Annotated in this window: 92 protein-coding genes, 5 pseudogenes and 1 riboswitch (1 of these 98 only partly in view); of the genes and pseudogenes, 40 read left to right on the forward strand and 57 right to left on the reverse strand. The window is 70.7% G+C overall.

The genetic code is table 11. The annotated features are described in order from the left end of the window. Nucleotides 1-146 precede the first annotated feature (146 nt). The 8 genes and pseudogenes from QE388_RS01275 to QE388_RS01310 all read right to left on the reverse strand — a co-directional run bounded on the left by QE388_RS01275 (nucleotide 147) and on the right by QE388_RS01310 (nucleotide 9,789). Nucleotides 147-1,254, reverse strand: a pseudogene (locus tag QE388_RS01275) (adenosine deaminase). A gap of 23 nt (nucleotides 1,255-1,277) precedes the next feature. Continuing rightward, on the reverse strand, nucleotides 1,278-2,591 hold the full coding sequence (locus tag QE388_RS01280) for a thymidine phosphorylase (RefSeq protein WP_307382374.1): 1,314 nt from the start codon (nucleotides 2,589-2,591) through the stop codon (nucleotides 1,278-1,280). Continuing rightward, nucleotides 2,588-2,989, reverse strand: a complete 402-nt coding sequence (locus QE388_RS01285; RefSeq protein ID WP_058231121.1) for a cytidine deaminase — start codon at nucleotides 2,987-2,989, stop codon at nucleotides 2,588-2,590. The genes QE388_RS01280 and QE388_RS01285 overlap by 4 nt, the downstream gene beginning before the upstream one ends. 42 nt (nucleotides 2,990-3,031) lie before the next feature. Further along, on the reverse strand, nucleotides 3,032-4,324 hold the full coding sequence (locus QE388_RS01290; protein ID WP_307382377.1) for an ABC transporter permease: 1,293 nt from the start codon (nucleotides 4,322-4,324) through the stop codon (nucleotides 3,032-3,034). Continuing rightward, nucleotides 4,321-5,685, reverse strand: coding sequence for an ABC transporter permease (locus tag QE388_RS01295; protein WP_307382380.1), 1,365 nt, complete (start codon nucleotides 5,683-5,685; stop codon nucleotides 4,321-4,323). Before QE388_RS01295 ends, QE388_RS01290 begins: the two co-directional genes overlap by 4 nt. Continuing rightward, entirely contained in the window at nucleotides 5,682-7,202 is a 1,521-nt protein-coding gene (locus QE388_RS01300) for an ABC transporter ATP-binding protein (RefSeq protein WP_307382383.1), read from the reverse strand. The genes QE388_RS01295 and QE388_RS01300 overlap by 4 nt, the downstream gene beginning before the upstream one ends. A 161-nt stretch (nucleotides 7,203-7,363) precedes the next feature. After that, complete coding sequence (locus QE388_RS01305) at nucleotides 7,364-8,476, reverse strand: BMP family protein (RefSeq protein ID WP_307382384.1); 1,113 nt, start codon at nucleotides 8,474-8,476, stop codon at nucleotides 7,364-7,366. A gap of 197 nt (nucleotides 8,477-8,673) precedes the next feature. Continuing rightward, nucleotides 8,674-9,789, reverse strand: coding sequence for a mannose-1-phosphate guanylyltransferase (locus QE388_RS01310; RefSeq protein WP_275798369.1), 1,116 nt, complete (start codon nucleotides 9,787-9,789; stop codon nucleotides 8,674-8,676). 222 nt (nucleotides 9,790-10,011) lie between these two features. Here QE388_RS01310 and sdhC point away from each other — a divergent pair, with 222 nt between their 5' ends. The 16 genes and pseudogenes from sdhC to QE388_RS01390 all read left to right on the forward strand — a co-directional run bounded on the left by sdhC (nucleotide 10,012) and on the right by QE388_RS01390 (nucleotide 26,290). Then, nucleotides 10,012-10,446 carry a succinate dehydrogenase, cytochrome b556 subunit gene (gene sdhC, locus QE388_RS01315; protein ID WP_013583715.1) on the forward strand — a complete coding sequence of 145 codons (435 nt, stop codon included), beginning with the start codon at nucleotides 10,012-10,014 and terminating at the stop codon, nucleotides 10,444-10,446. Beyond that, the gene (locus tag QE388_RS01320; protein ID WP_275798372.1) at nucleotides 10,446-10,904 is read left to right on the forward strand and encodes a succinate dehydrogenase hydrophobic membrane anchor subunit; all 459 of its coding nucleotides are present in this window, start codon (nucleotides 10,446-10,448) and stop codon (nucleotides 10,902-10,904) included. The genes sdhC and QE388_RS01320 overlap by 1 nt, the downstream gene beginning before the upstream one ends. A gap of 46 nt (nucleotides 10,905-10,950) precedes the next feature. Next, entirely contained in the window at nucleotides 10,951-12,780 is a 1,830-nt protein-coding gene (sdhA, locus tag QE388_RS01325) for a succinate dehydrogenase flavoprotein subunit (RefSeq protein WP_307382385.1), read from the forward strand. Between the two features lies 1 nt (nucleotide 12,781). Then, nucleotides 12,782-13,588, forward strand: coding sequence for a succinate dehydrogenase iron-sulfur subunit (locus tag QE388_RS01330; protein WP_275798376.1), 807 nt, complete (start codon nucleotides 12,782-12,784; stop codon nucleotides 13,586-13,588). Nucleotides 13,589-13,682: 94 nt separating this feature from the next. Continuing rightward, complete coding sequence (locus QE388_RS01335) at nucleotides 13,683-14,882, forward strand: YihY/virulence factor BrkB family protein (RefSeq protein ID WP_307382386.1); 1,200 nt, start codon at nucleotides 13,683-13,685, stop codon at nucleotides 14,880-14,882. A 37-nt stretch (nucleotides 14,883-14,919) separates the two neighbouring features. Then, the gene (locus QE388_RS01340) at nucleotides 14,920-15,768 is read left to right on the forward strand and encodes an exodeoxyribonuclease III (RefSeq protein WP_307382387.1); all 849 of its coding nucleotides are present in this window, start codon (nucleotides 14,920-14,922) and stop codon (nucleotides 15,766-15,768) included. 161 nt (nucleotides 15,769-15,929) lie between these two features. Further along, nucleotides 15,930-16,934, forward strand: coding sequence for a tryptophan--tRNA ligase (trpS, locus tag QE388_RS01345; RefSeq protein WP_307382388.1), 1,005 nt, complete (start codon nucleotides 15,930-15,932; stop codon nucleotides 16,932-16,934). A 180-nt stretch (nucleotides 16,935-17,114) separates the two neighbouring features. Continuing rightward, nucleotides 17,115-17,979 (forward strand): annotated as a pseudogene (locus QE388_RS01350) (Fpg/Nei family DNA glycosylase). Nucleotides 17,980-18,266: 287 nt separating this feature from the next. Beyond that, on the forward strand, nucleotides 18,267-19,298 hold the full coding sequence (gene ribD, locus QE388_RS01355; RefSeq protein WP_307382390.1) for a bifunctional diaminohydroxyphosphoribosylaminopyrimidine deaminase/5-amino-6-(5-phosphoribosylamino)uracil reductase RibD: 1,032 nt from the start codon (nucleotides 18,267-18,269) through the stop codon (nucleotides 19,296-19,298). Beyond that, complete coding sequence (locus QE388_RS01360; protein ID WP_307382392.1) at nucleotides 19,298-19,954, forward strand: riboflavin synthase; 657 nt, start codon at nucleotides 19,298-19,300, stop codon at nucleotides 19,952-19,954. The genes ribD and QE388_RS01360 overlap by 1 nt, the downstream gene beginning before the upstream one ends. Continuing rightward, complete coding sequence (gene ribA / locus QE388_RS01365) at nucleotides 19,951-21,219, forward strand: GTP cyclohydrolase II (RefSeq protein WP_307382394.1); 1,269 nt, start codon at nucleotides 19,951-19,953, stop codon at nucleotides 21,217-21,219. The genes QE388_RS01360 and ribA overlap by 4 nt, the downstream gene beginning before the upstream one ends. Beyond that, nucleotides 21,219-21,692, forward strand: a complete 474-nt coding sequence (ribH, locus tag QE388_RS01370; RefSeq protein ID WP_307382396.1) for a 6,7-dimethyl-8-ribityllumazine synthase — start codon at nucleotides 21,219-21,221, stop codon at nucleotides 21,690-21,692. The genes ribA and ribH overlap by 1 nt, the downstream gene beginning before the upstream one ends. Before the next feature lie 244 nt (nucleotides 21,693-21,936). After that, nucleotides 21,937-22,290: a Fe-S protein gene (locus QE388_RS01375; RefSeq protein WP_307382398.1), complete on the forward strand. Its 354-nt coding sequence runs from the start codon at nucleotides 21,937-21,939 to the stop codon at nucleotides 22,288-22,290. Between the two features lie 169 nt (nucleotides 22,291-22,459). Next, the gene (locus QE388_RS01380) at nucleotides 22,460-23,911 is read left to right on the forward strand and encodes an MFS transporter (RefSeq protein ID WP_307382400.1); all 1,452 of its coding nucleotides are present in this window, start codon (nucleotides 22,460-22,462) and stop codon (nucleotides 23,909-23,911) included. A gap of 110 nt (nucleotides 23,912-24,021) precedes the next feature. After that, complete coding sequence (locus tag QE388_RS01385; protein WP_307382403.1) at nucleotides 24,022-24,237, forward strand: AsnC family protein; 216 nt, start codon at nucleotides 24,022-24,024, stop codon at nucleotides 24,235-24,237. Nucleotides 24,238-24,424: 187 nt separating this feature from the next. Further along, nucleotides 24,425-26,290 carry an ABC transporter ATP-binding protein gene (locus tag QE388_RS01390; RefSeq protein WP_307382405.1) on the forward strand — a complete coding sequence of 622 codons (1,866 nt, stop codon included), beginning with the start codon at nucleotides 24,425-24,427 and terminating at the stop codon, nucleotides 26,288-26,290. A gap of 787 nt (nucleotides 26,291-27,077) precedes the next feature. On the opposite strand, the gene QE388_RS01395 is transcribed toward QE388_RS01390, so the two are convergent. Then, nucleotides 27,078-28,961: a phosphoenolpyruvate carboxykinase (GTP) gene (locus QE388_RS01395; protein ID WP_275796764.1), complete on the reverse strand. Its 1,884-nt coding sequence runs from the start codon at nucleotides 28,959-28,961 to the stop codon at nucleotides 27,078-27,080. 113 nt (nucleotides 28,962-29,074) lie between these two features. Between QE388_RS01395 and QE388_RS01400 the strand changes: the two genes are divergently transcribed. Beyond that, nucleotides 29,075-30,514: an XRE family transcriptional regulator gene (locus QE388_RS01400; RefSeq protein WP_307382409.1), complete on the forward strand. Its 1,440-nt coding sequence runs from the start codon at nucleotides 29,075-29,077 to the stop codon at nucleotides 30,512-30,514. 240 nt (nucleotides 30,515-30,754) lie between these two features. Here QE388_RS01400 and QE388_RS01405 read toward each other — a convergent pair whose 3' ends face one another. Further along, on the reverse strand, nucleotides 30,755-31,780 hold the full coding sequence (locus QE388_RS01405; protein WP_307382410.1) for a carbon-nitrogen hydrolase family protein: 1,026 nt from the start codon (nucleotides 31,778-31,780) through the stop codon (nucleotides 30,755-30,757). Nucleotides 31,781-31,993: 213 nt separating this feature from the next. On the opposite strand from QE388_RS01405, the gene QE388_RS01410 reads away from it, so the two are divergent. Then, nucleotides 31,994-32,887 carry a helix-turn-helix domain-containing protein gene (locus QE388_RS01410; RefSeq protein WP_307382412.1) on the forward strand — a complete coding sequence of 298 codons (894 nt, stop codon included), beginning with the start codon at nucleotides 31,994-31,996 and terminating at the stop codon, nucleotides 32,885-32,887. A gap of 264 nt (nucleotides 32,888-33,151) precedes the next feature. On the opposite strand, the gene QE388_RS01415 is transcribed toward QE388_RS01410, so the two are convergent. Both QE388_RS01415 and QE388_RS01420 read right to left on the reverse strand, forming a co-directional pair. Further along, complete coding sequence (locus QE388_RS01415) at nucleotides 33,152-34,624, reverse strand: NAD-dependent succinate-semialdehyde dehydrogenase (protein ID WP_307382414.1); 1,473 nt, start codon at nucleotides 34,622-34,624, stop codon at nucleotides 33,152-33,154. Between the two features lie 268 nt (nucleotides 34,625-34,892). Further along, complete coding sequence (locus QE388_RS01420) at nucleotides 34,893-36,740, reverse strand: FAD-dependent monooxygenase (RefSeq protein WP_307382416.1); 1,848 nt, start codon at nucleotides 36,738-36,740, stop codon at nucleotides 34,893-34,895. A gap of 97 nt (nucleotides 36,741-36,837) precedes the next feature. Between QE388_RS01420 and QE388_RS01425 the strand changes: the two genes are divergently transcribed. The 4 genes from QE388_RS01425 (at nucleotide 36,838) to QE388_RS01440 (ending at nucleotide 41,675) form a co-directional block, all read left to right on the forward strand. Beyond that, nucleotides 36,838-37,542, forward strand: a complete 705-nt coding sequence (locus QE388_RS01425; RefSeq protein WP_307382418.1) for an IclR family transcriptional regulator — start codon at nucleotides 36,838-36,840, stop codon at nucleotides 37,540-37,542. A 291-nt stretch (nucleotides 37,543-37,833) separates the two neighbouring features. Further along, entirely contained in the window at nucleotides 37,834-39,855 is a 2,022-nt protein-coding gene (locus tag QE388_RS01430; RefSeq protein ID WP_307382420.1) for a primary-amine oxidase, read from the forward strand. A 155-nt stretch (nucleotides 39,856-40,010) separates the two neighbouring features. Then, nucleotides 40,011-40,604, forward strand: a complete 594-nt coding sequence (locus QE388_RS01435) for a TetR/AcrR family transcriptional regulator (RefSeq protein WP_275796923.1) — start codon at nucleotides 40,011-40,013, stop codon at nucleotides 40,602-40,604. A 114-nt stretch (nucleotides 40,605-40,718) separates the two neighbouring features. Further along, nucleotides 40,719-41,675, forward strand: coding sequence for a helix-turn-helix domain-containing protein (locus QE388_RS01440; RefSeq protein WP_307382422.1), 957 nt, complete (start codon nucleotides 40,719-40,721; stop codon nucleotides 41,673-41,675). A 1-nt stretch (nucleotide 41,676) separates the two neighbouring features. Here the strand turns inward: QE388_RS01440 and QE388_RS01445 are convergent, their stop codons facing one another. Both QE388_RS01445 and QE388_RS01450 read right to left on the reverse strand, forming a co-directional pair. After that, the gene (locus QE388_RS01445; RefSeq protein WP_307382424.1) at nucleotides 41,677-42,480 is read right to left on the reverse strand and encodes an SDR family NAD(P)-dependent oxidoreductase; all 804 of its coding nucleotides are present in this window, start codon (nucleotides 42,478-42,480) and stop codon (nucleotides 41,677-41,679) included. Between the two features lie 17 nt (nucleotides 42,481-42,497). Next, a complete protein-coding gene (locus QE388_RS01450; RefSeq protein WP_307382426.1) occupies nucleotides 42,498-43,229 on the reverse strand; it encodes an SDR family NAD(P)-dependent oxidoreductase in 732 nt (243 codons plus the stop codon). A 157-nt stretch (nucleotides 43,230-43,386) separates the two neighbouring features. Between QE388_RS01450 and QE388_RS01455 the strand changes: the two genes are divergently transcribed. Both QE388_RS01455 and QE388_RS01460 read left to right on the forward strand, forming a co-directional pair. Beyond that, complete coding sequence (locus QE388_RS01455; protein ID WP_307382428.1) at nucleotides 43,387-44,868, forward strand: APC family permease; 1,482 nt, start codon at nucleotides 43,387-43,389, stop codon at nucleotides 44,866-44,868. A gap of 115 nt (nucleotides 44,869-44,983) precedes the next feature. Then, a complete protein-coding gene (locus QE388_RS01460; RefSeq protein ID WP_307382430.1) occupies nucleotides 44,984-45,802 on the forward strand; it encodes a molybdenum cofactor biosynthesis F family protein in 819 nt (272 codons plus the stop codon). 235 nt (nucleotides 45,803-46,037) lie between these two features. Here the strand turns inward: QE388_RS01460 and QE388_RS01465 are convergent, their stop codons facing one another. The 7 genes from QE388_RS01465 to QE388_RS01495 form a co-directional block, all read right to left on the reverse strand. Beyond that, a complete protein-coding gene (locus QE388_RS01465) occupies nucleotides 46,038-47,072 on the reverse strand; it encodes an ABC transporter permease (protein WP_307382432.1) in 1,035 nt (344 codons plus the stop codon). Continuing rightward, complete coding sequence (locus QE388_RS01470; RefSeq protein WP_307382434.1) at nucleotides 47,069-48,595, reverse strand: sugar ABC transporter ATP-binding protein; 1,527 nt, start codon at nucleotides 48,593-48,595, stop codon at nucleotides 47,069-47,071. Before QE388_RS01470 ends, QE388_RS01465 begins: the two co-directional genes overlap by 4 nt. Nucleotides 48,596-48,661: 66 nt before the next feature. Beyond that, entirely contained in the window at nucleotides 48,662-49,663 is a 1,002-nt protein-coding gene (locus QE388_RS01475) for a sugar ABC transporter substrate-binding protein (protein ID WP_307382436.1), read from the reverse strand. Between the two features lie 107 nt (nucleotides 49,664-49,770). Continuing rightward, nucleotides 49,771-51,420, reverse strand: a complete 1,650-nt coding sequence (locus QE388_RS01480) for an amidohydrolase (RefSeq protein ID WP_307382438.1) — start codon at nucleotides 51,418-51,420, stop codon at nucleotides 49,771-49,773. Nucleotides 51,421-51,852: 432 nt separating this feature from the next. Further along, nucleotides 51,853-53,328: an aldehyde dehydrogenase family protein gene (locus QE388_RS01485; RefSeq protein ID WP_307382440.1), complete on the reverse strand. Its 1,476-nt coding sequence runs from the start codon at nucleotides 53,326-53,328 to the stop codon at nucleotides 51,853-51,855. A gap of 350 nt (nucleotides 53,329-53,678) precedes the next feature. Continuing rightward, entirely contained in the window at nucleotides 53,679-54,197 is a 519-nt protein-coding gene (locus tag QE388_RS01490; protein ID WP_275798965.1) for an RNA polymerase sigma factor, read from the reverse strand. Next, nucleotides 54,194-54,904 (reverse strand): hypothetical protein, encoded by a 711-nt coding sequence (locus QE388_RS01495; protein WP_307382444.1) that lies wholly within the window; start codon nucleotides 54,902-54,904, stop codon nucleotides 54,194-54,196. The genes QE388_RS01490 and QE388_RS01495 overlap by 4 nt, the downstream gene beginning before the upstream one ends. Nucleotides 54,905-55,178: 274 nt before the next feature. Between QE388_RS01495 and QE388_RS01500 the strand changes: the two genes are divergently transcribed. The 9 genes and pseudogenes from QE388_RS01500 (at nucleotide 55,179) to QE388_RS01540 (ending at nucleotide 65,016) form a co-directional block, all read left to right on the forward strand. Continuing rightward, nucleotides 55,179-56,837: a thiamine pyrophosphate-binding protein gene (locus tag QE388_RS01500; RefSeq protein WP_307382446.1), complete on the forward strand. Its 1,659-nt coding sequence runs from the start codon at nucleotides 55,179-55,181 to the stop codon at nucleotides 56,835-56,837. Between the two features lie 10 nt (nucleotides 56,838-56,847). Further along, nucleotides 56,848-57,255, forward strand: a complete 408-nt coding sequence (locus QE388_RS01505) for a GNAT family N-acetyltransferase (protein WP_275798973.1) — start codon at nucleotides 56,848-56,850, stop codon at nucleotides 57,253-57,255. 199 nt (nucleotides 57,256-57,454) lie between these two features. Beyond that, a pseudogene (locus tag QE388_RS01510) lies at nucleotides 57,455-58,916 on the forward strand (fumarylacetoacetate hydrolase family protein). Continuing rightward, nucleotides 58,913-59,599 (forward strand): GntR family transcriptional regulator, encoded by a 687-nt coding sequence (locus tag QE388_RS01515; protein WP_307382449.1) that lies wholly within the window; start codon nucleotides 58,913-58,915, stop codon nucleotides 59,597-59,599. The pseudogene QE388_RS01510 and the gene QE388_RS01515 overlap by 4 nt, the downstream one beginning before the upstream one ends. A gap of 44 nt (nucleotides 59,600-59,643) precedes the next feature. Beyond that, nucleotides 59,644-61,146, forward strand: coding sequence for a 5-carboxymethyl-2-hydroxymuconate semialdehyde dehydrogenase (gene hpaE, locus QE388_RS01520; protein WP_307382451.1), 1,503 nt, complete (start codon nucleotides 59,644-59,646; stop codon nucleotides 61,144-61,146). A gap of 182 nt (nucleotides 61,147-61,328) precedes the next feature. Next, nucleotides 61,329-62,481 (forward strand): annotated as a pseudogene (gene hpaD, locus QE388_RS01525) (3,4-dihydroxyphenylacetate 2,3-dioxygenase). A 193-nt stretch (nucleotides 62,482-62,674) separates the two neighbouring features. Further along, nucleotides 62,675-63,460: a fumarylacetoacetate hydrolase family protein gene (locus tag QE388_RS01530; protein WP_307382453.1), complete on the forward strand. Its 786-nt coding sequence runs from the start codon at nucleotides 62,675-62,677 to the stop codon at nucleotides 63,458-63,460. Next, a complete protein-coding gene (locus QE388_RS01535; protein ID WP_307382455.1) occupies nucleotides 63,445-64,245 on the forward strand; it encodes an aldolase/citrate lyase family protein in 801 nt (266 codons plus the stop codon). The genes QE388_RS01530 and QE388_RS01535 overlap by 16 nt, the downstream gene beginning before the upstream one ends. Before the next feature lie 36 nt (nucleotides 64,246-64,281). Beyond that, complete coding sequence (locus QE388_RS01540; RefSeq protein WP_307382457.1) at nucleotides 64,282-65,016, forward strand: DUF6882 domain-containing protein; 735 nt, start codon at nucleotides 64,282-64,284, stop codon at nucleotides 65,014-65,016. 83 nt (nucleotides 65,017-65,099) lie between these two features. Here QE388_RS01540 and QE388_RS01545 read toward each other — a convergent pair whose 3' ends face one another. The 3 genes from QE388_RS01545 to glyA all read right to left on the reverse strand — a co-directional run bounded on the left by QE388_RS01545 (nucleotide 65,100) and on the right by glyA (nucleotide 68,188). Then, on the reverse strand, nucleotides 65,100-65,579 hold the full coding sequence (locus QE388_RS01545; protein WP_307382459.1) for a cytochrome C5: 480 nt from the start codon (nucleotides 65,577-65,579) through the stop codon (nucleotides 65,100-65,102). A gap of 90 nt (nucleotides 65,580-65,669) precedes the next feature. Beyond that, on the reverse strand, nucleotides 65,670-66,554 hold the full coding sequence (locus tag QE388_RS01550; protein ID WP_275798997.1) for a bifunctional methylenetetrahydrofolate dehydrogenase/methenyltetrahydrofolate cyclohydrolase: 885 nt from the start codon (nucleotides 66,552-66,554) through the stop codon (nucleotides 65,670-65,672). Nucleotides 66,555-66,913: 359 nt separating this feature from the next. Continuing rightward, nucleotides 66,914-68,188, reverse strand: a complete 1,275-nt coding sequence (gene glyA / locus QE388_RS01555; protein WP_307382461.1) for a serine hydroxymethyltransferase — start codon at nucleotides 68,186-68,188, stop codon at nucleotides 66,914-66,916. A gap of 57 nt (nucleotides 68,189-68,245) precedes the next feature. Next, nucleotides 68,246-68,331: riboswitch (ZMP/ZTP riboswitch) on the reverse strand. Nucleotides 68,332-68,675: 344 nt separating this feature from the next. Between glyA and QE388_RS01560 the strand changes: the two genes are divergently transcribed. The 3 genes from QE388_RS01560 (at nucleotide 68,676) to QE388_RS01570 (ending at nucleotide 71,999) form a co-directional block, all read left to right on the forward strand. Then, nucleotides 68,676-69,062, forward strand: a complete 387-nt coding sequence (locus QE388_RS01560) for a YrdB family protein (protein ID WP_307382462.1) — start codon at nucleotides 68,676-68,678, stop codon at nucleotides 69,060-69,062. Continuing rightward, nucleotides 69,059-70,462: an FAD-binding oxidoreductase gene (locus tag QE388_RS01565; RefSeq protein ID WP_307382464.1), complete on the forward strand. Its 1,404-nt coding sequence runs from the start codon at nucleotides 69,059-69,061 to the stop codon at nucleotides 70,460-70,462. Before QE388_RS01560 ends, QE388_RS01565 begins: the two co-directional genes overlap by 4 nt. 136 nt (nucleotides 70,463-70,598) lie before the next feature. After that, complete coding sequence (locus tag QE388_RS01570) at nucleotides 70,599-71,999, forward strand: L,D-transpeptidase family protein (RefSeq protein ID WP_275796145.1); 1,401 nt, start codon at nucleotides 70,599-70,601, stop codon at nucleotides 71,997-71,999. Nucleotides 72,000-72,258: 259 nt separating this feature from the next. Here QE388_RS01570 and QE388_RS01575 read toward each other — a convergent pair whose 3' ends face one another. Further along, nucleotides 72,259-74,478, reverse strand: a complete 2,220-nt coding sequence (locus QE388_RS01575) for an NADP-dependent isocitrate dehydrogenase (RefSeq protein WP_307382467.1) — start codon at nucleotides 74,476-74,478, stop codon at nucleotides 72,259-72,261. A gap of 175 nt (nucleotides 74,479-74,653) precedes the next feature. Between QE388_RS01575 and QE388_RS01580 the strand changes: the two genes are divergently transcribed. Continuing rightward, nucleotides 74,654-75,106 (forward strand): GNAT family N-acetyltransferase, encoded by a 453-nt coding sequence (locus tag QE388_RS01580; RefSeq protein ID WP_058628148.1) that lies wholly within the window; start codon nucleotides 74,654-74,656, stop codon nucleotides 75,104-75,106. A 49-nt stretch (nucleotides 75,107-75,155) separates the two neighbouring features. On the opposite strand, the gene QE388_RS01585 is transcribed toward QE388_RS01580, so the two are convergent. The 16 genes from QE388_RS01585 to QE388_RS01660 all read right to left on the reverse strand — a co-directional run bounded on the left by QE388_RS01585 (nucleotide 75,156) and on the right by QE388_RS01660 (nucleotide 91,687). After that, nucleotides 75,156-75,857 carry a hypothetical protein gene (locus QE388_RS01585; protein ID WP_307382469.1) on the reverse strand — a complete coding sequence of 234 codons (702 nt, stop codon included), beginning with the start codon at nucleotides 75,855-75,857 and terminating at the stop codon, nucleotides 75,156-75,158. 56 nt (nucleotides 75,858-75,913) lie between these two features. Further along, a complete protein-coding gene (locus QE388_RS01590; RefSeq protein WP_307382471.1) occupies nucleotides 75,914-76,633 on the reverse strand; it encodes an ABC transporter permease in 720 nt (239 codons plus the stop codon). A gap of 5 nt (nucleotides 76,634-76,638) precedes the next feature. Then, a complete protein-coding gene (locus QE388_RS01595; protein ID WP_307382472.1) occupies nucleotides 76,639-77,358 on the reverse strand; it encodes an ABC transporter ATP-binding protein in 720 nt (239 codons plus the stop codon). Beyond that, nucleotides 77,355-79,025, reverse strand: coding sequence for a daptide biosynthesis intramembrane metalloprotease (mpaP, locus tag QE388_RS01600; protein ID WP_307382473.1), 1,671 nt, complete (start codon nucleotides 79,023-79,025; stop codon nucleotides 77,355-77,357). The genes QE388_RS01595 and mpaP overlap by 4 nt, the downstream gene beginning before the upstream one ends. Next, nucleotides 79,015-79,824, reverse strand: a complete 810-nt coding sequence (gene mpaM, locus QE388_RS01605) for a daptide-type RiPP biosynthesis methyltransferase (protein ID WP_307382475.1) — start codon at nucleotides 79,822-79,824, stop codon at nucleotides 79,015-79,017. The genes mpaP and mpaM overlap by 11 nt, the downstream gene beginning before the upstream one ends. A gap of 70 nt (nucleotides 79,825-79,894) precedes the next feature. Further along, nucleotides 79,895-80,017, reverse strand: coding sequence for an MpaA3 family daptide-type RiPP (mpaA3, locus tag QE388_RS01610; RefSeq protein ID WP_307382477.1), 123 nt, complete (start codon nucleotides 80,015-80,017; stop codon nucleotides 79,895-79,897). 60 nt (nucleotides 80,018-80,077) lie between these two features. Next, on the reverse strand, nucleotides 80,078-80,200 hold the full coding sequence (mpaA2, locus tag QE388_RS01615; RefSeq protein WP_307382479.1) for an MpaA2 family daptide-type RiPP: 123 nt from the start codon (nucleotides 80,198-80,200) through the stop codon (nucleotides 80,078-80,080). A 62-nt stretch (nucleotides 80,201-80,262) separates the two neighbouring features. Next, a complete protein-coding gene (mpaA1, locus tag QE388_RS01620) occupies nucleotides 80,263-80,400 on the reverse strand; it encodes an MpaA1 family daptide-type RiPP (protein WP_307382480.1) in 138 nt (45 codons plus the stop codon). Continuing rightward, complete coding sequence (locus QE388_RS01625) at nucleotides 80,397-81,599, reverse strand: iron-containing alcohol dehydrogenase (RefSeq protein WP_307382482.1); 1,203 nt, start codon at nucleotides 81,597-81,599, stop codon at nucleotides 80,397-80,399. Before QE388_RS01625 ends, mpaA1 begins: the two co-directional genes overlap by 4 nt. Then, on the reverse strand, nucleotides 81,596-82,843 hold the full coding sequence (gene mpaD / locus QE388_RS01630; RefSeq protein ID WP_307382484.1) for a daptide-type RiPP biosynthesis aminotransferase: 1,248 nt from the start codon (nucleotides 82,841-82,843) through the stop codon (nucleotides 81,596-81,598). Before mpaD ends, QE388_RS01625 begins: the two co-directional genes overlap by 4 nt. After that, nucleotides 82,840-83,886 (reverse strand): daptide biosynthesis RiPP recognition protein, encoded by a 1,047-nt coding sequence (gene mpaB / locus QE388_RS01635; protein WP_307382485.1) that lies wholly within the window; start codon nucleotides 83,884-83,886, stop codon nucleotides 82,840-82,842. Before mpaB ends, mpaD begins: the two co-directional genes overlap by 4 nt. 238 nt (nucleotides 83,887-84,124) lie before the next feature. Continuing rightward, nucleotides 84,125-85,942 (reverse strand): ABC transporter ATP-binding protein, encoded by a 1,818-nt coding sequence (locus QE388_RS01640; RefSeq protein WP_275797765.1) that lies wholly within the window; start codon nucleotides 85,940-85,942, stop codon nucleotides 84,125-84,127. After that, nucleotides 85,939-87,804 (reverse strand): ABC transporter ATP-binding protein, encoded by a 1,866-nt coding sequence (locus QE388_RS01645; RefSeq protein ID WP_307382488.1) that lies wholly within the window; start codon nucleotides 87,802-87,804, stop codon nucleotides 85,939-85,941. The genes QE388_RS01640 and QE388_RS01645 overlap by 4 nt, the downstream gene beginning before the upstream one ends. 314 nt (nucleotides 87,805-88,118) lie before the next feature. Continuing rightward, nucleotides 88,119-88,613 carry a methylated-DNA--[protein]-cysteine S-methyltransferase gene (locus tag QE388_RS01650; protein ID WP_275797768.1) on the reverse strand — a complete coding sequence of 165 codons (495 nt, stop codon included), beginning with the start codon at nucleotides 88,611-88,613 and terminating at the stop codon, nucleotides 88,119-88,121. Further along, nucleotides 88,610-90,286, reverse strand: a complete 1,677-nt coding sequence (locus QE388_RS01655) for an AlkA N-terminal domain-containing protein (RefSeq protein ID WP_307387031.1) — start codon at nucleotides 90,284-90,286, stop codon at nucleotides 88,610-88,612. The genes QE388_RS01650 and QE388_RS01655 overlap by 4 nt, the downstream gene beginning before the upstream one ends. 168 nt (nucleotides 90,287-90,454) lie before the next feature. Beyond that, nucleotides 90,455-91,687 carry an MFS transporter gene (locus QE388_RS01660; RefSeq protein WP_307382489.1) on the reverse strand — a complete coding sequence of 411 codons (1,233 nt, stop codon included), beginning with the start codon at nucleotides 91,685-91,687 and terminating at the stop codon, nucleotides 90,455-90,457. Between the two features lie 81 nt (nucleotides 91,688-91,768). Between QE388_RS01660 and QE388_RS01665 the strand changes: the two genes are divergently transcribed. Further along, nucleotides 91,769-92,638, forward strand: coding sequence for a LysR family transcriptional regulator (locus tag QE388_RS01665; RefSeq protein WP_307382491.1), 870 nt, complete (start codon nucleotides 91,769-91,771; stop codon nucleotides 92,636-92,638). 98 nt (nucleotides 92,639-92,736) lie between these two features. Here the strand turns inward: QE388_RS01665 and QE388_RS01670 are convergent, their stop codons facing one another. The 6 genes and pseudogenes from QE388_RS01670 to QE388_RS01695 form a co-directional block, all read right to left on the reverse strand. Continuing rightward, on the reverse strand, nucleotides 92,737-94,749 hold the full coding sequence (locus tag QE388_RS01670) for a hypothetical protein (protein WP_307382493.1): 2,013 nt from the start codon (nucleotides 94,747-94,749) through the stop codon (nucleotides 92,737-92,739). 79 nt (nucleotides 94,750-94,828) lie between these two features. Continuing rightward, the gene (locus tag QE388_RS01675) at nucleotides 94,829-95,896 is read right to left on the reverse strand and encodes a glycosidase (RefSeq protein ID WP_307382494.1); all 1,068 of its coding nucleotides are present in this window, start codon (nucleotides 95,894-95,896) and stop codon (nucleotides 94,829-94,831) included. A gap of 2 nt (nucleotides 95,897-95,898) precedes the next feature. After that, nucleotides 95,899-96,727 (reverse strand): annotated as a pseudogene (locus QE388_RS01680) (carbohydrate ABC transporter permease). Continuing rightward, on the reverse strand, nucleotides 96,724-97,698 hold the full coding sequence (locus QE388_RS01685; protein WP_307382496.1) for a carbohydrate ABC transporter permease: 975 nt from the start codon (nucleotides 97,696-97,698) through the stop codon (nucleotides 96,724-96,726). Before QE388_RS01685 ends, QE388_RS01680 begins: the two are co-directional and overlap by 4 nt. A gap of 1 nt (nucleotide 97,699) precedes the next feature. Beyond that, a complete protein-coding gene (locus tag QE388_RS01690) occupies nucleotides 97,700-98,983 on the reverse strand; it encodes an extracellular solute-binding protein (RefSeq protein ID WP_307382498.1) in 1,284 nt (427 codons plus the stop codon). Nucleotides 98,984-99,021: 38 nt separating this feature from the next. After that, on the reverse strand, nucleotides 99,022-100,047 hold the full coding sequence (locus QE388_RS01695; protein WP_307382500.1) for a LacI family DNA-binding transcriptional regulator: 1,026 nt from the start codon (nucleotides 100,045-100,047) through the stop codon (nucleotides 99,022-99,024). Between the two features lie 258 nt (nucleotides 100,048-100,305). Here QE388_RS01695 and QE388_RS01700 point away from each other — a divergent pair, with 258 nt between their 5' ends. Both QE388_RS01700 and QE388_RS01705 read left to right on the forward strand, forming a co-directional pair. After that, complete coding sequence (locus QE388_RS01700; protein ID WP_307382501.1) at nucleotides 100,306-101,733, forward strand: NAD(P)/FAD-dependent oxidoreductase; 1,428 nt, start codon at nucleotides 100,306-100,308, stop codon at nucleotides 101,731-101,733. 9 nt (nucleotides 101,734-101,742) lie between these two features. Then, nucleotides 101,743-102,258 (forward strand): DUF1697 domain-containing protein, encoded by a 516-nt coding sequence (locus QE388_RS01705; protein ID WP_307382503.1) that lies wholly within the window; start codon nucleotides 101,743-101,745, stop codon nucleotides 102,256-102,258. 639 nt (nucleotides 102,259-102,897) lie between these two features. Here the strand turns inward: QE388_RS01705 and purH are convergent. The 10 genes from purH to nirB form a co-directional block, all read right to left on the reverse strand. Continuing rightward, nucleotides 102,898-104,508: a bifunctional phosphoribosylaminoimidazolecarboxamide formyltransferase/IMP cyclohydrolase gene (gene purH / locus QE388_RS01710; protein ID WP_275797428.1), complete on the reverse strand. Its 1,611-nt coding sequence runs from the start codon at nucleotides 104,506-104,508 to the stop codon at nucleotides 102,898-102,900. Nucleotides 104,509-104,563: 55 nt separating this feature from the next. Further along, entirely contained in the window at nucleotides 104,564-105,163 is a 600-nt protein-coding gene (gene purN / locus QE388_RS01715; protein WP_307382506.1) for a phosphoribosylglycinamide formyltransferase, read from the reverse strand. Nucleotides 105,164-105,173: 10 nt separating this feature from the next. Then, nucleotides 105,174-106,709 (reverse strand): DUF6350 family protein, encoded by a 1,536-nt coding sequence (locus tag QE388_RS01720; protein WP_307382507.1) that lies wholly within the window; start codon nucleotides 106,707-106,709, stop codon nucleotides 105,174-105,176. An 87-nt stretch (nucleotides 106,710-106,796) separates the two neighbouring features. Next, nucleotides 106,797-108,356, reverse strand: coding sequence for a polysaccharide deacetylase family protein (locus tag QE388_RS01725; RefSeq protein WP_307382509.1), 1,560 nt, complete (start codon nucleotides 108,354-108,356; stop codon nucleotides 106,797-106,799). Further along, nucleotides 108,353-108,892 carry a hypothetical protein gene (locus QE388_RS01730; RefSeq protein WP_275797436.1) on the reverse strand — a complete coding sequence of 180 codons (540 nt, stop codon included), beginning with the start codon at nucleotides 108,890-108,892 and terminating at the stop codon, nucleotides 108,353-108,355. The genes QE388_RS01725 and QE388_RS01730 overlap by 4 nt, the downstream gene beginning before the upstream one ends. A gap of 95 nt (nucleotides 108,893-108,987) precedes the next feature. Beyond that, a complete protein-coding gene (locus QE388_RS01735) occupies nucleotides 108,988-110,208 on the reverse strand; it encodes a sirohydrochlorin chelatase (protein ID WP_307382511.1) in 1,221 nt (406 codons plus the stop codon). Beyond that, a complete protein-coding gene (locus QE388_RS01740; protein ID WP_307382512.1) occupies nucleotides 110,205-111,344 on the reverse strand; it encodes a uroporphyrinogen-III synthase in 1,140 nt (379 codons plus the stop codon). Before QE388_RS01740 ends, QE388_RS01735 begins: the two co-directional genes overlap by 4 nt. Then, nucleotides 111,341-112,573 (reverse strand): uroporphyrinogen-III C-methyltransferase, encoded by a 1,233-nt coding sequence (gene cobA, locus QE388_RS01745; RefSeq protein ID WP_307382514.1) that lies wholly within the window; start codon nucleotides 112,571-112,573, stop codon nucleotides 111,341-111,343. The genes QE388_RS01740 and cobA overlap by 4 nt, the downstream gene beginning before the upstream one ends. Further along, on the reverse strand, nucleotides 112,570-112,959 hold the full coding sequence (gene nirD / locus QE388_RS01750) for a nitrite reductase small subunit NirD (protein WP_307387033.1): 390 nt from the start codon (nucleotides 112,957-112,959) through the stop codon (nucleotides 112,570-112,572). Before nirD ends, cobA begins: the two co-directional genes overlap by 4 nt. Before the next feature lie 62 nt (nucleotides 112,960-113,021). Next, on the reverse strand, nucleotides 113,022-115,343 hold the 3' portion of the coding sequence (nirB, locus tag QE388_RS01755) for a nitrite reductase large subunit NirB (protein WP_307387035.1). It continues 258 nt past the right edge of the window; only the last 2,322 of its 2,580 coding nucleotides appear in the window; its start codon lies beyond the right edge, outside the window; the stop codon is at nucleotides 113,022-113,024.

The raw sequence follows: 115,343 nt of genomic DNA on the forward strand, positions 1-115,343 counted from the left end.
AAACAGAGCGGGCGCGGGCGCGAACCGGGTCTGGTTGACCTCGCGAGCGCGAATCTCAGGAGTTTCGCACGCCGGCACGAGAGACCGCCCTCGCGGGACGCGAAGGGGCGCGGACCGAGAACGGCCCGCGCCCCTGACGGCGCTCCTCAGCGCCGGAAGCCCTCCGAGATGATCTCGATCAGCTCCTCGCGCTCCTCCACGGGCAGGAAGGCGCCGGCCGCGGCGTTCAGCTGGAACGCCTCGAGGTCGTCGAGGTCGTACTCGAACGCCTGCGCCAGCAGCCCCAGCTCGCGAGTGAGCGAGGTCGCGCTCATCAGGCGGTTGTCGACGTTCACGGTGACCGAGAAGTCGAGCTGGTAGAGCAGGTCGAACGGGTGCGCGTCCATCGTGTCGCCCCACGCCGTGACGGCCCCCGACTGCAGGTTCGACGGTCGGCGACAGCTCGAGCGTGATCTCGCGGTCGCGCACCCAGCGGGCCAGGTCACCGAAGGTGACCTGCACCTCTTCGCCCTCGCGCGAGACGACGTCGAGGTCGTTGGCGATGCGCACGCCGTGGCCGAGACGCAGCGCGCGCCCGTCGATGAGGGCGGAGCGGATGGATGCCAGACCGGCACCCTCTCCGGCGTGCACGGTCGTGGGGAAGAACTGTTCCGCGAGGTAGTCGAAGGCCTCGCGGTGACGCGACGGCAGGAAGCCGTCCTCGGGACCCGCGATGTCGAAGCCCACCACGCCTCGGCCGCGCCACGCGACCGCGAGCTCGGCGATGTCGCGCGCGTTGTCGTTGTGACGCAGCGCGGTGAGCAGCTGACCGACTCGGATGTCGTGACCGCGGGCGTCCGCGGCATCCTCTCCCGCTTCAATACCCTCCTGCACGGCGTCCACGACCTCGTCGAGGCTGAGGCCTCGGGTGAGGTGCTGTTCCGGAGCCCACCGCACCTCGCCGTACACGACGCCGTCGGCCGCGAGATCTTCGACGAACTCCTTCGCCGTGCGCACGAGGCCCTCGCGCGTCTGCATCACACCGACCGTGACCGAGAACTTCTCGAGGTAGTCCTCGAGCGAGCCGCCGTCGATGTGGTCGGAGAACCACGTCTCGAGACCCTTCGCGTCGTCGGCGGGCAGGTCGAGATCGATCTCGTCGGCCAGCTCGAGCACCGTCTGCGGGCGGAGACCCCCGTCGAGGTGATCGTGCAATGAGACCTTGGGGAGGTCGGCGATTCTCTTTCGCCCGATGCGGAACTCTTCGGATGCCATGGAGCTCTTCTTCCCGGATGCCATTACGCGGTGATCCGTTCGCGAACGAGCGGCGACGCGGCGGGAGCGGTGTCGCCGATCTCCAGCGCACCCTCGACGGCACCGAGAGCACGCTCGAAGCGCGACCCGTCGTCGGCCGACAGGGTGAACAGCGGCTGACCGGCGGTGACGGACTGTCCGACGGTCACGTGCAGGTCGATGCCCGCCGCGTGCACGACGGCGTCCTCGGCGCGCGCGCGTCCGGCACCCAGGCGCCAGGCTCCGATGCCGAAGGGCAGCGCCTCGACGCGGGTGACGACACCGGAGCGCTCGGCGACGACCGTGTGGGTCTCGCGCGGCGTGGGGAGGGCGGCATCCGGATCCCCATCCTGGGCGCGGATCATGCGGTTCCACACGTCCATCGCGCGGCCGTCCTGCAGCGCGGCCTCGACGTCGGCGTCGGGCTGGCCGGCGAGCGTCAGCATCTCGCGCGCCAGGGCGACGGTCAGCTCGACGACGTCGGCGGGGCCGCCGCCGGCGAGCACCTCGACCGACTCGCGCACCTCGTTGGCGTTGCCGATGGCGAGACCCAGCGGGGTGTTCATGTCGGTGAGCAGGGCCGTCGTGTTCACGCCCGAGTCGGTGCCGAGCGCGACCATCGTCTCGGCGAGCTCGCGCGCGCGGTCGATGTCCTGCATGAAGGCGCCGGAGCCGAACTTCACGTCGAGCACGAGCGAGTCGGTGCCCTCGGCGATCTTCTTCGACATGATGCTCGACGCGATCAGCGGGATGGCCTCGACGGTGCCGGTGACGTCGCGCAGCGCGTAGAGCTTCTTGTCGGCGGGGGCCAGCCCCGTGCCGGCGGCGCAGATGACCGCGCCCACGTCGCGCAGCTGCGCCATGATCTCGTCGTTCGACAGCGCTGCGCGCCAACCCGGGATCGACTCGAGTTTGTCGAGCGTGCCGCCGGTGTGGCCCAGGCCACGACCCGAGAGCTGCGGCACGGCGACACCGAAAGCGGCGACCAGCGGGGCGAGCGGGAGGGTGATCTTGTCGCCCACTCCCCCGGTGGAGTGCTTGTCGACGGTGACCTTGCCGAGGGACGAGAAATCCATGCGCTCGCCCGAGGCGATCATCGCGTCGGTGAGCACGCGGATCTGGTCACGGCCGAGGCCGTTCAGCAGAACCGCCATCGTGAACGCGGACATCTGCGCGTCCATGACGTAGCCACGCGTGTAGGCGTCGACCAGCCAGCGGATCTCGCCCTCGGTGATCGCCCGCCCGTCGCGCTGCGCGCGGATGATGTCGACGGCGTCGTAGGCCTCCGGCACCGGTCCCTGAGCCTGTCGAAGGGTCACCGCGCCGCCTCCTCGAGGTCGCGCGGGCCGAAGGCGTCGGGCAGGACCTCATCGATGGTCCGGATGCCGCTGACGGTCTCGAGCAGCATGCCCGGGATCGCGTGCTCGAACAGAAGCTGACGGCAGCGTCCGCACGGCATGAGCGTGCGCCCCTCGCCGTCCACGCAGACGAACGCGACCAGCTGGCCACCGCCCGACATGTGCAGTTCGGACACCAGTCCGCACTCGGCGCACAGCGTCACGCCGTACGAGGCGTTCTCGACGTTGCATCCGGAGACGATGCGGCCGTCGGCGACCAGCGCCGCGGCGCCCACCTTGAAGCGGGAGTAGGGCGCGTACGCGCGGTGCATGGCGTCCGTCGCGGCGGAACGGAGTTCGTCCCAATCGATGTCGGTCATCGTGGAGCAGGGGGTCCTCTCGTGAAGGGAAAGCGGGCTGGGTCAGCCCTTGACGTACGGTTTACCGGCGGCCGCGGGGCCGCGGACCTTTCCGACGAGACCGGCGACGGCGAAGATCGTGACCACGTACGGCAGCATCAGCATGAACTCGCTGGGCACGGGTGAACCGATGACGCCGAGGGTGTTCTGCAGGTTCGACGCGAAGCCGAAGAGCAGAGCCGCGAGCGTCGCGCGAATCGGGTCCCACTGGCCGAAGATGACCGCCGCCAGGGCGATGTAACCGGCACCGGCCGTCATCTCCTTGTTGAACGCGCCGACGGAGCCGAGCGTGAAGAACGCGCCGCCGAGGCCGGCGATGGCGCCGCCGAGCGAGACGTTCCAGAAGCGGGTCTTGGCGATGTTGATGCCGACGGTATCGGCGGCCTGCGGGTGCTCGCCCACGGCACGCAGACGCAGACCCCAGCGGGTGTGGAAGAGGCCGACGTAGACCAGAGCGACCGTGACGTACATCAGATACACGATGATCGTCTGGTTGAACAGCATCGGGCCGATGATCGGGATGTCCGCGAGCACGGGAATCGGCAGGCGCGGGAAGCGCGGCGGGGAGTTGAGCGTGGTGGCGTTGGGCGACAGGACCTGCGAGAACAGGAAGCTGGTCAGGCCGACGACGAGCACGTTCAGCACCACACCGACGATCACCTGGTCGACGAAGTACTTGATGGCGAAAGCTGCCAGCACGAACGACACCAGGACGCCCGACACGGCAGCCGCGAGCAGACCGACGAAGGGGTTGCCCGTCGCCGTCGCGACCACCGCCGAGGTGAAGGCACCCGCGAGCATCTGGCCCTCGATCGCGATATTGACCACGCCGACGCGCTCGCTGAGCACTCCGGCCATGGCACCGAAGATCAGCGGCACCGAGAGACTGAGCCCGCCGGCGAGAAGACCCGTCAGCGGGATGACCGCCGTCGTGGCGCCCGCGGCCGCCCACGTCAAGAACCCCACCATGAAGACCACCGCGAAGATGACGGCGAGCCAGATGGGCGGACGGCGGCGGGCGCGCACCATGAGCGCGCTCACCACGGTGACCACGGCGAGCAGCACCGTGCACACGATGCCGGTGACGACGCCGCCGAGCACCACCTCGGGCAGCTGCAGGAACTCACCGGGGCTGGAGATGCGGAACACCGCGTCACCGTCCTGGCGGGCGATGACGAAGAGCACGAGCGCCAGCAGCGTGATCACGCCGTAGACGATGGGCGCCTTCCACCCGACGACGACGGCCTTGTCGAGCGCGGGCGCGGCGGCCTCGGGCTGTGCGGCGGTGGTGGTCACCGGGCCGCCTCCTTCTTCTTGGCGACGCGAGCCTTCGCGGGGCGCGCTCCGGGGGTCGGCAGGCGGAAGATCGCACGCACCAACGGGGGCGCCGCGATGAAGAGCACGATGAGCGACTGCACGACGAGGACGATGTCGACGGGAACGCCGTTGGCGGCCTGCATGGCGAAGCCGCCGGCCTTGAACGCACCGAACAGGATGCCGGCCACGAGGACGCCGACGGGGGTGGAACGACCGAGCAGCGCCACCGTGATGGCGTCGAAGCCGATGCCGGCGTCAATGCCGCTGGAGAAGCCGGTCGTGACGGTCCCGAGCACCTGATCGACACCCGCGAGCCCGACCAGCGCGCCGGAGATGAGCATCGCGTAGACGTACATCGACTTGACGTTGATACCCGCCACGCGTGCGGCGTTGGGGTTCAGACCGACGGCACGGAAGCGGAAACCGAGCGAGGACCGCTCGAGGATCCACCAGACCACCGCGACGGCGACGATCGAGAGGATGAAGCCGAAGTGCAGGTTGTATCCCGGGCCGAGGAGGTCGGGGAACACCGCGGTGTCCTTCATCGCCGGGGTCGTGGGGTTGTTCGAGCCCGGGGCCTGCAGCAGGCCGGGCGTGCGCAGCAGGTAGTACACGATGTAGAACGCGACGTAGTTGAGCATGATCGTGACGATCACCTCGTGCGCCCCGGTGCGCGCCTTGAGCACACCCGCGATGCCGGCCCAGACCGCACCGGCGACGACACCGGCGACGAGGGCGACGATCATGTGGATGCCCCAAGGCAGGTCGAACGCGAAGGCGACCCAGCCGCCGGCGGCAGCCGCCACGAGCATCTGGCCGCGGCCACCGATGTTGAACATGCCGACGCGGAAGGCCAGGGCCACACCGAGTCCGGCCGCGATGAGCGGCGTCGCGAACGTCAGCGTCTCGGTGAGCGGGCGGATGCCGGTCGCGAACTCCGGACGGCGGAAGTTGTAGATCGCGCCCTGGAAGAACGACGAGTATGCACCCGACACCGACGTCCAGATGGCCGACAGCGTGTCGCCCGGGCGGGCGAAGAAGTACGCGGAGGCCGCCTGGACGTTCTCGTCGGTCGCGGCGATCATGACCGCGCCGACGAGCAGGGCGAGGATCACCGCGAGGACGGAGATGATGGCGTTGCCCGTGGCGATCTCTCGGAGGGCACGGCGCCAGCGGTTCTCGTCGTCGACCGGTTGGGGGGCGACCTTGCGGGCGCCGGAGGCGGGATCGACGGCGGCGCCGCCCTCGAGCGCGAGGTCGGCCTGTCCGGCCTCGGCGACCTCGGCGGCGCGGTCCGCGCGCGCGGCGGTCGGATCGTGGGGGCTGTGCGAATCGCTCACGCGGCGACTCCTTCGTTCTGGGGCGCTTCGCCGGCCATCATGAGGCCGAGCACGTCGCGCGAGGTGTCTCCGGGGACGATGCCCACGACGCGACCGCGATACATGACCATGATGCGGTCGGCCAGAGCGGTGACCTCGTCGAGCTCGGTCGAGACGACGATGACGGGGACGCCGGCGTCGCGCGTCTCGATGACGCGCTTGTGGATGAACTCGATCGATCCGACGTCGACACCGCGGGTGGGCTGCGCCGCCACGAACAGCCGCAGGTCGCGGCTGAGTTCGCGCGCGAGCACGACCTTCTGCTGGTTACCGCCCGACAGACGCCCGACGGGGGTCTCGATCGAGGGGGTGCGCACGTCGAATTCCGAGACCTTCTCGCGGGCGAAGTCGGCGAGCGCCGAGAGCTGGATGGCTCCGCCCTTGATGAACGGCGCTCCGTCGGCACGGTCGAGCATGAGGTTCTCGGCGATGGAGAACTCCCCCACGAGCCCGTCTTCCTTGCGGTCCTCGGGGACGAATCCGACGCCCGCATCGAGAACCGCGCGCACGCTCCGGCCGTTCAGCTCGGAGCCGTCGAGCACGATGGACCCCTCGACGCGCTCCTGCAGACCCAGCAGCGCCTCGGTGAGTTCGGTCTGCCCGTTGCCCTGGACACCCGCGATCGCGAGGACCTCGCCGCGGCGGACGTCGAAGCTCACGTCATTGACGACGAGCTGACCGATCGCGTCGACGACCGTGAGGTTCGCGACCTTCAGACCGACCTCGCCGAGGGTGGGCGCCTCTTTCTGCACCGTGAGCTCGACGGCGCGACCGACCATGAGCGAGGCCAGTTCGGCGTTGGAGGCGCTGGGCTCGGCTTCTCCGACGACCTTGCCGAGTCGGATGACCGTGATGCGGTCGGCGACCTCGCGCACCTCGCGCAGCTTGTGCGTGATGAACACGATCGAGGTGCCCGCGTCGCGCAGCTGACGCATGATCGCCATCAGCTCGTCGGTCTCCTGCGGCGTCAAGACGGCGGTGGGCTCGTCGAAGACCAGAACCCTGGCATCACGCGAGAGCGCCTTGATGATCTCGACACGCTGCTGCACGCCGACGGGGAGGTCGTCGACGAGCGCGTCGGGGTCGACGTCGAACCCGAAGCGGTCGGAGATCTCGCGCACCTTGGCCCGCGCAGCGGCGAGGTCGAGGCGACCGCCGATCTTGGTGGGCTCGTGCCCGAGCATGACGTTCTCGGCGACGGTGAAGACGGGGATGAGCATGAAGTGCTGGTGCACCATGCCGATACCGGCGCGCATCGCGTCGCCGGGGCCGGAGAAGTGCTGGACGACGTCGTCGAGCAGGATCTCTCCGCCATCGGCCTGATACAGGCCGTAGAGGACGTTCATGAGGGTGGACTTGCCGGCACCGTTCTCGCCGAGCAGGCAGTGGATCTCTCCGGCCTCCACGGTGAGGTCGATGTGATCGTTCGCCACCAGGGATCCGAAGGTTTTCGTGATCCCGCGGAGTTCGAGCTTCATGTTCCCGATCCTAAGTTCTGTGGCATCGGACGCGGGAGGCATCCGACGAGACCGACCGGCCTTGTGGGCGGATCGGAGTCTGGCGAAGCGGGCGGGATCCGCCCGCTTCATGAGGAGGGGAGGCCGGCAAGACGCCGACCTCCCCCGGAGAGTGGGTTCTCTCAGCCGGCCAGGTAGGACTCGACCTTGATCTTGCCGCTGATGATGTCCGCCTTGAGGGCGTCGACCTTCGCGGTCAGGTCGGACGACACGCGGTCGGACCAGTCGTGGTACGGCGCGAGGCCGACGCCGTCGTTCTCGAGCGTGCCGATGAACGGAGCGGTGTCGAAGTTGCCCTGACCCGCGGCGACGATGGCGTCCTTCGTGCCCACGTCGATCCCCTTGAGGATCGAGGTCAGCAGGATCTTCTGGACGTTCGCGTCCGTGTCGGTCTCGTACACGTCGGCGTCGACGCCGACCATGGCGATCTCGCGACCGGCGTCCTGGATGGCGACGGCGGCCGACTGGTAGATCGGGCCACCGACGGGCAGGAGCACGTCGACGTTCTGGTCGATCAGGGCCTGCGCGGTCTGGCGAGCGGTGTCGTTGGCCTCGAAGCCACCGGTGAACGATCCGTCCTTCGCGGTGCGGTCCCAGCCGACCACGCGGACGTTGGCACCGTTGTCGGCGTTGTACTTCTCGACGCCCTGCGCGAAGCCGTCCATGAAGATGGTGACGGTCGGGATGTTCATGCCGCCGAAGGTGCCGACGACGCCGGTCTTCGACGTGCCCGCGGCCAGGTAGCCGGCGAGGTACGCCGCCTGGGCGGTGTCGAAGATGATCGGCTTGATGTTGGGCGCGTCGGTCTTGCCGTCGAAGTCCTGGTCGACGGTGTCGTCGATCGAGACGTACTGCAGCTCGGGGTTGGCCTTGGCCGACTCGAGAGCGGCGGGGGCCAGCAGGAAGCCGACGGTGATGATCGTGTTGCAGCCCTGGTCGACCAGGTTCTGCAGGTTCGACGCGAAGTCGGTCTCGGACTGCGACTGCACCTCGATGGGCTTCTTCGACCCGAGCTCGGACGCGGCGGCGTCGAGGCCCTCCTTGCCGAGCTGGTTGAACGACTTGTCGTCGAATCCACCCGAGTCGGACACCATGCAGGGCAGGTAGTCGCTGGCGCCGGCGGCGGCACCACCGGATGCGCCGTTGCTCTCGGGCGCGGCGCCGCAGCCGGCGAGCAGCGCAGCGGCGCCGATCATGGCGAGGCCGCTGACGACGGCCTTCTTCGTGGTCTTCACGAATGGTCCTCCAAGACGGATGCCCCCAACGGGTTCGGGGGACGATCCCGTCACGTTACCCACTGTGACGATCGGCTTGTGCACCGGGAGGCCCCGTGCGCGCCAATGGTTACAAAGACGCAATCTCGCGTGATCCGTCCGCCACACTCCACGGGAGAGCGAGGAACCGGATGCCACGAGTCGTGGCATCCGGTGTCTTAGAGGACGTCGCCGCGGCCGGTGAGCTTGAGGGCGTCGACGACGCCCTTGACCCGCTGCGCGTTCTCGGCCGTGGTGACCAGGAGCGCATCGGGGGTGTCGACCACGACGATGTCGCGCACGCCGATGAGGCTGATCACGCGCTTGGTCTGGGTGACGACGATGCCACTGGAGGCATCGGCGAGCACACGCGCGTCCTCTCCGAGGATCGCCAGCTCGTTACGCCCGTGCGAGTTGAGCTTCGACAGGCTCGCGAAGTCGCCCACGTCGTCCCAGTCGAAGTGACCGGGGATGACGGCCAGGCGCCCCTTCTCGGCCGCGGGCTCGGCGACGGAGTAGTCGATGGCGATCTTCTTCAGGCTCGGCCAGAGGCGATCGACCGCGGGGCCGCGACGATCGCGATCGTCCCAGGCCTCGGCCAGCTCGAGCAGCGCGGCGTGAAGCTCGGGCTCGTTGACGGCGAGCTCGGCGAGCAGCACGTCGGCGCGCGTGATGAACATGCCCGCGTTCCAGAGGTAGGCGCGGTCTTCGAAGTACTGCTTGGCCGTGTCGAGGTCGGGCTTCTCGACGAAGCGCTCCACCATGTACGCCTCGGGGGCGCCGTCCACGATCAGTTCGCCGGCCTGCTTGATGTAGCCGAAGCCCACCGAGGGCTCGCTGGGCTGGATGCCGATCGTGCAGATGTATCCCTCGCGGGCGACGGCGACGGCCTGACGCACGGCGAACTCGAACTGGCGCGTCTGACGGATGACGTGGTCGGCCGCGAACGAGCCGATGATGACGTCGGGCTCGCGGCGCACGAGGATGGCGGCGGCGAGACCGATGGCGGCGGAGGAGTCTCGGGGCTCGGACTCGAGGAAGACGTTGTGGTCGGGCACGCCGGGGAGCTCCCGTTCCACGGCGGCGCGGTGCGCGCGACCCGTGACCACGGCGATGCGCCCCTCCCCCGACAGCGGCGCGAGGCGATCCCAGGTGTCGCGCAGCAGGGTCTGCCCCGACCCGGTCAGGTCATGGAGGAACTTGGGGGCGTCGGCGCGCGAGAGCGGCCAGAGCCTGCTCCCGATCCCTCCGGCGGGGATCACGGCGTAGAAGTCGTCGATAGCGGGGTCTGCCATGGCACCGACCCTAGCGGCATCGTGTTTCACCCCCTTGTCGCGCGGGCCGCGGGCGCATGGCGTCGACTGCGACGGACACGCGGAAAGTATCTCGATGTCGAGAGACTGTTAGGCCGCCCTAATCCCCTCGATTCATAGCTCGGACGTAGTATTTCCTGGCGCCCGTGTGACGCTTGGGGCCTCTGCCGGCTCCCCCACCGTGTTCGATCAGGGAGGACGACCGTGTCAGCACCAGCACGTGCCACGCCGTCGGTGAAAGAGACCACCTCGAAGAGACCGCGCGGCACTCTGTACCGCGGTCGCGAGGGCATGTGGTCATGGGTCCTGCATCGCATCACGGGTGTGGCGATCTTCTTCTTCCTCCTCGTGCACATCCTCGACACGGCACTCATCCGCGTGTCCCCCGAGGCGTACGACGCGGTGATCGGCACCTACAAGAACCCGATCATGGGCCTCGGCGAGGTCGCCCTCGTCGGCGCGATCGCGTACCACGCCTTCAACGGTCTGCGCATCATCCTCGTCGACTTCTGGCCGTGGGCCACGCGTCACCAGCGTCAGCTCTGGTGGGGTGTCCTGGGCCTCTGGGTCGTCACGATGCTCGGCTTCACCCCGCGCCACCTCATCAACGTCTTCAGCGCCGTCACCGGGAGCCACTGATGTCCGTCGCCCAGGAAGCCAGCACGATCCCCGCCCCGCGCACGCCCAGCGTGCGCAAGAAGGGCTCCAACCTCGAGAAGTGGGGATGGATCTACATGCGCGCCTCCGGCGTGCTGTTGATCGTCCTCATCTTCGGCCACCTGTTCGTCAACCTGATGACGAACGAGGGCATCCACCAGATCGACTTCGCGTTCGTCGCCGGCAAGCTCGCCTCGCCCTTCTGGCAGTGGTGGGACGTGCTCATGCTGTGGCTCGCCCTCATCCACGGCGCGAACGGCATGCGCACGATCGTGAACGACTACGTGACGAACGCCACGGTCCGCAAGGTCCTCGTGTGGTCGCTGTGGCTGTCCGCCGGATTCCTCATCCTGCTCGGCACGCTCGTCGTCTTCACCTTCGACCCCTGCCTCGGTGTCACCGAGAGCAGCTCCCTGTGGGACGTGTGCCAAGCGGCGTGAGCCCGTGGCATCCCTTCTTTCCCCTGACAGCAGAGGTATCGCACACGTGAGCACTCAGACTTCTTCGGACTCCGTCGTCAAGGACGGCGTCCACTACCACCAGTTCGACGTCGTCATCGTCGGCGCGGGCGGCGCGGGTATGCGCGCGGCCATCGAGGCCGGTCCCGGCGCGAAGACCGCCGTCATCTCGAAGCTCTACCCGACCCGCTCGCACACCGGTGCTGCGCAGGGCGGTATGGCGGCGGCCCTGGCCAACGTCGAAGAGGACTCGTGGGAGTGGCACACCTTCGACACCATCAAGGGCGGCGACTACCTCGTCGATCAGGATGCCGCGGAGATCCTCGCCAAAGAGGCCATCGACGCCGTCATCGACCTCGAGAACATGGGCCTGCCGTTCAACCGCACGCCCGAGGGCAAGATCGACCAGCGCCGCTTCGGCGGCCACACGGCTGATCACGGCAAGACCCCCGTGCGCCGCGCGTGCTACGCCGCCGACCGCACGGGCCACATGATCCTGCAGACACTGTTCCAGAACTGCGTCAAGCTCGGCATCAACTTCTTCAACGAGTTCTACGTGCTCGACCTCATCACGGTGAAGGATGCCGCGGGCAAGACGCAGGTCGCCGGCGTCGTCGCGTATGACCTCGCCACCGGCGAGCTGCACGTGTTCCAGTCGAAGGCCGTCATCTTCGCGACCGGCGGCTTCGGCAAGATCTTCAAGACCACCTCGAACGCCCACACCCTCACCGGCGACGGCGTCGGCATCGTGTGGCGCAAGGGCCTGCCTCTCGAGGACATGGAGTTCTTCCAGTTCCACCCGACCGGTCTCGCCGGCCTCGGCATCCTCCTCACCGAAGGGGCTCGAGGCGAGGGAGCGATCCTGCGCAACGCCAGCGGTGAGCGCTTCATGGAGCGCTACGCCCCCACGATCAAAGACCTCGCTCCCCGCGACATCGTCGCGCGCTGCATGGTGCAAGAGGTCGCCGAGGGTCGCGGAGCCGGCCCCCACCGCGACTACGTGCTGCTGGACTGCACGCACCTGGGCGCCGAGGTGCTCGAGACGAAGCTCCCCGACATCACCGAGTTCGCCCGCACCTACCTGGGCGTCGACCCCGTCGTCGAGCCGGTTCCGGTCATGCCGACCGCGCACTACGCGATGGGAGGCATCCCGACCAACATCAAGGCCGAGGTGCTCGCCGACAATGACACCGTCGTCCCGGGTCTGTACGCCGCAGGCGAGTGCGCCTGCGTCTCGGTGCACGGCTCGAACCGCCTCGGCACCAACTCGCTCCTCGACATCAACGTCTTCGGCAAGCGCGCCGGCCGCAACGCGGTCGAGTACGTCCAGACCGCTGACTTCGTGCCGCTGCCCGAAGACCCGGCGGCCGAGGTGCGCGGCCTCATCGAGGGCCTCCGCAACAACAGCGGCACCGAGCGCATCGCCGTGCTCCGTAAGACGCTGCAGGACGAGATGGACAAGGGCGCGCAGGTGTTCCGCACGCACGAGTCCCTCGCGCACGTCATGGACGTGATCGCGGACCTCCGCGAGCGCTACAAGAACATCCACGTCGACGACAAGGGCAAGCGGTTCAACACCGACCTGCTCGAAGCCGTCGAGCTGGGCTTCCTGCTCGACCTCGCCGAGGTCGTCGTCTACTCGGCGCAGAACCGCGAAGAGAGCCGGGGCGGTCACATGCGCGACGACTTCCCCACGCGCGACGACGAGAAGTACATGCAGCACACCATGGCGTACCTGTCGGGCGATCCCCACTCGTCGCACCCCGCCGATCACATCGAGCTCGGCTGGAAGCCCGTGGTCTTCACCAAGAACGAGGCGGGCGAGTTGCGTTACCCGCCGCTGGAGAGGAAGTACTGAGATGGCATCCACCGCCCTTCGACAGGCTCAGGGACCGGAGACCTCAGCGGACACCTCGGACGAGGTCGAGCAGACTCCTGAGGACACCGGCATCCAGTCGTTCCTCGTCACCTTCAACATCCGTCGTTTCGACCCCGAGGTCGACGACGAGCCCCGCTGGGTCGACTACGACGTCGAGCTGTACTCGACCGACCGAGTGCTCGACGCCCTCCACAAGATCAAGTGGGAGGTCGACGGTTCGCTGTCGTTCCGCCGCTCGTGCGCGCACGGCATCTGCGGATCGGATGCCATGCGCATCAACGGTCGCAACCGCCTGGCGTGCAAGACACTGATCAAGGATCTCGACATCTCGCAGCCGATCTACGTCGAGGCGATCAAGGGGCTGCCGCTCGAGAAGGACCTCATCGTCGACATGGAGCCGTTCTTCGCCTCCTACCGCGAGGTGCAGCCCTTCCTCATCTCGAACTCGAAGCCCGAGCCCGGCAAGGAGCGCATCCAGTCGATCGTCGACCGCGAGGTCTTCGACGACACGACCAAGTGCATCCTGTGCGCCGCGTGCACCTCGTCGTGCCCCGTGTTCTGGACCGACGGCCAGTACTTCGGCCCCGCCGCGATCGTGAACGCGCACCGCTTTATCTTCGACTCGCGCGACGACGCGGGCGATGTGCGCCTCGACATCCTCAACGACAAGGAAGGCGTGTGGCGGTGCCGCACGACCTTCAACTGCACCGAGGCGTGCCCCCGCGGCATCGAGGTCACCAAGGCCATCGCCGAGGTCAAGCAGGCCGTCCTCCGCGGCGGTCGCTGACCCCTTCCTTCCCGAACGGCGGGTACGCGCAGGCGCCCCGCCGTTCGGCGTCTGCGGGCCCGCCCCCGTGGCATCCATTCATTAGGCTCGACGCGTGACCGACAGCCGCCACGACCCGCGCCCGCTCCCCGCGGCCGGCGAAGAGGAGCGCACGCTGCGCGACCGCTTCGACGCGGCTCAGCTGGCGGTGCGTGAGCGCCTCGACGAACCGCTCGCACGGGCGGCCAAGGTCGTGCAGTGGTTCCCGATCCGCGTCTGGCGGCACTTCCTGCAGCACAACGGCTTCCTTCTCGCGGCGGGGATGAGCTACCAGGGCCTGTTCGCCGTGTTCTCGGCGCTCTACCTGTCTTTCGCCGCGGTCGGGATCTGGCTCGGCGGAAGCAAGGCCGCCATCGACGGGCTCATCGGCATCATCAACAGCTATATCCCGGGCCTGATCAGTAAGAACGGTCTCGTCCAGCCCGACAAGGTCGAAGCGGTCGCCCAAGAGAGCGGCAAGCTGCTCGGTATCACCGGAGCGGTCGCCGCGATCGTCGTCATCTGGACGGCGATCGGTTTCGTGACCTTCACGCGCCGCGCCGTGCGCGACACGTTCGGCCTCCCCTTCGACATGCGCAACTACGCGCTGTTGAAGGCCCGAGACTTCGTCGCATCCCTGCTGTTCGGGCTCGCGCTGCTGGTCGGCGCCCTCCTCGGTTCCATCACCACCGGCGCCGTCGACCTCGTGTTCGGCATCCTCGGGTGGGATCGCGAGACACCCGGGTGGACGATCGGTGCGCGGGCCATCTCGGCCCTGGTGGCGTTCGGGGTGAACACCGTGGCGCTCGCCGCGCTCTTCCGCTTCCTGACCGGGACGAGCCTGAGCTGGCGGCGGGCCTGGCCGGGCGCACTCGTGGGCGCCGGCGGAATGGTCGTCCTGCAGATCGGTGCGGGATTCCTCCTCGTGTACACCCCGACGAACCCCCTCCTCGGAACGTTCGCCGCCCTCATCGGTTTCCTTCTGTGGTTCCGCCTCATCGGAATCGTCATCCTCGTGTCGGCCGCCTGGATCGCCGTCGCGGCGGGCGACCGTGACGTGCCCCTGCGTTCGCCAGAGGACAGGCTCGCGATGGAGCAGGCGGCTCTCGTCATCGCCGCGCAGGTGGGGGTGCGCGAGGCCGAGCGAGCGGCCGCGACCGCCCGCTGGCCGTGGCGCTGGCGCGCACGCCGACGGGTCGCCGCGGCCCGGAGGAATCTCGCTCAGGCGCAGGCCGCCGTTCCGGCTCCCCGCCGCACGTCGCTCCTCCCCGACTGACCGGGCCGATGTCGGAGGCCCCCATTAGGCTCGTGGGGTGGCTCGTTCCGTACGCATCGTCTCGATCAACGTCAATGGCATCCGTGCCGCCGTCCGCAAGGGCATGACCGAATGGCTCGAAGCCTCGGGCGCCGACATCGTCGCCCTGCAAGAGGTGCGCGCCACCGCCGACCAGCTCGCGGAGGCCCTTCCCGGGTGGGAGATCGTCAACGACGAGGCGCTGCAGAAGGGCCGCGCGGGCGTCGCGATCATCAGCCGGCTCCCCGGCGTCGACACCCGCACGCACCTCGGCCCCGAGCCTCTCGACGCGTCCGGCCGTTGGATCGAGACCGACTTCGACATCGACGGCGAGACCATCACGATCGTCAGCGCCTACGTGCACAGCGGTGAGGTCGACACCCCCAAACAAGACGCGAAGTGGTTGTTCCTGGATGCCATGGAGCAGCGTCTCCAGACCCTCAAGGCCGAGCGCGAGCTCGCTCTCGTCACGGGCGACCTGAACGTGGGGCACCGCGAGCTCGACATCAAGAATTGGCGCGGCAACCGCAAGAACGCGGGCTTCCTCCCGCGCGAACGTGCGTACTTCGACCGCTTCTTCGGGCCCGCCGGCGAGAAGGTCGAGGGAGTCGACGGCTCCGTCGGTACCGGCCTCGGCTGGATCGACGTCGGGCGTCGCGAGGTCGGCGAGGTCGAGGGGCCGTACACGTTCTGGTCGATGCGTGGGAAGGCGTTCGACACCGACAGCGGATGGCGCATCGACTACCACGTCGCCACGCCCGCACTGGCGGAGCGGGTGACCGCGTACCGCGTCGATCGCGCCCCCTCGTACGACACGCGCTGGAGCGACCACGCGCCGGTGATCGTGGACTATACGCTCGGGCGCTGAGGGCGGGTCCGCGGCCAGGCCGCGGGAGCGGGGTGCGGCATCCTGTGCTGGTGTCCGCGTCCAGGGCACGGGGGCGGAGTCCCGCGCGCGGTGCTGCGGCCCTCGCCACGATGCTCACCGCAGGGTCCGGGCGCGGCGTGCCCGACGCCTAGGATCGAGGGGTGACCCAGCAGCGCCTCTACTCCGGAATGCAGCCCTCCGCCGACAGCCTTCAGATCGGCAACTACATCGGTGCGCTGCTGCAGTGGCGTCAGCTTCAGGACGAGTACGACGCCTTCTTCTCGGTCGTCGACCTGCACGCCCTCACGCAGCCGGGCGACCCCGCCGAGCGTCGCGAAAAGACCCGCCGCACGGCCGCTCAGTACATCGCCGCGGGCATCGAGCCGTCGCGCTCGACGCTCTACGTCCAGTCGCACGTCCCCGCGCACGCGGAGCTGCAGTGGGTGCTCTCGACCATGACCGGGTTCGGCGAGGCCGGGCGCATGACGCAGTTCAAGGACAAGTCGGCACGCTACGGAGCGGATGCCACCAACGTCGGCCTCTTCACGTACCCGGTCCTCATGGCCGCCGACATCCTGCTGTACCAGACCGACGTCGTGCCGGTCGGCGACGACCAGAAGCAGCACATCGAACTCACCCGCGACCTCGCCGAACGTTTCAACAAGAGCTTCGGCGAGACCTTCACGATGCCGAAGCCGATGATCCAGCGCGAAACGGCCCGCATCTACGACCTGCAGAACCCCACCTCCAAGATGTCGAAGTCGGCCGAGTCCGACGCCGGCGTGCTGTGGATGCTCGACGAGCCGAAGGTCAGCGCGAAGAAGATCATGCGGGCGGTCACCGACTCGGAGGGGTCCGTGCGCTTCGACCGCGACGAGAAGCCGGGTGTCTCCAACCTCCTCGTGATCTACTCCGCCCTCACCGGCCGCGACATCACCGCGATCGAGGACGAGTACGCGGGCCGTGGTTACGGCGACTTCAAGAAGGGTCTCGCCGAGGTCGTGGTGAACGAGTTCGAGCCGGTGCGCGAGCGTGCGCTCGAGCTCATCGCCGACCCCGCCGAGCTCGACCGCGTGCTCGCGACGAACGCCGAGCGGGCGGCATCCGTCGCCGAGAAGACCCTCGCCGACGTCTACGACCGCATCGGGCTCCTGCGCCGAGGCTGAACGAGAGGTCTGCCGCGCAGCGGATTCGGAAACGGGCAGCAGATCCGGATGCCAGGGCTCACCGTCGTCCGAATCCGCGACGCATCTCCGAATCCAGCGCCCCCTGCCTCGACGAACCGAGACGCAGCGCACCGACGCAAGGGTCGTGACGATGTCGGAGACCCATGGCAGCATGGGCGCATGCCGGAGATGCCTGAGGTCGAGGGGCTCGTGGGGTTCCTGCGCGGCCGTGTCACGGGGCTGCACGTTTCGAAGGCAACCGTGTCGGCGATCAATGCGCTGAAGACCTACGACCCGCCTTTGACGGCTCTGGTGGGCTCGGCCGTCACCGCCGTCGACCGGCACGGCAAGTTCGTCGACGTTTCGACCGACGCGGGAGTGCACCTGGTCTTCCACCTCGCGAAGGCGGGGTGGCTGCGCTGGTACGACGCGTTGCCGTCCACGATCATCAAGCCCGGGAAGACCCCGATCGCCCTGCGCGTCGGCTTCGACGACGCGCTCGGGCTTCGACCTCACCGAGGCCGGCACGAAGAAGTCGCTCGCCGTCTATGCGGTGCGCACCCCCGACGAGGTGCCCGGCATCGCGCGGCTCGGTCCCGACCCGCTGAGCGACGGCTTCGACCGCGCCGCGTTCGGCAAGCTGCTCACCGGTCGCCGCACGCAGATCAAGGGCGTGCTGCGCGATCAGTCGATCATCGCCGGGGTCGGCAACGCGTACTCCGACGAGATCATGCACGCCGCGAAGATGTCTCCATATGCCCTCGCCGCGACGCTCACCGACGACGAGGTCGACCGGCTCTTCCGCGCGATGGTCGAGACGCTCACCGAGGCGATCGACGAAGCGCGCGGCAAACCGCCGGCGGAGCTGAAGGATGCCAAGAGGCGCGGCATGCGCGTGCACGGACGACGTGGCGAGGCGTGTCCCGTCTGCGGCGACGAGGTGCGCAGCGTGTTCTTCGCCGACAACTCGCTCGAGTACTGCCCGACGTGCCAGACCGGCGGCAAGCTGCTGGCCGACCGGCGGCTGTCGCGGCTTCTGAAATAGCGCGCGGCCGGCGCCTTCGTGTCAATCCATGTCGGGGAATGAAACCGGCCACACTGCGTTGACTACACTTCGAAGTGCAAACAACGTGCTCCGGGGTCGGTGAGAATCCGAACCGGCGGTGACAGTCCGCGAACCCCTCCGCCTGTGCGGTGGGGCCGATCCGGTGGAATTCCGGGACCGACGGTGATGCGACGGGAAACCGACGCTAGTCCGGATAGGAGGCAGCACGGACGGCGCATCGCGCCTTCCCGCTGGCCCTGCCCCGACGCCGCGGGAAGGACAGGGAAATGGCATCCGCCGTCGAGATCGACGCCATGCGGCGAGCGCTGGAGCTCGCCCGGCGCGGCCCGCGCGGGCTCAACCCGCAGGTCGGCGCGGTCATTCTCTCCCCGACCGGCGAGATCCTCGCCGAGGGGTACCACCGCGGCGCAGGGACTTCGCACGCCGAGGTCGACGCCCTCTCGCAGCTCCCGCCCGGCGCGGCCCGCGGCACGACGGCGGTCGTGACCCTCGAGCCCTGCAACCACACCGGGCGCACCGGCCCGTGCGCGGTCGCCCTCATCGAAGCCGGCGTGGATCGTGTCGTCTTCGCTCTCGACGACCCCACGGATGCCGCGTCCGGTGGTGCCGACCGGCTCCGCGCCGCGGGGGTCGAGGTCGAGCGCGGCGTCGAGAAGGACGCCGCCGAGGAACTCATCCACGACTGGGCCGCCCTGCAGCGCACCGGTCGCCCGCACGTCACCGTCAAGTGGGCGCAGAGCCTCGATGGCCGTGCCGCCGCCGACGATGGGACGAGCCAGTGGATCACCGGACCGGCCGCGCGTCGCGACGTGCACTCCCGCCGAGCGGGCGCGGATGCGATCGTGGCCGGCACCGGGACGGTCCGCGCCGACGATCCGGCTCTGACCGCGCGGGATGAGAACGGCGCGCTCCTTCCCGCCCAGCCCGTACCGGTCATCATCGGCGAGAGCGAAACGGCTCCGGATGCCGCCGTCCGCCGACACCCGCGAGAGCCCCTGTTCTTCGCGACGCACGACCTGCAGACGGTCCTCGCCGAGCTCGCCGGCCAGGGCATCCAGCGCGTCTTCGTCGAGGGCGGTCCGACCCTCGCGAGCGCCTTCATCCGGGACGGCCTCGCCGACGAGCTGCTCGTCTACGTCGCGCCGGTCCTGCTCGGAGGCTCGCGCCTCGCCCTCGGCGACATCGGCGTTCCCACCATCGACGCCGCCCGGCGCCTGGTCGTGGCATCCGTTCAGAACCTCGGCGACGATCTGCTGATCGTCGCCCACCCCACCACCCGAACGCAGGGAGATCACTGATGTTCACCGGAATCGTCGAAGAGATGGGCGCCATCACCGCGGTCGAACCGTCGGGCGACGGCGTGCGCGTGACCGTACGCGCTCCCCTTTCGGTCTCGGATGCCGGCCACGGCGACTCGATCTCGGTCAGCGGCGTGTGCCTCACCGTCGTCGACCAGGGCGAGGACTGGTTCACCGCCGACGTGATGAAGCAGACGCTCGACATGTCGACGCTCGCCGACGTCGCACCGGGTCGCCCCGTGAACCTGGAGCGCGCGACGGCGGCGCACGGGCGCCTCGGCGGTCACATCGTCCAGGGCCACATCGACGGCACGGGCGTGGTGCGCGAGGTGCGTCCCGGTGCGCAGTGGAGCGTCGTGCGCATCGGCATCCCGAAGCACCTGGCTCCCCTCGTCGTCGACAAGGGGTCGATCGCGATCGACGGCGTCTCGCTCACCGTGAGCGCCGTGAGCGATGCCGGCGAGGCAGAGCAGTGGCTCGAGGTGTCGCTCATCCCTGAGACGCTCGCCGCGACAACCCTCGGTGAGGCGGTGGCCGGAACCCCGGTCAACCTCGAGACCGACATCCTCGCGCGCCACGTGCAGCGCATGCTCGCCTTCCGTGCATCTGAGAACCCCGCGGCTGACGCCGCATCGACCGAGAGGGGCTCCGCATGAGCCTGTCCACCATCCCCGAGGCCCTGGAGGCCCTGCGCGCCGGCCGGCCGATCCTGGTCGCCGACGACGAGAACCGCGAGAACGAGGGCGACGTCATCCTGTCGGCCGCGCTCGCGACCCGCGAAGCCCTGGCCTGGACCGTCCGCTGGTCCAGCGGGTACGTCTGCGCGCCCATGCCCGCCGAGTGGGCGGACCGCCTCGACCTGCCGCCCATGGTCGCGGTCAACGAGGACGCGCGCGGCACCGCGTACACCGTGAGCGTCGACGCCGCGTCGGGTGTGACGACCGGCATCAGCGCCGCCGACCGCGCTCGCACGCTCAACGTCCTCGCCGACCCCGAGTCGGTGCCGACCAGCGTCATCCGCCCCGGGCACATCCTCCCGCTGCGCGCCGTCGACGGCGGCGTCCGCGAGCGGGCCGGCCACACCGAGGCGGCGGTCGACCTCATGAAGCTCGCGGGCCTCGAACCGGTCGCCGCGATCGCCGAGGTCGTCGCCGAAGACGGCAGCATGATGCGCCTGCCCGGACTCTTCGAACTCGGCGAGCGCGACGGCATCCCGGTCATCACGATCGAGCAGCTCATCGGTTACCTCAACGAGACCGACCCGCTGCCCACATCGGCCCCCGCGCGCCGCCGTGTGAGCCTGCGTGCCGAGTCGAACGTGCCCACCACGCACGGCGTCTTCCGCTTCCTCGCGTACAAGGACCGCGTCACCGGGACCGACCACATCGCGGTCGTCTCAGGTGAGCTGGGCACGGAGGCCCCACTCGTCCGCGTGCACTCCGAGTGCCTGACCGGCGAGGCGTTCGGCTCACTGAAGTGCGAATGCGGCCCCCAGCTCGACGCGGCACTCGACCGCATCGACAAGGACGGCGGCATCGTCATCTACATGCGCGGCCACGAGGGGCGCGGCATCGGCCTCATCAACAAGCTGCGGGCCTACAACCTGCAGGAGCGCGGCCTCGACACCGTGGATGCCAACCTCGCCCTCGGCCTTCCCGCCGACGCGCGCGACTACGCCGCCGCGGCCGGCATCCTGGCCGACCTCGGTGTCGAACAGGTGCGCCTGTTGACGAACAACACCGACAAGGTGAACCAGCTCCGCGGCTTCGGCCTCGACGTCGTCGAGCAGGTTCCGCTCCTCGTCGGCGTCGGCCCCAACAACCACCAGTACCTCGAGACGAAGCGCGACCGGATGGGTCACATCATCGCCGAGGACGACCTGCGCGATGCCCTCGCGCACATGAAGGAAGAGAGCGCCTGATGGCCGGTAGTGGAGCACCCGAGACCGGCGGCGTCGACGCGTCGGGCCTGAACGTCGTCGTCATCGCCGGCACCTGGCACGAGGTCATCACCGAGGGCCTGATCGCCGGGGCGAAGAAAGTGCTGGATGCCACGGGTGCCACGTACCGCGTGGTGCGCGTCCCAGGATCCTTCGAGCTGCCGGTCGCCGCGAAGGCCGCGTTCGACGGCGGGGCGGATGCCGTCGTCGCCCTCGGCGTGATCATCCGGGGCGGGACGCCGCACTTCGAGTTCGTCTCGTCGGCCGCGACCGACGGTCTCACCCGCGTCGCGCTCGACGCGGGCAAGCCCGTCGGCTTCGGCGTGCTGACCCTCGACGACGAGCAGCAGGGCCTCGACCGCGCCGGCCTCGAGGGGTCGAAGGAAGACAAGGGCGAAGAGGCCGCGGACGCGGCGATCCGTACCGCGCTGGTCCTGCGGGAGCTGCGCGGCTGAGAGGTTCGGACGAGGGGCCCGGCGACCACTGCGGTCGCCGGGCCCGTTCTCGTTCGCGGGGAGGGACGGAGGTGGCTGAGCCTGTCGAAGCCACCGGGGCGTCCGCGGGTCGGGGGCGGGCCCTTCGACAAGCTCAGGGACCGCGCGCGCGGGGCTCAGGGACCGCGCGCGGAGGTCAGGGACCGCGTCGCGGTGAGGCCCGCCTTCCTGGCGTCGGACCCGCGGGATCCCTACCCTGACCGGTATGGAGATCCTGCGTCACGCCGTCGTCCTCGTCCACCTCGTGGGGTTCGCGATCCTCTTCGGCGCGTGGGTCGTCGAGGCCGTGGCGCGCCGCGTGCGCGTGACGCCGCTGATGAACTATGCCCTCGTGATCTCGCTCGTCTCGGGTCTGGCCCTGGCGGCCCCGTGGGGCCTGGAACACGACCTCAACTACACCAAGATCGGCGTCAAACTCGTCGTCCTCCTCGCGATCGGCGCGCTCCTCGGCATCGGCTCGGCGCGGCAGAAGCGCGGCGCCGACCTGGCACCCGCGGTGTTCTGGCTCGTCGGCATCCTGACCCTGCTCAATGCCGCGCTCGCGGTGCTCTGGCGCTGACGCGTCCGCCTTCCCAGCGCGCGCATAGACTGAACGGTCGGCGGTCCCCATCCGGGATCGCCTCCGGGTGCTGTTCGGCGATCCCGGATGCCAGCACCCCCGGCATCCGTCCCGCCCCACCCCGCGCTCCCACGACGGACGCAACCGATCGCTCTCTCGTCAGGCAATCATGACTTCCTCATCCCCCACCGTCCCCGCGTCGTCCGCTCCCGCCAATCCGCGCTCCCGTGTCATCACCGCGAGCCTCATCGGCACGACGATCGAGTTCTACGACTTCTACGCGTACGCCACCGCCGCGGTCCTCGTCTTCCCCGTCCTCTTCTTCCCGACCGGCAACGACACGACCTCGCTGCTGCTGTCGTTCAGCGTCTTCGGCGCGGCGATGGTCGCGCGGCCCCTCGGCGCGATCGTGTTCGGCCACTTCGGCGACCGGTTCGGCCGCAAGGCCACGCTCGTGGCATCCCTTCTCACCATGGGTGTCGCGACCTTCCTCATCGGCTGCCTGCCGACCTTCAACGAGATCGGTGTCTGGGCGGCGATCCTGCTGCTGATCATGCGTCTCGCGCAGGGGTTCGCCCTCGGCGGCGAGTGGTCGGGCGCGGCCCTCGTGGCGACCGAGAACGCCCCGAAGGGCAAGCGGGCCTGGTACGGCACGTTCCCGCAGCTGGGTGCGCCGATCGGCTTCATCATCGCCAACGGCATCTTCCTCATCATCAACTTCGCCCTGCCGCACCCCGACGGCACCGCCCAGCGTTCGGCGGAGTTCCTCGCGTGGGGCTGGCGCGTGCCGTTCCTGTTCTCGGCCGTCATGGTGATCGTCGGCCTCTGGGTGCGACTCAAGCTCGTCGAGAGCGAGTCGTTCGCCAAGGCCGAGAAGACCGGCGTGATCAAGAAGTTCCCGCTCGGCGAGGCCATCCGCCGCAACTGGGTGCAGCTGATCCTCGGCACGTTCATCATGCTGGCGACCTACGTGCTCTTCTATCTCATGACGAGCTTCACGCTCTCGTACGGCACCAAGCCCACGGAGGCCGGCGCCGCCGCGGCCGCGGAGAAGGCAGGAACGCCCTTCGATCCGGCCACGTACGTCCCCGGACTGGGCTTCGGCTACACCGACTTCGTCATCATGCAGATCATCGGCGTCGTCTTCTTCGGCATCTTCACGATGCTGTCGGGACCGGTGGCCGATCGTCTGGGGCGCAAGCGTCTGCTGATCGGGGTGACGATCGCGATCATCGTGTTCGGTCTGACGTTCTCGTTCTTCCTCACGCCGCAGACCGACGCGGGCTCCACGCGCCTCCTCGTCCAGGCCTTCCTCATCATCGGCTTCCTGCTGATGGGGACGACGTTCGGCCCGATGGGCGCGGTGCTGCCCGAGCTGTTCCCGACGAACGTCCGCTACACCGGCTCGGCGATCTCGTACAACGTGTCGTCGATCCTGGGAGCGGCCCTCGCGCCGATCGTCGCGGTGGCGCTCTGGGCGGCCGGCGACGGCAACCCGTGGCTCGTGGGCGTCTACCTGTCGGCGATGGGTGTTCTCACCCTCATCGCCGTGGTGCTCTCCCCCGAGACGAAGGACGTCGACTACGACGAGAACATCGCCGCCGGGGCGACCGCGCCGTAACCTCCGGATGCGGAACAGCGGATGCCACGGGGCCTCGGCCTCGTGGCATCCGCTGTTCTGCGGGTCAACCTTTGTTGACACATCCCAACGCGTCAACCATTATTGACGCCATGAACGACACCATTCGCGCCACCCTCGGCGGGCTCGGCGACGACGAGGAGCCCCTCTCCCAACTGCGGCAGCTCGCAGCCCTGCGTCAAGAGATCGCGCGCGTCGAAGAAGCCCAGGTGCGCCGCGCCCGACTCCGCGGGTTCTCGTGGCTCGCGATCGCGAGCGCGCTGGGGGTGTCGAAGCAGGCCGCGCACAAGAAGTACGGGCGGATCTGACGTTCCGAGAGCCTGCGGAGCAAGCGATCCGCACTCCTGAGTCCTCGAGCGGTCTCGCGCCGGACGGCGCCGGACCCGGGCATCGGTCGAGCTTTCACAGGAGTTTGGTCCACCGCCGAATCAGCGCGACCGACGTCGTCGGTGCAGCGGGGTACGGTCGAATCTGATGCCAGAGAACGAGGTCCGCATGTCATCTCCCGCTCGCGCGCGCGGTCGGCGCGGCCGTCGCACCCCCGAGGGGCCGCGCGCGTCGTTCCGCCAGTTGCTGCCGTTCCTGCTCGAGCACAAGCGCACCCTCGCCGTGGTCGCCGTGCTCAGTGTGCTGGGCGCCGCCGCGACGCTCGCGCAGCCCCTGCTGGTCGGCGAGGTCATCTCGCGCGTGCAGAACGCCGTCCCCCTCGGCGCCCTCGTCTGGCTGCTCGTGGCCTTCGTCGTGCTGTCGTCGATCATCTCGGGCTTCCAGCACTACCTGCTTCAGCGCACGGGCACCGCGGTGGTGTACTCGTCACGCAAGCGCCTGATCGCCCGCATCCTGCGTCTGCCCGTCAGCGAGTTCGACGCCCGCCGCACCGGCGATCTCGTCTCGCGCGTGGGCACCGACACCACGCTGCTGTACGCCGTGCTCACGCAGGGATTCGCGGATGCCGTGGGCAACGCGCTCATCCTCGTGGGCGCCGTGATCGCGATGGCGTTCATCGACCCGCTGCTCCTCGGACTGATCGTCGTCGTCGTGGGTGCCTCGCTCGCGTTGGTCGTGTTGCTCAGCACGCGCATCCGCGCGGCCTCCGCCGAGCAGCAGGCCAGAGTCGGAGAGCTTTCGTCGGGGGTGGAGCGAGCGGTCGGGTCGATCCGGACGATCCGTGCTGCCGGGGCGACGGAGCGGGAGACCGCGGCCGTGACGCGAACCGCCACCGCCGCGTACGACGCCGGCGTGCGCATCGCGCGGGTGTCGGCTCTGATCGTTCCGATCGCCTTCGTCGCGCTACAGGTCTCGCTGCTCGTCGTGCTGGGCGTCGGCGGGTACCGCGTGGCATCCGGAGCGATCGACGTCGCGTCGCTCGTCACCTTCGTGATCTTCCTCTTCCTGCTCGTGCAGCCCCTCGCCTCGGCGATCGGTGCCATCACGTCGGTGAATCAGGCGCTCGGCGCACTCGGACGCATCCAGGAGGTCCTCGATCTTCCCCTCGAGAGCGATGGCGACCAGCCGCGGGCGGCGGGCTCGATTCCGGATGCCGCTGCGTTGGAGTTCCGCGACGTGCGGTTCCGGTACCCCGAGCACGTCGTGAAGGCACGCGAGGCGGCGGCCCGGGAGGCCCGCTCGGTCCTCGCCGATGTCCACCTCCAGACGGAGGAGCTTCCCGCGGAGAGCGACCGCGAGGTGCTGCGCGGGGTGTCGTTCACGGTGCCCCGCGGGTCGCGCGTGGCACTGGTGGGGCCGTCGGGGGCGGGCAAGAGCACGATCCTGTCGCTCGTCGAGCGCTTCTACGACCCGACCGAGGGGGCGATCCTCGTCGACGGCGTCGATGCGCGCGACCTCGCGCGCGACGAGCTGCGGGCCCGCTTCGGGTACGTCGAGCAGGACGCCCCGACCCTGGCCGGCACAATCGCCGACAATCTGCGGCTCGCCTCGCCCGCGGCATCCGATGCCGACTGCGAGCGCGTGCTGCGCGAGGTCAACCTCGGCGACGTGCTCGAGCGGAGCCCCCTCGGCGTCGACGCCCCCGTCGGCGAAGACGGCGTGATGCTCTCGGGCGGCGAGCGTCAGCGCCTCGCGATCGCGCGAGCGTTGCTGGCGGCTCCCCCGGTGCTGCTGCTCGACGAGTCGACCTCGTCGCTCGACGGCGTGAACGAGCAACGTATGCGCGAGGCGATCGACGCGGTGGCGACCGACCGCACGCTCCTGGTCATCGCGCACCGCCTGTCGACGGTCGTCGACAGCGACCTCATCGTGGTGCTCGAGAACGGCCGCGTCGTCGGTCAGGGCACGCACAGCGAGCTCGTGGCATCCACTCCCCTGTATCGGGATCTGGCGAAGCATCAGCTGCTGGTGTAGCGGGGTCGGCTTCGGCCGGCGGTCGGGCGCGGGGTGGGTCGCTGCTGGCCGCGGGCGGCTCGGGGCTTCGGGGCGGGTGTGCGCGCACGCATAAACACGATCCGCGCACGGAAACACGCTCTGCACGCGTTTGCGTGAGCAGACAGCGTTTATGCGCGACCGCCACGGCGCGGACGCCCCGCGCGGACGCGCCCCGATACCACGGACCGCTGTCCGCGCGGGCTCCCGCGCCGCTACCCGCGCGGACTCCCGTCCGCACGCGTAAACACAATCCGCGCACGGAAACACGCTCTCCACGTGTTTCCGTGAGCAAACAGCGTTTATGCGCGACCGCCACGGCGCCGACGCCCCGCGCAGACGCGCCCCGGCATCGCCGACCGGCGAACGGAGTCGCCCGGCATCGCCCGCACCGTCCGCGCGGGCCCCCGCGCCGCCGCTCGCCCGCCAACACGCATAAACACGATCCGCGCACAGAAACACGCTCTGCACGCGTTTCCGTGAGCAAACAGCGTTTATGCGACGAACCGGTGCCGCGGGAGCGCTCGCGCGACAGCTCAGCGCCGCACCAACGCCATCGCAACGGCTCGGCGCCACGCGAACGCCAGCGCAACGGCCCCGGCGCCGCGGCAACGCCCGTGCGACGGCTCGGGCCGGCGGGACGCCCGCGGGGCGCGGGTCACGCCCGGCGTGGACGTACCGATGCCCCTCCTGCGCGCCAAGAACGGGAGGGGCATCGGATTCGAAGGGCTCACCCGCCCGCGCGGGAGGCGGGACGGGGCGAGCGGAATCAGGCGCGCTGCAGGCGGTAGCGCAGGGCCGCGAGCTCGGCGCGGAGGGCGGCGGGAAGGTGCGAACCGAAGGTGTCGAAGAACTCCTCGGTCAGGTCGGCCTCGGCGAGCCACGAGTCACGGTCGATCGCGAACAGCTCATCGAGGTCGGTGGCGGGGATCTCGAGACCCGACAGGTCGAGGTCGTCCACGCGGGGCAGGCGGCCGATCGGGCTGTCCACGGCGTCGACCTGTCCGTCGACGCGGCGGATGATCCAGTCGATCACGCGGGCGTTGTCACCGAAGCCGGGCCAGAGGAAGCGGCCGTCGTCGCCCTTGCGGAACCAGTTGACCTGGAAGATGCGCGGGGCGCGGTCGAAGCGGAGCTTCTGCCCCACGTTCAGCCAGTGGCCGAAGTAGTCGCCCATGTTGTAGCCGCAGAACGGCAGCATCGCGAAGGGGTCGCGGCGGAGCTCGCCGACCGTGCCCTCCTGCGCGGCGGTCTTCTCCGAAGACACCGTCGAGCCGAGGAAGACGCCGTGCGACCAGTCCGTGGCCTCGACGACGAGCGGGACGTTCGTCGCGCGGCGTCCGCCGAACAGGATGACATCGAGAGGAACACCCTCGGGGGCCTCCCAGTCCTGCGCGATCTGCGGGCACTGAGCGGCGCCGACCGTGAAACGCGAGTTGGGGTGCGCGGCGGGGCGACCGGACGCGGGCGTCCAGGGCTTGCCCTCCCAGTCGATGAGCTGCGGGGGCGCCTCGTCGGTCAGGCCCTCCCACCAGACGTCGCCATCGGGGCGGAGCGCGACGTTCGTGAAGATCGTGTTGCCCCACAGCGTCTCGATCGCGGTCACGTTCGTGGACTCACCGGTGCCGGGAGCGACACCGAAGAAGCCGGCCTCGGGGTTGATGGCCCACAGGCGTCCGTCCTCACCCGGACGGATCCAGGTGATGTCGTCGCCGAGGGTCTCGACGCGCCACCCGGGGATCGTGGGGCGGAGCATCGCGAGGTTGGTCTTGCCGCAGGCCGAGGGGAACGCGGCGGCGACGTGGTACGCCTTGCCCTTCGGGTCGATCACGCGGATGAGGAGCATGTGCTCGGCCAGCCAGCCCTCGTCACGACCGATGACCGAGGCGATGCGCAGGGCGAAGCACTTCTTGGCGAGGATCGCGTTGCCGCCGTAGCCCGAACCGAACGACCAGACCTCGAGGGTGTCGGGGAAGTGGACGATGTACTTCTCGTCGTTGCACGGCCACGCGACGTCGGACTCGCCCGGCGCGAGCGGCGCGCCGACCGAGTGCACGGTCTTCACCCACGGAGCCCCCGCGGCGATCTGTTCGGTGACGGCGCTGCCCACGCGGGTCATGACACCGATGGATGCCACGGCGTAGGCGCTATCGGTGATCTGGACGCCGATGTGGCTGAGGGGGCCGCCGACGGCGCCCATCGAGAAGGGGACGACGTACATCGTCCGGCCGCGCATGGAGCCCTCGAAGACGCCGTTCAGCGTCTCGCGGATCTCGGCCGGGGCGATCCAGTTGTTGGTGGGGCCGGCATCCTCTTCGCGCTCGGACGCGATGTAGGTGCGCGACTCGAGGCGGGCGACGTCGCCGGGGTGCGAACGCGCGAGGTAGGAGCCCGGGCGCCACTCGGGGTTGAGCTTGATGAGCTTGCCCTCGTCGACCATCTCGCGAAGGAGCGCGTCGTTCTCGGCGGCGGAACCGTCGACCCAGTGGATACGGTCGGGCTGCGTGAGGGCGGCGACCTGGTCGACCCAGGCGAGGAGGCCGGGCATGCCGGGACCGTCGACGTCAGGACGCGCGCCGTAACCGGGGCGGGCGACGGGAGCGGTCGCGGCGGCGCGGCCGGTGGGGCGGGCGAAGATGTCGGCGAGGGCCATGTCGTCTCCTTTGAGCGGAATTCTGTGGTGTTCCCCTACTCTGACCGGCTCCTAGCCGATCTTTAGGCCAAAAGTTGTCAAAAAAACGGCCTTTCTTTCGATATGGTCAAGGAATGGCCTCGTCGCTCGAACTGACCACGCTCGGACACCGCATCCGCCATCACCGACTCGCCCGCGGGCTCACGCTGGACGAGCTCGGTGCGCTGGTGGGCGTTGCGGGCAGCCAGCTCAGCCTGATCGAGAACGGGAAGCGCGAGCCGAAGCTCTCCCTCCTGCAGGAGATCGCCCGCGCGACCGAGACCGAGGTCACCGAGCTGCTCTCGACCGAGCCGCCGAACCGGCGCGCGGCGCTCGAGATCGAGCTCGAGCGCGCGCAGTCGAGCCCGTTCTTCCAGCAGCTCGGCATCCCTCCCATGAAGGTGACCAAGGGCACCAGCGACGAGACGATCGAAGCCGTGCTCGGCCTGCACCGCGAATTGCAGCGCCGGGAGCGCGAGACGATCGCGAGCCCCGAAGAGGCGCGGCGCGCGAACACCGAGATGCGCCTGCGCATGCGCGCGGTCGACAATCACCTGCCGGACATCGAGAAGCTGGCCGAGAAGCAGCTCAAGGCCGCGGGTCATTCCTCCGGCGCCCTGACCCACCGCACGGTGAGCATCATGGCCGAGCAGTTGGGCTTCGAGCTGATCTACGTCAGCGACCTCCCCCACTCGGCCCGCTCGGTCACCGACCTCGAGAACGGCCGGATCTACCTCCCGCCCGCGTCGATCCCCGGCGGGCACGGCCTGCGGTCGATGGCGCTGCAGGCGATGGCGCACCGCCTGCTCGGGCACCGACCGCCCACCGACTACGCCGACTTCCTGCAGCAGCGCCTCGAGATCAACTACTACGCCGCCTGCTGCCTCATGCCCGAGACGAGCTCCGTCGCGTTCCTCGCGCAGGCGAAGAAGGACCGCAACCTCGCCGTCGAGGACTTCCGCGATGCTTTCGGCGTCACGCACGAGGCCGCCGCGATGCGGATGACGAATCTCATGACGACGCATCTCGGCATCCGTCTGCACTTCCTGCGCGTCGACGGCGACGGGGCGATCTCGCGGGTGTACGAGAACGACGGCCTCCCCCTGCCCACCGACGTGACCGGGTCGGTCGAGGGGCAGATCGTGTGCAAGAAGTTCTCGGCCCGCTCGGCGTTCGCCGAGCACAACCGCACCACCGAGCACTACCAGTACACCGACACCCCCGCCGGGACGTTCTGGTGCTCGACCCAGACCGGCAGCACGTCGGACGGCGACTTCTCGATCACCGTGGGGGTGCCCTTCGACGACGCGCGCTGGTTCCGCGGCCGCGAAACCTCGACGCGCGGCGTCTCGCGCTGCCCCGACGAGTCGTGCTGCCGTCGCCCCGACTCCGAGGCGGCCGAGCGCTGGTCGGGCAAGGCGTGGCCGAGCGCCCGCGTGCACCGGCACATGTTCTCGCCGCTCCCCCGCGGCATGTTCCCGGGCGTCGACGACGCCGAGGTGTTCGCGTTCCTGGACCGGCACGCGGGCGACTGACTGTCGCGAGGTCCATGCCACCGGCCGTGCGAAACTCCCGAGAAACGTGGCGAGACATCCCCCACGGGACCGATTCAGCCGCCACCGGCACCGAAACTCCGGAGTTTCGCACGCGGGACGGGGGAAACATCGCCGGATGCCACGGCCCCGGGCCCTCGCGGGGCGCCGAGACCGTGGCATCCGGGCTCGCCGGGTCGTCAGCGCGTCGACCCGAGCCGAGGCGTCAGACAGCGCGGAGCGTCATCGCGCCGTATCGGCAGCGACGAGCTCATCGGCTTCGACTACGGCGACCGGCGGGACATCGGCACCGGATGCCGTCACCTTGGGCAACCGGCCCGTGTCGCGGTGGTGCAGGGTGAAGACGTCGGGCCGGGAGTAGTGCCCCACCGGGTCGGCGGCGTTCTTGGCGGCCAGGATGGCGGAGTAGTCGATGTCGGCGAAGAGGATGCCCTCCTCGTCGGGGGCGAGAGGGTCGGCGAGCGAGCTGCCGTCGGGGCCGAAGATGCGAGCGTAGCCGCCGCCGAGCGGCAGCATGGCGCGCTTGGCCTCGGAGTCGGCGAACAGCTCCTGGGCGGCGGGCCCGACCGTCGCGCAGGGAGCGAGCACGAACGTCTGCCCCTCGACGGCGTACTGCCGTGACGCGCCGACGTTCACCTCGGGCCCGAGGGCGTTGACCGCGCCGCCGAAGATCGAGAAGCTCGGCCATGCCGCGACGTGCAGTTGCTCGTCCTGCGAGAACATCGCGTACTTGGTCAACGGCTGCAGGTGCTCCCAGCAGTTGAGCGATCCGACGCGACCGACCGGGGTGTCGACCACCACGACGTCGGAGCCGTCGCCGTCGCCGAACTGCGTACGTTCGACGTGCGTCGGCTTGAGCTTGCGGCGCGTGCTGAGTGTGCGTCCGTCGGCTCCGATCACCGCCTGCCCCATGTACAGCGAACCGCCCGCGCGCTCGCTGAAGCCGAACGCGAGAGAGATGCCGATCGAACGGGCGATGCCCTCGAGCCGCTGCCACTCCGGGCTGCCGATCTCGATCGAGTTGGCCGCGTAGGGAACGACGAACTGCGACTGCCAGGCGACCGAATCCAGCCACAGGAACCACGGGTAGCCGGGGATCCACACCTCCGGGAACGCGACGATCTCGGCCCCGCCGTGAGAGGCGTCGCGTGCGTAGGACTCCAGCTTGTCGATACCTCCGTCGACGTCATTCCAGACGGGTTCGGCCTGGACGGCGGCGGCGCGGAAGCTCTTGCGATAGTCGGGCATAGCGGCTCCTTCGGGTGAGCGGGGTCGGATGCCCCGCGGTGCCCACACGCTAGGAGCGCGCGGCGTTCGCGCCCCCGACCTCACGCGCACGTCGACCGGCGTTACGCGCACCGGTCAGCGGATGCTCGGGCGACATCCGGCGATCCGCGCACGATGTCCGGCGACGGCGCAAACCGGTGCCCGCGGCGACAGCGGGAGGCGTAGCATCCCCGCATGTCGCCTGTGGCCGTCTCCTCCGTCACGGAGTGGACGCGCGCGTGCAGTGGAGCGTTCGTTCCCTTGCGGGTGCACACGGCGGCATCCGCGTTCCGCGCCAGCCTCTCGCAGGTCCGGCTCGGACCCGCGGTGACGGTCACGCGAGTGGTGAGCGAGGCATCGACCGTGTTTCGCGACGTCGATCTCATTCGACGCCAACCGCGTGACGACGTCCTCATCTCTCTGCACCGCCGCGGGCGCGGATCGATCCGCCAGCATGAGCGCACGGCCGTCCTCGGGAGCGGTTCGGCGGTGATGTACGACGCCGCCTCCCCCTACGTGCTGGCGTTCCCGGGAACGATGAGCGAGGTCGTGCTGCAGCTCCCCCGCCGCACACTCACGAGCACCGGACACACGTTCGCCGGGCTCACGGCGGTGGAGCTGCCGGACTCGGCGCAACTTCGCTCGCTGACGATGCTTGCGGCGTCCGTCGATCGGCCCGGGGGCGACGAAGCGGAGGCCATCGGCGAGGCACTCGTCGGCCTCCTCCGCGCGGTCGTCCGCGGCCGCGATGACGGTTCGCCGGCCGCGGACCCCCGGCTTCTCGCTGAGGGGATCCGACTCTGGATCGACGAGAACGCCGCCGACCCCGATCTCACCCCCGAACGGGTCGCCGCCCACTTCCACATCGCCGTGCGCACCCTGCAGAAGCTGTTCGCCGCGGACGGTGAATCACCGGCGGCGTTCATCCGCAACTGCCGGCTGCGCCACAGCCGGCGGCTGCTGGTCGGCGGCGCGAGCGTGAACGAGGCTGCGCGCCGCAGCGGCTTCCTCGACATCGACAGCTTCACCCGCGCGTTCAAGCGCGAGTTCGCGCAGACGCCGTCGTCGGTGCGCAGCACTGCCCCGTGACGGCGGCGCCACGGGGTCGAGTCTCGTCGTGAGCGCGACTCCTCCGCGCATCAGGTCGACGCGCTGACTCTCCCTCACGCCGGCTCCCCCTCCGCCGCAGCCCCGACCCGACCCGACCCGATCCGACCCGACCCGGCCGACCCCGCTGACTTGCGCCATATGCGCGGCCGGGAGGCCTCGCAGCGGACATACGGCGCAACTCACCGCCTCGCGCGGCACGACCCCGGGCCCTCGTGGGGCGCCGGGGCCGTGGCATCCGCTGTCTTACGCGTACGGGTTGGCCGTCAGCGTGTACTTCGTCTGCAGGTACTCGTGGATGCCCTCGTCGCCGCCCTCGCGGCCGAGGCCGGACTGCTTCCAGCCGCCGAAGGGGGCCGCGGCGTTGGAGACGACGCCGACGTTGAGGCCCATCATCCCGGTCTCGAGCTTGTCGATCATGCGCTGACCGCGCGCGAGCGACTCGGTGAAGACGTACGAGACGAGTCCGTACTCGGTGTCGTTGGCGAGGCGCACGGCGTCGTCCTCGTCGTCGAAGGGGACGATCGCGAGCACGGGTCCGAAGATCTCCTCACGGAGGATGTCGCTGCCCGGCTGCACGTCGGACACGACGGTCGGCTCGAAGAACGTGCCCGGGCCGTCGATGGGCGACCCGCCCGTGGTGACCGTGGCGCCGCGCTCGACGGCATCCCCCACGAGGGTCTTGGCCTTGTCGACCGCGCGGTCGTCGATCAGCGGGCCGATCTGCACGCCCTCCTCGGTGCCGCGGCCGATCCTCATGCCCTGCACGCGCTCGGTGACGCGGCGGGTGAACTCCTCGACGACGCTGCGCTGCACGATGAAGCGGTTGGCCGCGGTGCACGCCTGGCCGATGTTGCGGAACTTCGCGAGCATCGCACCGTCGACCGCCTTGTCGAGGTCGGCGTCGTCGAACACGACGAACGGGGCGTTGCCGCCGAGCTCCATCGACGTGCGCAGGATGCCGGGAGCCGCCTGCTGCAGCAGCTTCACGCCGACCGGCGTGGAGCCGGTGAACGAGAGCTTGCGCAGGCGCGGGTCGGAGATGATGCGCTCCGAGACCGGGCCGGTGTTCGTCGTGGTGACGACGTTGACGACACCGGCCGGGACGCCCGCGTCCTGGAGGATCTGTGCGAAGAACAGCGTGGTGAGAGGGGTGAGGGTAGCCGGCTTGATGACCACCGTGCAGCCGGCGGCGAGCGCGGGGGCGATCTTGCGGGTGGCCATCGCGAGGGGGAAGTTCCACGGGGTGATGAGGTAGCAGGGACCCACCGGGTGATGCGTGACGATCATGCGACCGGTGCCCTCGGGGTTCGCGCCGTAACGGCCCTGCGTGTGCGCAGTGACCTCGCTGAACCAGCGCAGGAACTCCCCGCCGTAGACAACCTCGCCGCGCGCCTCGGCGAGGGGCTTGCCCATCTCGAGCGTCATCAGAAGGGCGATGTCCTCCTTGCGCTCCTGCAGCAGGTCGAAGGCGCGGCGGAGGATCTCGGCACGCTCCCGCGCCGGGGTCGCCGCCCACGACGGGAACGCCTCGGCCGCGGCATCCATCGCCTTGACGCCGTCATCCACGCTCGCATCGGCGATCTCGATCAGCACGTCGCCGGTCGCCGGGTCGTACACGGCGACGGTCTTGCCGCCCTCGGCCGCGCGCCACTCGCCGTTGATCAACAGGCCGGTGGGTACGGATGCCAGCAGCTCGCTCTCGCGCGAATCGGTCATGGGTCCTCCTGTGTCGGGGCGGGGCGTTCCCGCTCATTCTGGTCAGCGCGCGTCTCGGCGCCGATATACGTGGCGTACAAAGCGAGCTTCTGGGTCGCCACTGTGGACGGCTGGGGGTGGCGTGGTTGCGGGCGGGGGTGGTTGCGACCGTCGCGGTGGTCGCGGTGGTCGGGGCGTCGTCGCGCGGCCCCGACGCCGCCGTGTCACGCATAAACGCCATCCACTCGCATAAACACGGTGTGCTCGCGTTTCTGCGCGTCGATCGCGTTTATGCGGGGGATGCCACCGCCGCCGGCACGGCCATCACCCCCGCGAGGAACCGCTCGAGTCCCTCCGGCTCCGAGAGCGGCAGCACGTGCGCGACGTACTGGTCGGGACGCACCAGCACCACGGCCCCTTCGGCGCCGATGCCGCGCTCGGCGAAGATGTCGTTGCTCGTCCAGGCCGAGGGGGCGGCGGCGAACACCTTCTCGAGGTCGGTGAGACCGAGCGGTCCCGAGCGGGGGCGGAACAGCGACGGCACGTCGACGACGTCCTCCCATCGACCGGGATAGATCGCCTTCACGTCGAACACCGCGTCGAGGTCGGCTCCGGCGGGGGTGAACCTCTCCACGATGGCCCGCGCCTCCGCCGCCCAGGCGGGCAGGGCCGAGCCCTCGGCATCCGCGAACGCGTAGATCCGCCAGCGGCCGTCGGCCTTCGCGTGGTGCCCGAGGTGCACGGCGTTTCCGTCGCACACCCGCACGACCTCGACGCTCTTGAAGCGCTTGCCCACCGGGAATCCGGATGCCAGCTCCCCCGCCGCGTCCGCCGCGACGATCCGCGACGGGGCGTAGTGCGTGCCGAAGCCGGACGGGAACTCCGCGGTGGCGAGGTAGTAGGTCGCGAGGTCGTCGGGGTCGGTGATCTCGCCGGGCTTGCGGGCCATGAGCGACGACCACTCGCGATCGAAGTCGATGAGCTGCTGGGCGACCGGGCGGCGCTCCTCGTCGTAGGTGCGCAACAGCTCCGCGGGAGCGAGGCCCGTGAGCACGTGACCGAGCTTCCAGCCGAGGTTGAAGCCGTCCTGCATCGAAACGTTCATGCCCTGCCCGGCCTTCGCGCTGTGCGTGTGACACGCGTCACCCGTGAGGAAGACGCGAGGGCTGTCGAGATCGTCGACGAACTGATCGGTCACGCGGTGTCCCACCTCGTAGACGCTGTGCCAGGCGACCTGTTTCACGTCGATCGTGTACGGGTGGAGGATCTCGTTCGCTCGGCGGATGATGTCGTCGATCGGGGTCTGCCGCACGCGACGGTCGTCGTCGGCCGCGACTTCGCCGAGGTCGATGTACATGCGGCTGAGGTGTCCGCCCTCCCGCGGGATGTGCAGGATGTTGCCGGCGGCGGCGTTGATCGCGCACTTGATGCGCCAGTCGGGGAAGTCGGTCTCGACGAGAACGTCCATGACGCCCCACGCGTGCTGCGCGGCGGCCCCGACGTGGGTGCGGCCGATCGCCTGGCGAACCCCGCTGCGCGCCCCGTCGCAGCCGACGACGTACTTCGCCCGGACCAGACGCTCGCCCTGGGACGTGCGCACCCGCACCTCGACGTCGTCGTCGTGCACCGTGAGACCGACGAACTCCACGCCGTAGTCGGGCGTGATCCGCGCGGGCCCGTTGGCGGCAGCCTCGGCGAAGTAGTCGAGCACGCGCGCCTGGTTGACGATGAGGTGCGGGAACTCGCTGATCTTGTAGCCGTAGTCCTCGGTGCGGGTCGTGCGGATGATCCGCCGCGGGTCGTCGGGGTCGGGGGCCCAGAAGTTCATCCACCCGATGTTGTACGCCTCGGCGGTGATGCGGTCGGCGAAGCCGAAGGCCTGGAAGGTCTCGACGCTGCGGGGCTGGATGCCGTCCGCCTGCCCGAGCGCGAGTCGTCCGTCGCGCTTCTCGATGAGGCGCGTGGTGAGCTGCGGGAACTGCGACATCTGCGCGGCGAGCAGCATGCCCGCGGGGCCGGAGCCGACGATGAGGACGTCGACGCGGTCGGGCAGGTCGGTCGGGCGGTCGATTCCCGTACCCGCGGCGTTCTGCACGCGCGGATCACCGGAGACGTAGCCGTGGTGGTGGAACTGCATCGTTGCTCCTGACGTCGATGTCGGGCTTGCCCTTCGGGATACTCTGTTCTATATTCGAACACAGCGTTCTTCTATCGAACGAGAGGTTAGCTCGCCCATGCCCGCACGGCAAGATGCGTCGCCCGCATCGCAGACGTTGAGCCGCGGCATCCGGTTGCTCGAAGAGCTCGCCGACGCGCGCGCTCCCCTGTCGATCGACGACCTCGCCGCCCGCGTCGAGCTGCATCGCTCGGTGGCCTACCGCTTGCTCCGCACCCTCGAGGACCACGGGCTCGTGACGAGGGATGCCGCGGGCGCGGTGCGCCTGGGAACGGGTCTCGCCGCTCTTGCCGCGGGCGTCGCCGCCGACCTGCAGGCCGAGGCCCTGCCCGAACTCACCGCGGCCGCGAACGAGCTGGGCATGACGTGCTTCCTCGTCGTGCTCGACCACGACGAATGCGTCACGCTCACCAGCGTCGAGCCGCGACACGCGGTCACCGCCGTGGCGCAGCGGCCAGGGGCTCGGCATCCGGTCACCCGGGGCGCACCCGGCCGAGCGATCCTGGCCCAGCTGCCCCCTCGCCGCTGGCCCGAGGCGGTCGACGCGCGCCTCGCGGCCGAGGTCGCGGACGCCGCGGAGCGCGGGTGGGCGACCAGTCACGACGAGGTGGTGCCGTCGCTGCGCGCGGTGGCCGTGCCGCTCAGCGTGCAGGGTCGCCAACCCGCCGCGGTTGCAGCGGTCTACGTCGCGACCAGCCTCGACGACGCCGCGATCGCCGCGCGCCTGGCATCCGCGGCCGCGGCGGTGCGCGTGGCGCTGTAGCCACGCGCGAGGGGCTGTCGCTCACGCCTCACGCCCGGGGTGCCCCTCGCACGGTTTCGCCCGACGGATGACGTGCGCCGAATGTCCGCCGCGACACCGCGCGCACGAGCATTCGGCGCACGTCAGCGGTCGCGAGGCGGGCGCGACTCAGCGCGAGGCCGCAGCGTTTGCTGCGGCGCTCTGTGTCATCGCTCGGTGATACAGCGATCCGCACGCGCAGTCACTCGGTGTGCGCAGCCAGACAACCCCTGCGACGTGGGGGCGGGTGAGAGTGGATGCCGGAGGCCCACCATGCACGATCACGCACACGCCGTCCCCGACCAGGCGATGGAGAACCCCGACCTCGAGCGCGCGGACGGCGCTCGTCCCGCCGCCCACCCGCTGGATCCACTCAGCGCGGAGGAGATCGAGCGCACGCGCGACGTCCTCGTCGCCGCCGGCCTGCTCGGCGAGACCGTGCGGGTGCCGATGCTGCTGCCGGCGGAACCCGACAAGAAGGCCGTGGCATCGTGGCGCCCGGGAGACCCGTTCGACCGACGCGCCGACGTCACCCTGCTCGACACGGCGACCGGCGAGGTGACCGAGGCGATCGTCTCGATCACTGCCGGAGAGGTGGTGCGCAGCCACCGCTACGCCGCCGACACCTCCCCGTACGGGCAACCGCAGTACCTCTTCGAGGAGTACGAGCGCGCCGCCGAACTGGTCAAGGCATCGCCCGAATGGCGGGCTGCGATGGAGCGTCGGGGCCTGGGCGATCGCATCGACCTCGCGTTCTGCACCCCCCTGGCCCCCGGCTTCGTCGGACGCGAGAACGAGGTCGGGCGTCGCGTCATCCGGTCTCTCACGTTCCTCCGCGACAGCGAGGACGATATCGCCTGGGCACACCCCGTCGAGGGGCTCATCGTGCACATCGACCTCACCGCGAACCGTGTGATCGGCATCGAGGACGAGGGCGACACCCCCGTGCCGGCCGGCAGCGGCAGGTACGACCCCGAGGCCACCGGCCCCGCGCGGACGACGCTGAAGCCGATCGAGATCACGCAGCCCGAGGGCCCGAGCTTCCGCGTCGACGGATCGCACGTGCAGTGGGAGAACTGGACGCTGCGCGTCGACTTCAACGCCCGCGAGGGTCTCGTGCTGCACGACGTGCGCTTCGACGATCGCCCGGTGCTGTCGCGTGCGAGCGTGCCCGAGATGGTCGTGCCGTACGGCGACACGAGCAACACGCGGTTCTGGATCAGCTACTTCGACGCGGGCGAGTACCTGCTCGGCAAGAACGCGAACCACCTCGAACTCGGATGCGACTGCCTCGGCGTCATCCACTACTTCGACGGACATGTCGCCGACGATCGCGGGCACGCCATGCGCATCCCGAACGCGGTGTGCATGCACGAGGAGGACTACGGCGTGCTGTGGAAGCACACCGAGCCGGGCCCGGTCGGCTCGCATGTACGCCGCTCACGCCGCCTGGTCGTGTCGTACTTCGCGACGATCGGCAACTACGACTACGGCTTCTTCTGGTACTTCTACCTCGACGGCTCGATCCAGGTCGAGGCCAAGGCCACCGGGATCGTGTTCGTCGGCGGCGGCGAGCCCGGCTCCACCAACCGTCACGCTCCCGAGATCGCCCCCGGAGTCTTCGCCCCCGTGCACCAGCACCTGTTCTCGGCGCGCCTCGACATGGCGATCGATGGCGACGAGAACCGCCTGTTCGAGGTCGATGCCGTGCGCATCCCGATGGGCGACGACAACCCGTTCGGAAACGCCTTCACGTGGTCGCACACCCCGCTGCGCACCGAGCAGGAGGCGCAGCGCGAGGCCGACACCTCGGTGGCGCGCGTGTGGGAAGTGCAGTCGACGACCCGCACGAACTACGTCGGCAAGCCCACCGCGTACCACCTGATTCCCGAACCCACCGCCCTGCTGATGGCCGACCCGGCCTCGACCGTCGCCGCCCGCGCCGCCTTCGCGACGAAGCACCTGTGGGGCACCGCCTACGACCCCGAGGAGCGCTGGCCGGCTGGCCGCTACCCCAACGCGCACGCCGGGGGCGCGGGGCTGCCCGCGTACACCGCCGACGACCGGTCGATCGACGGCGCCGACCTCGTGCTCTGGCACACCTTCGGCCTCACGCACGTGCCGCGGCCCGAGGACTGGCCCATCATGCCGGTCGACTACGCCGGGTTCTGGCTCAAGCCCTACGGATTCCTCGACCGCAATCCCGCGCTCGACCTGCCCGAGTCGTCGCAGGCACACGCGCAGGGCGGCGACGGGTGCTGCGGTGACGGAGCGACCTGCAGCTGCGCGCACTGAGCGGCGGCCGGCCGTCGTGGCGCCTCTGCCGGCCCGACGATGACGGATGCCGCGAAGGATGCGCGATGGCGCTGACCGACCGATCCCGGCCCGCCGGATAGGGTGAGCCGGTCCGGGCGCTCCCCCGCGGCATCCGGACACGAAGGAGGACGCCCATGCCCCGACTGGTCGATCACGAAGCCCGCCGACACGAGATCGTGCTGGCGACCTGGCGCCTGATCGCCCAGCGCGGCATCGAGGCGACGACCATGCGGGAGCTCGCGCGCGAGCTGGGCCTGGCCAACGGCAGCGTCACGCACTACTTCCCGGACAAGAGCGCGATCCTCACGGCCGCCTTCGCGCACGTCTTCGCCGCGACGAACGCGCGCGTCGCCGCGCACCGCGCCGCGTCCGGGGCGACGGGGCTCGCCGCACTCCGGGCCTTCCTGCTCGAGGCCGCGCCGATCGACGAGGAACGCGCCCTGGAGGCGCGCATCGTGATCGCGTTCCTCGAGTACGCGGCGGCCGACCCCGCGCTGGCCGAGATGTTCCGCGATCTGATGCGCGAATGGCAGCAGGCGTTCGGCGAGATGGTCGCCGAGGCCCGGGCCCAGGGCGAGGTGCGTGACAGCCTCGACGTGCAGGCCGTGAGCGACGCGATCCTGCACGCGGTCAACGGGATGCAGGCCAACGGCATCCTGCTGCCCGAGACCGCGCGCGAGCAGCGCATGCGTGCCACCGTCGACGCGCTCGTCGACATGTTGCGCTGAGGAGTACTCGCGGCCGCCGATACAGAGAGGTAATATTCGGGAAACTTTGGCTCTACAAGCGTCGGATAAAAATGATGCGGGAGCCGAATGTCGAGGGAAACGAGGAGGTCTCCCATGTCGATCGTCATGACCCGACCCGGATCGGGTGTCACCGCCGTCCACGCCGCCGACCTGACCGCGTTCCGCGCGGCGGTCGACGACAGCTTCGTCCCGCTGCACGTCACCGCGGCCGACCCCGATCGGTTCCGCGGCTCCATTCGCGCGGCCTCGGCCGATGGCATCCACGTCAGTACCGTCGCCGCCTCGCCGCACGTGGTCGAGCGCACGCCCGACCTGATCGCGCGCGCCGACGGCCCCGCGGTCAAGATGAGCCTCATGCTCGCCGGCACCGGCCTGTTGATCCAGGACGGCCGCGAAGCACTCCTGCGACCCGGAGACTTCGCCGTCTACGACACCTCGCGGCCCTACACGCTGTGCTTCAGCGGCGAGTTCCGCACGATCGTCACGATGTTCGCGCCGAGCGCCCTCCCCCTGCCGCCGTCGGCCCTCGCGCAGCTGACGGCCGTGCGCGTGCCCGGCGACGGAGGACTCGGGGGCGTCGTCGCGCCCTTCCTCGCCCAGCTGGGCACGCACCTGGATCAGGTCGCGAGCCCCTCCGGATCGCGGCTCGTTCATACGGCCCTCGATCTGCTGACGACCGTGTACGCGCACGAACTCGGCAGCGATGTCGCCGCGAGCGATCCGCACGCCGCGCTGCGCCGCCGCGTCGAGGAGCACATCGACACGCACCTCGCCTCCCCCGACCTGGGACCGGGAACGATCGCCGCCGCGCACTACATCTCGACGCGGCACCTGCACACTCTCTTCCAGGGGCAGGGCACCACGGTCGCCGCGCTCATCCGCTCACGCCGCCTCGAGCGCTGCCGCCGCGACCTGACGGATCCGCTGCTCGCCGATCAGTCGGTGTCGGCGATCGGTGCCCGGTGGGGGTTTCCGGATGCCGCGCACTTCAGCCGCACGTTCAAGTCGGCGTTCGGCTTCTCGCCGAGCGAGTGCCGCGCGGGGCGGTGACTCACATCCCCGCGTGGTCGAACGCGATCGTCGGAACGTCGACGATGTGCGCCCCGCCGTCGGCGACGATCGTCGCGCCGGTGACGTACGACGACTCACTCGACACGAGGAAGCGCACGACCGCGGCGATCTCGTCGGGCTCGGCGGGGCGCGCGAGGGGCACGTCGCGCGTCACCGTCGCGTAGGCCTCCTCGCGGTCGGTCAGCCCCGCCGCCGCGGCGAAGGCCTCCATCTCCTCGTCGGCCATGGGCGTCGCCACCCATCCCGGGCAGACCGTGTTGACCCGCACACCGTCTCGACCGTAATCACGGGCGAGCGAGCGGGTCAGCCCGATCAGTGCGTGCTTGCCGACGGTGTAGCCCGCGACCGAGGGGCCGGCCGCGAGGCCCGCGATCGACGACATCACGACCACTCGGCCGCGCGCCGCGATGAGAGCGGGCAAAGCCGCGCGGACCACGACGAACGCCGTCGTGACGTTGGCGCGCAGGGCGGCCTCCCACGCGTCGTCGTCGGTGTCGGCGACGGTGGCGAAGCCGTGCCCGCCGGCGTTGGCGACGACGATGTCGAGCCGCCCGCGCTCCTCGAGGATGCGGGCGATCAGCGCCGCCGCGTCGGCGGAGCGCGCGGCATCGGCGGCGATCGCGGTACCGCCGATGTCGGCCGCGACGCGCTCGAGGGGTTCGAGGCGCCGGCCCGTCACGACGACGTGCACCCCCTCGCGCGCGAGCCGACGAGCGACCGCCTCGCCGATCCCCGTCCCACCACCGGTCACCAGGGCCACCTGGCCACGCAGGTCTTCGTTCATCGTTCCTCCTCTTTCGCTCACGCGGGAAACCCCGATCGCGCGCTCACACCGAAATCCGACACCCAGGTCGCCGCTGACACCGGTCGCAGACGAGGGGATGCCAAGAGCACGATCTGGTCCGCCACCTCGGCCGGCGTCTGCACCGGGCACTCCGCGGCGGCGAAGCCGTTCGGCATCCCGAGATCTCCGCGACTCATCGGGGTGTCGACGATCGACGGGCACACGGCGTTGACGCGGATCCCCTCGGGGGCGAGCTCCACGGCAGCGGCTCGAGCGAGCTGCAGCAGCGCGGCCTTCGACGCGGCATAGGGCACCATCCCGGCGGTCGCGACGAGCGCCGAATCGCTCGCGACGACGACGACCGCGGGCGCGTCCGACCGACGCAGCCACGGGAGCGCTGAGCGGAGGGTGAGGAACGCCCCGGTGACGTTGACCGCGAAGACGCGTTCCCAGTCGGTGAGGGCTGTGCGATCAAGCGGGGTGCCGACGGGGCCGGAGATACCGGCGGCGAGGACCACCACATCGATTCCGCCGAGATCGCGCGCGCACGCCTCGACCGCGGCGGCCGCCGCCTCGGCATCCGTGAGGTCGGCGACGGCCGTCGACGGGACCAGCTCACGCACCCGCGGGTCGACGTCGATCGCGCCCACGCGCGCGCCCTCGGCGGTGAGCGCTTCGACGGCCGCACGACCGATCCCTCCGGCGGCGCCGGTCACGAGGGCGCGGCGCGAAGTCAGCTGAAGGTCCATGCCGCCCATCCTGTGCGGGTCCCGAGGTCTTGGCATCCGTCCCTGCACGGACGCAACAAGCCCCCTCACCCGCGGTCAAGTCCGCGGCGTCCGGGCGGAGCAAGATCGCTGCAGCGGGCATCGACGCCCGCTCGGAAACCGAACCGAAGGACTCGCCATGACCGACCCGACTTCCGCCGGCTCCTCCACCGCCTTGCAGCGCGGCGCGCTCGGTGTCGCCGGCATCGTCTTCCTCGTTCTCGCCGCTGTCGCGCCGCTGACCGGCATCGTCGTCGTCGCGTCGCTGGCGATCGCGCTCGGCAACGGCGGCGGCACGCCCGCGTCGTTCCTCATCATCGCGGCGATCCTGCTGCTCTTCGCCGTCGGCTACGCGCAGATGTCGAAGCAGTTGGTGAACGCGGGCGGGTTCTACGCCTTCGTCGTCAAGGGCCTGGGGCGCACCGGCGGCCTCATCGCGGGACTGATCGCCACGCTCGGCTACAACTTCTTCGTCGTCGGCACGATCGGCACGAGCGGCTTCTTCATGCAATCGATCATCGCGGGGCTCACGGGCTTCGACCTGCACTGGTACGTGTGGGGGCTGCTCTCGATCATCGTGTGCTTCGTCATGGCACGGACGGGCGTCGACTTCTCGTCGAAGGTGCTCGGGGTCGCGCTCGTGCTCGAGGTGCTGATGCTCGTGGTGTTCGACGTGTCCGTCCTCGTCCAGACCGGCTTCGATCTCGGCGCCTTCTCGCCCGAGGCCGTCTTCTCGGGATCGCTCCCGATCGGCCTGCTGCTCGCGGCGACCGGCTTCCTCGGGTTCGAGGCGACCGCGCTCTTCGGCGAAGAGGCGCGCAACCCGCTCAAGACCATCCCCCGTGCAACCTACACCGCGATCATCGCCATCGGCGTGATCCTCGGCGTCACCACCTGGGCCGTCGTCAGCGCGACCGGCGTCGCTCAGGCCCAGGGCACCGCCCAGGAGCACCTCGCAACCGGCGACCTCATCTTCAGCCTCGCGGCGACCTACCTGGGCCCGCAGCTGACGGTCGTCATGGAGATCCTGCTCCTGGTGAGCCTGTTCGCCGCGATGCTCGCGTTCCACAACTCGGCGACCCGCTACCTCTACGCCCTCGGCCGCGCTCGAGTGCTGCCCTTCGCCCTCGCCCGCACCCGCTCGTCGGGCGCCCCGCAGCTCGCGGGCATCGTCCAGGCCGGTTTCGCGGCGATCGTCGCGGGGATCTTCGCCCTCGCCGGTCTCGACCCGATCCTCAACCTCGTGCCCGCGATGCTCGGCTTCGGCACCCTCGCCGTGATCGTGCTGCAGGCGCTCGCGGCCCTGTCGATCGTGGTGTTCTTCCGCCGCCGCGGCGACCGCCGCTGGTGGAGCACGCTGATCGCGCCGGGCATCGGCTTCGTCGCCCTGTCGGTGATCGTGGTGCTGGCCGTGGCGAACTTCGACATCGTCGCGGGCTCGAGCGAACCCGCGATCCGCCTGATGCCTCTGCTGCTCGTGCTCGCGGTTATCGGCGGCATCGGGTACGCCGCGTTCCTGCGTCGTCGCAAGCCCGCCGTCTACGCCGGACTCTCCGACGACCTCGAGGCCTTCAACGTGGCCTCGGCCGAGAAGGGCAAGGACCCGGTCCCCGGACTCTGATTCCGGATGCCGAACCCCGGCGGGTCCTTCCCGTGAACCCCGCGGCCGACGCGCCGCGGGCGTGGGGCCGTGGCATCCATCCCCTTCCTCCCCTCCCTCCAGAGAAAGAGATCGCATGACGACCGACACCCTGAACCTGTCCGACACGCGCACCTGGCTGCCGCTCGACGGGCTCGCGCCCGGCTTCGACGCCGCCAAGGCCGACCTGACCGATGCCCTCGCCGGGCGCACCTTCACCACCGTCGACGACGAGGGCGCGCGAACGGCGTACCGCTTCGACGCGGATGCCGTGGAGTGGACCGCCGGCCCCGAGACCGGACGTGACGCCGTCGAGGTCATCGAGGTGGACGAGGACCTCTATTACGCGCAGTACACCCCCTCGGCGCACCCCGACGAAGCCGTGACGCTGATCCTCGACCTGCGCAGCGGATACGCGCTGACCGTGGTCAGCACCCTCGGCACCGCCGCCCCCGGGCGCACCGCGGTGCAGATGAGCTTCGCACCCGCGCGCATCGAGGAGCTCGACCAGCAGGGAGAGGCCCCGGCGCCCACCGACGAGCTAATCGGCCGCCGCGTGCTGTGGGTGTACTCGACCGTGCACGCGTACGAGCACGTGTACCTCTCGCCGCACTGGTACTCGTGGCACTGCCTCGCCGGCCCCGAGCAGGGCCTCGCCGATACCGACGAGAACACGGTGTGGCGTGTGCGGCCCGGCATCTACGTGTTCACCTGGCGCGAGAAGGTCATCCCGTGCGGCTCGGTCACGATCGCGGACCACCGCGACCAGAAGGCCCTGCGCGCCCACGGGGTGCTGTTCGGCACCGACGAGTCGGGCTCGGGTGCCACGCACTTCACCTTCGGCGCGCACGGACGCCTGCTGTCGAACACGGTTCACCCGCTCGAGTACGACCCGGCGCGTCCGCTGGAGCGCTGAGCCGGGAGTCGCCGGGAGCCGCGTCCCTCCGGGGGCGCGGCTCTTTCGCGTGCCGGGGGGCTCGTGACGAGCCCGGGGACCGCCCGCGACGAGCAGAGGGCCAGGGGCGAGCGGAGGACAACCCGCGCCGCTTCGGTCCTCCCTCCACCCCCCACCCTCCGCCCGCCACAGCACCGGCTCTGAAGCACACGAAAGCCGCGCCCCCGAGGGAGCGCGGCTTCGCGAGGAACGGGCTTCAGGCGGCCAACGCCACCAACCTCTGCGCGCGCGCCGTCGCCAACCGCACCCGCAGCACGTGCGTCAGAGCGCTGAGGCCGATCGCCGCGACGAGCGCGAGGCCGCTGGCCACCGCCTGCCAGAACGTCGTGACGCCCAGCAGGACCAGCGAGTTGTTCAGCGCGCCGTAGAACAGCACCCCGACGACGACGCCGAAGATCGTGCCCTCTCCTCCCGTGAGCGCGACACCGCCGAGCAGCACCGCCGTGAGCACGATGAGCTCGAAACCGGCGCCCAGCTGCCCGGCCGGAGCGCTGTTGAGGCGGGCCGCGACGATCGTGCCGGCAAAGCCCGACATCGCCCCCGACAGCACGAACAGCGCGAACGGCAGTCGGCGCACCGGCACGCCCGACAGGTATGCCGCCTGCCGGTTGACGCCGACGGCGTACACGTGACGGCCGGTGGGAGTGAGCGAGAGGAAGATCCCCGCGGCGATCAGCAGCAGCGCCGCGATCCACACCGACAGGGGAACACCCGCGACCGTCCCGACGCCGAGCAGGCCGAACTGGTCGCCGAAGTTGTTGCGCGGCGTGGGACTGATGAGCTGCGCCACCCCGCGCACCGCGGTGAGCGTGCCGAGAGTGGTGATGAACGAGTTCAGGCCCAACACCGTGACGATCACGGCGTTCACGAGCCCGACCACCGCTCCGGCGAGGATCGCGAGCACGATCGCGACCGCCGGTTGTCCGGCTCCCTTGTCCATGACGAGGGATGCCACGACCCCGCCGAGAGCGAGACTCGAGCCCACGGAGAGGTCGATGTATCCGGCGATGAGCAGCATCGCGACGGGGATGGCGACGATCGCGATCACGGCGCTGTCCTGCAGGATGCCGCGGATGTTCTGCCATCCGAAGAAGGAGTCGGTCGCGATCTGCACGCCGATGACCAGGACGATCAGCACGATGAGCAGCGGGGTGCGCACGACGCCTTCGACGGCGGCGCGGATGAAGCGGTTCTCTGTGACGGGTCGGGGCGTCACGGACGAGTCAGTCACGATCGGGTTCCTTCGATGAGTTCGGCGGGGGCGGCCGGGGCGGTGTGGACGGCGGAGAGCAGACCGTCGGCCGTGGTGTGGGCGACGTCGACCTCGTCGATGACGGCACCCTTCGCGAAGATGAGGCAGCGGTGAGCGAGATCGACGACCTCTTCGGGTTCGTTCGTGGCGACGATCACGCCGATGCCCTTCTCGGCGGCCAGCGTCTTGATCGCGTCGTAGATGTCTTTGCGGGCACCGACGTCGACGCCCTGCGTCGGATCGTCGAGCAGGATCACCCGGGTGCGTGCCGCGTCGTTGACCCAGCGCCCGAGCAGGATCTTCTGTTGGTTGCCGCCGCTGAACCGACCGGCCGGGAGGTCGGCCGCGCGCGGACGCAGAGCGAGCGTGTCGGCCACACGGTCGAACACTGCGCGCTCCGCCTTCAGCGAGCGCAGTCCCCACGACCCGAGCCGGCGCATCGCGTCGATCACGGTGTTGTCCTGCGCGGGGAGGGCGGCGAACAGTCCCTCGCGCGCACGGTCCGCCGGCACCAGGGCGATCCCGGCGCGCAGCCCCTGCGCGGGTGAACCTGTCTCCCGGGGCACGCCGTCGACGGCGAGCGTGCCGCCCGAGCGCGGGATGCGCCCGAAGATCGTGCTGAGAAAACGCGTGCGCCCCGATCCGACGAGGCCGTAGCAGGCGACGATCTCGCCCGGCGCGACCGCGAGATCGACCGGACGAAGGCCCGGAGCCGTGAGTCCCCGGACCTCGAGCACCGGGGTCTCGCCCGTGCGGGGAGGAGCGGGGCGGTCGTTCGTGGCCCCGTGTCCGTCGCTGATGGCCGCGACCAGCGACTCGCGGCTGATCGCCGCGCCTTCGGCGGACCACACGGCGCGGCCGTTGCGCATGACGGTCGCCGCATCCGCCAGGGCGAGCACCTCGCCCAGCAGGTGCGTGACGTAGAGGATCGCGATCCCGCGGCCGGCGAGGTCACGGACGAGCTCGCCCAGGCGCGCCGCTTCCGCCCGTGACAGAGCGGCGGTCGGCTCGTCGAACACGATGAGCCGCGCATCGCGACGCACGACCTTCGCGATCTCGACGAGCTGGCGCTGCCCGATGGGCAGGGTCGCGACCTTCACGTCGGGGTCGATGCCGGTGGCACCGACGGCGTCGAGAGCCTCGCGGGCGAGACGGCGCTGCGCACCGCGGCGGATGAGCCCCGCGGCGGTGAGCTCTTGACCGACGAAGAGGTTCTCGGCCACCGTCATGTTCTCGAGCAGGCTCAGGTGCTGGTAGATCACCGCCACCCCCGCCGCGATCGAGGTCCGCGGGGTCAGGGAGTCGTGGGCGACGCCCCCGATCTCGATGGTGCCGGAGGTCGGGGCGACGCCGCCGCCGAGGCAGGCGATGAGCGTGGATTTTCCGGCGCCGTTGTGGCCGAGGAGCGCGTGGATGCGCCCGCCGGGGATGTCGAGGGTGACGTCGTCGAGAGCGAGGGTGGCCCCGTACCGCTTCGTCAGACCGCGCACGGTGACAGACATGACTGGTTCCGATCTCGTCGAGGGCGAAGGAGGGGGTGGGGCGGGGTCGACCCGCCCCACCGGGCGTCAGCCGCCGAGCTCGGTGATGTAGCTCGACAGGTCGGGGTCGGAGACCGTGACCACCTTCACGGGGAGGTCGACGCTGGCATCCGTCTTCCCCTCGCCGAGGGCGATGGGGATGTCGATGACGTTGTCGACGAGGTCCTTCAGCGAGAAGTACGTGGCGGCGCGGAAGAAGTTCCCGTCCCGCATCTTCTGCAGCAGGAACAGGTTGGGGTCGAGGCCGCCGACGTAGGTCTTCGGGTCGTTCTCGGCGCGACCCGAGGCGACGAGCGCCTGGTACGCCCCCTGCGCCGCGTCGCCGACCGCCGAGACGACGACATTGGCGTTCGGGTGCTGCGCGAGGAGCGTCGTCGTGACGGACAGTCCGTCGTCGGGGGTCACCGCCTGCTGCTCACCGACGATTTGGAGGTCGGGGCCGGTTTCCTTGAGGCCGTCGAGCAGACCCTTCGTGCGCTCCTGGCCGATCTGCCGCTCCGTCTCGCTGAGAACGATGACCTCGGCGTTCGGGCCCACGTTCTTCAGCGCCCACTCCGCGGCGTCCTTCCCCAGGTCGTAGCCCGACTGGTAGAAGCTGAACTGCAGGGTGGCGTCTTGGTTGGTCATGTCGCCGCCGTACGTGACCCAGTACTTGCCCGCGGCCCGGTACTGCTGCGCGACCGACTCGAGGCTGGCGGGGTCGACGGGGAAAGAGACGACGGCGTCGACGTCGCTGCCGAGGTTCGACGTGAGCTGGCTGACCTGCTTCTGCAGGTCCATCTCGTCGTTGGTGAAGCTCACCTCGACCCCCTTCTCGGCTGCGCGGGCCTCCACGATGCCGGTGATGGCTCCGTAGACCGGCAGCGCGGTGAAGGGGTAGTCGAACAGGATCTTCTTGACGGGGCCGCGCTCGGCGGGAGCGGTGGCCGCGCTCCCGGCGTCGTCGGCGGCGGTCGTGCTGCAGGCCGAGAGGGCGAGGCCGACGATGGCGACCGAGGCCATCGCGGTCAGGCGGAGACTGCGCTTCATGATGCTCCTAGCGGTGAGGTGATGCGGGTGACGGGTGCTGTCGTGCGGGTGGTGCAGGGGGGAAAGCCTGGGGACGAGCGCGGGTGCCGGAACGCGGATGCCGGATCTCAGGGCGTCCACACGCGTCGACCCGAGAACCAGGTCTCGACCGCGCGGGTGCGGACCACCTGCTCGATGTCGACGGCGAACGGGTCTTGATCGAGGACGACGAAGTCGGCCGACTTGCCGGGGGTGAGCGAACCGGTGACGTCGCCCAGCCCCATCGCCGTGGCGGCATTGATCGTGAACACCTCGAACGCCTCGTCGAGGGTCAGCGCCTGCTCCGGCCACAGCGTGCCGGGCGCTCGACCGAGGGGGTCGGCCCGGGTCACGAGCCCCTGGATGCCCTCCCACGGGTTGGGCGAGACGCTGACGGGCCAGTCCGAACCTCCCGCGACGAGCACGCCGCGGTCGACCAGGTCGCGGTTGGGCTGGACCTGCGAGGCCTCGGGTTGGGGACGCACCTGGGCGATGGCATCCGGGATCACGCCGGGGAACCACAGGAACGGCGAGATATCGGCCGAGACGTCGAGGTCGACGAAGCGCTGCCGGTCGTCGGGGTGCACGAACTGGCCGTGGGCGATCTGGTAGCGCGTGCCCGTGTCACCCGTGGAGCGCACCACCGCGATCGCGTCGAGCGCGACGCGGACGGCGGCGTCTCCCGTGCAATGGATCTTGGCCCCGAGCCCCTGCGCCGCCGTGCGGACGAGCCACGCGGTCAGCTCGTCGGGAGCCATCGTGGTGACTCCGCAGTGCGCGTGTCCGTGATCGGCGCTCGGCCGGTAGGGGGTGAGGAACGCGCCCGTGTGGGTGGGCGGCACGCCGTCGAGCGCGACCTTGACGAAGTCGGGGCGGTGGTGCGGGGTGCGGAACTCTTCGCGCCGCGCGACGAGCTCGTCGCCCACGGGCGTGTTCGCGAAGAGGAACTCGCTCGACAGCAGCGACGACACGACCCACGCGTGCAGATCGCCGGTGTCGTCGAGGTCGCGCAGCGCTCCCATGATCTCGACGGTGGCGGCGGCATCCTGGAACGCGGTGATCCCGAACGAGTGCAGGATCTCGATCGCGCTGGCACTCGCGCGGCGGTAACGCTCGGGGGTGCGGGCGAGACTGCGATCGAGCGCCTCGGTCACCGGGAGCGTCGCGGACTCCATGAGCAGTCCGGTCGGCTCCCCCGTCTCGGCGTCGCGCACGATGTGCCCCCGCGCGGGGTCGGGAGTATCGGAACGGATGCCGGCTGCCGCCAGCGCCGCGGAGTTCGCGAAGCGGTTGTGGTGGCTGTCGTCGGTCAGCACGACCGGGCGTCCACCAGCCGCCTCGTCGAAGCGCGCGCGGGTCTCGGAGCGAGAGAAGTCGTCGAGCAGAACGCTGCCGAACGCCTCGCCCACGACCCATTCGTCGGGGCCCAGTCCGGCGGCGTAGGCGCGGACGGCGGCGAGCACCTCGTCGAGTCCCGCGGTGGGAGGGAAGGCGAGCTGGAAGAGATCGGCCTCGCCGGCCATGAGGTGGTGGTTGTGCACGTCGACGAGACCCGGGACGACGGTTGCGCCGTCGAGGTCGCGGATCTCGGTCGCGGGCCCCGCGATGGCGAGCACCTCGTCGTCCGTGCCCACGGCGAGCAGACGCCCATCGGCCACGGCGAGCGCCGTCGCGGTCGGGCGGGAGCGGTCGGCGGTGTGCACCACGGCACCCCGCAGGATGAGGTCGGCGACGGTCATGGGGTCTCCCGGGGATTCGGCGAGGTCGGTGGACGACCCCGGTACGGCGGAGCGACGGAGGGTGGAGCGGGTTTCGCCGGGCGCGGGTCCCGGGGAGCGGCGGAGCGGCGGAGCGACGGCGTGCGGGGTGGAGCAGCGGTGCGGAACGAGCCGGTGGGGTCGCGTGGTTCCGGACCGGCTGAGGACATCCTCCGCGCATCCGAGCCGCTCGACTTGACCACGGATGCCGCCGCGTTGACGACGGACGCACGACCCGCGCCGGAACCGCTCGGCGATCACGGCTGCACCCCGGCATAAACGCGATCCGCTCGCAGAAACACGCTGTGCACGTGTTTCCATGAGCGGATCGCGTTTATGCGGGGTCGAGGCCGGGGCGGGTCGGGCGGCTGTGCAGCGCCGACGCCGCGGCGGCGCACGCACAGCCCGCGCCGCTCAGCCGTTGATGACCTGGGGCACACCGAGGGCCTTGAGCCCCTCGACGCCGAACTCGAGGCCGTAGCCCGAGCCCTTCACCCCGCCGAACGGGATCATCGGGTGCACACCGCCGTGCGAGTTGATCCAGACCGTCCCGGCCTGCAGGCGCGCGGCCACGCGCCGGGCGGCATCGCGATCGCTCGACCACACCGAGGCGCCGAGACCCACGTCGAGGCCGTTAGCACTCGCGATGGCGTCCTCGAGGTCGGAGTACCGGATGACAGGCAGGGCGGGCCCGAACTGCTCCTCGTCGACGAGCGCGACGCCGTCGGTCACGTCGGCCACGATCGTCGTGCGGTAGAACAGCTCGCCGAGGTCGGTGGCCGGCTCTCCGCCGAGCACGACGCGGCCTCCGGAGGCCTTGGCATCCTGGACGAGTCGATCGACGATGTCGAACTGCTGCCTGTTCTGCAGGGGTCCCAGCACCGTCCCCTCGTCGAGACCGCGGCCCATCGGCACCTGCGCGGCGTACCCGGCGAGCGCGTCGACCACGGCGTCGTACACGTCGTCATGGACATACAGGCGCTTGAGCGCGGCACAGGTCTGCCCCGTGTTGATGAAGGCGCCCCAGAACAGCCCCTCGGCGATGGCCGCGGGATCGACGTCGGGCAGCACGATGCCGGCGTCGTTGCCGCCGAGCTCGAGGGTCAGGCGAGCGAGGTTGCCCGCGGAGCTCTCGATGATCCTGCGGCCGGTGGCCGTCGATCCGGTGAACATGACCTTGTCGACGTCGGGGTGGGCGACCAGGCGCACGCCGGCATCACGGTCGCCCGAGAGGGCGATCACCACGTCGTCGGGCAGCACCTCGTTGATCACGTCGACGAGGGCCAGCACGCTCAGCGGCGTGTACTCGCTCGGCTTGACCACGACGGTATTGCCCATGCGCAGCGCGGGGGCGATCTGCCAGACGGTGATCATCATGGGCCAGTTCCAGGGGCCGACGGCCGCGACGACGCCGAGGGCACGGTAGTGCAGCTCGGCGTACACCTCCCCGTCGTCGACGACCACCTCGGGTTCCAGCTCGGTGGCCGCGGCGGTACGCAGCCACGCGGCGCACGCACCCACCTCGAACCGGGCGTTGGGACCGTCGAGAGGCTTGCCCTGTTCGCGCGAGAGCAGACGCGCGAGCGCCTCGGCGTTCGCCTCGATGCGGTCGGCCGCGGCCATCAGCAGACGACGGCGTTCTTCGTGCCCGACGGAATCCCACCCCGGCTGCGCCGCACGGGCGCGGGCGACGGCGGCATCGACGTCGGCGACCGTGTGCACGGGCGCTCGTCCGATGACCTCGCGCGTGGCGGCATCCGGAATCTCCCTCCCCTGCCCCTCGGGTGCCTGCACGCGCGCGAGGAGGGCTGCATCGTCGGCGTTCGTCGATGCGTCGGCGGCGGATGCCTCGACCGCGGGATCGGCCAGGGCGGGGGTGGGGTCGGACATCTCGGCTCCTTCGGTTCGTGTCCCGGGCCGTCGTGCGGGCCCGTTCCGTCAGCCTCCGCCGCGCGTGCGCGTGGCGCTTGTCCGCCCGCGCGCGCCCCATGACCGGCGGTGCCGCTTCTGCCCCCGCCTCCCTCTCCCTCTCCCCGCTGACTGGCGTCGTCGGCACGGCCCGCCCCCGTTTCTACGAGCGCCCGGCGCACGTCAGCGGAGCGGCCACGACGCCGGTGGGAGCGTGCGCCAGTGCAACGGGCGTGAGCCAGCGCAACGGCGACGCCGCCGCCCGGCGAGGCGCGGGTCGACGCCGCCACCCGGCCGGTGTCCCCGCACGGGTCGACTCCGGCCGGCGCGGGTCAGCGCAGCGTCGTCTCGCGCTCGCTCCCCGGCTCGAGGGCGAGGAACGCCGCTCGCAGCCGCCCGCGCGCCCGCTCGTACCTCTTGCGCGCCGCCGCCGGCCGTACCCCGGCGAGCGCTCCGGCTTCCGCGATTCCGAAGCCGTCCCAGAGCACGAGCCTGAGCAATTCCTGATCCGCCGGCGCGAGTGTGCCGAGGGCCTCCAGAGCGACGAACGCGTCGTCGCTCACCGGCTCGTGCTCCTCGCGCACGAGGGTCTCGTCGATCCGTGCGCGACGCGCGCGTTTGCGCCGGTGATTCGCGAGCACGTTCCGGGCGATCCCGAACGCCCACATACGCTGATCCTCGGATGCCACGGGCAACCGCGCGCGATGCCGCCACAGCGCGAGCGCCGTCTCCGACACGCAGTCGTCGGCGTCGGCGCGCGACTCGACCCGGCGGACGAAGTACCGCAGGAGGTCGGGCATCAGCGGGGCGACGGCTTCCTCGAAGCGCCGCCGTTCAGCATCCGGGGTCACCACGAGAGCCCCGCGAGCATCTCGCCGCACCAGGCGTCGGCGGCCTCGACGCCCGCGCGGTCACCCGCCGTCGCGGCACGGGCGACGAGCTTCTCTTCGTCGACGATCCCTCCGCCGTCGGTCGCCACCGTCGCGGGCCAGGTCGCCGCCGTCGTCAACGTCTGCGCAGCGGTCTGTGCGCGAGCGGTGTCGCCGAGCGCGTCGGCATCCAGCCACTCCGCCCGCCAGGCGCACCGCGCGTACTGTTCGAACTCGGACCGGATGCCGGTGACCTGACGAAGCCCCTCACCCTGCGTCGCCGTCCGCTCGGCGATCGAGGTCGCGAAGCGCATGGTGTCGGAGCCGGGCGGCAGGATCGCCTGAGCGGGCCACAGCCCCACCGCGACCTCGACGTAATCGGGCGCGTCGATCTCGATCCACTCGCTGCCGTCGGCCTCGGTGCCGACGGGCTGAGTACCTTCGGGGGAACCGGGTTTGGGCGAACCGAACCAGCCGGTGCGGGCGAGGTATCCGGATGCCGCGGCCACCCCCGGCACCCCGATCGCGAACACCGCGACGATCGCGGCCGTCGGCACGACCCAGCGACGACGCCGTCGCCGGGGACGCTCGATCGCCGCGCGCACCAGGTGCCGCGCCTCGTCGGGGCTCAGTGCGACGTCGCGCGCGGGGTCGGCGGCGCTCAGCGCCGCGAAGGGGTCGGTGTCCATCGGGTGTCCTTTCTCATTCTCTTCACCCCGTACCTGTCGCGACCGCTCCCGAACGTGACACCCCGCGTACCGTCTCTTCGCTGATTCGCGCCGAATGCTCGCTCGAACGCCGTTTCCTTGAGCATTCGGCGCAACTCAGCCGGCGAGGAAGCCCCTATACTCGATCCCGTCAGGCGCACGGAGTCGTGCGTCGCTGCTCGAAAAAAGGGCACGTAGCGGAGTCCCCGCGAGACACATACGGCATTCATCCCGTCGTCTCGAAAGGCTCGTCGTCATGCCCACCGTCTCCGCGCACGTCGCGCACACCCTCGCCCGCCACATCGACACCGTCTTCGGCGTCATGGGCAACGGCAACGCCTACTTCCTCGACGCGCTCGGCCGCGATACCGGCTCGAGCTTCGTCGCCGTGCGGCACGAGGCCGCCGGGGTCGTCGCCGCTGACGCGCACTACCGCGCGTGCGGACGCCTCGCCGCGGCCACCGCCACCTACGGCGCCGGGTTCACCAACACCCTCACCGCGTTGGCCGAGGCGGTGCAGGCCCGCACTCCCCTCGTCCTGATCGTCGGCGACGAGCCCACCTCGGGCCCGCGCCCGTGGGGGGTCGACCAGATCGCCCTGGCCTCCGCCGTCGGGGCGCGCACCTATACGGTCGGCCACCGCGACGCCGCCGCGACGATCGTCATCGCCATCGAGCACGCCCTCACCTACCGCCTCCCCGTGGTCCTCGGCATCCCGTACGACGTCGCGACCCGCGAGGCAGGCCCGATTCCGGATGCCACGGCCCCCGGCGCAGAGCCCCAGGTCACCCCGGAGCACCCCCCGCTGGACGCGTATGCGGACGGCGTGATCGACCAGATCGTCGACGCGCTCGCGACGGCCGAGCGTCCCGTACTTCTGGGGGGACGCGGCGCCTGGCTCGCGGGGGCGGGTGCCGCTCTCGACGACGTCGCCGCCCTGACCGGCGCCCTCACCACCACCAGCGCCCTGGGCCGCGGTCTGTTCTCCGACCCCACGCGCGATCTCGGTGTCGCCGGCGGCTTCGGAGCCCCCGGGGCGATGGAGCTCGCACGGGAGGCCGACGTGGCCGTCGTCTTCGGCGCGGGCCTGAACCAGTTCACGATGCGCTTCGGCGAACTCTTCGCCCCCGGAACGCGCGTGTTCCAGGTCGACCTCGCGGCCGCCGCCACCCACCCTCACGTGGGCGGGTACGTGCGGGCAGATGCCGGAGACGTCGCGCGCGAGATCGCCCACCGCTTGCGCACGCGCGGCGCCATGCCGTCGACCTGGGGCGACGGCCTCGACCTCGTCGTGGCTCGACGCCAACCCGAGGGACAGGGGCTCGGACCCGACCGCCGCCTCGACCCACGGACGGCGGCCGCTCGCCTCGCCGAGTTGCTGCCGTCGGACCGCGTGGTGGTGCACGACGGCGGGCACTTCATGGGCTGGTCGAACATGTACTGGCCGGTCGAATCGCCCGACCGCATGATCATGGTCGGCACGGCGTACCAGTCGATCGGCCTGGGATTCCCGAGCGTCCCAGGAGCCGCGATCGCCCGCCCCGACTCCACGATCGTGCTGAGCACCGGCGACGGCGGCGGACTCATGGCCCTCGCCGATCTCGAGACCGCGGTCCGTGTCGCCGGTGGCCGAGGCATGGCGATCGTGTGGAACGACGCGCAGTACGGCGCCGAGGTCCTCAACTACGGTGTCAAAGGTCTGCACCCCGACCCGATGCTCATCCCCCAGGTCGACTTCGCCGCCGTCGCGCGAGGCTTCGGCGCCGAGGGCGTGGTCGTCGAGACGGTCGATGACCTGCAGGCCCTGGCATCCTGGGTCTCCCGCTCACCCGAAGACCGGGGCTTCCTCGTGCTCGACCTGCGGGTGAGCGCGGCGATCGTGGCACCGTTCTGGGAGGAAATCGCGGCGCGGTAGTGTCGGGGACGTGCGGTACTCGTTCGACTCCCCGACCCCGGCCGAGTTCGCGGCCCTGTACGCCGAGACCGGATGGGGTGAGTGGCCTGCCGACACGTTCGAGCGCGCCCTCGTCGGCAGCTGGGTCGTCTGCGCCGCCCGCGACGACGACGGTGCACTGGTGGGCATGGGCCGCCTCATCAGCGACGGGGCGCTCCACGCCTTCGTGACCGAGATGATCGTCGCCGAGACCGCCCGGGGAGGCGGTGTCGGCGCTGAGATCCTCCGCCAGCTCGTCGCCGAAGCGCATCGCCGCGGCGTCCGCGACGTCCAACTCTTCGCAGCCCGCGGCCGCGTGGGCTTCTACGAGCGCAACGGCTTCGTCCGCCGGCCGCCCGAGGGCCCCGGGATGGATCTGGCCGCTCCGCCCGGCGACTGACCGACCCTCCCGAACACAACGCGGAGATCCGCCGCGCGGCCCGTACCGTGCTGTGCGGTTGCGGCCCGCGGCCGTCTCTTCTCCTGCACGGCGTCGTGATCTGTGCCGATCAGCCCTGGCCGGTGTGGTCGACCGGAAGACGTGTTGTCGTCGCCGAGCGGATCGTATACGATTTCGAATACGACGCGAGGGAGCATCCATGACCGACACCGACCCCCGGTTCACCGCCCTCGGCGCGCGCCCCGGCAAGATCGTGGCCGTCCACCTCTCCTACGCCTCGCGCGCCGACCAGCGCGGCCGCCGCCCGGCCGCCCCCTCCTACTTCTTCAAGCCGTCCAGCTCACTCGCTGCCTCGGGCGCCGAGATCGTCCGCCCCGCCGGCACCGAACTCCTCGCCTTCGAGGGCGAGATCGCGCTCGTCATCGGCGAGCCCGCGCGATGGGTGACTCCGGATGCCGCGTGGTCGCACGTGGCATCCGTCACCGCCGCCAACGACTTCGGCCTGTACGACCTCCGCGCGAACGACAAAGGCTCGAACGTCCGCTCCAAGGGCGGCGACGGCTACACGCCCGTGGGCCCCGAGCTCATCGACGCCCGCGACGTCGACCCCGCCGCCCTCCGGCTGCGCACCTGGGTGAACGGCGAGATCGTGCAGGACGACACCACAGCCGGGCGTCATCTTCCCGCTCGCGCAGATCGTCGCCGACCTCTCACAGCACTTCACCCTCGAGACCGGAGACGTCATCCTCACCGGCACCCCCGCGGGGTCCTCGGTCGTCGTGCCCGGCGACGTGGTGGAGGTGCAGGTGGATGCCGGCATCCACTCGACCGGCCCGCTCCGCACCACGGTGGTCCAGGGCGACCGCGCCTTCGATGCCGCGGTCGGTTCGCTCCCCACGGTGGACGACACCCAGCGCACCGAGGCGTGGGGCTCCGCCGAGGCCGCGGGGCTGACCCCGCCCGCTCCCACCCTCACCCCGGAGCTCCGCGCGAAGCTCGAGCGCGTCCCCGTCGCCGCGCTCAGCGGGCAGCTGCGCAAGCGCGGACTCAACGACGTCACGATCGACGGCGTCCACGCGCTCACCCCCGGCAGCCGCTTCGTCGGCACGGCCCGCACGCTCCGCTTCCTCCCCCACCGCGAAGACCTCTTCGCCTCCCACGGCGGCGGGCAGAACGCTCAGAAGCGCGCCTTCGACGCGGTCGAGAAGGGCGAGGTCATCGTGATCGAGGCCCGCGGCGAGACCGGCTCCGGAACCCTCGGCGACATCCTCGCGATCCGCGCCCACGCCCGAGGGGCCGCCGCCATCGTCACCGACGGCGGAGTCCGCGATGCCGAGGCCGTCGCCGCGGTGGGCATCCCGGTGTTCACCGCCGGTCCCCATCCCGCCGTCCTCGGCCGCCGGCACGTGCCGTGGGAGACCGACGTCGCGATCGGCTGCGGCGGCACGACCGTCGAGCCCGGCGACATCCTCGTCGGCGACGGCGACGGCGTGATCGTGCTCCCGCCGGCCCTGGCCGAGGAGGTCGTCGACGCGGCCCTCGCTCAAGAGGCCGAAGACGCCTGGATCGCCGAGCAGGTGGCATCCGGTCACCCGATCGAGGGCCTGTTCCCCATGAATGCCGAGTGGCGCGCCCGCTACGAGAGCGAGGTCACCCGATGACGGACGTGACGGCGAGCAGAAGCAAGTCGCAGCAGGCCTACCACTGGATCAAAGACCGCATCGCGTCGCAAGACTTCACCCCCGGCTATCGCCTCGTGCTCGGCTCGATCGCCGCAGAACTCGACATGAGCGTCGTGCCGGTGCGCGAGGCGATCCGTCAGCTCGAGGCCGAGGGCCTGGTGATGTTCGAGCGCAACGTGGGCGCGCGGGTGTCGATGGTCGACGACACCGCCTACCGCTTCAGCATGCAGTCGCTCAGCATCCTGGAGGGGGCGGCGACCGCGCTGTCGGCGCGTGCGCTCACGACCGACGACGTGCGCCGCGCCCGCCAGGTGAACGAGCTGATGGTCGAGACGCTCGCGCACTTCGACCCCCGCGCCTTCACCGCGCTGAACCAGGAGTTCCACGCGATCCTCTTCGAGAAGTGCGCGAACCCCCGCATGCTCGAGCTCGTCCAGGCCGAGTGGGCGCGCCTCGGGCACCTGCGCGACTCCACCTTCAGCTTCGTGCCCGGTCGCGCGGCCGAGTCGGTGCGCGAGCACGAGAACATCCTCGTCCTCATCGAGAGGGGCGCGCCGCTCGCCGAGATCGAGAAGGCCTCGCGCCGGCACCGCTCCGCGACCCTCGACGCCTACATGATCCACGAGCACCCCGATCAGGTGCTCGGCCTGCCCGCTTTCTGATTCCGGATGCCATCGGCATCCGCCCCTCCAAAGAAGGAGTTCGTATGACCCGCCGTATTCCCGCCGACCTGCCCGAGCGCATCCAGCACTACATCGGTGGTTCCTTCGTCGACTCGGTCGACGGCGACACGTTCGACGTGCTCGACCCGGTGACCAACCAGACCTACGTCACGGCAGCCGCGGGCAAAAAGGCCGACATCGACCTCGCCGTCGCCGCCGCCCGCAAGGCCTTCACCGAGGGGCCGTGGCCGCGCATGCTCCCGCGCGAACGCTCGCGGGTGCTGCACCGCATCGCCGACATCGTCGAGTCGCGCGACGAGCGCCTCGCCGAGCTCGAGTCGTTCGACTCGGGCCTGCCGATCACGCAGGCGCTCGGACAGGCCCGCCGCGCGGCCGAGAACTTCCGCTTCTTCGCCGACCTGATCGTCGCCCAGACCGATGACGCCTTCAAGGTGCCCGGTCGCCAGCTCAACTACGTCAACCGCAAGCCGATCGGCGTCGCCGGCCTCATCACGCCATGGAACACGCCCTTCATGCTCGAATCGTGGAAGCTGGGCCCCGCGCTCGCCACCGGCAACACCGTGGTGCTCAAGCCGGCCGAGTTCACCCCGCTGTCGGCATCCCTGTGGGCCGGGATCTTCGAGGAGGCGGGCCTCCCCGAGGGCGTGTTCAACCTCGTCAACGGCCTCGGCGAAGACGCCGGCGACGCGCTCGTGAAGCACCCCGAGGTGCCGCTCATCTCGTTCACCGGCGAGAGCAGCACCGGGTCGCTGATCTTCGCGAACTCCGCGCCGTACCTCAAGGGCCTGTCGATGGAGCTCGGCGGCAAGAGCCCCGCGATCGTCTTCGCGGATGCCGACCTCGACGCCGCGATCGACGCGACCATCTTCGGGGTGTTCTCGCTCAACGGCGAGCGCTGCACCGCGGGCAGCCGCATCCTCGTCCAGCGCGAGGTCTACGACGCGTTCGTCGAGCGGTACGCGGCGCAGGCGGACCGCGTGAAGGTCGGCTACCCCGACGACCCCGCGACCGAGGTCGGTGCACTCGTGCACCCCGAGCACTACGCGAAGGTCATGTCGTACGTCGAGCTCGGCAAGACCGAGGGACGTCTGGTCGCCGGTGGCGGCCGCCCGGACGAGTTCCCCGAGGGCAACTTCGTCCGCCCCACGGTGTTCGCCGACGTCGCTCCCGACGCGCGGATCTTCCAGGAGGAGATCTTCGGCCCGGTCGTCGCGATCACGCCCTTCGACACCGACGAAGAGGCTCTGGCCCTCGCGAACAACACGAAGTACGGTCTCGCCGCCTATGTGTGGACGAACGACCTCAAGCGCGCGCACCTGTTCGCGCAGAACGTCGAGGCCGGCATGGTGTGGCTGAACTCCAACAACGTCCGCGACCTCCGCACCCCCTTCGGCGGGGTGAAGGCCTCGGGTCTCGGCCACGAGGGCGGCTACCGCTCGATCGACTTCTACACCGACCAGCAGGCCGTGCACATCACGCTCGGTCCCGCCCACAACCCGACGTTCGGCAAGGCGTCGGCGCACTGAGCCCGGCGGCCGGTGGTCGGTGGCTGAGCTTGTCGAAGCCACCGCCGACCCGCAGAACGACCGGTCCCTTCGACAGGCTCAGGGACCTCCACCGAAACCGGTGGCTGAGCCCGACCACCGGTGGCTGAGCCTGTCGAAGCCACCCCCGACCCGCAGAACACCCCACGCAAGGACGCGACCCCATGGCAAAGCACACCGAAGAAGAGAAGACCTCCTCCGGCTTCTGGGTGACCCAGGAAGCCCCCATCGTCTCGGACGACCCCATCCCCACCCCGACGGCCCCCCGCGCCCGACATCCTCCGCTGCGCGTACATGGAGCTCGTGGTCACCGACCTCGCCGCATCCCGTGTCTTCTACGTCGACATCCTCGGGCTGCACGTCACCGAGGAGGACGACGAGGCGATCTACCTCCGCTCGACCGAGGAGTTCATCCACCACAACCTCGTCCTGCGCAAAGGCCCCGTCGCCGCCGTGGCCGCGTTCTCGTACCGCGTGCGCTCCGCCGACGACCTCGACAAGGCGGTCGCGTTCTACGAGGAGCTCGGCTGCGACGTGCGCCGCGCGCCGAACGGGTTCACGAAGGGCATCGGTGACTCCGTCCGCGTCGTAGACCCGCTCGGCTTCCCGTACGAGTTCTTCTTCGACACCGAGCACCAGGAGCGCCTGTCGTGGCGCTACGACCTGCACTCCCCCGGCGAGCTCGTGCGCCTCGACCACTTCAACCAGATCACGCCCGACGTCCCCCGCGCGGTGAACTTCATGCAGGCGCTGGGCTTCCGCGTGACCGAGGACATCCAAGACGAAGAGGGCACGGTGTACGCCGCCTGGATGCGCCGCAAGCCCACCGTGCACGACACCGCCATAACCGGCGGCGACGGCCCGCGGATGCACCACGTGTGCTTCGCCACGCACGAGAAGCACAACATCCTGGCGATCTGCGACAAGCTCGGTGCCCTCCGCCGTTCGGATGCCATCGAGCGCGGCCCCGGCCGCCACGGCGTCTCGAACGCGTTCTACCTCTACCTGCGCGACCCCGACGGGCATCGCGTCGAGGTGTACACGCAGGACTACTACACCGGCGATCCCGACAACCCCGTCATCACCTGGGACGTGCACGACAACCAGCGCCGTGACTGGTGGGGAAACCCGGTCGTGCCGTCCTGGTACACCGACGGCTCGCTCGTGCTCGACCTCGACGGCAACCCGCAGCCCGTGCGCGCCCGCGAGCACTCGAGCGAGATGGCGGTCACGATCGGCGCCGACGGCTTCAGCTACACGCGCCCGCCCGAGGACGAGGCATCCGGATCCGAGTTCAAGCTCGGCAACCAGCTCTGACCCGCCTCCCCCGCAGCGTCCAGGCATGTCCCACTTTGTGCAGGAACCACCTCCAGAACCTGCACGAAGTGGGACACGCAGCGCGCACCTCCCCCCACCCCCTCGACCCATGTCCCACTTCGTGCCGAAATCACCACGGAAATCTGCACAAAGGGGGACACGCCCGGTTCCACCGACCTCCAGGAAGGACACCATGCTCACCGACGCACAGCTCGACGCCATCGCGGCCGAGCTCGCCGAGGCCGGCCGCACCCATTCGGTGATCCCGCGCATCACGGCGAGATTCCCGGATGCCACGGTCGACGACTCGTACCGGATCCAGGGCCGCTGGCGCGACACGCAGCTCGCCGCGGGGCGAACGCTGGTGGGGCGCAAGATTGGTCTGACCTCCAAGGCGATGCAGCAGGCGACGGGGATCACCGAGCCCGACTACGGCGTGATGTTCGACGACACCGTCTACCGCTCGGGCGACGAGATCCCGGTCGATCACTTCTCGAACGTCCGGATCGAGGTCGAGCTCGCCTTCGTGCTCAAGGAACCGCTCGAGGGCCCCGACTGCACGCTCGGCGACGCCCTCGCGGCGATCGACTACGCCGTGCCCGCACTCGAGGTGCTGAACTCCCACATCGAGCTCGAGGGCCGCACGATCGTCGACACGATCAGCGACAACGCCGCGTACGGCGCCATGGTGCTGGGCGACGTCCGCAAGCGCCCCGACGAGATCGACCTGCGGTGGGTGCCGGGCGTGCTCAGCCGCAACGGCGAGATCGAAGAGACCGGCGTCGCCGCGGGCGTCCTCGGCCACCCCGCCACCGGCGTCGCGTGGCTCGCCAACAAGTTCCACCAGCACGGCGCGCGCCTGGAGGCGGGCGAGATCATCCTGGCAGGATCGTTCACGCGCCCGATGTGGGTGTCGCGGGGCGACGACGTGCTCTGCGACTACGGACCGATGGGAACGATCTCGTGCCGCTTCGTCTGAACCCGACCTTCCGCGCGGCTCTCGCGGCATCCGACCGCCCCCTCGCGGGGATGTGGGTGTGTTCGGGCAGTGCCGTCGCCGCGGAGATCGCCGCGGGCTCGGGGCTGGACTGGCTGCTGCTCGACATGGAGCACTCGGCCACCTCGCTCGAGACCGTGCTCACGCTCCTGCAGGTGAGCGCGGCGTACCCCGTGACCCCGGTCGTCCGCGTGCCGTGGAACGACCCCGTCATGATCAAGCAGGTGCTCGACCTCGGGGCGCAGAACCTCATCGTGCCGATGGTGTCGTCGGCGGACGAGGCCCGCGCCGCCGTCGCCGCGACCCGGTACCCGCCGACAGGCATCCGCGGGGTCGGCAGTGCCCTCGCCCGCAGCGCCCGCTGGAACCGCGTCGACGGCTATCTCACGGGTGCGACCGAGCACGTCTCGCTCACCGTCCAGATCGAGACCACCGCCGGAGTCGCCGCCGCGGCCGAGATCGCCGCCGTCGAGGGAGTGGATGCCATCTTCGTCGGCCCCTCCGACCTGTCGGCATCCATGGGCCTTCTCGGTCAGCAGTCGCATCCCGACGTCGTCGCCGCGGTCCACGCCGTGTTCGCCGCGGGACAGGATGCCGGGACCCCCGTCGGCGTGAACGCCTTCGATCCCGCCGTGGCCGAGGCGTACCTCGACGCAGGAGCCGACTTCGTCGCGGTCGGAGCGGACGTCGCCCTTCTCGCGCGCGCGTCGGAGGCCCTCGCGCAGCGGTTCGCCGCCCCGGAGACCGGCGAACGCGCAAGCTATTGAGACCTCGCACCAAGGGTCCGTCCCTAGGGTGAGCACATGACGACGTTCCCCGCGCTGCAACCCCTCGCCGATCGTGCCGCGTTCTTCACGGCCCTGCGGCAAGACGACCTCGGCACCGCCGCCGACGCCCTCGGCCCTCACCGCTGGGACACCGACCTCGCGGCGGGCACCCTGACCTTCAGCGCGCTCGTCGACCCGAACCGCACGCTCGTCGCCCGCGCGCACCTCGTCGCCTCGATCGCGCCGGGGCCGCGCTCGGTGCTGTGGGGCTGGGCGCACCCGAACGGCGGCGGCGACCAGAACCCCGCCGCGCTCCTACGCGCGTACGGGCAGGAGCACGGCATCGCCGAACTGTCGTCCCCCGAGGCCCCGTTTCCCGCCGACGCGGCCGGAGACGCCGAGTGGATCGCCGAAGCCTCCCACGTCATCGCCGGAGTCGCGGTCGAGGTGACCGGCCGCTCCCCGTACTACTCGGCGCCGATCGGCGACGCGGGAACGCGCGCGGTCCTTCTGCTCGACGCTCCGCTGCCGCCCCTGACAGTCGCGCACGCCGGAATTCGGATGCCGCGCATCCTGGCATCCACGACGCCCGCCGACCCCCGCAGCTCGGTGTGGGATCTGGCGCGCCTCGCCGGGTGGACGCTGCACTGGGCCGACGACGCCTTCTCAGGCGCGACCGTCCAGGATGCCACGGGCTCGATGACCTTCCGTTTCGACGAGCGCGGCCGCATCACGGCGATGGAGAGCACGCTCGGCGCCACCGCGGCCTGAGCGACGCGCCGTCCCGCGGACACGCGAAGGGGGCCGGACGATCCGTCCGGCCCCCTTCGTCACGCTTCAGTCTTCGCCACGCCTCAGTCTTCGTCGTCGTCCTCGTCGTCGTCGCCGATGATCTCGATGTCCTCGACCTCGAGTTCGGGCGTGAGCTGCACGTGCACGAGCGCGTCGGGGAACGCCGTCTCCCCCGCGAAGACGACGATGATCGCATCGGCGAAGACGCCCACGCCGATCGCCTCGAGGTCGGTGCGCAGGTCGATGTCCGCGCTCAGCTCGTCATCGTCGACCGCTTCCTCGATCTCGGTGGCGATCTCGTCGACGATCGCGCTCCAACGGTCCTCGGTCACCGCGAGGATGTCTTTGAGATTGGTCAGGATGCCGTCGAGGTCGGGCTCGTCCTCGTCGTCGATCTCGGGGTCGAGGTCGACCTCCACCTCGACGCCGGCGGCATCCAGGTGTCCGACACCGATGACGCTGTCTTCGTCGATCTGGGCGTCGTCGAGCAGGCCGCTGTCGGTGACGCGGCGGAGGAGGTCGTTCAGCACGGACTCAGTCATGCACATACGATCCCACGGCGAGAGCGATCCTGCCCAGCCCTTGCACGCAGCGCTCCGTCCGTTCGCTCGGCGGTCGCACCCCGTTCACCGTCAGACCGCGGCGGCGCGCTCCGCGGCCTCGACGACGTTGGTCATGAGCAGAGCGACGGTCATCGGCCCGACACCGCCCGGGTTCGGAGAGACGAACCCGGCGACCTCGGCCACGTCGGGGTGCACGTCGCCGTAGACGCGGGACTTCCCGGTCTCGGGGTCGGTCTCGCGCGTCACGCCCACGTCGAGCACGGCGGCACCCGGCTTGACGTCTTCGGCACGCACGATGTGCTTCACGCCCGCGGCGGCCACGATGACATCCGCCTCACGCAGGTGCTTCGCGAGGTCGGCCGTACCCGTGTGGGTCAGCGTCACGGTGGCGTTGATCTCGCGACGCGTCAGCAGCAGGCCGATCGAACGCCCGATCGTGACGCCGCGGCCGACGACCACGACCTCCTTGCCCTTCAGGTCGTAGTCGTTGCGCAGCAGCAGCTCGATCACACCGCGTGGGGTGCACGGCAGGGGCGTGAGGATCGGCGCGTTGACGTTGAGCACGAGGCGCCCGAGGTTCGTGGGGTGGAGGCCGTCGGCATCCTTGGCCGGATCGATGCGCTCGAGGATCGCATCGGTGTCGATGTGCTTCGGCAACGGCAGCTGCACGATGTAGCCGTGGCAGGCGGGGTCGGCGTTGAGGCGGTCGATGACGGCCTCGACCTCTTCCTGGGTGGACTCCGCGGGCAGTTCGACCTGGATCGAGTTCATGCCGATGGCCTCGGACTGCTTGTGCTTCATGCCGACGTACAGCTGCGAGGCGGGGTCGGCTCCGACGAGCACCGTCGCGATGCCCGGAACGATCCCCTTCTCCCGCAGAGCGGCGACGCGCTCGGTGAGCTCCGCCTTGATCGCCGCCGACGCGGCCTTACCGTCGAGAATCGTCGCCGTCATGGCATCCCTCTTCCTGGGTGTCGATGGGTCGTGCGGGGTGTGCCCACGCATAAACGCTTCCTGCTCACATAAACGCGCGCTGCGCGTGTTTCTGTGCGCGAATCGTGTTTATGCGTGGGTGATCGGGGCGGTACGGGTTGCGGACCACCCGGGGGCGGGCGATGGCCGCGCCTCGACCCGAGGAGCCGCGATCCCGAGCCCTCCGTGACGCATAAACGCCATCCACTCACGTAAACGCGCTGTCCCCGTGTTTCCGCGCGTGGATCGCGTTTATGCGTGGGCCTGGCGGCCACCCGCAGGACGCGAGCACCGGATGCCGAGACGGGACCGCCGCGACGACGGCCCCGCCCCGGCGGGGCTCACTGCTGCAGGTCGGGGTACAGCGGGAACGCGTCGGTCAGCTTCGCCACACGCGCGCGCAGGGCCTCGACGTCGGCACCGGGGATCAGCGCGAGGGCGATGATGTCGGCCACCTCGGTGAACTCGGCATCGCCGAAGCCGCGGGTCGCGAGCGCCGGGGTGCCGATGCGCAGGCCCGAGGTCACCATCGGCGGACGCGGGTCGTTCGGCACCGCGTTGCGGTTGACCGTGATGTGGATGTCGTGCAGCAGGTCTTCGGCCTGCTTGCCGTCGATCTCGGCCTCGCGGAGGTCCACGAGCACGAGGTGCACGTCGGTGCCGCCCGAGCGCACGGCGATGCCGGCGTTCTTGACCTCGTCCTGGGTGAGACGGTCCGCGAGGATCGCCGCACCGCGGAGGGTGCGCTCCTGGCGCTCCTTGAACTCCGGCGTCATCGCGAGCTTGAACGCGGTCGCCTTCGCGGCGATCACGTGCATGAGCGGGCCGCCCTGCTGCCCGGGGAAGACCGCGGTGTTGATCTTCTTGGCGATGTCGGCGTCGTTGGTGAGGATGAGGCCCGAGCGGGGGCCCCCGATCGTCTTGTGCACGGTGGTCGAGACGACGTGCGCGTGCGGGATGGGGCTCGGGTGAACGCCCGCGGCGACGAGACCGGCGAAGTGCGCCATGTCGACCCACAGCAGCGCGCCCACCTCGTCGGCGATCGCGCGGAAGGCCGCGAAGTCGAGCTGACGCGGGTAGGCCGACCAGCCGGCGATGATGACCTTCGGCTTGTGCTCGACGGCGAGGCGGCGCACCTCGTCCATGTCGATGACGCTGGTCTCGGGGTCGACGCCGTAGGCGACGATGTCGTAGAGACGGCCCGAGAAGTTGATCTTCATGCCGTGCGTCAGGTGGCCGCCCTGGTCGAGGGCGAGGCCGAGCAGCGTGTCGCCGGGGCGCGCGATCGCGTGCAGCACGGCGGCGTTTGCGGAGGCACCCGAGTGGGGCTGGACGTTCGCGAACTCGGCACCGAACAGCTGCTTCGCCCGCTCGATCGCGAGCGACTCGGCGACGTCGACCTCTTCGCAGCCGCCGTAGTAGCGGCGACCCGGGTAGCCCTCGGCGTACTTGTTGGTCAGCACCGAGCCCTGCGACTGCAGCACCGAGACGGGAACGAAGTTCTCCGACGCAATCATCTCGAGGAATCCGCGCTGACGGTTCAGCTCGCGCTCGAGCACCTCGGCGATCTCGGGGTCGACCTCGGAGAGGGGGGCGTTGAAGTACGGATCGGTCATGCGATCTCCTTGACGATGGTTCCGGATGCCACGGACTCGGCGAGTCCGCGGAGATACCGCATCGACCCAGGCGTGCGGTCGAATACCGTCAAGCGGTCGCTCCCCGGTGGTGTCCCACCTCAACGCCAGTCGCGACGGTGCCACTTTAGCGGGTAAAGGTGTCCGCATCCCTCGTGTTCCGGCATCCACTGTTCCTCCACAGGTTCCGCGTGAAGCAGAGATGGCTGAGCTCGTCGAAGCCACCGGGGCCCCGCAGGTTCTGCCCGAAGGAGAGGTGGCTGAGCTCGTCGAAGCCACCGGGGTCCGCGTGGGTCCGGTCCCTTCGACAAGCTCAGGGACCTCGACGGGCTCAGGGACCTCGACGGGCTCAGGGACCTCTACATGCTCAGGGGCCCGCGCGGGCTCGGGGGACCCCGGTTGCACCGCGATCGGCTCGACGGTGAGCGATCCCGGATGCCGCGGCGCGGCGCCCGCGTAAAATGGCGGGGTGACCGACTCCCCCAACGTCCGCGCGCAGGCACCGCTCGCTCCGGGCATGCGCCCGCGTCCGACCGCGATCGAGATCGGCAGCGTGCTCTGCGGGATCTTCGCGTTCGTGACCCTCGCGATCTGGGGTTTCACCGCGTGGCCGCTGCCGTGGAACATCGTCGCCGGGATCGGCGCCCCCCTCCTCGCGATCCTGGTCTGGGCACTGTTCGTGTCGCCGCGCGCGGTGCTCGCGGTGCACCCCTTCATCCGCGCGCTCGTCGAGCTCTTCGTCTATGCCGCCGCCACCGTCGCGTGGTGGAGCATGGGCCAGGCGTGGATCGGCCTCGGCTTCGCGATCGTCGCCGTGGTCCTCGGCGCGCTGAACGGCCGGCGGCGCCTGGCGTGAGCGCCGACGGCGCGGCGGCGACTCCCGCGCGCGATGCGGCGGACGCGACGCTCGCGCTTCTCCGCGCCGAGCTCGGCGACCGCGTCGACACCTCCGCCGACGCTCTGGCTGCCGTCCGCGCCGACAAGTCGGGCCATGCCTCCGACGGCACGCCCCTGGCCGTCGTGCACGCGGCATCCGTCTCCGACGTGCAGGCGGTCATGCGCATCGCGACCGCGACGCGGACCCCCGTGGTGCCGCGCGGTGCAGGGACGGGCCTCGCGGGCGGAGCGAACACCGGGGGCGGTGAGATCGCCCTCTCGCTGCGCGGCATGGACCGTCTCCTCGAGGTGCGCCCCGACGACCTCCTCGCGGTGGTCGAGCCGGGCATCGTCAACGCCGAGCTCAACGCCCTTCTCGAGTCGCACGGGGTGTGGTGGGCTCCCGACCCCGCGAGCCGGGCCATCTCGACGGTCGGTGGCAACATCGCCACCGGTGCCGGCGGCCTGCTCTGCGCGAAGTACGGCGTCGTGCGCGACGCGGTGCTCGGCGTCGACCTCGTGCTCGCCGACGGTCGGCTGATGCACCTCGGCCATCGCAGCGTGAAGGGCGTCACGGGCCTCGACCTCACCTCTCTCGTGATCGGCTCCGAGGGCACCCTCGGCGTGGTGGTGGGCGCGACTCTCAAGCTCCGACGTCTCGTCGAGGGCGAGCGCGTCACCCTCACCGCCCTGTTCGACGGGGTGCGCGCCGCCGCTGTGGCCTCCGCCGCGGTGACGGCATCCGGAGTCCAGCCCGCGATCATGGAGCTGATGGATGCCAGGTGCCTCGCCGCCGTGCACCGCCTCCTGTCGCTTCCCGAACCGCCGCCGGGCGCGGCTCAGCTGACCATCCAGACCGACGGTCCGGTCGCCGCTGCCGAGGCGCGCACGATCGCCGAAGTTCTGACCGCGGCCGGAGGGACGGTGTCCGTCGCCGCCGACGATGCCGAGGGCGAGGAGCTTCTCGCCGTGCGCCGATCGATGCACGCCGCCATGGAGTCTCTCGGGACCACCCTCATCGAAGACGTGTCGGTGCCGCGCAGCGCCCTGCCCGCGATGTTCGACGAGATCGCACGAATCGAGCGGAAGTACGGCCTCGTCATCCCGACCGTCGCGCACTCCGGCGACGGCAACCTGCACCCGAACTTCGTCTTCGACGGCCCCGACGTGCCCCCGATCGTGTGGGAGGCGGCCGAAGAGGTGTTCCGCGCGGCGCTGGCGCTCGGTGGAACGCTCACCGGCGAGCACGGGATCGGCGTGCTCAAGCGCCGCTGGCTCGCCGACGAGCTCGGGGACGATCAGTGGCAGCTGCAGCGCGAGATCGCTCGGGTGTTCGACCCCCTCGGCATCCTGAATCCGGGCAAGGTCTTCGCCGCCTGACACCCGTCCGGTGGACGCTGCCGCGAGCCCCCGAACTGCGTCGCCCCGCGACGTGATAAGACCGTGATAAAGCTCACGGCGCACACGCAACACTCGCCTTTACCATGAGAAGACTGACTATCGGGGGGTTTGACTTATGACCGACGGCGCGAACAGCACCGACGGCGCGACGTACGCGTGGGCACCGCCCGAGCCGAAGAAGCGCAAGAACCGATCGGGCCTGTGGATCGGCATCCCGGCCGGCGCGACGGCCGTCGCGCTGCTGGCGGCCTCTTTCGTGCTCATCGCCCCCGGAGCCTCCGTCGCGGGCGTGCAGATCGGCGGCCTCACGGCGGGAGCTGCGGCCCAGGCCATCTCCGACCGCCTCTCGCAGACGACCGTCGCGGTCGAGAGCCCGGCGGGCTCCGTCACCGTCACGGGTGCCGAGCTCGGTGCCACGGTCGACGCCCAGGCCATCGCAGACAAGGCGTTCGCCGAAAACCCGATGTGGAAGCCTTCGTCGTGGTTCCCCGCGGGCACGGGCGTCTCGATCAACGTCGACCCCGCCAAGGCGGCAGCGGCGCTGCGCGACCTCGCACCCGACACTTACAAGGCCCCGGTCGACGCCACCGTCGCGTTCGACGCCGGATCGCAGTCCTACGTCTCCACTCCCGCGCAGCCCGGTGAGGGCATCGACCCGGCCGCGGTCACCGCCGCCCTCCAGAGCGCCTTCGACGCCGGAACGGTCAGCACCACCGCGCAGGCGGGCGTCGTCCCGGTCGAGGCCCCGGTCACCACCGAAGAGGCCGACGCGGCCGTCGCGCAGCTGAACGGCATCCTCGACAACGCCGGGTTCTACGTCGGCGACGAGCGCACGGTCCCCATCGACCGGGCCACCGCCGCATCGTGGCTCACGATCACGCCCGACGGCAAGGGTGACTTCGCGATCTCCGCCGACGAAGCGGCGATCCAGCAGGCCGTCGCGGGCCTCCCCGCGGCCGTCAACCGCGGCGCGGTGAACGCGGACGTGATCGTGGACAAGGGTGGCGAGGTCATCCACACGAACACCGAGGGCCAGACCGGGCGCGCGCTCGGCGACACCGCGGGGATCGCCGCGGCCTTCGCCTCGCAGCTCGCCGAGGGCAATGGACGATTCGCTCTGACCGTGAGCGAGACGCCGTTCGAGACGACGAAGACCGAGCGCTGGATCGACGTCAACCTCAGCACGCAGACCACGACGCTCTGGCAGAACGGCCAGGTCTACCGCTCCTGGTCGATCTCGTCGGGCACGAGCGAGCACGCCACCCACACCGGCGAGTTCCGCATCGGCTGGAAGACGTCGATGCAGGACATGGGTTGCGTCCCCGGCTACGACTACTGCACGAAGGACGTTCCCTGGGTCTCGTACTTCAACGGTGACGAGGGCTTCCACGGCACGTACTGGCACAACAACTTCGGCACGCCGATGAGCCACGGTTGCATCAACATGACGATCTCCGCCGCGAAGGAGCTCTACGACTGGGCGTACCGCGGCACCGAGGTCTCGGTCCACTACTGAGCCCGGACACGCGAGGGGGCGGATGCCATGGCATCCGCCCCCTTCGTCGTCTCCGCGCCCGCACCCCGGGCCCGAGCAGCCCCCGTTGAGTGTCCAAGACACGCCGTAATCGGGGCGGCCGTTACGGCGTGTCTTGGACACTCGACCGGTCCCGGCGGGCCGTGGGACGCCGACACGATCCCGCGCGGGGGCGCGTCGCGACGGCAGAGGGGCGGATGCCAGTGGCATCCGCCCCTCCCGGGTTCAGCGTGTGAGCGGCTCAGCGCAGCGCGTCGACCACCGCGTTCAGCGTCGCGGACGGGCGCATGACCTTCTCGACGAGCGCGGTGTCGGGACGGTAGTACCCACCGATCTCGGCGTGATGGCCCTGGACCGCGTTGAGCTCGGACACGATGGTCTGCTCCTCGGCCGCCAGCTTCTCGGCAACCGGCGCGAAGACCGCGGCGAGGTCGGCATCCTTCGTCTGCTTCGCCAGCTCCTGCGCCCAGTACAGCGCGAGGTAGAAGTGGCTGCCGCGGTTGTCGATCGTGCCGAGAGCACGGCCGGGCGACTTGTCGTTCTCGAGGAACGTGCCGGTCGCGGCATCCAGGGTCTCGGCGAGGACACGAGCGCGCTCGTTGCCCGTGGTGTCGGCGAGGTGCTCGAGAGACGCCGCGAGGGCGAAGAACTCACCGAGCGAGTCCCAGCGGAGGTAGTCCTCCTCGACGAGCTGCTGCACGTGCTTGGGTGCCGAGCCGCCGGCGCCGGTCTCGAACAGGCCACCGCCCGCGAGGAGCGGGACGATCGAGAGCATCTTGGCGCTCGTGCCCACCTCGAGGATCGGGAACAGGTCGGTGAGGTAGTCGCGCAGCACGTTGCCGGTGACCGAGATGGTGTCCTCGCCGCGGCGGATGCGCTCGAGCGAGTACGTCGTCGCCTCGGCGGGCGCGAGGATCTCGATCGTGAGGCCCTCAGTGTCGTGGTCGGCGAGGTACTCGCGCACCTTGGCGATGAGGTTGCGGTCGTGGGCGCGGTTCTGGTCGAGCCAGAACACGGCGGGCGCGCCGGTCGCGCGGGCGCGGGTCACGGCGAGCTTCACCCAGTCGCGCACAGCCACGTCTTTGGTCTGGGTCGCGCGCCAGATGTCGCCCGTGTTCACCTCGTGCTCGAGCAGCACGTCGCCGTTCGAGGCGACGACTTGCACGCGGCCCGGCGCGGCGATCTCGAAGGTCTTGTCGTGGCTGCCGTACTCCTCGGCGGCCTGCGCCATGAGCCCGACGTTCGGCACCGAACCGATGGTCGCGGGGTCGAGCGGACCGTTGGCGATGACGTCCTCGATCGTCGCCTGGTAGACACCGGCGTACGAGGAGTCGGGGATGACGGCGAGGGTGTCGTCCTCTCCCCCGTCGACGCCCCACAGCTTGCCACCGTTGCGCACGAGGGCCGGCATCGAGGCATCCACGATCACGTCGGACGGAACGTGCAGGTTGGTGATGCCCTTGTCGCTGTTGACGTACGACAGGCGGGGGCCGGATGCCAGGGCGTCACGGATCTCGGCGGCGATGGCGTCGCCGCCCTCGACGTTCGCCAGACCCGCGAGGATCGAGCCGAGACCGTCGTTGGGGGTCAGACCGGCGGCCGCGAGGGCGTCGCCGTGACGGTCGAAGACATCGGCGAAGAAGGCCTTCACGACGTGGCCGAAGATGATCGGGTCGCTGACCTTCATCATCGTGGCCTTGAGGTGCACCGAGTAGAGCACGTCGTCGGCCTTCGCCTGCTCGAGCGTGTCCGCGAGGAACGCGTCGAGGGCCGCGGCCGAGAGGAAGGTGGCATCCACGATCTCACCCTGCAGGACCTTCAGTCCCTCCTTGAGCGTGGTCACGGTGCCGTCGGTGGCGATGTGCTGGATCGACAGGACGTCGTCGTCGGCGATCACGACCGACTTCTCGTTCGAGAAGAAGTCGTCGTGGCCCATCGTGGCGACGCGGGTCTTCGAGCCCTCGCCGAACGGCTTGTTGCGGTGCGGGTGCTTCTTGGCGTAATTCTTCACGGCGAGGGGTGCACGACGGTCGCTGTTGCCCTCGCGCAGCACGGGGTTCACCGCGGAGCCCTTGATGCGGTCGTAGCGCGCGCGCACGTCTTTGTCTTCGACGCTCGACGCCTCGTCCGGGTAGTCGGGGATGTCGTAGCCCTGCGACTGGAGCTCGGCGATCGCGGCCTTGAGCTGCGGGATGGATGCCGAGATGTTCGGCAGCTTGATGATGTTCGCCTCGGGCAGCGTCGCGAGACCGCCGAGCTCGGCGAGCGCATCGCCCACCTGCTGCTCAGGGGTGAGGCGCTGGGGAAAGGCCGCGAGGATGCGGCCGGCGAGCGAGATGTCGCGGGTCTCGACGTCGACCCCCGCCTGCTTCGTGACGGCCTGCACGATGGGCAGGAACGACGCGGTGGCGAGAGCCGGCGCCTCGTCGGTGTACGTGTAGATGATGGTGGAATCGGGCACGTCAGATCTCTCCGTAGAGGCGGCCAGGGTGTGGTTTCAGCCTATCGCACCTCGGCAAAGTCTCTTGATGTCAAGATAATTCGGTGGTCGTCGCGATGGCCGCTTGCGGGTTTCGTCCGTGACTCTGCGGCATCCCCAAGGTTGCACACCCCCGCAGTCCCGATAGCCTGGGCGCATGGCCGACCTTCGTCTCGTCGAACTGTCCGCCGCCACGATCGTGGCGGTCAACACGCTGTCGTTGAAGCCCGGACAGGAACAGTTCCTGGCACCGGTGAGCTACGGCATCGCCGCCACCGTCATGAACCCCTCGACGTCGTGGCAGCGCGTGGTGCTCGACGGAGACGAGGTCGTGGGCTTCGTCAGCGCCAACTTCGATCCCGAGGCGCACGAAGAGCACTTCCGCTCCGTTCTGTGGCGCATCAACGTCGACGCCGATGAGCAGGGCCGCGGCGTCGGCAGCTACGCGATCGCCGCGGTGCTCGCCGAGGCGCGCGAGCGCGGCATGGACCACGTCGACGTCATCTACGAGCCCGGCGTCGGCGGCCCCGAGGCCTTCTTCCAGCGCGTGGGTTTCCAGCCCGTCGGCGAGACCGAGTACGGCGAGGTGATCGCGCGCGTCAGCGTGTGACGGCGGGGACGCGGCTTCCGCGCGTCTGCACGCCGCGCGGCGGCCCGGATCATCGGAGGTCGCGGCGAAGGAACGAGACGGTTCCCGCGGCGAGGGCGGCCGCGAGCCATGCCGCGGCCACAGCCACAGCCACGCCCCGTGCCGGACCGACGGCGGCGTCGATCCCGAGCGGTGCGAGGTCGAGCCCGGCAGCGCGCAGCAAGGTCGGTAATGGGCACCATGGCGCGACGGCGGGCCAGAGTGGCGCGACGAGGAGCGCCGCGCTGAGCGACAGAGGTGCCACGAACAGCGACGGCAGGTGCGCCTGCACCAGCAGCCCCGCACCGAGTCCCCACACCGCCGCAGCGGCGCCGACGATCGCGACGGTGCCAACGGTCGCGGGCTCGAGGCCGCGCGCGCCCAGCGCCGCGGCCAACGCCACGCGACCGCCGAGGAGTGCCGCCGTCGCGACGAGCGCGCCACCGACAGCGGTGAACGGGACCCGTGCCGCGAGACCCCACCGCCGCGGCTGAAGCGTCGCGCGTTGGGCGACGACGCCCCCGCGCCGATCGACCGTGTACCGAAACGAGCCATAGATCGCTGCCATGACGGCGGCATAGACGGCGATCACGGTCGACAGCGGTGCGGCGATGGCGACCTTGGCCGCCTCGGGAGCGGCGGCGACGTCACCGGGCACACTCGCGCCGATCGACGCGGACAGCACGATCGCGGCGGCACAGACCCAGGCGAGGGGCAGATCGCCGACCGCCACACGAGCATGGGCCCGGAGTGCCCGCCCGAGCCCGAGCAACGAAGTCGCGGGCCGGCTCATCGGAACCGCCGACGCCCGATGGACCAGGCCACGGCCACCAAGACGAGGCTCCAGCTCAACCCCACGGCGAGTCCGGCCCCGGGGCCGAGCAAGTCCGGGTGATTGCTCGGCGACGCGAGGGCGGCGAGCGACAGCCCCGGGCAGAAGCGAGCGATCTCGGGCGCGGAGCCGAGGAACGCCATCTCAAACGCGATCGGCCCCGCCAGCACGATGGCCGCGGCGGCGTAGTAGTTGCCGACGATCCACCCGATCGCGGACCCGATGATCGCGCCGAGTACGGCCCCGGGAAGCGCCCCGAGGAGGGTGCGCACGGCCTCGACGCTCGGCGTGAACACGAGACCGTTCACGTCGAGCACGATCGCCGCGACCCCGCACCACGCGGCAGCGATTCCGGCCGTGAGGACGATCGCGACACCGATTGCCCCGCCCGCCTTCCCCCAGAACGCGCGTCGGAACCCGATCTGGGCGATCGACCGGCCGATCGATCCGTAGTAGAACTCCCGGGTCACCCCGAAGGCCCCGCTGAAGGCCGCCACGACGAATGACCATGCGAGCGGTGCAAGGAGAAGCTGCGTCGCGGTGGCGGCATCCATCGATGTCATCCGTCCGAGGGTGTCGTCGCTGGTCAGGACGATCACCGGGATGAAGGCCGCGAGAAGCAGGACAGCGAGCGTGTTCGCACCGCTGTGCGCGCGGAGGACTTCGGAGCGAATCACGCCGATCACGCGTCACGCCCCTCAACGAGGTCGAAGTAGCGCTCCTCGAGCGACGCGGCACCGTCGCCCCGCACGAGGTCGCTTAGGGCCCCCGAGTACAGGACGGACTGCCGGAGGATCACGACTTCGTCGACGGTGTTCTCGAGCTCGGCGAGTTGGTGGCTCGAGACGAGAACGGTGCCACCGGCGTCCGCGAACGCTCGGAGATAGCGGCGGAGCCAGCGGATGCCGTCCGGGTCGAGGCCGTTCGAGGGTTCGTCGAGCACGAGCGTCCGCGGCGACCCAATGAGTGCCGTGGCTAGTCCGAGCCGCTGCACCATGCCGGTCGAGAACGACTTCACACGCCGACGCGCGTCGGCGGTGAGCCCCACCTCGTCGAGAACCTCGTCAACCCGGTGCCGCGACGCGCCGACGGCGAGGCGCGCGATCTCGAGGTGTCGACGCGCGGTGATACCGACCTCGAAGCCGAAGCCGTCCATCTGCACACCGATGTGCGCCGAGGGCTGCGCGAGGCGGGCGAACGGCATCCCGTCGATGAGGGCCTCGCCGCGGGTCGGCACCGCCAGTCCGACGATCGTGCGCAGCGTCGTGGATTTTCCGGCGCCGTTCGGTCCGAGCAGCCCCACGATGCTGCCGCGACGGACAGCGAACGAGACGTCGTCGACGGCGATACGGGAACTGTAGGTCTTGGTGAGGTGGCGTACCTCGAGGGCGTGGTCGGTCATCGTGACTCTTTCGTGTCGGACGTCGGGGGGACCAAGGGGGAGAACAGAACGGAAGCGGGCTCGACGATGTGACTCGACCACACCGTCGCGAGCAGCGACCGCGGCCCGAGGTGGACGATCGCACGGCCGGACGCGGGGAGTCCGGGGGCGGACACGTCGACGGTGCCGATCACCCGGGCTGGCACCTCCACGCCGCGCACCTCGACCGGTGAGAACGCGGTCAGCGGCGCGCTGCTCGCACGCTGCGCGGTGGGCCGGGCGACTCCGCGCGCGACAACGAGGTCGGCCAGGATGCCGCTGGTCGTCAGGTCGACGGCTTCTCCCCCGGAGAGGACGTCGGGCTCGGTCGCGCCGACGGGGGCCAGCAGCTCGACGCGGTTGTCGGCCACCGTGAAGCCGAGCGTCCGCGTGGAGTCGACGGGGATCGCCCCCGCGATGCCGAGGACGGCAGCGACGACGACGGTGCTCACCAGCACGAACCGCGCTCGCCCCCGCCCTCGCGTCCAACCGGCCGCGAGCCATCGCGCCACGACGACGCCGACCGCGACGGCCACGGCAGCGGGCAGTGCGAGAACGACGAACGCGCCGACCGCTCCCGTCCCCGACAAGGCATGAAGGGCCCGTTCGATCGCGACCACGACGAGCACGGTCGGCACGAGTGCGCTCAGGATGCCGAAAGGCACGCTCCACCACCGGGCGAGAGCCCGCGGCGCAGGCGGGCCCCCGAAGAGCAAACGACGGAGGGAGGCCGCGGCATCCGCCATCGTCCGCGAGCGGAGGTTCGGTTCGTCCAGTGCACTCATCAGCGCGATGTAGCCGTCGAAGCGGACGAACGGGATCAGGTTCAGAGCGACGACCGCGAGGCACGCGCAGCTCACGACGAGGAGCGCGCGCCGGACGTCCGGATCGGGTGCGAAGAGCGCGCCCAGCGCCGCGACCGCAGCAATCGCGACGTGCACGGCCGGTCCGGCGAGCGCGACCGCGACGCGCGAGGCGCGGGACGGCAGCCGCCACGCGTCCGTGACATCGACGAAGAATGCCGGGCCGAGGTATAACAGCATTGCCCCGGCCCGTCGGGGGCGGCCGCCGCCGTGCGTGAGGGCTACTCCGTGTGCCCCCTCGTGCACGAACGTCGCGGCGATGAGCACAAGGGCCACGACGAGGACATCGAGCAGCGGCAGCGGTGACGTCAGCGCGGCGACCGCGTCGGCGGCCTGCAGGCCGAGCGCGCCGAGCCCACCCGCGATCAGCGCGGCCAGCGGCCACCTCGCCCACCCTCGTAGCAATGGACGGACGAGCCAATGGAGTCGGTCGAAGAGCCGGGGGGCGCGCAGCGTCGCGAACTGAATCGTCAGCGGCGGGCGGTACACGATGCGTCCCGCGGTCCTGCGTTCCGAGCCCTGCAGGAGACCAGCGCGACGAAAGCGGTCCGCGAGCGCGGCGAACTCTTCGCGCGTCTGATCGGGCGCGAACCGCCGACGCAGCTCGTCGAGGCTCGTGCGCCCGTCCATCGCGCGCAGCGTCGCGGCGACGGCCGACGAGGCGCGCGAGACGGGCACGCCGTCGACGCTGACGAGCCAGTGCTCGCCACCGGCTGCGGGCTCGATGCACACGGCGTCGGCCAGCCGCGGAGGGGCATCGGCGGGGGCAAAGGCGTCACGCAGCATCGCCGGTCCCGTCATCGAGACGGGTGCGGAGCAGCACCATACCTTCGCCGGAGCGTACGCCGTTCGTCACCACCGGGATCACCTCGGGTGCCGAGAAGCCGGCGACTCGCAACTCGCGGGTCACAGCCGCCCCGTCGAGGATGTTCAGGCGTGTGGTCAGCACCGGCACCGGACCGGGCGAGGGCGGCAGCGGAAGCGGCATCCAATTGACGACCCGGCGTGCGCCGTCGGGCTCCACCTGCTGCGACTGGAGGTAGCTGCGCGATCCGACCGTGATCTCGCGATCAGCGGGTTGTCGCAACGCGCGCGCGGCACCCGTTGCGGCAACCGAGAGCACGAACGACCCGCGCGGCGCGAGATGGCGTCGTACGGTCGCGAGCAATCGATGGCGGTCGGTCGGCTCGAGCAGCGTGATTGAGGTCGCCGCGAGGACGATGAGATCGAAGTCACGACCGAGGTCGACGTCGCACATGTCGGCGACGACGATGTCGCACGACGTTCCGGCGGGGAGCGCGGCGCGCAGACGCGCCAGCATGTCGGTCGAGAGGTCGAGCGCCGTGACGCGCTTGCCGGTCCGGACGAGCGGAAGCGTGATCCGGCCGCTCCCGGCGGCGAGGTCGAGCACGTCGGGTCCGACGCGGCGCGCGATGTCAAGCACCTCTCGGATCTCGGACCGGTCGGGGCCGACGAGGTCGTCGTAGAATCTGGCACCGTCGCCGGCGTAGAGGTCACTCGGTGTGGCGACACACCCGGCATCGGCCAGACGATGACACACGGAGTCGGTGAGCGGGGCGGTCATAGAGCCTCTTTCTCTGGTTCGAGGGGGAGCGTCGAGGGGGACACGCGAGCGGCGTCTCCCCCTCGACGGGTCAGGTGGCGATGGCGACCGTCCCGGCGACGATGGCGATGATGTAGCTGGCGTGCTGCCACCACTCCAGGGGGGCGTCGAGTTCGTCGAGCTCCTCGAAGCGCAGTGCGAGATCGTTGGACATGAGTCACCTCCTCGGGTGCATAAAGGGATCGGATGGCGAAACCCGACCATTCGCGGCGGCTCAGGTTGCGGACAGGGCGAGGAATCCGAGGGCCACTCCGTAGCTGAAGCCGCGGAACCAGTCCCATCCGTCGTCGGGGGCGTCCAGCGCGTCGAGTTCGATGAAGTCGAGGGTGGATGTCACGTGTAAGTCACCTCCTTCATGCGGGTGAGGGCTGATGGCGTGCCGCGGGCGGGCGCAGCGCGTCAGGTCGCGATCGCGACGCCGATGCCGACGACCGTGAGCCCGGCGAGGACCCCCTGGTAGAAGCTGTCCCAGCTCGGCGGCTCGAGTGCGTCGAGTTCTTCGAACGTCAGCTGCGGGCTCATCGTGAGATTCGTCATGTGTGTTCACCTCCCCTCGGCGGTCTCGGAGTGTCCGTGGGGCGCAACCGGGACGCCTCGCCGGGCGGGTTCGGAGCCCACCGCGCCCGATCGAGGACATTCCGCACGTCGGTGGCCGAGATTCCCGGGAGTGCCGGACCCCGACCGCCCCACCACCGTTCCACCCGGACGGCCATCGCTGTCCGGGCTTTCGCGCCGGGTCGAGGAGCGAACGGCAGATCCCAGCGCGAAAGGAGAGCGTCGATACCGGCCGCCGGATTGAGGGGGAGCCGCGTGTCGCGGACCGCCTCGCGCCAGAACGCCTCCAATGGCGCGGTCGCCCCCCAGCGAGTGTCGCCCTCTTCGATCCGCTGCCACACGGCGGAGACGACCGAGGCCGTCGCCCGCATCTTCGTCGTGCCGGCGACGAAGGAGACCTCATTGGCGAGGTACCAGTGGCGGGGGCTGAAGGGCGCGCGCCCGCGCAGGGCGGCGCTGCGTTGCGTCGCCGCGCTGAGACGAGCGATCCGCAGACGACTCGACGGCGTGAGCGCGCCGAGTCCCGCAGCCAGCACGGCGCGCGCGATATCGACGGCATGGGCATGAGCGCGCGGATGAGCGCGGTGAGCGGTGCTCACGCCCGCGAGACGCAGCAGAATCTCGAGGCATCCCGCCCGGACGACGGCAGCCTCGAGCGACGCGTAGTGCGTCTCGTCCAGGACGGCATATCGGGGTCGTACGACCTCACCGACGAGGAGGCGGAGACCAGCCGCTGTGCGAACCATCGCGACGGCGTTCGACTCCGCGGAGGTGCCCACGGTCGTCGGCACGGCAACCACCTCGATCGATCGCGACGCGGGCGCGGGCAGCGGCACGACGGCGACACTCTCGGCCCGTTCCCGCGCCCAGGTCACGGTCGCGGGTCCCAAAGCGGCGACCGCGACTGCGTCGATGATCGTCCCTCCTCCGACGGCGACCACCGACTCCGCCCCGATGTCGCGCAGGCGTTCGGCGAGGTCGGCGACGGTTGCGGCATCCACCGTGTCGACCTCGAGCGGAACGACCGAGCCGGAACGGCAAAGGCTCTCCGCGAGCGGCGCCAGGCCCCCGTCGACCACGACGACCTTCCGGCGTCCTGCCGTCGCCCTCGCGCACGCTGCGGGGCCGACGCCTGCCCCCGCGAAGATCGTTGACCTCCGGCGACGAGGAACGAAGTTCACCCGGCCACCTCCGCCATGTGGGCCAGACCCGCGCGGATCGCCGCGTCCAACTCGGCGAACGCGCCATCGCCGTACCCATACCCCGGGATGAGCTGGATGCCGTCCACCCCCGGATGCACGATCGCGCCGGCCGCCGCGATGGCGGCGATGGCGTCGGGGATCTGTCCGGGCGACAGCCGCGTACCTCCGGCATCGGCCAGGGCCACGGCGAGGAAGGCCCCACGCCCGCGGACCTCGACGGCCAGACCGTCTCGGACCAAGGCGTCGGCGAGTTCCCGGGTGCCGGTGGCCGTGCGCTGCGCGGCCGCCCGCACCTCCGGCCGTCGGAACTCATCGATGAACGCGAGGATCGCCGCCGCGACCGCCGGGGTACCTGCCTGGGTCTCACCGTGGACGAACGTTGCGCGCCGATCGGTGAATGCCGACACGACACGAGGGCCGACCAGCACAGCCGCGGCGCCTATCGCTCCGTTCGTCAGAGCCTTGGAGAGAACGAGCAGATCCGGGGAGCGCGACCACTCCCCCGACGCGAACAGCGGGCCGGTGCGCCCGAAACCCGTAGCGACCTCGTCGGCGACGACGAGGAATCCGTGTTCGTCGCGCGCCTCCAGCGTCGCCTCGACGAGAGCCTCCGAGACGGGATGCGCCCCCGTGCCGAGGACGGGCTCGATGACGACGGCGGCGACGCGGGCGCCCTCGCGCACCAGCAGGGCGGTGAGCTCGCCCGGATCGGTGGCGTCGACATGCCGCACCGCCCGGCGGTCGAGGGCATACGCCGCTTGGCCGAGGGCATCGCCGCTCAACGCGTGGCTGCCGTACATCGTACCGTGGTAGCTGCCGCGGAGTCCCACGACGAGGGTGCGGGCGGGCTCGCCCCGCTCGATCTGGAATTGGCGCGCGAGCTTCATCACGACGTCGTTGGCCGCGCCCCCGGAGGTCGAGAAGATCACACGGCCATACCGGTCGGACCCGGCCAGATCGAGCAGCGCCGCGGCCGCGTCCTGCGCCGGGCGGTGCACGCCGCGGAAAAGCGTCAGGTATGACGCGTCGCGCAGGGCGACGGCGACCGCGTCGGCGACGCCGGGGTGACCGTAGCCGAGCGGGACGTTCCACAGCCCGCTCGTTGCGCACAACCTCTCGGAACCGTCGGCGAACCGCACGCGATGCCCTCGCGCCGAGACCGCGACGCGGTCCGCGGCGAACGCGAGGTCCACGGGCGACATCGCCGACCAGACCGGGTTCACGCCCTCGCCCCCACATCAACGGAACCGTCTGCCGCCTGGACGCCCAGGCGCACTCCCAGCAGGCGCTCAGCCTCGGCGCACATCGCGCGCGCCGCGTCGATGGACAACCCCTCGGTGCGGGCGAGACGCTCCGCAGCCGCCGCCGGGTCGATGGACCCCTGCACCGCCGCGACCACGCGGACAGTCCGTTCGGGCAGACGCTGACGCCGACGCGTCCGGAGGTCGACGAGCAGCACCTCGCCGGGCGTGCGCACGAGGAACGGATCGTCGGCGCGGGCAACCGCTCCCGGGGCGACGCCCTGACCCGCATCGGAAACCGCGGACCAGCCGAACCCGTCGATTCGCAGATCGGATGCCTCGATCCCGGCAGATCTCGCGAGTTCGGCCGCGTACACGAAGCGCCCCAGCCACGGCCGGGCCGCCAGATCGCCCATGAGGTCCGCGGCCGCCGCGATGCCGGCCAGTGCCTCCCACCGAGAACGGGGCAAGGCGAGCACATCCGCGATGTCGTCCGCGGGGCCGAGCACCGCACCCTGCGCACCCGCGGTCAGCCGACCGTCCGCGTGCACGTGCACGACGTGTGGAGCGGTCGAGGCGAACGGATCGGCGAACACGTCGGCGTCGGCGAGACGAAGACGCGAGTCGGTCATCGGCGAGGTGAAGACCCCGGAGGCGTGCGCAAGGTCGGCGTCGGCGAGGAACGCCCGCCACCCGTCGGCGTCGAGGAAGCGCATCGCGGTCGGCCCGACGAGTTCGACGTAGGCTGCCGCGGCGTAGTGCTGCAGCTCGACCGCGTGCCCTGCCGCATGCAGGACATCGCCGATCTCGTCGAAGACGCCGTCGTATCGGACCACTTGCGCCGCGGTGGCGACGGGTGCACCCGAGGGGGCGAGAAGAACGTCATCCACCGTCAGCGCCGCCGCGGCCGACTCGGTCGGCGCGCCCGAAGCGCAGAACACCGCCCGCCGGAACGCGACGTGGCGCCCCGTGATCCACTCCCCGACGATCCGCGCGTCTCTCGCGTCGACTGCCCGTCGCGTCACAGCCACACCCCCTCGCTACCCCCACACGCTGCTTCCGAGCGCGCGGACCCTCCTCAAGCGAGGGCCGAGAAGAATGTATACATGCACTCGTACGAGTGCCACGGTATTGAGGAGTTAATCACCCGGCTGATTCGTCGCGATCACCACCGACCGAGACGGGTGTCCCGTCCGACCGGGGTTGACGGATGCCACGCCCCCGCGGCGCGTGGGGGCGTGGCATCCGAGGGTCGGAGAGAGGTCAGACGAGCGATTCGCGCCAGGCGGCGTGGAGCTGGGCGAACTTGCCGGTGCCGGCGATGAGGGCGGCGGGTGTGTCGTCCTCGATGATGCGGCCGTGCTCCATCACCAGCACACGGTCGGCGATGGCCACCGTCGAGAGGCGGTGCGCGATGATGATCGCGGTGCGATCGGCGAGCAGGGTCTGCAGCGCATCCTGGATCTGGCGTTCGCTCGGGATGTCGAGCGACGCCGTCGCTTCGTCGAGGATCAGCACGGCGGGGTTCGCCAGGAACGCGCGCGCGAACGAGATGAGCTGCCGCTGCCCGGCCGAGACGCGGCCTCCGCGCTTGTTCACGTCGGTGTCGTAGCCGTCGGGCAGCTTCTCGATGAAGCTGTCGGCGCCCACCGCGCGCGCCGCGGCGCGGATCTCGTCCATCGTGGCGTCGGGCTTTCCGAGGGCGATGTTGTCGGCCACCGTTCCGCTGAAGAGGTAGGCCTCCTGCGTGACCATGACGATCGCGCGGCGCAGATCCTTCGGGTGCAGGCGGCGGAGATCGACGTCGTCGAGGGTGACCGCGCCCGCCGTGGGGTCGTAGAAGCGCGACACGAGCTTGGCCAACGTCGACTTACCCGCGCCGGTCGTGCCGACGAGGGCGATCGTCTGCCCCGCCGGAATGTCGAGCGAGAAGTTCGGCAGGATGACGCGGTCGTCGCTGTAGCCGAAGGTGACCTCGTCGAAGCGGACGTGACCCTGGGCCTCCCACAGGTCGACCGGGTCGGTCGGGTCGGGAACCGTGGGCTCCTCCTCCAGCACGCCCGACACCTTCTCGAGCGCCGCCGTCGCCGACTGGTACGAGTTCAGGAAGAACGCGACCTCTTGCAGCGGCGAGAAGAAGTTGCGGACGTACAGCACGGCCGCCGTCAGCACACCGATCTCGAGCGGTCCCGCGATCACGCGGCCGCCGCCCCACAGCAGCACGACCGCCACCGACACCGCGGCGACCGCCATGATGCCGGGCTCGAACGTGCCGAAGAGACGGATCGAGCGCATGTTGACGTCGCGGTAGTCGCCGGCGAGCTTGCCGAACTCCTCGTCGTTGCGGGGCTCTTTGCGGAACGCCTTCACGGCCCGGATCCCCGTCATCGTCTCGACGAACTTCACGATCACCTGCGCGCTGATCACGCGCGACTCGCGGTAGATCACCTGCGAGCGGCGGTAGAACCAGCGCATGAGCAGGTACATCGGGATACCCATGACCGTCAGGATCAGCCCCGACTGCCAATCGATGAGGAACAGCGCGACCAGAGTGAACAGGCCGTAGAGCACGCCGGACACGAGCTCGTTGAGCCCGCCGTCGAGCAGCTCGCGGATGGTGTCGAGGTCGCTCGTCTGGCGCGAGATGATGCGCCCCGACGTGTAGGACTCGTGAAACTCCAGGCTCAGCTTCTGCGTGTGCAGGAAGATGCGCTTGCGGAGGTCCAGCATCACCGCCTGGGTCAGCCGCGCGGCGACGACGACGTACCAGCCGATCAGGACGGCCCCGCCGACACCCGCCAAGAGGTAGATGCCCACGACGCCGATGGTCGGCATCCAATCGGCTCGATCGATCACCGCGGGCAGCGCGTTGTCGATGCCGTACGCGATCAGCGCGGGGCCGGCGACGCGGAGCGCGGTCGACACCACGAGGACGGCCGCCGCGAGGACGAGCTGCCACCGCAGGGGAGACACGAGCGAGCCGAGCAGACGCAGCGAGCGCTGACGGATCGCGCGGCTCTCGTCGCGCGTGTAGTCGGAGCGGTCTTCGCCGCTGGTTCCGGAGACGGTTGCGGTGCTCATCGGGTCGCCTCCTTCTCGGTCAGGGTGTCGTCGTCATGTGCGCGGATCACGTCGATCGCACCGGTGCGCGCCTCGCGTTCCGCCTCTTCGAGGCTCGAGATGACGTATCGGTAGTGCTCGCTCTCGCGCAGCAGGTCGGAGTGAGCGCCGACGGCGGTCACCCGGCCGTTCTCGAGGAGCGCGACCCGGTCGGCGAGCGTCACCGTCGAGGGACGGTGCGCCACCACGAGGGCCGTCGTCTCACTGAGCACCTCACGCAGGGCGTCTTCGACGAGAGCTTCGGTGTCGACGTCGAGCGCCGACAGCGGATCGTCGAGCACCAGGACGGCCGGACGCGCCGCGACGGCGCGCGCGAGCGCGAGCCGCTGCCGCTGCCCACCGGACAGGCTCAGCCCCTCTTCGCCGATGACGGTGTCGAGGCCGTCGGGAAGGTCGAGGACGAAGTGCGCCTGTGCGACCTGCAGCGCCTCGCGCAGGATGCGGTCGGCTTCCGCCGAGCCGGGCTCGAGGTCTTCGCGGCCCAGCAGCACGTTCTCGCGCACCGTCTGCGAGAACAGCGTCGCGTCTTCGAACGCCATGCCCACGTGCCGGCGCAGTTCGGCGAGGGTCAGTTCGCGCACGTCGACGCCGTCGAGCAGCACGCGTCCACCGGTGACGTCGTACAGGCGTCCGGGCAGGGTCGTGAGCGTTGTCTTGCCGGATCCCGTGAGACCGACGAGAGCCATCGTCTCGCCGGGACGCAGCACCAGGTCGACGCCGTCGATGAGATCGGGCTCGGTGGCAGCGGCATCCTGATACCGGAAGTGCACACCCTCGAAGGTGAGCTCGCCCCGGGGCTCCGCGATGGTGCGGGGGTTCTCGGGATCGACGATCGTGTTCTGCTCGTCGAACACCTCGAAGATGCGGTCGGTCGCCGTGCGAGCGTCGAGGAGGAACGAGAAGAGGAAGCCGATCGACTCCATCGGCCAGCGCAGCACGGTCGCCATCGCGAAGAACGCGACGAGCTCGGCGACCTGGAGCTGTCCGAGCTGAGTCAGCACGATGCCGGCGCCGAGGCACACCGCGAAAGCGATGTCGGGCAGCAGCACCAGGAAGAACCAGATCCAGCCGACGGCGCGGGCCTTGTCGATCTCGGTCTCGCGCAGCGACTCGGCCTGCCGCGTGAACTTCTGCAGGGCGTGCCGCCCCCGGCCGAAGGCCTTGAGGACACGGATGCCGTGGACGCTCTCTTCCACCGAGGTGGCGAGGTCGCCCGCTTGGTCTTGACTCTGACGGGTCAGGGCGCCGTAGCGCTTCTCGAAGCGGAAGCCGACGTAGATCACGGGGGCCGAGGTGACGAGGAACAGCGCACCGAGCAACCAGTGCCAGCGGAAGAGCAGGACCGCTCCGATCGCGATGGTCAGCAGGTTGACCACGAGCAGGATGACGCCGAAGGCGAGCCAGCGGCGGAGCATGCTGATGTCCTGCATCATGCGAGACAGCAGCTGGCCCGACTGCCAGCGGTCGTGGAACGCGACGGGCAGGCGCTGCAGGCGCGAGTAGAAGGACTGGCGCAGGTCGTACTCGACCTTGGTCGCCGGTGCGAGGACGAACCAGCGGCGCAGCCACACCATGGCCGCCTCGGCGAGGCCGAGCGCGAGCACCGCGACCGACCCCCACACGAGGGCGGTGGGGTCGAGCGAGGCGATGGGCCCGGCGACGATCTGCTCGAGCACCAGCGGGATCGCCAACGCCAGCAGGCTCGCGATGAGGGCCGTGACCGCACCCGCGATGAGGCGCGGGATGACGGGACGCGCGATGGGCAGGAGCCGGGCGAGAGCGCGCGGGGTGGACAGGTGCGGGCGAGGCGAAGCGGAAGTCATGATCCTCAAGGGGTCGAAGCGAGCGCCGGGATCGGGCGCGGAAAGGGGATGCCGAAAGGCACCGGCATTCAGCCGGGACGGGCGCGGTGTGCGGCGCTCGAGCGCCGGCGTGAGGCCCTAGTGGCGCCCGTGAGGACGCGCGGAAAAGACGGAGGGCGCAGCGACACGGGCGACGGGGGCGTCGATGTGGTCCATGGCATCCTCCTTGAGATGAGCGGAAGCTGCCCGGGGGTGTGACAGCCCTTCAGGATATCTCTGAGCGAACGCCGAGGGCAAGAGCCGGTTCGAGACCAGGGGCCGCGCGACGCCCCCCCTCACGCCGCCTCGCGCTCCAGCAGACGCCGCTTGACGTCGGTCCCCCACGCGAATCCCCCCATCGTGCCGTCGCCGCGCAGGACGCGATGACAAGGCACGAAGAGGGCCGGAGCGTTACGGGCGCAGATGGATGCCGCCGCCCGGACGGCCGAGGGAGAACCGAGCGCCGCGGCGAAGCCGGTGTAGGTCAGCGGCGCGCCCGGGGTGATGCGGCGCAGGGCGTCCCACCCCGCTTGCTGAAGGGGCGTCCCGAACTGGCGCACCTCGACCGCGTCGATCGCGCTGAGGTCGCCGTCGTAATAGGCGCGCACCGCTTCGGCCGCGGCGGTGGTGCCTTCGACGACCTCGTCGGGCCGGCGGTCGGGCCGAAGACGGGCGAGCACCGCCTCCGCGTCGGAGGTCCAGCCCGAGACGAGGACGCGTTCGTCGGCGTCGGCGAGGATCGCGAACGGTCCGTCGGGCGTATCGAGGAACTGCAGAGTCGAGGTACTCATCGGAGGGGCTCGCTTTCGGGTGCGGTGGGGAGGGGCGCGGAGGCGGTCGTACGGGACGCGGAGGCGACGGAGAGAAACGCCGGGTCGTCAGCGGATCGACGGCGCGACTTCTCGGGGGCAGACGGACGGCGGGTGGCGGCTTTCCCGGGCCGCCGCACCGCGGCTGCCGCCGCCGTTTCGGCGCCCGACAGCCGCCACGCCTGGGTGACGGGAGCGGCGTACCAGTAGTGAGCCATGGCGTAGCTGCGCCAGGGAGCCAGCCGCGCGGACCACTCCGTGAAGCCGACCGGGTCGGATGGCAGGCCCAGGGCTGCCGCTCCCGCTCGCGCCGCGACGTCGCCGGGAAGGAGGACGTCGGGATCGCCGAGGACCCTCATACGGACGTAGTCGGCCGTCCACGGGCCCACCCCGCGGAGGGCGAGGAGCCGCTCGCGCTGCTCGATGCCGTCGTCGCCCGGCCCGACTGTGAGGGAGCCGTCCGCCAGCGCTTCGGCGACGCTCACGATCGCCCGCATGCGGGCACCGGGACCGCGCAGCACCTCGAGTCCTCGATCGGCGATCGCCGCGGCATCCGGGAACAGGGTCAGCGGCTCGGGACCGATCGTGACCGACTCGCCGAGCTCCGCGGTCAGACGTCCCTGCATCGTGCGGGCGGAGGCCACACTGATCTGCTGGCCGATCATCGCGCGCAGGAGCATCTCGCCCGCGTCGATCGCGCCGGGAACGCGGACACCGGGGATCGCCGCCACGGCGGCGGCGAGCTCGGGATGCCGCGACAGCTCGGTGTCGACCGCCAGCGGATCTGCGTCGAGATCGAAGAGGCGACGCACCCGCGCGATGAGCGTGCCCAGGTCGGCGAGGGCGGTGAGGCGCGCACGCAGGCGCAGCCGGCCGTCGTCGGCGAGGCGCACCTCGAACCACCCGGGCCCGCCGGGCAGGCGCACGACCCGCGCGAAAGACCGGTCGCCGCCGACCTCGACGCCCGGGATCGCGTGAGCCCGCATCCACCCGAAGAGACCCGTGGTGTCGATCGGTCCGCGGACGGGCAGGGCGAGATCGATCTCGCCCGCGGAGGCCTCGGCCCCGGACGCCCGCGACCGCCGTGCGCGCAGCTCGCGCGGCGGCATCCCGAACACCTCTCCGATCGTCTCGGTGAATTGACGGATGCTGGAGAACCCGGCGGAGAAGGCGACATCGGCCGACGACAGGTCGGTGCCGACCAACAACGCACGGGCGGTGTGCGCGCGATGCGCGCGAGCCAGGGCGAGAGGCCCCGCCCCGAGCTCGGTGGTGAGGACACGGGTGAGGTGGCGCGGCGAGTACCCGAGCCGTCGCGCGAGCCCCGGCACCCCCTCGCGGTCGACCACGCCGTCGGCGATCAGGCGCATCGCCCGGGCGGCGACGTCGCCGCGCGCATCCCACAGCGGTGAGCCCGGAGCGGCCTCGGGCAGACACCTCTTGCAGGCGCGATAGCCCGCTTCGTGCGCCGCCGCCGAGGTGGCGTAGAAGGTGACGTTCGCTTCTCTCGGCGTCCGTGCGGGGCAGCTCGGTCGGCAGTAGATTCCCGTCGACCGCACGGCCGTGACGAACTGCCCGTCGAAGCGCCGGTCGCGCGACTGGATCGCGCGATAGCGCTCGGCAAAGCCCGGGGCGGTCGGAACGGGGAGGGTCATGGCATCCACCCTGCCACCGACCTCCGACATCGGCTGGCGGAAATCGGACACGAGGGTGGAGCCGATGTCGAGTGTCCAAGACACGCCGCAACGGGTGGGCCCGAAACGGCGTGTCGTGGACACTCAGCGGGAGACGATGCGCGGCGCGCCGGGCCGGACGCCGATCCGTCAGGCGACCCGCGCCGTCTCGCGCAGGATGACCAGGCCGCCCCAGATCGTCAGGGCCAGCACCAGCACGACGAAGCCGAGGAACACCGGCACCAGCGGGAGTGCGAGGAGCGCGACGCCGACGGCCAGCGGCGGCACCGTCATGCCGGCGAAGGCGAGGAGGAAGACGCCCGAGGTGATCTCGCCGCGGGTGCGGGGGTCGGCGAGCGACCCGGCCGTGGCGAGGGCGCCACGGAAGAGCAGCCCGACGCCGGCTCCCGCGACGATGCCGCCGACGAGGAAGAGCGGGCCGGAGGTCAGCAGATCGGCGGCACCGAGGCTCAGTAGACCGGCGACCATGGCGACCAGGCCCAGCCGCAACTGCGTGCGTGTCGAGCGGCCCGCGAAGACGACCTGGGACACCGCGGCGGCACCGAAGACCGAGAACGACACGGCGCCGGCGACGAGGTGGTCCGTGACGCCGAGCCGCCCGGCCAAGAACGTCGGGGCCACCGAGCCGAAGAGCCCCGTCACCGCGAAGGCAGCGAAGGCCGCGGTCCCCGCGGCCCAGTAGGCGCGTCGTCCGTCCGCGGGGATGCGGACCCGCTGCGGCCGGTAACGGAAGGAGCGGTCGACCTCGACCGTCTCGGGAACGAAGACGTAGGCGAGGCCGAGCGCGAGGAACCCGACGAGGAAGACGACGTATGGCAAAACGAGCGGCGCCGGCGTGAACTCGGCGAAGAGGCCGCCGATCAGCGGGCCGAGGGCCAGGCCACCCATGTTCGCGACACCCGCGACCGTGGCGGCGAAACCCGGGGATGCCGGGTGCGACACGCGCCGGAGGTCGGCGAGGTGCGCCGTGGCCGAGGCCGTCAGGAGTCCGATGCCGAGCCCGGCGACGAGGCGAGCGGCGATGACACTGGCGGCGTCGGCGCGCAGCACGAACACCAGGGCCGCGACGATCTCGAGCACCGTGGCCGCGAGGATGAGCGGGCGGCGACCGAGACGGTCGCTGAGGTGGCCAGCCAGGTACAGCGACACCATGACGCCGATCGAATACGCGGCGAACATCACCGTGATGAGGAACGTGGGGAAGCCGTCGCGCGCCTGATACAGCGCGTAGAGCGGCGTCGGCACCGTGTTGAAGGCCATGAGCGCGAGGAACGTGGCGGCCGTGACCCAGAACCCGGTCCGGTGAGAGAGACGCGCGGATGCCACGGGAACGGCGACCGGAAGGGTGATCGAGGAAGTCATGACCTCAGGATGCCGCGGGTAAGACATCGAGGGAAACGAACAGTTTCGATGGAAGTAATCGATTAGATCTATCATTGCGCCATGGAGACGCGCCTGCTCGAATACTTCGTCGCGGTCGCCGACGAGCGCAACGTCACGGCCGCCGCCGCCCGCCTGTTCGCCGCGCAGTCGACGGTGTCCGCGGGTCTCGCGAGCCTCGAGCGCGACCTGGGCGTGCGCCTGTTCGAGCGCTCCACCAAAGCCGTGCGCCCGACGGCCGCGGGCGAGGCGCTCCTCCCCCTCGCCCGCGCTCTGCTCACCGATCTCGACGCGCTGCGGGGAGTGGCATCCGAGTCCGGGACCGGGATCCGCGGTCTCGTGCGCATCGGCACCTTCGCCGGCCTGCGGGTCATCGACCTCCCCCGAATCCTCGCCCGCCTCCGTCGCACGCACCCGCTGGTCGATGTCCGGGTCACGGTCTCGGCGACCGGCTCGCGGGGACTCTTCGACGACCTCGATCGCGACCGCCTGGATCTGGCGCTGACGGCTCTGCCCCCGGCATCCGGTTCCGTATCGCGACCGCTCGGTTCATTCCCCTGCGTCGCCGTGCTGCCCGAGGCCCACCCGCTCGCCCTCGCCGACGGGCCGGTCGCCCTCGCCGAGCTCGCGGGCGACGACTGGATCGACGTGCTCCCGGGATTCGGCAATCGCGTGCAGCTCGACGGCGAGCTGGAGCGCCGCCGGATCGCGCGGCACATCGTGGCCGAGGTCGGCGAACTGGCGACGGTCCCGGAATACGTCGCCGCAGGGCTCGGCGTCGCGGTGATCCCCGACGTGGTGCCGACGACCGGATGCCGCGTCCGTCCCGTTGCGGACGACCTCCCGCCGTGGATCGTCTCGCTGACGGTCGCCGCCGCAGCCGTGCGCCGCCGACACGTGCAGGCGGTGGTGGAGGCGATCCACGCCGCGTGATGAGGCATCCGGGGTCGGGGCGCATCCGTCCGTTCGGGGCGTGAACATCGCGCCCCGAACGGACGATCACGCCCCGAACGCCTCACGAGCAGGAAGCGTCAGCGCTCCGCAATCGCGAACCCGCCGGAGGGCAGGACCACCGTGGTCTCACCGTCGAACGCGGTCGTGCGAAGCAGCGCACCGCGGGCGTCGTAGACGCGCACCGTTCCGCCTCCCGAGACGGTCGTGCGCTGCGCCCCCGGCGCGCTCGACTGCACGAGCTCGCTGCGGCTTCCGGCACCCTCGAGCACGAGGCGCGACACGAACGGCCGCACGATGAGCCCGTCAAGCACGAGGTCGCCGCGCTGCGCCGCGACGTTCAGCTCCGTCTGCCGCTCGGACACGGGGGCGGTGAGCGCGTGCGGCAGCAGCGCGCCGGGCGTCGGCGAGATGCCCTGCGCGGGGCCGGTGATCTTCAGCGCCCCGTTCCCGCGCCAGCGCGAGAGCGACTGCTCCCCCGGCTGCGAGAACACGACCGGCTCGACCCAGCGCTTCGTGTCGGCGGAACCGATGTCCCACGTCGCGCTCTGTCCGGGCTTCAGGGTGAGAGCGTCGCCCAACCAGCTCGACTCGCCCGTCCACGACGTCGGCGTCGACACGGTGCCGTCGGTGGAACTGGCATCCTCCGCCTGGACGAACGTCAGGCCGACGCGGTCGGTGACGGACGTGAGGGCCGTCGCACGCGCGGCCACATCGGGGTGCGCGTCGAGGGCGAGCGCGGTCAAGAGCCCGTGGATGGTCGACTCCGCGCCGCTGTTCCGGTTCACGGTCCCGTCGGGCTGGAGGCCGTCGAAGGTCACACCGGTCGACGGGTCGTACATCCGGGCTCCGGCGTGGTTCGCGCCGAAGAACCACGCGGCTTGCAGTCCCGCGAGCTCGGCGAATGCCGACGATCCGGTCGTGTCGGCCAGGGCGAGCAGCGACTGCACGCGCGAGTCCGCACCGTACGCGATCTGGACGCGATCGGTGGGGCTCGGGAACCAGCCGTTGTCCGGCCCTCCCGCTGTCAGCAGCGTGGTGGTGAAGCTCGTGGCATCCGTGATCGCCGGGGCGACGAGCGCATCGTCGCCGAAGAGGTCTCCCGCCTCGGCGAGGGCCGCGGGCATCTGCGAACCCCACGCGTGCCACATCGCGGGCGATTGCGCCCACGGCAGGATCGCGCCGTACGGCCACTGACGGGTGTCCCCGGATGCCATGGCCGCGATGCCCTCGGCGAGCTGTCGCGCCGCCGCGGCAGAGGTGTCGTCACCGGCGCGCACCGCCGCGGTCAGGCCGAGGACGGCCTCGGCCGAGGCATCCGCCCCGTCGACGATGAGCCACGCGGGCACGCGCATGCCGTCCGCCTCGGTGTACTGACCGTACTTCGACAGCACGTCGCGTTCGATCGCGCCGCGTGAGAGCGCGAGACGGTCCTTGAGGAACGCGGCGAAAGCGGGGTCGTCGTCGACGAAGGCCGCGTACCCTTCGCCCAGCGCCCAGACCGTGCGCGCCGTCCAATAGCTCGGGCCCGAGTCGGACGGGTCGGGCAGCTCGACGGGCTCGGCGGACGGGTTGAGCTCGCCGTCCGGCTGCATCCAGAGCACGACGTTGCCGGCCGAGGGGCCGTCCGTCGTCTGGTGGTACGCGACCGTCCGCAACAGCTCGTAGGCCTTGTGCCGACTGTCTGCGTCTCCGGTCTGCTTCCAGTGCCGGAGGTAGACGACGGCGGCGCGGGTGTTGTCGTCGGCGTTGAAAGCACCCTGACCCCAGTGACCGCTCGCGGCGTCGAGCGGACCTCCGCCGACGCGCTCGAAGGTGCCGCCGTCGCGGGCATCGGCATACGTCCACGGAGCGAGGAGGGTCGGCTCCTCGGCCTGACGGTAGGTCGAATGGCCCTCGACGCCCGTGGGAGGGATGGCCTCGTCGAGGAGGAAGTCGAGATGGGCGAGGTTCGTCAGCGGCGCGGCCGGGGCGACCTCGGCCGTGGCGGTGGACGAGGTCGCGAGGGCCGACGCCGGACCCGCGGTGACTGGCACGGCCAGGGCGACGGCAGCGACAGCCGCCGAGATGCGCGCACTCCATCGTGCGTTCATGGGAGGGGGATCCTTTCGATGGGGGGTGGATGCCGCACGCCGCGCCCGAGCGGTGGGGCTCGGACGCGGCGCGGCGGCGTCAGTCGGTGCGCTCGAGCAGGGCGACGCCGATCTTCGAGTCGGCCATGCCGTAGAACACGAAGTGTCGGCCGTCGATCTCCTCGATCGCGGTCGGGAAGACCACGTTGGGCACGATGCCGCTGCGCTCGTCGTCGGTCTCGGGGGCCAGCAGCGGCTCGGGCGTCCGGGCGATCACGCGGCTCGGGTCATCGGCATCCAGGATCAGGGCACCCGCGGCGTAGTTGACCTTCTGCTGCTGCGAGAACGCGCTGTCGATCACGCCGGTCACGCCGTGGTGCAGCACGAGCCAGCCCTCGGGGATCCGCAGCGGGGGCGGTCCCCCGCCGATCTTCACGGCCTCGAACGGGAACGCGGGACCCGCGACGAACCGGTGCTGTTCCCACAGCGCGAGGTTCGCGAGGTCCTCGCGGACGGATGCCACGGGCACGTAGCTGATCCAGATGGACTGCCGCTCGTCCTCGACGCCGGCCGGCACCCGCACGCCCTGCCCGGGCTTGGTCTCGCCGAGGTCCCACATGGGGCGGTGCAGCACCGCGAACGCCTCGCTGCCGTCGGGGGCCGTGACCGTCTCGGGGAAGAAGACCGTGTCCTTGTTGTGGAACAGGTTCAGGTCCATGTCGAGGTCGTCCTGGTAGCGGAACAGCACGGGTCCGAGCCGCCGCCAGTCGCGCAGGTCCTCGGAGACGGCGACGGCGGTGCGCGGGCCCAGGGGGCCATAGGCGACGTACGTCATGACGTGCAGGCCCAGCGCCTCGATCCAGGTCGTGCGCGGGTCTTCGGTTCCGGCGTTATCGGCACCGCGCTCCCACCCGCGGTCGGGCTGGAGCACCACGCCCTCGCGTTCCACGGCGACGGGCACACCGTCCTCGACGACGACGCGGGCGAGGCCCACGCGCGAGACGTTGCCCTCGGCGACCAGGCGCGGCAGCAGGTACAGCTCACCGTCGGGGCCGCGACCCGAGGCCGGGTTGAGCACCCCCTCGGCTTCGTCGATGTTGCCGGGCTCGGGGGTCATCACCACACCCACACGTGTGAGGCGGTAGGGGACGGGGGATTCGGGGGTCATTGTCATCCTTTCACTCCGGATCCGAGGTCGTTGGAGGTGAAGTAGCGCTGGAAGATCAGGAACAGCGCCACCGCGGGGGCGGCGAGCACGACGGCGCCGGCCATCATCGCGCCGAAGGGGTTGGTGGTGGAGGCGGCGATCGTGGAGATGAAGTTCGCCAGCGACACCGCGAGCGGCTGCATCGTGGAGTCCTTCGTGATGAGGAAGGGCCACAGGAACTCGTTCCACGGACCGATGAAGGTCAGCAGCACCGCGGTCAGCAGAGCCGGCCGCACGAGCGGCAGCGCGACGCTCCACAGCAGCCGGAACTCATTGGCCCCGTCGATCCGGGCGGCGTCGAACAGCTCCCTGGGGAGCTGCAGGAAGTACTGCCGGAAGATCACGACCGCCGTGGAGTTGATGAAGAACGGCAGGATCATGCCGAGGTAGCTGTCGCTCAACCCGTAGTCGCGGGCGATCATGACGTACAGCGGGATCATGAGCAGCTGAAACGGGATCACCTGCACCAGCAGCACGAGCGCGAAGGTCGCGGACCGCGCCGCGCCATTTCAGCACCGCCAGCGCGTACCCGGCGAGCACCCCGAACACGATCGTGCCGAGGATCACTCCCCCGGTGAAGATCCCCGAGTTGACCAAGCCCTTCAGCAGATTGATGCGTCCGTCGATCGCCGTGTAGTTCTCCAGCGTCAGGTTCGATGGGTGCGGGAACGCCCCCGCGATCGTGGAGTCCGGGTTCGTCTGCAGCGAGCCCACGACCATGTAGTAAAAGGGGAACAGGAACGCCAGGGCGCCGAGCGTCAGGACGCCGTAGGTCACGATCTTGGTCTTCATGATTCCTCCCTCCCCACGAAACGGCGTTGGAGCGCCGCGATGATCAGCACGAAGATGATCAGCACCACCCCGATGGCCGCGGCGACGTCGGGGTTCTGCTGCTCGATGCCCTTCTGGTAGATGAGGAGCACGGGCGACGTCGACGCCCCGTTGGGGCCGCCGCCGTTGGTGAGCAGGTACGGCTCGGTGAAGAGGTTCGCGCCGGTGATCGTCGCCAGCAGCACGACGAGGAAGGTCGCCGGGCGCACGCCCGGGACGGTCACCGAGAAGAACTGCCGCAGGCGTCCGCCGCCGTCCACCGCGACCGATTCGTACAGCTCGCGCTGCACGTTCTGGAGGGCGGCGAGGTACAGCAGGATGTAGAACCCAAGCCCCTTCCACGTCACGAAAAGCGCGATCGTCGGCATCGCCAGCGCCGAGTTGACCAGCCACGACGGGTTCGGCGCGAGCGGCCCGAGGGCGTTGTTGATCAGCCCGTCGTTCGAGAACAGGAAGAGCCACACTGCGACCACGGCGACGGATGCCGTGACGTAGGGCACGTAGAACGCGACCCGGAAGAACGCGCGGGCGCGCACCACGCGGTCCAGCGCCGTGGCCAGCACGATCGACAGCACGACCGTCAGCGGGACGTTGATGAGCAGGAAGATCCCGACGTTGCCGAACGATCGCCACACGGCCGGATCGCTCAGGGCCGTGACGTAGTTGTCGAGCCCGACGAACGGCCGCGCGACGTTCGCGCCCGGGGCGGTGAAGAAGTAGTCGTGGAACGACATCCACACCGCGAACACGATGGGGTACGCGAAGACGACCGCGATGAAGATCAGGTACGGAGCGGAGAACAGGATGCCGAGCGGCTGCGCTCCGAGGAGGCGACGTCGCTTCTTCCCGGCATCCCCCGCTCCCCCCGCACGACCGGACCGCCCGGGGTCGCCCCCGGTCCGTCCGGGCGTGCGGGTGAGATCGACGGTCATGTCACTTCCCCGCCGCGAGCTGGTCGATCTGGGTCTGGGCGTTGGAGAGGAAGGTGTTCACGTCCTCTTCGCCGAAGATGACCGAGGTGGAGTACTCGTCGCGGAACGCCTGCCAGATTTCGACCGAGCTGACGACGTTCGGCACCTCGACGGTGCGCGCGGCCTGGTCGCCGAACTGCTGGTACGCCGGGTTGGCGCTGAAGTAGTCGGCGTAGGTGGTGGTCAGGTCGGTGCGGAGCGGCATCTGACCCGTCTCTTCGAGCCACTTCCCGTCCTGCTCCTGGCTGGTGGCGAACTTCAGCACCTCCCACGCGGTGCCCTTGTTCTGGCACGCGGTGAAGAGGCCGACGTTCTTCGCGTCGCTGAAGGTCCACGTCTGATCGGCCGCGGTGCCCTTCTCGGTGGGGACGGGCACGGCGCCCCAGTTGACCTTGTCCTTGTAGACCGACACGGCCCACGGCCCGACGATCGCCATCGCGGCCTTGCCGTCGGCGAACGCGTCGCCCTGGTACTGCTCGTTGCCGGCGAGCTTGTCGGTGTAGATCGTGCGCCAGAAGTTCGCGACGGCCTCACCATCGGCGTCGTTGAAGGTGGCCTTGCCGTCCTCGACGAGCTGCTTGCCGCCGGTCTGCGCGGCGTACAGCGGGTAGAAGTCGAACCACGACTGGAAGAACTCGCTCGTGGGCGCCGGGTTGATGGCGTAGTCCGAGACGCCCGCCGCCTTCAGCTTCTGCGAGGTGGCGAGGAACTCGTCGTACGTCGACAGCTGCGGCTTCTCGGGGTCGAGACCGGCCTTGGCGAACAGGTCCTTGTTGTAGAAGATCATCACCGGGTTGCTCTTCCACGGCAGCTGGTAGAAGCCGCCGTCGTCGGAGCGGTACTGGTCGGCGAGGTCGCCGCTGCGCTCGGTGATGTACTGCTCGCCGTCGGGGAAGTCCGACAGGTTCACGAGGCCGCCCTGGCGCTGGAACCCGGGCACGGCAGCGGGCGAGGTGTTGAAGACCAGGCAGGGGGCGTTGCCGGCGGTGATCGCCGCGCCGATGACCTCTTCACTGGAGGACCCCGCGGGGATCTCCTGCGCCGTGATCTGCTCGTCGGGGTGGTCGGCGTTCCAGGCCTCGACCATCTGCTGGCCCCACGCGATCTCCGCGGAGTTGTTCGAGTACCAGATGGTGATGGGGCCTTTGGCATCCATTCCGGATGTTCCGCCGCCGCCTCCGCTGCACGCGGAGAGGGCGAGGATGCCGGTGGCGGCTACTGCTGTGGCGAGAATGCGTCGTCGCATGTCTTCCTCCTTGTGGGGCGGGCGGGGGCCCGCGGGTGTCAGCTTCGGGTCGGCGGCGCGGTGGAGTCGCGCACCTGCAGACCGGGGTCGGCGAGGGTCTGGGCCTCCGCGGCGGCTCCGCCGATCGCGGCGAGCAGAGCGCGGGCCGCGGCCGCTCCCCAGCCCCGCGCGTCGGTGGAGACGCTCGTGAGGGCGGGGAACAGGTGCCGGCCGAGTTCGGTGTCGTCAAACCCGGTGATCGAGAGGTCGCGGGGCACCGACAGGCCGCGGCGCTGCGCCGTGCCGAGCCCCGCGACGGCCATGTTGTCGTTCGAGTACACGATCGCCGTGGGCGTGACCTCGGCGTCGAGCAGGGCCGTGGTGGCCCGCGCCCCGTCGGCGGCGCTGAAGTCCGTCTCGACGACACGGGCCCGGATGCCGCGCGCTCGCGCCGCGGCCTCGAACGCCGCGGCGCGGTGGCGTCCGTGCAGCATCGCGAAGGGTCCCGCGACGTGGGCGATGTCGGTGTGCCCGAGGTCGGCGAGGTGGTCGACGGCGAGGCGGATGCCGGCGCCGTCGTCGACCGAGACCGAGGTGAAGGGGCTGTCGACGTCGGGGACGCCGAGGGTGACGGCCGCGATACCGAGGCTCGCGACGAGGTCGATCCGCGGATCGTCGGCTCGGAGGTCGGAGAGGATCACGCCGTCGACGCGACGGTCGGCCGCGAGTCCGCGGTAGGTCTCCTCTTCGTGACGGCCCGGAGTGGCGGCCGCGAGCACGAGGACCTGTCCCGAGACGGAGAACTCGTCCTCGACGCCCGCGATGAACGAGGGGAAGAACGGATCGGCGGCGATGACGTCGGGGCTGCGGCCGATGACCAGGCCGCACGCGAAGGCGCGGCCGACGCTGAGCGACCGCGCCCGCAGGCTCGGGCTCCACCCCATCTCGGCGGCGACGGAGAGGATGCGGTCACGTGTGTCGGGGGCGACGCCGGCGCGGCCGTTCAGCGCGAACGACACGAGGCCCTTGCTGACGCCGGCGCGGCGCGCGACGTCGGCGATGGTGGGTCGCGTCTCGTTCGTCATGGTGCACCTCGTCGTGGCATCTGTCGACCTAAACCGGTTCAGTGGGATCGAGACTAAACCGGTTCAGGTCGAACGTCAAGCCCTCGCCGCTCGCGACGCGCGGCGGTGCACCCTCGGTTGATTCGGGTTGGGGCGCATTCCTCCGTGCGGGGCGCGGCTTCGCGCGCGCCGCACGGGAACTCGCGCCCCGAACCTCAGCCTCGCGCGCCCGTGCCGCAACCCCTCCCCGATGTCGGAGGCCCTCGATAGCGTGAGGACATGAGCGAACGCGAGTACGACCTCATCGTCATCGGAGCCGGCCCCGTCGGAGAGAACGTCGCCGACCGCGCCGTGCAGGCGGGGCTCACCGCCGTGATCGTCGAATCCGAGCTGGTCGGCGGCGAGTGCTCCTACTGGGCGTGCATGCCGTCGAAGGCGCTGCTGCGCAGTGGAGCTGCGCTCCGCGCCGCACGAGATGTCGACGGTTCGAAGCAGGCCGTCACCGGCGACCTCGACGTCGCCGCTGTCCTTCGTCGCCGCGACACGATGACGAGTAATTGGGACGACGCCGGTCAGGTCTCGTGGCTCGAGGGTGCGGGCATCGAGCTCGTGCGCGGCCACGGCCGCCTCACCGGAGAGAAGACGGTGCGCGTCACGGCCGACGACGGCACCACCACCGACCTCGTCGCGCGCCACGCGGTCGCGGTGTGCACGGGTTCCGCGGCACTGCTTCCCGGCATCCCGGGGCTCGCCGACATCGAGCCGTGGACGAGCCGCGAGGCGACCGCGGTACAGATCGTCCCGGCCTCGCTCGCGATCCTCGGCGGCGGCGTCGTCGGCGCCGAGATGGCGACGGCCTTCGCGAGCCTCGGCGCCGAGGTCACGATCATCGCGCGCTCGGGGCTGCTGGGCGGCACCGAGCCGTTCGCCGGCGAGCTGGTCGCGGATTCGCTCCGCGAGCGCGGTGTCACGGTGAAGACGGGCGTGGATGCCACGGCCGCCCGCCGCGACGACGACGGGCGCCGCGTGCTCGAGCTGTCCGACGGCACCACCGTCACCGCCGACGAGCTTCTCGTGGCCACCGGCCGCGTTCCCCGTACCACCGACCTCGGCCTCGAGACCGTCGGGCTGGAAGAGGGGTCGTGGCTCGACGTCGACGACACCCTCCTCGTGCGGGGCTTCGACTGGTTGTACGCCGTCGGCGATGTCAACCACCGCGCGCTCCTGACCCACCAGGGCAAGTACCAGGCCCGCGCCGCGGGCGACGTGATCGCCGCGCGGGCGCAGGGTGGCGAGGTCGACGACGCCCCGTGGGGCGCTCATGTCGCCACCGCCGACCACGACGCGGTGCCGCAGGTGACGTTCACCGATCCCGAGGTGGCATCCGTCGGTCTCACCGCCGCCGCCGCCGAGAAGCGCGGGCTGAACGTGAAGGTGCTCGACTACGACCTGGCGCACGTCGCGGGCTCCAGCGAGCAGTCCGACGCGTACGTCGGCAAGGCCCGCGTGATCGTCGACCTCGACCGTGGCGTTCTCGTCGGGGCGACGTTCGTCGGTCCCGACATCGCCGAGCTGTTGCACTCCGCGACGATCGCCATCGTCGGCGAAGTGCCGATCAAGCGGCTCTGGCACGCCGTGCCGTCGTACCCCACGGTCAGCGAGGTCTGGCTGCGCCTCCTCGAGACGCTCGGCCGCGACAGCGCGTAATCTGGCGCCATGCCGCGTTCCGTCGCGCTCATCCGCGGGGTCGGTGGACCCACGGCCATGAAGATGCCCGCACTGCGCGAGGTGTTGGCATCCGCGGGTCTCGGCGAGGTCGAGACGCTCCAGGTGGCGGGGAACGTCGTGCTCGATGACGGCGGCCGCTCCACCGACGAGATCGCACGGGCGATTCGGGATGCCGTGCGCGCAGCGTTCGGCCACGACCTTCCGGTGATCGTTCGCTCGCACGCCGAGCTCGCCGATGCGCACGCCCGGAACCCGTTCGCCGACGCGTCGGAGGGACGCTGGGTGCAGACGGTGTTCCTCGACGCGGCACCGGTCGTCGCGCTCGAGGTGCCCGATGGCATGCCCGAGGAGGCCGTGCTCGACGGCCGCGAGGTGTTCGTGCGGTATCCCGAGGGCATCGGCGGGTCGAAGCTGCAGGCCGGTTGGTTCGAGAAGCGCCTCGGCGTCACGGGTACCGCCCGCAACGCGAACACGATCGCGAAGCTCGTCGCGCTGAGCGCCTGAGCCGCGGGGCCCCCGCGCCCCGCGCTCTACGCTCCGCACCGCCACGACCACGCATAAACGCGATCTACGCACATAAACACGCGCACCACGCGTTTATGCAAGCAAACAGCGTTTATGCCGCGGCACTCCGCCCGCGCGGCACCCCGCGCCTCATCGAGGCATCCCAGCCCGCGGCACCGAGGCGCGCCGCCAGCGCGTGCCCACTCGCACACCGACGCGGGCCCAACCCGCCACGCCCACATCCATAAACGCGATCCACGCACATAAACACGTGCCCCACGCGTTTATGCGAGCAAACGGCGTTTATGCCGCCGCAGCCCGCCCCGCAGCACCCAGCGCGCCGCCAGCGCGGCCCGCCCTCGCACCGGCCAGAGCCCCGCCAACGCATGCCCGCTCGCACACCCGCGCGCCCCCAACCCGCCATGCCCACACCCATAAACGCGATCCACGCGCATAAACACGAGCACCACGCGTTTATGCGAGCAAACGGCGTTTATGCCGCACCAGTGCGCCGCCCCGCCCCGCACCACGCCGCAACCCCGGCGCCCGCACCCCGCCGCACCACCCCACACCGCAACCCCGCCCGAAACGCACGCCGCCCCCGCAACCGAAGTCGCGGGGGCGGCGGGACAGCGCGGGTCAGTGGAAGAAGTGACGCTCCCCGGTGAAGAACATCGTGACGCCGGCGGCGCGCGCGGCGTCGATGACCTCGCCGTCGCGGACCGAGCCACCGGGCTGGATGATCGCCGAGATCCCGGCGTCGATCAGCACCTGCGGGCCGTCGGCGAAGGGGAAGAAGGCGTCGGATGCCGCGATCGAACCGCGGGCACGGTCGCCCGCGCGCTCGACGGCGAGGCGGCACGAATCCACACGGTTGACCTGCCCCATGCCGATGCCGACCGTGGCCGAAGCCTGCGCGAGCACGATCGCGTTCGACTTCACCGCGCGGCACGACTTCCACGCGAAGATCAGGCTCTCCATGTCGGCCTCGGCGGGACGCTCGCCCGAGACGAGCTCCCAGTCCTTCGCGACCGACTCGATGTCGTCGGGGAAGCGGTCGGCATCCTGCAGCAGCAGGCCACCCGAGACCAGGCGCACGTCCATGCGCTCCTGCTGCCAGTCGGTGGGCAGCTGCAGCACGCGGAGGTTCTTCTTGAGCTTAAACACCTCGAGCGCCTCGGGCTCGAAGTCGGGCGCGATGATCACCTCGGTGAAGATGTCGCGCAGGTTCTCCGCCATCTTGAGCGTCACCGTGCGGTTGGCCGCGATCACGCCGCCGAATGCCGAGACGGGGTCGCACTCGTGCGCGCGCAGGTGCGCCGAGGCGATGGGGTCGAGCGCGTTGGGCGCCGCGACGGCGATGCCGCAGGGGTTCGCGTGCTTGATGATCGCGACGGCGGGCTTGACCATGTCGAAGGCGGCACGCAGGGCGGCGTCGGCGTCGACGTAGTTGTTGTACGACATCTCCTTGCCCTGCAACTGCGTCGCCTGGGCGATGCCGTGGCCGCCGACGCGCGTGTAGATCGCGGCGCGCTGGTGCGAGTTCTCGCCGTAGCGCAGGGTCGAGAGGCGCTCGGCCTGGATCGTCAGGTGCGCGGGCAGGTCGATGTCGTCACCGAGCGTTCCCTCGGCGAACCACGTCGACACGGCGGTGTCGTACGCGGCCGTGTGCGAGAACGCGCGGGCGGCGAGCTCGCGGCGCTGCACCAGCGAGGTCCCGCCGTCGCTCTGTAGGGCCGAGATGATCGCGGGGTACGACTCGGGCGAGACGACGATGGCGACGTTGGCATGGTTCTTCGCCGAGGCGCGCACCATCGCGGGGCCGCCGATGTCGATCTGCTCCACGACGTCGTCGCCCTCGGCCCCGGATGCCACGGTCTCGACGAACGGGTAGAGGTTCACGACCACGAGCTCGAACGGCAGGATGCCGAGCTCTTCGAGCTGCGCTTCGTGACCGGCCAGGCGAAGGTCGGCGAGGAGACCCGCGTGGACGTTCGGGTGGAGCGTCTTCACGCGACCGTCGAGCGACTCGGGGAAGCCGGTCACCGCCGAGACGTCGGTGACGTCATAACCGGCCTCGCGCAGCAGCGTCGCCGAGCCGCCCGTCGAGACGATCTCGACCCCGGCCGCCGCGAGAGCGGCTCCGAGCTCGAGAAGGCCGGTCTTGTCGCTCACCGACACCAGCGCGCGGCGGATCGGGACGATGTCGCGGGGACGGTAGTCGGCGGGGTCGTGGCGGGGTCCGGCCATGGCTTCGGCTCCTGTGTCTCGTGCGGTTCGAAGAGCGGGCGACCGCCCGCGGGGATCAGGGGATGCGGGATGCCGCGGCGGCGAGGTCGAGCTCGCCCTCGGCGATACGGCGGACGACGTCGATCAGCAGACGTCGTTCGACGGGCTTGATGCGCTCGTGCAGGGCGTGCTCGTCGTCGCCGGGGAGGACGGGGATGCGCTCCTGCGCGAGGATCGGGCCCGTGTCGACGCCGGAGTCGACGACGATGACGCTCGCTCCCGTCTGGTCGACGCCCGCGGCGAGCGCGTCGCGGACACCGTGGGCACCCGGGAACTCGGGCAGGTACGCGGGGTGGGTGTTGATGATGCGCGGTTCCCACGCGGCGACGAGGTCGGCGGGAAGCAGGCGCATCATCCCGCTCAGCACGACGAGGTCGGGGTTCCAGACCGCCAGCTGTGCCCCCAGTTCCGCTCCCCACTCCTCGCGCGAGTCGAACGCGCTGAAGGGGACGAGGAATGTGGGGATGCCGAAGTGCTCGGCGTGCGCGAAGCCGTCGGCCTCGCGATCCGCACCGACCGCGACCACGCGCGCCGGGAAGTCGGGGGCGGCAGCCGCCTCGAGCAGGGCGCGGAGGTTCGAGCCGGTGCCGGAGATGAGAACGGCGACCGTGAGCACGGAGGCCAGTCTACGCAGGTGCGTCCGAGCCCGCCGAGCGCGTGACGCTCAGCCCCGCCCCGCCGAACCGCCGTCGTCGGGCTTCGCCCACGCCGCGCGGATGCGCGCGCGCACCTCGTCGTCGCTGAGCTCGCCCGCCGGGTCGGTCTCGCCGGGGGCGCGATACGAACTCGGCCAGACGTCGTGGGCGATCCCGGCGCCCGGTGCCGACACGGTGGGGGCGGGCCCGGTGGCGTGCTCGTCGCGGTCGAACGGCGCGTGCGCGCGCGGGGGTGAACGAGAACGCGGGCGCCTCGTCACGCGTTTCCTCGTGCGGGCGCGGCGTGGTGTCGTCGTCGACCGCCGGACCGAAGCGCGGGCTCAGCAGCAGGATCGCGAGGCCGACCAGCACCTCGAGGCCGAGGGCCAGGGCGAGCGGGCCCGGCTCCGGGCCGGTGTGGGCCAGACGCCCCGGGCCGATCGCTCCCGTCGACGCCACCGCAATGAGCGCGCCCACACCGCCGGTGAGCGCCGCGACGACGATCGCGAGGACCAGACGCGGACCGACCGGTTCGGGGTCGGTGGTCAGCGGCATCCGGGATCGAAGGATCCACCCGGTCAACGCGCCGATGCCGACGGGGAGCAGCACCAGCAGGAGCAACCACGGCGAGGTCGTGTCGGGGATCGCCCCGAGCACCGGGATGCCGGGGAGCGCGCCGACCTGTGTGGCGGCGGGGGTGACCGCGGTGTCGGTGCCGACCGCGAACCCCGGTCCGGCGATGAACGCCACCGCCCACAGCACGAGCGTCGGGAGGTACATGAGCTGGCAGAGGGCGATGACGGTGGCGCCGATGGCATCCGCGTTGCTCGCCTGGTAGATGCCGATGACCTGGGTCGAGCGCGCGATGAGTCCCGCGACGACGACGACACCGCCGGCGCCGACGAGTCCCAGCGTGGTGAGGGCAAGGCCCCGCAGAGCGAGCGGCGGCACGCTCGCCCATGCTCCCGGCAGACGCGACAGCTGACCGCGCAGCGCGTCGATCGGCCCGTCGTCGCCGACGCGCCAGGCCCCGACGATCGCGCCGAGCAGAGAGGGGACGAAGAACAGCAGCGAGGGCAGCAGGATCGCCAGCCAGGTCTCGGATGCCACGAGCGCGGCGTTGCCGGTCAGCGCGACGACGCTCGCGATCGCGGCGAAGACCAGCGAGCCCGAGAGCCATCCCGTGATCCCGGCCCCGGCTTCCGCGGCGCGAACGCCCGAGCGCGCGGCGAAGAGCGCGGTGAACGCGGCGAAGGCCAGCGGAGCGAGCGACAGGGTGAAGCTCGCGAGCGAGGGGTCGATGCCGGTGGCCGCGAGGTAGGTGTCGGGGAGGGTCACCGCGAGCGGCACGAGGTGCCCGAGGTGCCAGATGGCGGCCGTCGCGGGCCACAGCGCACTCCAGTCGGGGTTGCCGCCGAGACCCGCCACCCAGAGCAGGGCGAGCGGGGCGAGCACGACGGCGATACCGCCCGCGGCGGCCAGGACGGCGTCGAGAGCGGCCAGAAGGGCGACGAGAAGGCGATGCATGGGCGTGAGAGACCCTACCCGCGCTCCCCCAGCGCTCCCCTCAGGCGCGGCGGCGAGCGCCCGAGACCAGGTCGCGACGCGGCGAGATCAGCGCGCGCTGCGCCAGGCACCCGAGGGGGGTGCTGTCCCGCCGAACAGCTCGGTCACCGTGACGAGGGTGAAGCCACGGTCACGAAGGCCCCGGATCACCTCGGGCGTGACCCGCGCCGTGAGTTCGTGGACGTCGTGCATCAGCACGATGGAACGCGGTTGCGCGCGGTCGACGGCTCGCGTGACGAGCACCTCGGGGTCGGGTTGCTGCCAGTCGTTCGTGTCGACGTCCCACAGGATCGCGGGCAGTCCCGCCGCCTTCAGGACCTTGTCGTCGTACTCGCCGTACGGGGGGCGGAACGTCGTCGGGGTGACACCGGTGGCGTCGCGGATGGCGTTCTGGGTGTCGCGGATCTGGCGTCCGACGGCGGCCTCGTCGAGCGTCGGAAGCTGCGGGTGGTTCCACGTGTGGTTGGCGACCTCGTTCCCCTCCGCGACCATACGGCGCAGGGTGTCGGCACCCCCGGCGACGTTCCGGCCGATGGCGTAGAACGTCGCCGAGGATCGTTCGGCGGCGAGGGCGTCGAGGATGCCGGGGGTGAGCGGTCCCGGGCCGTCGTCGAAGGTGAGAGCCACGCACGCGGCCAGACGGCAGTCGGTCGTGCCGGTGCGCGTGGGCGGCGCGTCAGGTGCCCGGAAGGCCGCGCCCGCAGCCAGGGCATTCGACAGGGTGACTCCGAGCGGCGACGCGAGCACGGTCACTCGAGCGGGAGGAACGGCGATCAGGCGCTCGGCGGAGGATGCGGCGGCTCCGAGCGCGTCGAGTGCGGGCGAGGTGAAGCCCGCAGGGAGCCGGAAGACGAAGGAACCGTCGGGTGCGGGCACGGTCGTGTCGAGGATGCCGGCGAAGCCCTCCACCGCAGCGGCGTCGGGCGGGTCGACGGGAGCCAGGCTCAGCGAACCCGCTTCGCGCCGCAGCATGTCGGACACCTCACTCCACAGGGACGCTGCCGCCTCGACACCCCACAGCCCGCGCGCTCCCACGATCTCGCCGCTCGCCACATCAGCGAAGAACACCTCGGCGCGATCTGCGGTGGGCGCACCGCCGACGGCGTCGATCGTGCGGATGCGCTGGCCGATGACGGATGCCGTTGCGGCGAGGATGTCGCAGACGACGGCCGTTCCCGTGCCCCCGACCGGGCCCAGCGCCGGATCGGCGATGACGTCGCCGGCGGGGCGTAGCGTCGAACCCGCGACACAGCGGCGCTCGGCGAGTCCGGCCTCGCGAGCGAAGACCTCGGGTCGCATGGCGCGCCCGGTGCTCGCCTCGCGCGCGTCGATGGCTGCGCGCAGGCGTTCCATCGCCGCGGTGCTCACTGCCGGCGCCCCCGGCACGACCGCCACCCGCGCCTGCACCCCGAGCGTGTCATTGCGCACCCGCTCGCCGGCGAGACCCGGCACGTCTCCGGCTGAGAGGGGCGACGGCGCCTCCTCCACGACCCGCAGGTCTTGCGCGTTCCAGCCCCGCGGCATCCAGTCGGGATCGCTCGGCTGCATGCACCCGGCCAGCGTCAACGCCGCGACGAGACCCACGATCGGAGCGAGAACGCGCCTCACGATTCGACCCGCACGGTGTCGAGCAGACCGGCGATCTCTGCGCGGTACTCCTCCAGCGAGACATCCTCGGTGACACGGACCACGAAGCGCCCCGACGCGCGTTCCCCGCCGATGGCGGCGACGAGCGCCTCGGCTGCTTGAGCGTGCACGAGGGGCGCGCCCGTCGTCACCGTCTCACGATGCAGCGGTCCAAGACCCTCGATCCCGGCGGTCGAAGCGGCCGTGGCCAGGTCAGCGTCGGCGACATCGACGGTGATCGAGAGCTTCGCGTCGGGAGTACGCACGACCACGCGCGGGGCATCCTCGCTCTCGCGCTGCACACTCCACCCGGCGGGAACGACCACCGTGACCGCCGTCCCCGCGTCACGCACGCTCTCGGTACGATCCGTTTCCGCGACGCTCGTCTGCAGGTTGGGCAGGACGAACGGAACGAAGACGAAGGCGAAGGCCGCGAGTCCGGCGCCGAGGGCGACGACGACGATGACGGCGGCAATCGACGCTGCGCGCCATCGCGACCGACGACGACCGACCCCCATCGCTCCCCTCCGCACAAGCACGAGCCTAGGTGGCCGGAAAACGCAAGCGCCGCACGGCGCGCCAGGGATGCCGGCAGGCGAGCGACCGGCAGCCTTCAGGCGCGGCGGCGAGCGCCCGCGAGCAGGTCGCGCACCGCGGCGAGAAGGCCGCGCCGTGAGGTCGCTGAGTCCGTCGACGGGTCCGGCCCGGCCGCACCACCGGAGGCTTCGACAAGCTCAGCCACCTCCGCACACCCCGGTCCCTGAGCCTGTCGAAGGGACCGAGACCCATCGACACCACCGGAGGCCACGACAAGCTCAGCCACCTCCGCACACCCCGGTCCCTGAGCCTGTCGAAGGGACCGAGACCCATCGAGACCACCGGAGGCATCGACAAGCTCAGCCACCTCCACACACCCAGGTCCCTGAGCCTGTCGAAGGGACCGAGACCCATCGACACCACCGGAGGCCACGACAAGCTCAGCCACCTCCACACACCCAGGTCCCTGAGCCTGTCGAAGGGACCGAGACCCATCGAGACCACCGGAGGCATCGACAAGCTCAGCCACCTCTACACACCCAGGTCCCTGAGCCTGTCGAAGGGACCGAGACCCATCGAGACCACCGGAGGCTCCGACAAGCTCAGCCACCTCCGCCGGGGCGACCTTCCGCGCCGCCGCCCACCTCTCCCACACGACCGTCGCGAGACGCGGGTCCGCGCCGATCGGGGCGGTGGTGAGATCGGCATCCGCCTTCTCGATCACCCGGGAGAAGTGCCCGGGCGCGAGGACGTAGCTCGCCGCGACGGTACGGTGACCGGCTTTGCGCGCCACGTGCACGGCATCCGGGATCCGCGGTTCGGATGCCGCGGCATACGCCGCCACGACGGGACCGGCGATCCCGGCCTCCGTCATCAGCTCGGCCATCCGCTCGACGTCCACGACCGCGCCGGGGCGCGTGGAGCCCGCCGCGGCGAGCACCACGGTGTCGTCCGCGCCGGCGCCGGTCGCGCGCACGCGGTCCACGAGGATCTCGGCGAGCACGGGGTGCGGGCCGAGCGCGGGAGCCACGGGAAGGCCGTCCGCCGCCTCCACGAGGTCAACCTCGGTGTGGTACCCCGTCGACAGCAGCAGCGGCACGATGACGATGTCGTCCGTGCGCTCGCGCGCGGCCGCGACGACGTCCGTGACGTAGGGCCCGTGCACGTCGACGTAGGCCTCGTGCACCTCGACGCCCGGGGGCGCGGTCTCGCGCAGCACCTCGAGCAGCTCGCGCACGACGACGCGCCCCTCCTCGAACCTCGTGCCGTGCGCGCAGGCGATGAGCACCGCGGTCATGCGTCCTCCTCGTCGATCACGTCGAGCCGGTAGCCGCGCTTGTACACGGTGCGGATGAGGTCGAGCTCGCCGAGCGCCTCGCGCGTGCGGGCGACCGCGACCTCGACGGCGTGTCCGCTCGCCTCCGCGCTCGACAGGGCCGCGATGAGGTCGGCGCGCGAGACCACTGCCCCGGGCTGGCGGCCGAGCGCGCGCAGGATCTCGACGCCCGTGCGGGGCAGGGGCGTGAAGACGCCGTCGAGCACGATCCCGGACGACCGGATGCCGAGGCGCCCCGCCGTGGTGGGGATGAGCGGGGCGTCCGCCCCGCCGTAGTGCGTCACGACGGAGCGCACGAGCGCTCCGAGCCGACCACGATCGGGGATGAGCGGGGGGATCCCCGCCTCGATCAGCGGGCCCGCGGTGATGGGGCCGACCGCGGCGACCAGCACGTGCCCCCGCGCGGCACGGGATGCCACCCCGTCGAGCGCGTCTGCCCGCTCGGCCGCGAGGATCCATTCGCGTGCTGCGGGAGCGGAGGTGAAGAGCACGGCGTCGATCTCTCCGCGCGCGACCTGCTGCGTCGACGCCGCAACGACCTCGGGGTCGGGTGGCGGACCCCATCGGTAGATGGTGAGGCTCGTCACGCGTGCCCCGGCGGCTTCGAAGGCTTCGTCGAGGCCGTCCGCGCCGGAGCCGTGGTGCTGGACGGCGACGTGGAGCCCCTCGATCCCCTCGGCGACGAGGAAGTCGCGGAGCTCTGCCGCCGTCTCGCTCTCGGCGACCCAGTCGGCCTCGAATCCTGCCTGCTGGATCGCGCCGCGCGCCTTGGGTCCGCGCGCGACAATCCGCGCGGCGTCGAGCACGGGGGCGAGAGTGTCGTGGAGTCCCGCCTCGTCCGCCGTCTCCATCCACGCGCGGAATCCCACACCGGTCGTGGCGACGACGACATCGGGCGGGTCCTCGACGAGGGTGCGGGTCTGCGCGATGAGTTCCTCGTCATCGACGTGCGGGACGATCGTGAGCGCGGGCGCGATGCGCACGCGCGCGCCGTGGCGCTCGAGCGCGGCGGACAGCTCCCCCGACCGGCGATCAACGGGAAGCAGCACGGTGCACCCCTGGAGCACCGTGCTGATCGTCCGCGCGGGTGTCGTCACCCGATCCCCTCGCTCTGGGCGACCGTCACCGGGAGCAGCAGGTCGGGCCGGGCGACCTCGCCGAACACCAGGACCGCGGGGTTGGCGAGGCGATGGGTCTCGGCATCCTGGATCGCGGTTCCGAGCGTGGTGCGGATCGTGCGCTGCGCGGGCGTGTGGCCGTTCTCGACGAAGGCGACCGGACGGCTCTCGGGAGCGCCCGCGGCCCGGGCCGCCGCGACGAACCGGGGCAGGGCGCTGACGCCCATCAGCGCGACGACCGTGGCGCTGTCGTCGCGGAGCGCCGCGAGTGTCGCTTCGCTCGGGGACTCCTGACCGTTCACAACGTGCAGGGTACCGGCCACGCCGCGGTGGGTCACGGGGATTCCCGCGGCGGACGGGACGGCGATCGAGCTGGAGATCCCCGGGACGACCTCGACGGGGATGCCGGCGGCCCGGCACGCGATGACCTCTTCGCCGCCGCGTCCGTAGACGAACGGATCGCCGCCCTTGAGTCGCACGACGCGCAGGCCCCGCGCGGCGCGGTCGACGATCAGGGCGTTGATCTCGTCCTGGGGGACGGGGTGGTGCTGGGGGCGCTTGCCCACGTCGATCAGCTCGACGTCGTCGCCGAGTTCGGCGAGAACGCCGGTGGGCCCGAGGCGATCGTGCACGACGACGTCGGCCTCGGCGAGCAGGGCACGAGCGCGGACCGTCATCAGGTCGACCGGGCCAGGGCCGCCGCCGACGAGCGCCACGCTCCCCACGAGCGGGCGACGTCGGCGGCGGAGCGGAAGGGCGCCTTCGGCGAGGCGCTGGGCGATGGCGTCGCGCACGGCGACGGTGCGGCGCGGATCGGCGCCCGCGGTCGACACGACACCGACCATGACGTCGCCGCTCGTGGTCTCGGCGGCCAGGCGTGCGGTGCCCTTGCCGCCGTGGCCGGCGTTGACGCACCACACGCGGCGCGCCTCGGCGGCGGCCACGACGTCGGAGTCGACGGATGCCGAGCCCGTGGCCGTGTGGCAGAACCAGGCGTCGTCGAGGTCTTCGGGCTCGAAGGAGCGTTCGTGCCACTCGATGTCGCCGGCGACGGCGAGCGCCGTGAGCCCCGCGGTCGCGACCGGGGCGATCAGACGCACTCGGGCTCCCGCCGCGCGGAGCCGCGCGATGCGCTTCTCGGCGACGGAGCCGCCGCCGACGCACACGACGAGACGGTCGGTGAGGTCGAGTCCTGCGAGAGCGATCATCGGGGGTCTCCTTGGATTCGGACGAACACGACACCGTCGGTCACCGCGACCGGGTGGACCCGGACGCTCTGCGGTTCCTTGCCCTGCGTGTCGAGGCACACGCCGGTACGCAGGTCGAAGACCTGCTTGTACATCGGGGATGCCACGGTCGGCACGCCCGCGCGATCGCCGACGATCCCGCGCGACAGGATCGCCGCCCCGCTGAACGGGTCGATCTGGTCGGTCGCGAAGATCCGGCCGTCGTAGGTGCGGAACAGCGCGATCTGCCGCCCGTCGACGAGGGCGGCCGCTCCGCGCTCGACGAGAAGGTCGTCGACGTGGCAGATGCGGGTCCAACCGGGAGCGGCGGGCGAGGCGGGGGCAGGTGCGGCGGTGGCCCCGGGCATGGCGGCCGCGGGAGTCTCGGCATCCGGAGTCATGGCATCCGTCCTGGTCGCGTTCACGATCGTCACGAGCGCACCGCCAGCGTCGTGCCGCCGATGAACACCGCGCCCGAGGTGCGCTCCTCGGCCGTGGCGGGGCGGGGCTGACCGCGCTCGCTCACGTAGGCGAGCGTGGGGTCGGCCGTGTCGGGGGCGTTGACGAAGCTCTGGAACCGCTTGAGCTTCTCGGGGTCGGCGAGGGTCGCGGCCCACTCGTCCTCGTAGTTGTCGATGTGGGCGGCCATCGCCCGGTCGAGGTCTTCGGCGATGCCGAGGGTGTCGTCGAACACGACGCCCTTGAGCGCCTCGAGGCCGCCCTCGTAGTCCTCCATCCAGGGCGCGGTGCGCTGCAGCCGGTCGGCGGTGCGGATGTAGAACATCAGGAAGCGGTCGATCGCGCGCAGCAGCCCCTCGTCGTCGAGGCCCTCGGCGAAGAGCACCGCGTGGCGCGGGGTGAAGCCGCCGTTGCCGCCGACATACATGTTCCAGCCGGCCTCGGTCGCGATCACGCCGACGTCTTTGCCGCGGGCCTCGGCGCACTCGCGCGCACAGCCCGAGACGCCGAACTTGATCTTGTGCGGCGAGCGGAGGCCCCGGTAGCGCAGTTCGAGCTGCACGGCCATGCCCACGGAGTCCTGCACGCCGTATCGGCACCAGGTCGAGCCGACACACGACTTCACCGTGCGCAGCGACTTGCCGTACGCCTGCCCCGACTCGAAGCCGGCGTCGACGAGGCGCTTCCAGATGGCGGGCAGCTGCTCGAGGCGCGCCCCGAACATGTCGATGCGCTGGCCGCCGGTGATCTTCGTGTAGAGCCCGAAGTCACGGGCGACCTCACCGATCACGACGAGCCCCTCGGGCGTGATCTCGCCGCCCGCGATGCGCGGAACGACACTGTACGTGCCGTCGCGCTGGATGTTCGCCATCACGTGGTCGTTGGTGTCCTGCATCGTCGCGAGCTCTCCCTCGAGCACGTGCTCCGCGTACAGGCTCGCGAGGATGCTCGCGAGAGCCGGCTTGCAGATGTCGCACCCGCGTCCGGTGCCGAAGCGCTCGACGATCGCGGTGAAGGTTCTCAGGCCCGAGATCCGCACGGCGTCGAACAGCTGCGCGCGGGTGAACGAGAAGTGCTCGCACAGCCCGTTCGAGACTTCTTTTCCGGATGCCGCGAGCTCGGTCGCCACGAGCTTCTTCACGAGCGTGAAGCACGAACCGCACGCAGCCCCCGCCTTGGTACAGGCCTTGACCTCGGCGGCATCCGCGCAGTCGTGCTCCGTCACGGCGCCGCGGACGGTGCCGGCGGTCACGCCGTTGCAGGAGCAGACGATCGCGTCGTCGGGCAGGTCGCCCTGCGGGGCCGGGGCGAGATCGCTCGGCATGAGGTAGGCGGCCGGGTCTCCCCCGAGCGCGCGACCGACGAGCGGGCGGAGCGAGGTGTACGCCGAGGCGTCGCCGACCAGGATGCCGCCGAGCAGCGTCTGCGCGTCGTCGCTCAGCACGAGCTTCTTGTACACGCCCGACACCGGGTCGGCGTAGGTGACGTCGAGGGCGTTCGGGGTCTCGGCGAACGCGTCGCCGAAGCTGGCGACCTCGACTCCCGAGAGCTTGAGCTTGGCCGAGGTGTCGAAGCCGTCGAACGCAGCCTCTCCCCCGAGCAGACGGGTCGCGGCGACCTCCGCCATCGCGTAGCCGGGAGCGACCAGGCCGATGCACTGGCCATCGAAGCTCGCGACCTCGCCGATCGCGAGGATCGAGGGGTCGGACGTGTCGCAGCCCGCGTCGATCACGACGCCGCCGCGGGCGTCGACCGCGAGGTCCGCCGCGCGGGCGAGCTCGTCGCGGGGCCGCACGCCGACGGTGAAGACGACGATGTCGACGGCCTCCCACGTGCCGTCTCGCAGCTCCAGGCCGCACACGGCGCCGGACTTGTCGGCATCCACCCGGGTCGTCACCGACTGCGTGCGCACCTCGATGCCGCGCGCTTCGATGAGCCGCTGCAGCGCCTTCGCGCCCCCGAGGTCGAGCTGGGCCGACATGAGGCGTTCGTTGGACTGCAGCACGAACGGCGAGACACCCTCGGCCTGGAGCGCGCCCGCGGCCTCGAGGCCGAGCAGACCACCGCCGACGACGGCGCCACGCAGGGGTCGACCGAGCTGCGCCGAGCGCTTGGCGACCCAGGCGCGCATACCGGCGACGTCGTCGAGCGTGCGGTAGACGAAGCAGCCGCGGTGGTCGAAGCCGTCGAGCGCGAGGCGCGCGGCGTAGGAGCCGGTGGCCAGCACGAGGCGGTCGTAGGCGTGTGTGGAGCCGCCCGCGGTGGTGACGGTGCGGTTCTCGCGGTCGATCTT

Origin of the sequence: Microbacterium sp. SORGH_AS_0969 (genome assembly GCF_030818255.1) — a bacterium.
Lineage (GTDB): Bacteria > Actinomycetota > Actinomycetes > Actinomycetales > Microbacteriaceae > Microbacterium.

Excerpts from the sequence above, each read along its gene's own strand:
- QE388_RS01650 (WP_275797768.1), bottom strand. The coding sequence starts at position 88,613 with ATGAGTACCTCGACTCTGCAGTTCCTCGATACGCCCGACGGACCGTTC.
- QE388_RS01285 (WP_058231121.1), bottom strand. The coding sequence starts at position 2,989 with ATGACCGACATCGATTGGGACGAACTCCGTTCCGCCGCGACGGACGCC.
- QE388_RS01475 (WP_307382436.1), bottom strand. The coding sequence starts at position 49,663 with ATGAAGCGCAGTCTCCGCCTGACCGCGATGGCCTCGGTCGCCATCGTC.
- QE388_RS01720 (WP_307382507.1), bottom strand. The coding sequence starts at position 106,709 with ATGCATCGCCTTCTCGTCGCCCTTCTGGCCGCTCTCGACGCCGTCCTG.
- QE388_RS01580 (WP_058628148.1), top strand. The coding sequence starts at position 74,654 with ATGGCCGACCTTCGTCTCGTCGAACTGTCCGCCGCCACGATCGTGGCG.
- QE388_RS01515 (WP_307382449.1), top strand. The coding sequence starts at position 58,913 with ATGACGGACGTGACGGCGAGCAGAAGCAAGTCGCAGCAGGCCTACCAC.
- glyA (WP_307382461.1), bottom strand. The coding sequence starts at position 68,188 with ATGACCGATCCGTACTTCAACGCCCCCCTCTCCGAGGTCGACCCCGAG.
- cobA (WP_307382514.1), bottom strand. The coding sequence starts at position 112,573 with ATGATCGCTCTCGCAGGACTCGACCTCACCGACCGTCTCGTCGTGTGC.
- QE388_RS01645 (WP_307382488.1), bottom strand. The coding sequence starts at position 87,804 with ATGACTTCCGCTTCGCCTCGCCCGCACCTGTCCACCCCGCGCGCTCTC.
- QE388_RS01460 (WP_307382430.1), top strand. The coding sequence starts at position 44,984 with ATGACGACCGACACCCTGAACCTGTCCGACACGCGCACCTGGCTGCCG.
- mpaM (WP_307382475.1), bottom strand. The coding sequence starts at position 79,824 with ATGACCGCCCCGCTCACCGACTCCGTGTGTCATCGTCTGGCCGATGCC.
- QE388_RS01320 (WP_275798372.1), top strand. The coding sequence starts at position 10,446 with ATGTCCGTCGCCCAGGAAGCCAGCACGATCCCCGCCCCGCGCACGCCC.
- QE388_RS01445 (WP_307382424.1), bottom strand. The coding sequence starts at position 42,480 with ATGAACGAAGACCTGCGTGGCCAGGTGGCCCTGGTGACCGGTGGTGGG.
- QE388_RS01690 (WP_307382498.1), bottom strand. The coding sequence starts at position 98,983 with ATGCGACGACGCATTCTCGCCACAGCAGTAGCCGCCACCGGCATCCTC.
- QE388_RS01300 (WP_307382383.1), bottom strand. The coding sequence starts at position 7,202 with ATGAAGCTCGAACTCCGCGGGATCACGAAAACCTTCGGATCCCTGGTG.
- QE388_RS01705 (WP_307382503.1), top strand. The coding sequence starts at position 101,743 with ATGCCGCGTTCCGTCGCGCTCATCCGCGGGGTCGGTGGACCCACGGCC.
- QE388_RS01400 (WP_307382409.1), top strand. The coding sequence starts at position 29,075 with ATGGCCTCGTCGCTCGAACTGACCACGCTCGGACACCGCATCCGCCAT.
- QE388_RS01550 (WP_275798997.1), bottom strand. The coding sequence starts at position 66,554 with ATGACGGCGACGATTCTCGACGGTAAGGCCGCGTCGGCGGCGATCAAG.
- ribA (WP_307382394.1), top strand. The coding sequence starts at position 19,951 with ATGAGCCTGTCCACCATCCCCGAGGCCCTGGAGGCCCTGCGCGCCGGC.
- QE388_RS01500 (WP_307382446.1), top strand. The coding sequence starts at position 55,179 with ATGCCCACCGTCTCCGCGCACGTCGCGCACACCCTCGCCCGCCACATC.
- QE388_RS01410 (WP_307382412.1), top strand. The coding sequence starts at position 31,994 with ATGTCGCCTGTGGCCGTCTCCTCCGTCACGGAGTGGACGCGCGCGTGC.
- QE388_RS01670 (WP_307382493.1), bottom strand. The coding sequence starts at position 94,749 with ATGAACGCACGATGGAGTGCGCGCATCTCGGCGGCTGTCGCTGCCGTC.
- QE388_RS01545 (WP_307382459.1), bottom strand. The coding sequence starts at position 65,579 with ATGACTGAGTCCGTGCTGAACGACCTCCTCCGCCGCGTCACCGACAGC.
- QE388_RS01485 (WP_307382440.1), bottom strand. The coding sequence starts at position 53,328 with ATGTCCGACCCCACCCCCGCCCTGGCCGATCCCGCGGTCGAGGCATCC.
- QE388_RS01420 (WP_307382416.1), bottom strand. The coding sequence starts at position 36,740 with ATGCAGTTCCACCACCACGGCTACGTCTCCGGTGATCCGCGCGTGCAG.
- QE388_RS01495 (WP_307382444.1), bottom strand. The coding sequence starts at position 54,904 with ATGGACACCGACCCCTTCGCGGCGCTGAGCGCCGCCGACCCCGCGCGC.
- nirD (WP_307387033.1), bottom strand. The coding sequence starts at position 112,959 with ATGCCCGGGGCCACCGCCGCACCTGCCCCCGCCTCGCCCGCCGCTCCC.
- QE388_RS01730 (WP_275797436.1), bottom strand. The coding sequence starts at position 108,892 with ATGGGGGTCGGTCGTCGTCGGTCGCGATGGCGCGCAGCGTCGATTGCC.
- QE388_RS01695 (WP_307382500.1), bottom strand. The coding sequence starts at position 100,047 with ATGACGAACGAGACGCGACCCACCATCGCCGACGTCGCGCGCCGCGCC.
- QE388_RS01675 (WP_307382494.1), bottom strand. The coding sequence starts at position 95,896 with ATGACCCCCGAATCCCCCGTCCCCTACCGCCTCACACGTGTGGGTGTG.
- QE388_RS01450 (WP_307382426.1), bottom strand. The coding sequence starts at position 43,229 with ATGGACCTTCAGCTGACTTCGCGCCGCGCCCTCGTGACCGGCGCCGCC.
- ribD (WP_307382390.1), top strand. The coding sequence starts at position 18,267 with ATGGCATCCGCCGTCGAGATCGACGCCATGCGGCGAGCGCTGGAGCTC.
- QE388_RS01685 (WP_307382496.1), bottom strand. The coding sequence starts at position 97,698 with ATGACCGTCGATCTCACCCGCACGCCCGGACGGACCGGGGGCGACCCC.
- QE388_RS01430 (WP_307382420.1), top strand. The coding sequence starts at position 37,834 with ATGCACGATCACGCACACGCCGTCCCCGACCAGGCGATGGAGAACCCC.
- QE388_RS01330 (WP_275798376.1), top strand. The coding sequence starts at position 12,782 with ATGGCATCCACCGCCCTTCGACAGGCTCAGGGACCGGAGACCTCAGCG.
- QE388_RS01435 (WP_275796923.1), top strand. The coding sequence starts at position 40,011 with ATGCCCCGACTGGTCGATCACGAAGCCCGCCGACACGAGATCGTGCTG.
- QE388_RS01405 (WP_307382410.1), bottom strand. The coding sequence starts at position 31,780 with ATGCCCGACTATCGCAAGAGCTTCCGCGCCGCCGCCGTCCAGGCCGAA.
- QE388_RS01455 (WP_307382428.1), top strand. The coding sequence starts at position 43,387 with ATGACCGACCCGACTTCCGCCGGCTCCTCCACCGCCTTGCAGCGCGGC.
- hpaE (WP_307382451.1), top strand. The coding sequence starts at position 59,644 with ATGACCCGCCGTATTCCCGCCGACCTGCCCGAGCGCATCCAGCACTAC.
- QE388_RS01470 (WP_307382434.1), bottom strand. The coding sequence starts at position 48,595 with ATGTCTGTCACCGTGCGCGGTCTGACGAAGCGGTACGGGGCCACCCTC.
- QE388_RS01660 (WP_307382489.1), bottom strand. The coding sequence starts at position 91,687 with ATGACTTCCTCGATCACCCTTCCGGTCGCCGTTCCCGTGGCATCCGCG.
- QE388_RS01665 (WP_307382491.1), top strand. The coding sequence starts at position 91,769 with ATGGAGACGCGCCTGCTCGAATACTTCGTCGCGGTCGCCGACGAGCGC.
- mpaA3 (WP_307382477.1), bottom strand. The coding sequence starts at position 80,017 with ATGTCCAACGATCTCGCACTGCGCTTCGAGGAGCTCGACGAACTCGAC.
- QE388_RS01700 (WP_307382501.1), top strand. The coding sequence starts at position 100,306 with ATGAGCGAACGCGAGTACGACCTCATCGTCATCGGAGCCGGCCCCGTC.
- QE388_RS01530 (WP_307382453.1), top strand. The coding sequence starts at position 62,675 with ATGCTCACCGACGCACAGCTCGACGCCATCGCGGCCGAGCTCGCCGAG.
- mpaA1 (WP_307382480.1), bottom strand. The coding sequence starts at position 80,400 with ATGACGAATCTCACGATGAGCCCGCAGCTGACGTTCGAAGAACTCGAC.
- QE388_RS01395 (WP_275796764.1), bottom strand. The coding sequence starts at position 28,961 with ATGGCCCTCGCCGACATCTTCGCCCGCCCCACCGGCCGCGCCGCCGCG.
- QE388_RS01390 (WP_307382405.1), top strand. The coding sequence starts at position 24,425 with ATGTCATCTCCCGCTCGCGCGCGCGGTCGGCGCGGCCGTCGCACCCCC.
- QE388_RS01425 (WP_307382418.1), top strand. The coding sequence starts at position 36,838 with ATGCCCGCACGGCAAGATGCGTCGCCCGCATCGCAGACGTTGAGCCGC.
- QE388_RS01640 (WP_275797765.1), bottom strand. The coding sequence starts at position 85,942 with ATGAGCACCGCAACCGTCTCCGGAACCAGCGGCGAAGACCGCTCCGAC.
- QE388_RS01375 (WP_307382398.1), top strand. The coding sequence starts at position 21,937 with ATGGAGATCCTGCGTCACGCCGTCGTCCTCGTCCACCTCGTGGGGTTC.
- QE388_RS01480 (WP_307382438.1), bottom strand. The coding sequence starts at position 51,420 with ATGACCGTCGCCGACCTCATCCTGCGGGGTGCCGTGGTGCACACCGCC.
- QE388_RS01385 (WP_307382403.1), top strand. The coding sequence starts at position 24,022 with ATGAACGACACCATTCGCGCCACCCTCGGCGGGCTCGGCGACGACGAG.
- QE388_RS01540 (WP_307382457.1), top strand. The coding sequence starts at position 64,282 with ATGACGACGTTCCCCGCGCTGCAACCCCTCGCCGATCGTGCCGCGTTC.
- QE388_RS01735 (WP_307382511.1), bottom strand. The coding sequence starts at position 110,208 with ATGACCGCGGTGCTCATCGCCTGCGCGCACGGCACGAGGTTCGAGGAG.
- mpaP (WP_307382473.1), bottom strand. The coding sequence starts at position 79,025 with ATGCTGCGTGACGCCTTTGCCCCCGCCGATGCCCCTCCGCGGCTGGCC.
- QE388_RS01595 (WP_307382472.1), bottom strand. The coding sequence starts at position 77,358 with ATGACCGACCACGCCCTCGAGGTACGCCACCTCACCAAGACCTACAGT.
- QE388_RS01570 (WP_275796145.1), top strand. The coding sequence starts at position 70,599 with ATGACCGACGGCGCGAACAGCACCGACGGCGCGACGTACGCGTGGGCA.
- ribH (WP_307382396.1), top strand. The coding sequence starts at position 21,219 with ATGGCCGGTAGTGGAGCACCCGAGACCGGCGGCGTCGACGCGTCGGGC.
- QE388_RS01415 (WP_307382414.1), bottom strand. The coding sequence starts at position 34,624 with ATGACCGATTCGCGCGAGAGCGAGCTGCTGGCATCCGTACCCACCGGC.
- purH (WP_275797428.1), bottom strand. The coding sequence starts at position 104,508 with ATGGCCGGACCCCGCCACGACCCCGCCGACTACCGTCCCCGCGACATC.
- QE388_RS01440 (WP_307382422.1), top strand. The coding sequence starts at position 40,719 with ATGTCGATCGTCATGACCCGACCCGGATCGGGTGTCACCGCCGTCCAC.
- QE388_RS01310 (WP_275798369.1), bottom strand. The coding sequence starts at position 9,789 with ATGGCAGACCCCGCTATCGACGACTTCTACGCCGTGATCCCCGCCGGA.
- QE388_RS01360 (WP_307382392.1), top strand. The coding sequence starts at position 19,298 with ATGTTCACCGGAATCGTCGAAGAGATGGGCGCCATCACCGCGGTCGAA.
- QE388_RS01655 (WP_307387031.1), bottom strand. The coding sequence starts at position 90,286 with ATGACCCTCCCCGTTCCGACCGCCCCGGGCTTTGCCGAGCGCTATCGC.
- QE388_RS01380 (WP_307382400.1), top strand. The coding sequence starts at position 22,460 with ATGACTTCCTCATCCCCCACCGTCCCCGCGTCGTCCGCTCCCGCCAAT.